At 69.5% G+C, this 115,027-nt stretch carries 101 protein-coding genes, 1 tRNA gene and 1 riboswitch (1 of these 103 cut by a window edge); of the genes, 43 read left to right on the top strand and 59 right to left on the bottom strand.

Annotated features, from left to right (window positions below):
• Window positions 1–503 precede the first annotated feature (503 nt).
• On the top strand, window positions 504–4,520 hold the full coding sequence (locus N4G70_RS15910) for an AAA family ATPase (protein ID WP_261713309.1): 4,017 nt from the start codon (window positions 504–506) through the stop codon (window positions 4,518–4,520).
• Between the two features lie 426 nt (window positions 4,521–4,946).
• Here N4G70_RS15910 and N4G70_RS15915 read toward each other — a convergent pair.
• From N4G70_RS15915 to dnaA, 9 genes are all read right to left on the bottom strand, one after another.
• A tRNA-Ile gene (locus N4G70_RS15915) sits at window positions 4,947–5,020 on the bottom strand.
• Between the two features lie 97 nt (window positions 5,021–5,117).
• Window positions 5,118–5,669 (bottom strand): DUF3566 domain-containing protein, encoded by a 552-nt coding sequence (locus N4G70_RS15920; protein WP_315904258.1) that lies wholly within the window; start codon window positions 5,667–5,669, stop codon window positions 5,118–5,120.
• An 87-nt stretch (window positions 5,670–5,756) separates the two neighbouring features.
• Window positions 5,757–8,354 carry a DNA gyrase subunit A gene (gene gyrA, locus N4G70_RS15925; protein ID WP_261713311.1) on the bottom strand — a complete coding sequence of 866 codons (2,598 nt, stop codon included), beginning with the start codon at window positions 8,352–8,354 and terminating at the stop codon, window positions 5,757–5,759.
• Window positions 8,355–8,398: 44 nt separating this feature from the next.
• Window positions 8,399–10,462 (bottom strand): DNA topoisomerase (ATP-hydrolyzing) subunit B, encoded by a 2,064-nt coding sequence (gene gyrB / locus N4G70_RS15930; protein WP_315904259.1) that lies wholly within the window; start codon window positions 10,460–10,462, stop codon window positions 8,399–8,401.
• Between the two features lie 417 nt (window positions 10,463–10,879).
• A complete protein-coding gene (locus tag N4G70_RS15935) occupies window positions 10,880–11,422 on the bottom strand; it encodes a DUF721 domain-containing protein (RefSeq protein ID WP_261713313.1) in 543 nt (180 codons plus the stop codon).
• Window positions 11,419–12,540: a DNA replication/repair protein RecF gene (recF, locus tag N4G70_RS15940; RefSeq protein ID WP_261713314.1), complete on the bottom strand. Its 1,122-nt coding sequence runs from the start codon at window positions 12,538–12,540 to the stop codon at window positions 11,419–11,421. The genes N4G70_RS15935 and recF overlap by 4 nt, the downstream gene beginning before the upstream one ends.
• A gap of 41 nt (window positions 12,541–12,581) precedes the next feature.
• Window positions 12,582–13,457 (bottom strand): phosphogluconate dehydrogenase (NAD(+)-dependent, decarboxylating), encoded by an 876-nt coding sequence (gene gnd / locus N4G70_RS15945; protein ID WP_120722444.1) that lies wholly within the window; start codon window positions 13,455–13,457, stop codon window positions 12,582–12,584.
• 130 nt (window positions 13,458–13,587) lie between these two features.
• Window positions 13,588–14,718, bottom strand: coding sequence for a DNA polymerase III subunit beta (gene dnaN, locus N4G70_RS15950; protein WP_261713315.1), 1,131 nt, complete (start codon window positions 14,716–14,718; stop codon window positions 13,588–13,590).
• Window positions 14,719–15,656: 938 nt separating this feature from the next.
• The gene (gene dnaA / locus N4G70_RS15955; protein WP_261713316.1) at window positions 15,657–17,474 is read right to left on the bottom strand and encodes a chromosomal replication initiator protein DnaA; all 1,818 of its coding nucleotides are present in this window, start codon (window positions 17,472–17,474) and stop codon (window positions 15,657–15,659) included.
• Window positions 17,475–17,855: 381 nt separating this feature from the next.
• Between dnaA and rpmH the strand changes: the two genes are divergently transcribed.
• The 9 genes from rpmH to N4G70_RS16000 all read left to right on the top strand — a co-directional run bounded on the left by rpmH (window position 17,856) and on the right by N4G70_RS16000 (window position 24,762).
• A complete protein-coding gene (rpmH, locus tag N4G70_RS15960; protein WP_006381191.1) occupies window positions 17,856–17,993 on the top strand; it encodes a 50S ribosomal protein L34 in 138 nt (45 codons plus the stop codon).
• Between the two features lie 18 nt (window positions 17,994–18,011).
• On the top strand, window positions 18,012–18,383 hold the full coding sequence (rnpA, locus tag N4G70_RS15965) for a ribonuclease P protein component (RefSeq protein ID WP_120722441.1): 372 nt from the start codon (window positions 18,012–18,014) through the stop codon (window positions 18,381–18,383).
• Window positions 18,380–18,715 (top strand): membrane protein insertion efficiency factor YidD, encoded by a 336-nt coding sequence (yidD, locus tag N4G70_RS15970; RefSeq protein WP_261713317.1) that lies wholly within the window; start codon window positions 18,380–18,382, stop codon window positions 18,713–18,715. The genes rnpA and yidD overlap by 4 nt, the downstream gene beginning before the upstream one ends.
• A 3-nt stretch (window positions 18,716–18,718) precedes the next feature.
• Window positions 18,719–20,017: a membrane protein insertase YidC gene (gene yidC, locus N4G70_RS15975; RefSeq protein ID WP_261713318.1), complete on the top strand. Its 1,299-nt coding sequence runs from the start codon at window positions 18,719–18,721 to the stop codon at window positions 20,015–20,017.
• A 14-nt stretch (window positions 20,018–20,031) separates the two neighbouring features.
• Window positions 20,032–20,541, top strand: a complete 510-nt coding sequence (locus tag N4G70_RS15980; RefSeq protein WP_120722439.1) for a R3H domain-containing nucleic acid-binding protein — start codon at window positions 20,032–20,034, stop codon at window positions 20,539–20,541.
• A 110-nt stretch (window positions 20,542–20,651) separates the two neighbouring features.
• Entirely contained in the window at window positions 20,652–21,377 is a 726-nt protein-coding gene (gene rsmG, locus N4G70_RS15985; protein WP_261713319.1) for a 16S rRNA (guanine(527)-N(7))-methyltransferase RsmG, read from the top strand.
• Between the two features lie 291 nt (window positions 21,378–21,668).
• A complete protein-coding gene (locus N4G70_RS15990; RefSeq protein ID WP_261713320.1) occupies window positions 21,669–22,745 on the top strand; it encodes a ParA family protein in 1,077 nt (358 codons plus the stop codon).
• Entirely contained in the window at window positions 22,742–23,839 is a 1,098-nt protein-coding gene (locus N4G70_RS15995) for a ParB/RepB/Spo0J family partition protein (RefSeq protein ID WP_261713321.1), read from the top strand. Before N4G70_RS15990 ends, N4G70_RS15995 begins: the two co-directional genes overlap by 4 nt.
• Before the next feature lie 305 nt (window positions 23,840–24,144).
• Complete coding sequence (locus N4G70_RS16000; RefSeq protein ID WP_261713322.1) at window positions 24,145–24,762, top strand: GNAT family N-acetyltransferase; 618 nt, start codon at window positions 24,145–24,147, stop codon at window positions 24,760–24,762.
• A gap of 37 nt (window positions 24,763–24,799) precedes the next feature.
• Here the strand turns inward: N4G70_RS16000 and trxA are convergent, their stop codons facing one another.
• The 7 genes from trxA to N4G70_RS16035 form a co-directional block, all read right to left on the bottom strand.
• On the bottom strand, window positions 24,800–25,132 hold the full coding sequence (gene trxA / locus N4G70_RS16005) for a thioredoxin (protein ID WP_261713323.1): 333 nt from the start codon (window positions 25,130–25,132) through the stop codon (window positions 24,800–24,802).
• A 52-nt stretch (window positions 25,133–25,184) separates the two neighbouring features.
• Window positions 25,185–26,144 (bottom strand): thioredoxin-disulfide reductase, encoded by a 960-nt coding sequence (trxB, locus tag N4G70_RS16010; protein WP_261713324.1) that lies wholly within the window; start codon window positions 26,142–26,144, stop codon window positions 25,185–25,187.
• Window positions 26,145–26,283: 139 nt separating this feature from the next.
• The gene (locus N4G70_RS16015; protein ID WP_261713325.1) at window positions 26,284–27,231 is read right to left on the bottom strand and encodes a zf-HC2 domain-containing protein; all 948 of its coding nucleotides are present in this window, start codon (window positions 27,229–27,231) and stop codon (window positions 26,284–26,286) included.
• Complete coding sequence (sigM, locus tag N4G70_RS16020; RefSeq protein WP_261713326.1) at window positions 27,228–27,932, bottom strand: RNA polymerase sigma factor SigM; 705 nt, start codon at window positions 27,930–27,932, stop codon at window positions 27,228–27,230. The genes N4G70_RS16015 and sigM overlap by 4 nt, the downstream gene beginning before the upstream one ends.
• A 25-nt stretch (window positions 27,933–27,957) precedes the next feature.
• Complete coding sequence (locus tag N4G70_RS16025; protein ID WP_261713327.1) at window positions 27,958–29,691, bottom strand: protein kinase family protein; 1,734 nt, start codon at window positions 29,689–29,691, stop codon at window positions 27,958–27,960.
• 129 nt (window positions 29,692–29,820) lie between these two features.
• Complete coding sequence (gene murJ, locus N4G70_RS16030) at window positions 29,821–31,989, bottom strand: murein biosynthesis integral membrane protein MurJ (protein WP_261713328.1); 2,169 nt, start codon at window positions 31,987–31,989, stop codon at window positions 29,821–29,823.
• Window positions 31,990–32,034: 45 nt separating this feature from the next.
• Window positions 32,035–34,359 carry a DUF6049 family protein gene (locus N4G70_RS16035; protein ID WP_261713329.1) on the bottom strand — a complete coding sequence of 775 codons (2,325 nt, stop codon included), beginning with the start codon at window positions 34,357–34,359 and terminating at the stop codon, window positions 32,035–32,037.
• A 195-nt stretch (window positions 34,360–34,554) separates the two neighbouring features.
• Here N4G70_RS16035 and N4G70_RS16040 point away from each other — a divergent pair, with 195 nt between their 5' ends.
• A complete protein-coding gene (locus N4G70_RS16040) occupies window positions 34,555–35,997 on the top strand; it encodes a CCA tRNA nucleotidyltransferase (RefSeq protein ID WP_261713330.1) in 1,443 nt (480 codons plus the stop codon).
• Window positions 35,998–36,084: 87 nt separating this feature from the next.
• Here N4G70_RS16040 and N4G70_RS16045 read toward each other — a convergent pair whose 3' ends face one another.
• The 4 genes from N4G70_RS16045 to N4G70_RS16060 all read right to left on the bottom strand — a co-directional run bounded on the left by N4G70_RS16045 (window position 36,085) and on the right by N4G70_RS16060 (window position 39,823).
• Complete coding sequence (locus N4G70_RS16045) at window positions 36,085–36,549, bottom strand: hypothetical protein (RefSeq protein WP_261713331.1); 465 nt, start codon at window positions 36,547–36,549, stop codon at window positions 36,085–36,087.
• 106 nt (window positions 36,550–36,655) lie between these two features.
• Window positions 36,656–37,924: an MFS transporter gene (locus N4G70_RS16050; protein WP_261713332.1), complete on the bottom strand. Its 1,269-nt coding sequence runs from the start codon at window positions 37,922–37,924 to the stop codon at window positions 36,656–36,658.
• A gap of 82 nt (window positions 37,925–38,006) precedes the next feature.
• Entirely contained in the window at window positions 38,007–39,089 is a 1,083-nt protein-coding gene (locus N4G70_RS16055) for an inositol-3-phosphate synthase (protein ID WP_120722427.1), read from the bottom strand.
• Window positions 39,090–39,139: 50 nt separating this feature from the next.
• Window positions 39,140–39,823, bottom strand: a complete 684-nt coding sequence (locus N4G70_RS16060; RefSeq protein ID WP_261713333.1) for a PadR family transcriptional regulator — start codon at window positions 39,821–39,823, stop codon at window positions 39,140–39,142.
• 376 nt (window positions 39,824–40,199) lie between these two features.
• On the opposite strand from N4G70_RS16060, the gene N4G70_RS16065 reads away from it, so the two are divergent.
• Together N4G70_RS16065 and N4G70_RS16070 are read left to right on the top strand one after the other, a co-directional pair.
• The gene (locus N4G70_RS16065; RefSeq protein WP_261713334.1) at window positions 40,200–42,899 is read left to right on the top strand and encodes a transglycosylase domain-containing protein; all 2,700 of its coding nucleotides are present in this window, start codon (window positions 40,200–40,202) and stop codon (window positions 42,897–42,899) included.
• A gap of 137 nt (window positions 42,900–43,036) precedes the next feature.
• A complete protein-coding gene (locus tag N4G70_RS16070; RefSeq protein ID WP_261713335.1) occupies window positions 43,037–44,545 on the top strand; it encodes a glycosyltransferase family 87 protein in 1,509 nt (502 codons plus the stop codon).
• An 89-nt stretch (window positions 44,546–44,634) separates the two neighbouring features.
• Here the strand turns inward: N4G70_RS16070 and N4G70_RS16075 are convergent, their stop codons facing one another.
• From N4G70_RS16075 to N4G70_RS16085, 3 genes are all read right to left on the bottom strand, one after another.
• Window positions 44,635–45,666 carry an alanine racemase gene (locus N4G70_RS16075; RefSeq protein ID WP_261713336.1) on the bottom strand — a complete coding sequence of 344 codons (1,032 nt, stop codon included), beginning with the start codon at window positions 45,664–45,666 and terminating at the stop codon, window positions 44,635–44,637.
• A gap of 66 nt (window positions 45,667–45,732) precedes the next feature.
• Window positions 45,733–46,851 (bottom strand): aminoacyltransferase, encoded by a 1,119-nt coding sequence (locus N4G70_RS16080; protein WP_261713337.1) that lies wholly within the window; start codon window positions 46,849–46,851, stop codon window positions 45,733–45,735.
• Window positions 46,852–46,999: 148 nt separating this feature from the next.
• Entirely contained in the window at window positions 47,000–47,317 is a 318-nt protein-coding gene (locus N4G70_RS16085) for a hypothetical protein (RefSeq protein ID WP_261713338.1), read from the bottom strand.
• Between the two features lie 263 nt (window positions 47,318–47,580).
• Between N4G70_RS16085 and rpsF the strand changes: the two genes are divergently transcribed.
• The 4 genes from rpsF (at window position 47,581) to rplI (ending at window position 49,282) form a co-directional block, all read left to right on the top strand.
• Window positions 47,581–47,871: a 30S ribosomal protein S6 gene (gene rpsF / locus N4G70_RS16090; RefSeq protein WP_100575641.1), complete on the top strand. Its 291-nt coding sequence runs from the start codon at window positions 47,581–47,583 to the stop codon at window positions 47,869–47,871.
• 74 nt (window positions 47,872–47,945) lie between these two features.
• Window positions 47,946–48,536: a single-stranded DNA-binding protein gene (locus tag N4G70_RS16095; protein WP_261713339.1), complete on the top strand. Its 591-nt coding sequence runs from the start codon at window positions 47,946–47,948 to the stop codon at window positions 48,534–48,536.
• 44 nt (window positions 48,537–48,580) lie between these two features.
• Window positions 48,581–48,817 carry a 30S ribosomal protein S18 gene (rpsR, locus tag N4G70_RS16100; RefSeq protein ID WP_005315025.1) on the top strand — a complete coding sequence of 79 codons (237 nt, stop codon included), beginning with the start codon at window positions 48,581–48,583 and terminating at the stop codon, window positions 48,815–48,817.
• 18 nt (window positions 48,818–48,835) lie between these two features.
• A complete protein-coding gene (rplI, locus tag N4G70_RS16105; RefSeq protein WP_261713340.1) occupies window positions 48,836–49,282 on the top strand; it encodes a 50S ribosomal protein L9 in 447 nt (148 codons plus the stop codon).
• A gap of 164 nt (window positions 49,283–49,446) precedes the next feature.
• Here rplI and N4G70_RS16110 read toward each other — a convergent pair whose 3' ends face one another.
• Window positions 49,447–50,796, bottom strand: coding sequence for an MATE family efflux transporter (locus N4G70_RS16110; protein WP_261713341.1), 1,350 nt, complete (start codon window positions 50,794–50,796; stop codon window positions 49,447–49,449).
• Window positions 50,797–51,219: 423 nt separating this feature from the next.
• Here N4G70_RS16110 and dnaB point away from each other — a divergent pair, with 423 nt between their 5' ends.
• Window positions 51,220–52,713 (top strand): replicative DNA helicase, encoded by a 1,494-nt coding sequence (dnaB, locus tag N4G70_RS16115; RefSeq protein WP_120722417.1) that lies wholly within the window; start codon window positions 51,220–51,222, stop codon window positions 52,711–52,713.
• 43 nt (window positions 52,714–52,756) lie between these two features.
• Here dnaB and N4G70_RS16120 read toward each other — a convergent pair whose 3' ends face one another.
• Window positions 52,757–53,728, bottom strand: coding sequence for a CU044_5270 family protein (locus N4G70_RS16120; protein WP_261713342.1), 972 nt, complete (start codon window positions 53,726–53,728; stop codon window positions 52,757–52,759).
• On the bottom strand, window positions 53,725–54,342 hold the full coding sequence (locus N4G70_RS16125) for an RNA polymerase sigma factor (RefSeq protein ID WP_261713343.1): 618 nt from the start codon (window positions 54,340–54,342) through the stop codon (window positions 53,725–53,727). Before N4G70_RS16125 ends, N4G70_RS16120 begins: the two co-directional genes overlap by 4 nt.
• Before the next feature lie 195 nt (window positions 54,343–54,537).
• On the opposite strand from N4G70_RS16125, the gene N4G70_RS16130 reads away from it, so the two are divergent.
• Window positions 54,538–55,254, top strand: a complete 717-nt coding sequence (locus N4G70_RS16130) for a class I SAM-dependent methyltransferase (protein WP_261713344.1) — start codon at window positions 54,538–54,540, stop codon at window positions 55,252–55,254.
• Between the two features lie 80 nt (window positions 55,255–55,334).
• Window positions 55,335–56,738 (top strand): serine hydrolase, encoded by a 1,404-nt coding sequence (locus N4G70_RS16135; protein WP_261713345.1) that lies wholly within the window; start codon window positions 55,335–55,337, stop codon window positions 56,736–56,738.
• 92 nt (window positions 56,739–56,830) lie between these two features.
• Here the strand turns inward: N4G70_RS16135 and N4G70_RS16140 are convergent, their stop codons facing one another.
• Window positions 56,831–57,283, bottom strand: a complete 453-nt coding sequence (locus N4G70_RS16140) for a GNAT family N-acetyltransferase (RefSeq protein ID WP_261713346.1) — start codon at window positions 57,281–57,283, stop codon at window positions 56,831–56,833.
• Between the two features lie 25 nt (window positions 57,284–57,308).
• Window positions 57,309–57,767, bottom strand: coding sequence for a MarR family winged helix-turn-helix transcriptional regulator (locus N4G70_RS16145; RefSeq protein WP_261713347.1), 459 nt, complete (start codon window positions 57,765–57,767; stop codon window positions 57,309–57,311).
• Between the two features lie 137 nt (window positions 57,768–57,904).
• On the opposite strand from N4G70_RS16145, the gene N4G70_RS16150 reads away from it, so the two are divergent.
• Both N4G70_RS16150 and N4G70_RS16155 read left to right on the top strand, forming a co-directional pair.
• Complete coding sequence (locus N4G70_RS16150; protein ID WP_261713348.1) at window positions 57,905–59,116, top strand: MFS transporter; 1,212 nt, start codon at window positions 57,905–57,907, stop codon at window positions 59,114–59,116.
• Between the two features lie 35 nt (window positions 59,117–59,151).
• Window positions 59,152–59,583, top strand: a complete 432-nt coding sequence (locus N4G70_RS16155; RefSeq protein ID WP_261713349.1) for a heme-binding protein — start codon at window positions 59,152–59,154, stop codon at window positions 59,581–59,583.
• A gap of 86 nt (window positions 59,584–59,669) precedes the next feature.
• Here N4G70_RS16155 and N4G70_RS16160 read toward each other — a convergent pair whose 3' ends face one another.
• Window positions 59,670–60,524, bottom strand: coding sequence for a GNAT family N-acetyltransferase (locus N4G70_RS16160; protein ID WP_261713350.1), 855 nt, complete (start codon window positions 60,522–60,524; stop codon window positions 59,670–59,672).
• Between the two features lie 317 nt (window positions 60,525–60,841).
• Here N4G70_RS16160 and N4G70_RS16165 point away from each other — a divergent pair, with 317 nt between their 5' ends.
• Complete coding sequence (locus N4G70_RS16165; RefSeq protein WP_261713351.1) at window positions 60,842–61,474, top strand: HAD family phosphatase; 633 nt, start codon at window positions 60,842–60,844, stop codon at window positions 61,472–61,474.
• 13 nt (window positions 61,475–61,487) lie between these two features.
• On the opposite strand, the gene N4G70_RS16170 is transcribed toward N4G70_RS16165, so the two are convergent.
• The 4 genes from N4G70_RS16170 to N4G70_RS16185 form a co-directional block, all read right to left on the bottom strand.
• Window positions 61,488–61,970: an NUDIX domain-containing protein gene (locus N4G70_RS16170; protein WP_261713352.1), complete on the bottom strand. Its 483-nt coding sequence runs from the start codon at window positions 61,968–61,970 to the stop codon at window positions 61,488–61,490.
• A 58-nt stretch (window positions 61,971–62,028) separates the two neighbouring features.
• Complete coding sequence (locus N4G70_RS16175) at window positions 62,029–62,925, bottom strand: LysR family transcriptional regulator (RefSeq protein ID WP_261713353.1); 897 nt, start codon at window positions 62,923–62,925, stop codon at window positions 62,029–62,031.
• 219 nt (window positions 62,926–63,144) lie between these two features.
• Window positions 63,145–64,269, bottom strand: coding sequence for a cystathionine gamma-lyase (locus N4G70_RS16180; protein ID WP_261713354.1), 1,125 nt, complete (start codon window positions 64,267–64,269; stop codon window positions 63,145–63,147).
• 88 nt (window positions 64,270–64,357) lie between these two features.
• Complete coding sequence (locus N4G70_RS16185; protein WP_261713355.1) at window positions 64,358–64,738, bottom strand: phage holin family protein; 381 nt, start codon at window positions 64,736–64,738, stop codon at window positions 64,358–64,360.
• A 50-nt stretch (window positions 64,739–64,788) separates the two neighbouring features.
• Between N4G70_RS16185 and N4G70_RS16190 the strand changes: the two genes are divergently transcribed.
• From N4G70_RS16190 to N4G70_RS16205, 4 genes are all read left to right on the top strand, one after another.
• Window positions 64,789–65,106, top strand: a complete 318-nt coding sequence (locus tag N4G70_RS16190) for a cupin domain-containing protein (protein ID WP_261713356.1) — start codon at window positions 64,789–64,791, stop codon at window positions 65,104–65,106.
• Between the two features lie 139 nt (window positions 65,107–65,245).
• A complete protein-coding gene (locus tag N4G70_RS16195) occupies window positions 65,246–65,467 on the top strand; it encodes a DUF5326 family protein (protein WP_261713357.1) in 222 nt (73 codons plus the stop codon).
• Window positions 65,468–65,783: 316 nt separating this feature from the next.
• Window positions 65,784–66,554 (top strand): IclR family transcriptional regulator, encoded by a 771-nt coding sequence (locus N4G70_RS16200; RefSeq protein ID WP_261713358.1) that lies wholly within the window; start codon window positions 65,784–65,786, stop codon window positions 66,552–66,554.
• 102 nt (window positions 66,555–66,656) lie between these two features.
• Window positions 66,657–67,091 (top strand): SsgA family sporulation/cell division regulator, encoded by a 435-nt coding sequence (locus N4G70_RS16205; RefSeq protein ID WP_261713359.1) that lies wholly within the window; start codon window positions 66,657–66,659, stop codon window positions 67,089–67,091.
• Window positions 67,092–67,115: 24 nt separating this feature from the next.
• On the opposite strand, the gene N4G70_RS16210 is transcribed toward N4G70_RS16205, so the two are convergent.
• Complete coding sequence (locus N4G70_RS16210) at window positions 67,116–68,462, bottom strand: YibE/F family protein (protein ID WP_261713360.1); 1,347 nt, start codon at window positions 68,460–68,462, stop codon at window positions 67,116–67,118.
• Window positions 68,463–68,533: 71 nt separating this feature from the next.
• A riboswitch (TPP riboswitch) is annotated at window positions 68,534–68,668 on the top strand.
• Between N4G70_RS16210 and thiC the strand changes: the two genes are divergently transcribed.
• Entirely contained in the window at window positions 68,661–70,439 is a 1,779-nt protein-coding gene (gene thiC, locus N4G70_RS16215) for a phosphomethylpyrimidine synthase ThiC (RefSeq protein ID WP_261713361.1), read from the top strand. (Overlaps the previous riboswitch by 8 nt.)
• 66 nt (window positions 70,440–70,505) lie before the next feature.
• Here the strand turns inward: thiC and N4G70_RS16220 are convergent, their stop codons facing one another.
• From N4G70_RS16220 to N4G70_RS16230, 3 genes are all read right to left on the bottom strand, one after another.
• A complete protein-coding gene (locus tag N4G70_RS16220) occupies window positions 70,506–71,345 on the bottom strand; it encodes a hypothetical protein (protein ID WP_261713362.1) in 840 nt (279 codons plus the stop codon).
• Window positions 71,346–71,516: 171 nt separating this feature from the next.
• Window positions 71,517–72,680: a metallophosphoesterase gene (locus N4G70_RS16225; RefSeq protein WP_261713562.1), complete on the bottom strand. Its 1,164-nt coding sequence runs from the start codon at window positions 72,678–72,680 to the stop codon at window positions 71,517–71,519.
• 238 nt (window positions 72,681–72,918) lie between these two features.
• Window positions 72,919–74,052 (bottom strand): LacI family DNA-binding transcriptional regulator, encoded by a 1,134-nt coding sequence (locus N4G70_RS16230; RefSeq protein WP_261713363.1) that lies wholly within the window; start codon window positions 74,050–74,052, stop codon window positions 72,919–72,921.
• Between the two features lie 408 nt (window positions 74,053–74,460).
• Between N4G70_RS16230 and hisC the strand changes: the two genes are divergently transcribed.
• Entirely contained in the window at window positions 74,461–75,540 is a 1,080-nt protein-coding gene (hisC, locus tag N4G70_RS16235; RefSeq protein ID WP_261713364.1) for a histidinol-phosphate transaminase, read from the top strand.
• A 51-nt stretch (window positions 75,541–75,591) separates the two neighbouring features.
• On the opposite strand, the gene N4G70_RS16240 is transcribed toward hisC, so the two are convergent.
• Window positions 75,592–75,972 carry a cyclophilin-like fold protein gene (locus tag N4G70_RS16240; RefSeq protein ID WP_261713365.1) on the bottom strand — a complete coding sequence of 127 codons (381 nt, stop codon included), beginning with the start codon at window positions 75,970–75,972 and terminating at the stop codon, window positions 75,592–75,594.
• A 218-nt stretch (window positions 75,973–76,190) separates the two neighbouring features.
• On the opposite strand from N4G70_RS16240, the gene N4G70_RS16245 reads away from it, so the two are divergent.
• The 4 genes from N4G70_RS16245 (at window position 76,191) to N4G70_RS16260 (ending at window position 84,093) form a co-directional block, all read left to right on the top strand.
• Window positions 76,191–77,699 (top strand): cytochrome ubiquinol oxidase subunit I, encoded by a 1,509-nt coding sequence (locus N4G70_RS16245; protein WP_261713366.1) that lies wholly within the window; start codon window positions 76,191–76,193, stop codon window positions 77,697–77,699.
• A gap of 18 nt (window positions 77,700–77,717) precedes the next feature.
• Window positions 77,718–78,719, top strand: a complete 1,002-nt coding sequence (gene cydB / locus N4G70_RS16250; RefSeq protein ID WP_261713367.1) for a cytochrome d ubiquinol oxidase subunit II — start codon at window positions 77,718–77,720, stop codon at window positions 78,717–78,719.
• A gap of 81 nt (window positions 78,720–78,800) precedes the next feature.
• On the top strand, window positions 78,801–82,322 hold the full coding sequence (gene cydD, locus N4G70_RS16255; protein ID WP_261713368.1) for a thiol reductant ABC exporter subunit CydD: 3,522 nt from the start codon (window positions 78,801–78,803) through the stop codon (window positions 82,320–82,322).
• Window positions 82,323–82,341: 19 nt separating this feature from the next.
• Entirely contained in the window at window positions 82,342–84,093 is a 1,752-nt protein-coding gene (locus N4G70_RS16260; protein WP_261713369.1) for a GAF domain-containing sensor histidine kinase, read from the top strand.
• 147 nt (window positions 84,094–84,240) lie between these two features.
• Here the strand turns inward: N4G70_RS16260 and N4G70_RS16265 are convergent, their stop codons facing one another.
• The gene (locus N4G70_RS16265; RefSeq protein ID WP_261713563.1) at window positions 84,241–85,128 is read right to left on the bottom strand and encodes a Cof-type HAD-IIB family hydrolase; all 888 of its coding nucleotides are present in this window, start codon (window positions 85,126–85,128) and stop codon (window positions 84,241–84,243) included.
• Between the two features lie 251 nt (window positions 85,129–85,379).
• Between N4G70_RS16265 and N4G70_RS16270 the strand changes: the two genes are divergently transcribed.
• Together N4G70_RS16270 and N4G70_RS16275 are read left to right on the top strand one after the other, a co-directional pair.
• Window positions 85,380–86,246: a DUF72 domain-containing protein gene (locus N4G70_RS16270; protein WP_261713370.1), complete on the top strand. Its 867-nt coding sequence runs from the start codon at window positions 85,380–85,382 to the stop codon at window positions 86,244–86,246.
• A 9-nt stretch (window positions 86,247–86,255) separates the two neighbouring features.
• Window positions 86,256–87,155, top strand: a complete 900-nt coding sequence (locus tag N4G70_RS16275) for an LLM class flavin-dependent oxidoreductase (RefSeq protein WP_261713371.1) — start codon at window positions 86,256–86,258, stop codon at window positions 87,153–87,155.
• Here N4G70_RS16275 and N4G70_RS16280 read toward each other — a convergent pair.
• The 3 genes from N4G70_RS16280 to N4G70_RS16290 are packed head-to-tail and all read right to left on the bottom strand — an operon-like array spanning window position 87,152 to window position 88,803.
• Window positions 87,152–87,616: a hypothetical protein gene (locus N4G70_RS16280; RefSeq protein WP_261713372.1), complete on the bottom strand. Its 465-nt coding sequence runs from the start codon at window positions 87,614–87,616 to the stop codon at window positions 87,152–87,154. The two genes, N4G70_RS16275 and N4G70_RS16280, sit on opposite strands and share 4 nt — an antisense overlap.
• A 26-nt stretch (window positions 87,617–87,642) precedes the next feature.
• The gene (locus N4G70_RS16285) at window positions 87,643–88,227 is read right to left on the bottom strand and encodes an RNA 2'-phosphotransferase (RefSeq protein WP_261713373.1); all 585 of its coding nucleotides are present in this window, start codon (window positions 88,225–88,227) and stop codon (window positions 87,643–87,645) included.
• Between the two features lie 60 nt (window positions 88,228–88,287).
• Entirely contained in the window at window positions 88,288–88,803 is a 516-nt protein-coding gene (locus N4G70_RS16290; protein WP_261713374.1) for a PadR family transcriptional regulator, read from the bottom strand.
• A gap of 112 nt (window positions 88,804–88,915) precedes the next feature.
• Between N4G70_RS16290 and N4G70_RS16295 the strand changes: the two genes are divergently transcribed.
• Both N4G70_RS16295 and N4G70_RS16300 read left to right on the top strand, forming a co-directional pair.
• Window positions 88,916–89,473, top strand: coding sequence for a hypothetical protein (locus N4G70_RS16295; protein WP_261713375.1), 558 nt, complete (start codon window positions 88,916–88,918; stop codon window positions 89,471–89,473).
• A gap of 2 nt (window positions 89,474–89,475) precedes the next feature.
• A complete protein-coding gene (locus N4G70_RS16300) occupies window positions 89,476–90,846 on the top strand; it encodes a carotenoid oxygenase family protein (protein WP_261713376.1) in 1,371 nt (456 codons plus the stop codon).
• Window positions 90,847–91,013: 167 nt separating this feature from the next.
• On the opposite strand, the gene N4G70_RS16305 is transcribed toward N4G70_RS16300, so the two are convergent.
• From N4G70_RS16305 to N4G70_RS16320, 4 genes are read right to left on the bottom strand one after another with little or no spacing between them, the layout of a single operon-like run.
• Window positions 91,014–91,976, bottom strand: coding sequence for a MerR family transcriptional regulator (locus tag N4G70_RS16305; RefSeq protein ID WP_399035673.1), 963 nt, complete (start codon window positions 91,974–91,976; stop codon window positions 91,014–91,016).
• 5 nt (window positions 91,977–91,981) lie between these two features.
• A complete protein-coding gene (locus N4G70_RS16310; protein ID WP_261713378.1) occupies window positions 91,982–92,914 on the bottom strand; it encodes a metal-dependent hydrolase in 933 nt (310 codons plus the stop codon).
• Window positions 92,911–94,671, bottom strand: a complete 1,761-nt coding sequence (locus N4G70_RS16315) for an SDR family oxidoreductase (protein WP_261713564.1) — start codon at window positions 94,669–94,671, stop codon at window positions 92,911–92,913. Before N4G70_RS16315 ends, N4G70_RS16310 begins: the two co-directional genes overlap by 4 nt.
• 11 nt (window positions 94,672–94,682) lie before the next feature.
• On the bottom strand, window positions 94,683–95,531 hold the full coding sequence (locus N4G70_RS16320; RefSeq protein WP_261713379.1) for a M24 family metallopeptidase: 849 nt from the start codon (window positions 95,529–95,531) through the stop codon (window positions 94,683–94,685).
• Window positions 95,532–95,745: 214 nt separating this feature from the next.
• On the opposite strand from N4G70_RS16320, the gene N4G70_RS16325 reads away from it, so the two are divergent.
• From N4G70_RS16325 to N4G70_RS16340, 4 genes are read left to right on the top strand one after another with little or no spacing between them, the layout of a single operon-like run.
• Window positions 95,746–96,807: an ABC transporter ATP-binding protein gene (locus tag N4G70_RS16325; RefSeq protein ID WP_261713380.1), complete on the top strand. Its 1,062-nt coding sequence runs from the start codon at window positions 95,746–95,748 to the stop codon at window positions 96,805–96,807.
• Window positions 96,797–97,684 (top strand): ABC transporter permease, encoded by an 888-nt coding sequence (locus tag N4G70_RS16330; protein ID WP_261713381.1) that lies wholly within the window; start codon window positions 96,797–96,799, stop codon window positions 97,682–97,684. The genes N4G70_RS16325 and N4G70_RS16330 overlap by 11 nt, the downstream gene beginning before the upstream one ends.
• Window positions 97,681–98,592, top strand: coding sequence for an ABC transporter ATP-binding protein (locus tag N4G70_RS16335; protein ID WP_261713382.1), 912 nt, complete (start codon window positions 97,681–97,683; stop codon window positions 98,590–98,592). The genes N4G70_RS16330 and N4G70_RS16335 overlap by 4 nt, the downstream gene beginning before the upstream one ends.
• Before the next feature lie 30 nt (window positions 98,593–98,622).
• Window positions 98,623–99,342, top strand: a complete 720-nt coding sequence (locus tag N4G70_RS16340; protein WP_261713383.1) for an ABC transporter permease — start codon at window positions 98,623–98,625, stop codon at window positions 99,340–99,342.
• A 146-nt stretch (window positions 99,343–99,488) separates the two neighbouring features.
• On the opposite strand, the gene N4G70_RS16345 is transcribed toward N4G70_RS16340, so the two are convergent.
• From N4G70_RS16345 to N4G70_RS16355, 3 genes are all read right to left on the bottom strand, one after another.
• Entirely contained in the window at window positions 99,489–100,313 is an 825-nt protein-coding gene (locus tag N4G70_RS16345; protein ID WP_315904261.1) for a hypothetical protein, read from the bottom strand.
• A 272-nt stretch (window positions 100,314–100,585) separates the two neighbouring features.
• The gene (locus N4G70_RS16350) at window positions 100,586–101,896 is read right to left on the bottom strand and encodes an MFS transporter (RefSeq protein ID WP_261713384.1); all 1,311 of its coding nucleotides are present in this window, start codon (window positions 101,894–101,896) and stop codon (window positions 100,586–100,588) included.
• Between the two features lie 84 nt (window positions 101,897–101,980).
• Window positions 101,981–102,658 carry a FadR/GntR family transcriptional regulator gene (locus N4G70_RS16355; RefSeq protein ID WP_261713385.1) on the bottom strand — a complete coding sequence of 226 codons (678 nt, stop codon included), beginning with the start codon at window positions 102,656–102,658 and terminating at the stop codon, window positions 101,981–101,983.
• 185 nt (window positions 102,659–102,843) lie between these two features.
• Here N4G70_RS16355 and N4G70_RS16360 point away from each other — a divergent pair, with 185 nt between their 5' ends.
• Complete coding sequence (locus tag N4G70_RS16360) at window positions 102,844–103,530, top strand: rhomboid-like protein (protein ID WP_261713386.1); 687 nt, start codon at window positions 102,844–102,846, stop codon at window positions 103,528–103,530.
• 326 nt (window positions 103,531–103,856) lie between these two features.
• Here the strand turns inward: N4G70_RS16360 and N4G70_RS16365 are convergent, their stop codons facing one another.
• The 9 genes from N4G70_RS16365 to N4G70_RS16405 form a co-directional block, all read right to left on the bottom strand.
• Window positions 103,857–104,684, bottom strand: coding sequence for an HAD family hydrolase (locus N4G70_RS16365; protein WP_261713387.1), 828 nt, complete (start codon window positions 104,682–104,684; stop codon window positions 103,857–103,859).
• The gene (gene serS, locus N4G70_RS16370) at window positions 104,681–105,970 is read right to left on the bottom strand and encodes a serine--tRNA ligase (protein WP_261713388.1); all 1,290 of its coding nucleotides are present in this window, start codon (window positions 105,968–105,970) and stop codon (window positions 104,681–104,683) included. Before serS ends, N4G70_RS16365 begins: the two co-directional genes overlap by 4 nt.
• 592 nt (window positions 105,971–106,562) lie before the next feature.
• The gene (pheA, locus tag N4G70_RS16375) at window positions 106,563–107,498 is read right to left on the bottom strand and encodes a prephenate dehydratase (protein WP_261713389.1); all 936 of its coding nucleotides are present in this window, start codon (window positions 107,496–107,498) and stop codon (window positions 106,563–106,565) included.
• A 73-nt stretch (window positions 107,499–107,571) separates the two neighbouring features.
• On the bottom strand, window positions 107,572–108,852 hold the full coding sequence (gene efeB, locus N4G70_RS16380; RefSeq protein ID WP_261713390.1) for an iron uptake transporter deferrochelatase/peroxidase subunit: 1,281 nt from the start codon (window positions 108,850–108,852) through the stop codon (window positions 107,572–107,574).
• 11 nt (window positions 108,853–108,863) lie between these two features.
• Window positions 108,864–110,780, bottom strand: a complete 1,917-nt coding sequence (locus N4G70_RS16385) for a copper resistance CopC/CopD family protein (RefSeq protein ID WP_261713391.1) — start codon at window positions 110,778–110,780, stop codon at window positions 108,864–108,866.
• A 28-nt stretch (window positions 110,781–110,808) separates the two neighbouring features.
• Window positions 110,809–111,279: a copper chaperone PCu(A)C gene (locus tag N4G70_RS16390; RefSeq protein ID WP_261713392.1), complete on the bottom strand. Its 471-nt coding sequence runs from the start codon at window positions 111,277–111,279 to the stop codon at window positions 110,809–110,811.
• On the bottom strand, window positions 111,276–111,935 hold the full coding sequence (locus N4G70_RS16395) for an SCO family protein (RefSeq protein ID WP_261713393.1): 660 nt from the start codon (window positions 111,933–111,935) through the stop codon (window positions 111,276–111,278). Before N4G70_RS16395 ends, N4G70_RS16390 begins: the two co-directional genes overlap by 4 nt.
• 47 nt (window positions 111,936–111,982) lie before the next feature.
• Window positions 111,983–112,699: a YcnI family protein gene (locus N4G70_RS16400; RefSeq protein WP_261713394.1), complete on the bottom strand. Its 717-nt coding sequence runs from the start codon at window positions 112,697–112,699 to the stop codon at window positions 111,983–111,985.
• 107 nt (window positions 112,700–112,806) lie between these two features.
• Window positions 112,807–113,664 (bottom strand): hypothetical protein, encoded by an 858-nt coding sequence (locus tag N4G70_RS16405; RefSeq protein ID WP_261713395.1) that lies wholly within the window; start codon window positions 113,662–113,664, stop codon window positions 112,807–112,809.
• A gap of 258 nt (window positions 113,665–113,922) precedes the next feature.
• Between N4G70_RS16405 and N4G70_RS16410 the strand changes: the two genes are divergently transcribed.
• Complete coding sequence (locus N4G70_RS16410; protein WP_261713396.1) at window positions 113,923–114,378, top strand: ATP-binding protein; 456 nt, start codon at window positions 113,923–113,925, stop codon at window positions 114,376–114,378.
• Between the two features lie 48 nt (window positions 114,379–114,426).
• On the opposite strand, the gene N4G70_RS16415 is transcribed toward N4G70_RS16410, so the two are convergent.
• Window positions 114,427–115,027, bottom strand: the end of a protein-coding gene (locus N4G70_RS16415) for an aminopeptidase P family protein (protein ID WP_261713397.1). Its footprint extends 869 nt past the window's final position; only the last 601 of its 1,470 coding nucleotides appear in the window; its start codon lies off the right edge, out of view; the stop codon is at window positions 114,427–114,429.

A 115,027-nucleotide genomic window follows, 5' to 3' on the forward strand; every position in this document is an offset into this window, starting at 1 on the left:
TGCCCGCTGCAGCCCGAATCGAATGACGTCAATCGCCAAAGCCATCCTCACCCTGGCGCGGCAACGTTGAAAAGGCTCACACATAGCGCCCGTATGGTGCGGTGCCGGTCCCTCCCCTGTTGGGACCGGTACCGCACCACACGGGCGCCTTCGATCCACGCCGGCGTGACGTGGACCAAGAAGAGACCAAATCCGTGGTCGACACCACAGCGGTCCGCATCGGGCTGCCTTCGGGTCCTTGGGCCCACGCGGTGAGGCCGTTGCCGTCCTGTCGTTACTCAGTCTTAAGTCGACCGAGAACGCGCGGCGTCATGATGGGCCTCTCTGACATGGACCTGGTGGCCCCGACGGGTTACATCCCGTGGCTGCCCCGCTACAACCAGATCCTGCCAGGTAGGGCTTCCGGTGGGGATGCCCAGATTCCGCGCCGACGGCTTCTCCGCAGGTCAGCCGTATAGGGTGAGTTTTCCGGTCCGGATGGCAGGTGCGGAAGACAGTGAGAGGTGGAGACCTTGAGTCCAGGCTCAGGGGCACGCACGGCTTTCGCGGAGCGTCTCGCGTTGCTCTACAAGGAGGCCGGCGACCCTCCCCTCAAGCGCGTCGCGGAGGCTGTGGTCCGTCTACAGCGCGTCGACGAGCGAGGGCGTCCGCTGCGGGTGTCCGCGCAGCGGATCAGTGACTGGCGGCGGGCCAAGAACGTGCCCGCCCAATTCGCGGCCCTCGCTGTCGTACTGCAGATCCTGATACCCGAAGCACGGCGCTCGCGAGCCGCGCCCGTGTCCCCGGGTCTGTACGACCTGGCTCACTGGCAGCGACTCTGGGAGCGCGCTGTCGCTGATCCGATCGGTGACCGCCCCACACCACCGTCGCTGGAGAAGGAACCGCCTCCGGTCGAAGCGTCGGCCGTCCCCGGTGGCGTATGCCCGTACCGAGGCCTGGCTTCGTACCGTGAGCAAGACGCCCGATGGTTCTTCGGCCGCGAGCGGAGCACGGATGCCCTCGTCGCTCAACTCCGCACGGTGGAGAAGACGGGGAGCCTGGTCATGCTCGTGGGAGCCTCGGGGGCAGGAAAGTCGTCCCTGTTGAACGCCGGTTTGGTGCCTGTGTTGCAGGACGGCACGCTGAGCGGTGAGAACGGTCGGTCGCGGGCGGTCCTTCAACTCGTACCGGGAGTCGATCCTGTCGGGGCGTTGACGCACCAGATCCCTGAGCTCTCAGCCGTGGTCTCTGCCGTGAGGGCGTCAGCATCCGAGACCCCTGATATTCCGCAGTTCGGGGGTGCGGTGCGGCAGGCCTTGTCGGCCTGGGTACAACGCCAGACCTCCTCTGCCGCCTCCCCAGTCATCATCGTCGACCAGTTCGAGGAAGCGTTCACCCTCTGCTCCGACGAGGCGAACAGGCGCCAGTTCATCAAGCTGCTCCACGCAGCCTGCACGCCGGCCGAGGTGGGCGACCCGCCCCCCATGCTTGTCGTCCTCGGCATACGCGCCGACTTCTACGAGCAGTGCCTCGCCTATCCGGAACTCGCCGACGCGCTGCAGCACCGGCACATGGTGCTCGGCCCGCTGACCGCCGCAGAGCTGCGTGAAGCTGTCACCGGCCCGGCCAAGGCCGTAGGCATGGAGCTCGAACCCGGACTGACCGAGCTGATCGTCCGGGAAGTGAGCACCGGCGGCCCCCGCGGGGCTCAGAACGCGGGTGCACTGCCGCTCCTCTCCCACGCCCTGCTTGCCACCTGGCAACGGCGGAAGGGAGGAAAGCTGACGCTGGCCGGCTATCGCGCGGCGGGCGGAATCCAAGGGGCGGTGGCGGCGACCGCCGAGCGGGCCTGGTCGGACCTCGACCCGGCGGCACGCACGGCCGCGAGGTTGCTCCTCCTCAGGCTGGTCAGACTGGGCGAAGACACCCAGACGACCCGCAGGCGAGGGACACGACGCCAACTCGCCGAGGAGTCGGCGGATTCCCACAAGACGGAGGAATCGCTCGAAGCGCTGGCTCGCGCCCGATTGGTGACGCTCGACGCGGAAACCGTGGAGATCACCCACGAGGCGTTGCTCCACGCGTGGCCGCGTCTGCGCGACTGGATCGACGAGGACAGGGCCGGCAACCTGTTGCGCCAGCGCCTGGAGGAGGACGGGAGGGCGTGGGAGGAATCCCACCGGGACACGTCTCTGCTCTACCGGGGGTCCCGTCTGGAACAGGCCCGCGCCTGGGCGAAGTCTGCCGACGACACATTTCTGACCCGGGCCGCGAAAGAGTTCCTGGGTGCTTCGGCCAGACTGCGCAAGCGCACGGTCTGGATCATGCGCGGTGGGATTGCGGCCCTGGTCGTCCTAGCGCTGTTGGCTGTCGGTGCGGCGGTCGTCGCATGGCAGCAGCGGGACGACGCCGTGTTCGAGCAGGTCGTCGCCGAAGCCGACCGGGTCCAGCACTCCGACCCGTCACTGTCGGCTCAGCTCGCCTTGGTGGCCCACAACCTGCGGCCGAACGATGAGGGCACGAACAACCGGCTGATCTCGATAGTGAACGCGCCCCTGGCCACGCCGCTCCTTGGGCACACCGGCGCCGTCTACCTCACCTCTTTCAGTCCGAATGGGCGGATCCTGGCCACGGCCAGCTACGACCGGACCGTTCGCCTGTGGGACGTCGCGGACCCGTCGCGCCCCAAGCAATTGGGCGAACCTCTCACCGGCCACACGAGTTGGGTGAGCAGCGCCGTCTTCAGCCCGGACGGCAGCACTCTCGCCAGTGCTTCGGACGATGGCACGGTGCGGCTGTGGGACATACGGGACCCCAGCCACCCGCAACCGCTCGGTGCGCCTATGACCGGTCATGACGGCACGATCTACCTCCTGGCATTCAGCCCGGACGGACGAACTCTGGCCAGCGCGACGGAAGATCACATCGTTCGTCTGTGGAACGTGACCAACCCCCGCCGGCCAAAGGAGCGTGGCGTCCTGACGGGCCATACCGCCTCCGTACGCTCCGTGGCCTTCAGCCCCGACGGACGGACGCTGGCAGCGGGTGGCAACAACGGCTCAATCAGGCTGTGGGACATGACCGATCCGGATCGTCCGGTGCAGTTCGACACGGTGCTGACCGGCCACACCAGCACGGTGCACTCCGTGGCCTTCAGCCCCGACGGCCGCACTCTCGCCAGCGGGGGCAAGGACGACAGCGTTCGCCTGTGGAACGTGGCGGACCCAAGTCACGCTGCGCCGATCGGTTCCCCGCTCACCGGCCACACCGGTCCCATCTGGTCGGTGGCCTTCACCCGCGACGGGACAATGCTCGGTGCCAGCAGCGCGGACAGCACGGCAAGCCTGTGGAACGTCAGCGATCCGGCATACCCGTCGCAGGTCGGCGAGCCTCTCGCGGGGAGCAGTGGCGAAATGTACGCCCTGTCCTTCAGCCCCGATGGCCGAACTCTCGCCACGGGAAGTGGTGACAGCAAGGTGCGCCTGTGGTCGATACCGACGTCGGACATGATCGGCCGAGTCGGAGCGTTTCGGCCGGATGGGCAGATTCTCGCTACGGCCGCGCGAGACGACAGGGTTCGACTGTGGGACGTGGATGCTCCGGGTCGCCCGGTGGCGCTGGGCAAACCGTTCACACCCGGGGAGGGCGACGCTCGTTCGCTGGTGTTCTCCCCCGACGGCCACACGCTCGCAGTACTGATGGGAAACCAGTCAGTGGCGCTGTGGAACGTCTCCGATCCCAGTCGGCCCGTTTCCTACGGGCCGCCCATCGCGTTGCGGACCCGATTCTCAGGCGCCGATGCGTTGGCCATCAGCCCGAACGGGCGGACGCTTGCAACCGACTACGACGACCGCACCATCCAACTGTGGGACATCAGCAACCCGTCGCACCATCGTCCACTCGGCGAGCCGCTCACCGGCCACAAGGGCTACGTCAACTCCCTGGTCTTCAGCCCGGACGGCCGAACTCTCGCCAGCGGCAGCGCGGACGACACCGTCCGACTCTGGAACGTGGCTGACCCGAGCCACGCAGCACTGCTCGGATCACCTCTCACGGGGCACATCGGCCCCGTCAACGCGCTCTCCTACAGCCCCGACGGCAAGACCTTGGCCAGCGGCAGCGACGACGACACCGTCCGGCTCTGGAATGTCTCCCACCCCTCCAAGGCAAGCCGGTTGGGCACTCCTCTCACCGGTCACACCGAAGCGGTTGTGTCGCTGACGTTCAGCCAGGATGGCCGCACCTTGGCGAGCGGCGGTAACGACAACACGGTCCGTCTCTGGGACATCGCCCATCCGTCCACCGCTTCACCGATCGGCCAATCGATGAGCCCCAATGCCAAGACGGGCAACTTCCTGTCGTTCAGCCCCAAAAATCACATGCTCGGAGTGTCAAGCGGCAGCGACACCGTCCGGCTGTGGAACTTGGACGCCGGCGAAGCCGTGAGCCGCATTTGTTCGACCACCCGAGGCGTCCTCACACCGGAGAAGTGGCGAGAGAATCTGCCGCGGCTCTCATACGCGCCGCCTTGTGACCAGTGACGAAGAGAACGTGATACCAGTCACAATTCGTCATTCCAGACGGGCAGTCAAGTGCCGCTCACAGCAGCGTTGTTAGTGTTACCTACAAGCCCGACCGCTGGTGCATCCCCCGTCGCCAGCGGTCGGGCATTTCTATGCCCCCTCCAAGTCAGCATCAGGACGGGCTGCGGAGGACACCAGGCAAGCAGAGATGAGCCTCGCCACGCCGTTCCGGCAGTCTCGGTCCGGGTCGGCCTCAGATGGGCCCCTTAGAGGCGCACAGAGCCGCCGAGCGGATGCTTGGGAGAAATCTGGGAGACGATCATCGGGCGTCAGGCGCCCCGATCCCTCCTCAGACCAACGCAGACCGACACCCGTACGCAGCCGGAAACACGAAGAAGGCGCCTCCCACCTGGGGAGACGCCTTCTTCACTGGTACTGCTTCTGTGGGGCTAACAGGATTTGAACCTGTGGCCTCATCCTTATCAGGGATGCGCTCTAACCAACTGAGCTATAGCCCCGCCGCGCTTTGCGGGATGTCCCGCGCGCTGACCTCTGAAGATTAGCGCACGGGACGGCCAGTCCCAAAATCGATAGCCGCGCGGCCGTGAACGGCGGCTACTCGTCCTCGGCGAGCGTGAGCTCGACGCCGCCCACGAAACCGGCCGAGAGGTTGTAGATGAACGCGCCCAGCGTCGCGAGCGCGGTGGCGAGCACCACGTCGATGACCGCGATGACCGACGTGAACAGCAGCACCCGCGGCAGCGACAGGAACGACTGGAGGTCGAAGCCGTTGGAGTCGTTCGAGCCCGTGGCCTCGCTGATCGTGCCGCCGACCGTGGAGAACACGCCCATCGCGTCCATGACCATCCACAGCACGGCGGCCGCGATGACCGTGCAGATGCCGAGCGCGATGGACAGCAGGAAGCTGACCTTCATCACCGACCACGGGTCGGCCTTGGCCACCCGCAGTCGCGCCTTGCGCGTACGGGGCGTCGTGCGTGCCCCGGTGCGCGGCCGGCGTACGCCGTCGGCGCCACGCTGGGGCGCCGGGTACGCCTGCGGCGGGTGGTAGGGCTGCTGACCGCCGTGCGCGGACTTGTCGCGCTCGCCGGGCAGAGCCCCGCTCTCATACTCCGCGCGGCCCTGTGGGCCCCGGGTCTCCGTCACCGTTACCCCCTGGGAGTCCGCGGCAGGGCCACGGGCACCATTCGCTCCGGAAGCGGCCGCTCCGGCGCCCGTGGCTCCACTCACGCTTTACTCCTCGTGCTCCCCGGCCGAGGGCTGGACGCCCTCGGCAGCAGCCTCGGCAGTAGCGCCCTCGGCGTCGTCGGCCCCGTCGACCTCTTCGGCCTCGCTGCCCGCCTCGGCGTTACGGGCGATGCCGACGACGGCATCGCGCTTGCCCAGGTTGATCAGTTGGACGCCCATGGTGTCACGGCCCGTCTCCCTGACCTCGTTGACTCGCGTACGAATCACACCGCCGCCGAGCGTGATGGCGAGGATCTCGTCCGTTTCCTCGACCACCAGCGCGCCGACCAGCGAGCCCCGGTCCTCCACGATCTTGGCGGCCTTGATGCCGAGGCCACCGCGACCCTGGACGCGGTACTCGTCGACGGGGGTGCGCTTCGCGTACCCGCCATCGGTTGCGGTGAACACGAACGTACCGGGCCGGACGACATTCATCGAGAGCAGTTCGTCTCCCTCGCGGAAACTCATGCCCTTGACACCGGACGTGGCGCGTCCCATGGGGCGCAGCGCGTCGTCGGTCGCGGTGAAGCGGATGGACTGCGCCTTCTTGCTGACGAGCAGCAGATCGTCCTCGGCCGACACCAGCTCCGCGCCGATCAGTTCGTCGTCGCCGCCGTCCGCGGTCTCCCGCAGGTTGATGGCGATGACACCACCCGAACGGGGCGAGTCGTAGTCCTTGAGCGAAGTCTTCTTCACCAGGCCGCCCTTGGTGGCGAGGATCAGATAGGGCGCCGCGTCGTAGTCACGGATCGCGAGGATCTGGGCGATCTTCTCGTCCGGCTGGAACGCCAGGAGGTTGGCGACGTGCTGGCCGCGCGCGTCCCGTCCGGCGTCCGGCAGTTCGTACGCCTTGGCGCGGTAGACCCGGCCCTTGTTGGTGAAGAACAGCAGCCAGTGGTGGGTGGTGGAGACGAAGAAGTGGTCGACGATGTCGTCCTGCTTCAGCTTGGTGCCCCGCACGCCCTTGCCGCCGCGCTTCTGCGAGCGGTAGTCCTCGGTCTTGGTGCGCTTGACGTAACCACCGTTGGTGATGGTGACGACGATGTCCTCTTCGGCGATCAGGTCCTCGATGGACATGTCGCCGTCGAACGGCACCAGGGCCGAGCGGCGGTCGTCGCCGAACTTGTCGACGATCGCGGCCAGTTCGTCGCTGACGATCCCGCGCTGCTTCTCGGGCGAGGCGAGGATCGCGTTGTACTCGTTGATCTTCGCCTGGAGCTCGTCGTGCTCGGCGACGATCTTCTGGCGCTCCAGGGCGGCGAGCCGGCGCAGCTGCATCTCGAGGATGGCGTTGGCCTGGATCTCGTCGATGGAGAGCAGGCCCATCAGGCCCTCGCGCGCGACGTCGACCGTGTCGCTGCGCCGGATCAGCGCGATGACCTCGTCGATCGCGTCGAGCGCCTTGAGCAGGCCGCGCAGGATGTGGGCGCGCTCCTCGGCCTTGCGCAGCCGGAACTTCGTACGCCGGACGATGACCTCGATCTGGTGCGTCACCCAGTGGCGGATGAACGCGTCGATCGAGAGCGTGCGCGGCACCCCATCGACCAGCGCCAGCATGTTGGCGCCGAAGTTGGTCTGGAGGTCGGTGTGCTTGTACAGGTTGTTCAGGACGACCTTGGCGACCGCGTCCCGCTTCAGGACGATCACCAGGCGCTGTCCGGTGCGCGAGGAGGTCTCGTCGCGGACGTCCGCGATGCCGCCGACCTTCCCGTCCTTGACCAGGTCGGCAATCTTCTGAGCGAGATTGTCCGGGTTGGTCTGGTACGGAAGCTCCGTGACCACCAGGCACTGGCGGTTCTGGATCTCCTCGACCGCGACGACCGCCCGCATCGTGATGGAGCCGCGCCCGGTGCGGTACGCCTCCTCGATGCCCTTGCGGCCCACGACCAGCGCGCCGGTCGGGAAGTCGGGGCCCTTGATGCGCTCCATCAGCGCGTCCAGGAGCTCCTCGTGCGACGCCTCCGGATTCGCCAGGTACCACTGGGCGCCCTCGGCGACCTCGCGCAGGTTGTGCGGCGGGATGTTGGTGGCCATGCCCACCGCGATGCCGGCCGAGCCGTTGACCAGGAGGTTGGGGAAGCGCGCCGGCAGGACCGTCGGCTCCTGGTTGCGGCCGTCGTAGTTGTCCGTGAAGTCGACGGTCTCCTCGTCGATGTCACGCACCATCTCCATGGCCAGCGGCATCAGCTTGCACTCGGTGTACCGCATGGCGGCGGCCGGGTCGTTGCCCGGGGAGCCGAAGTTGCCGTTGGAGTCCACGAGCGGCATGCGCATCGACCAGTGCTGGGCGAGGCGCACGAGGGCGTCGTAGATCGAGGAGTCGCCGTGCGGGTGGTACGTACCCATGACGTCACCGACGACGCGGGCGCACTTGTAGAAGCCCTTCTCGGGCCGGTACCCGCCGTCGTACATCGCGTACAGGACGCGGCGGTGGACGGGCTTCAGGCCGTCCCGCACGTCGGGCAGCGCACGCGAGACGATGACGGACATCGCGTAGTCGAGGTAGGAGCGCTGCATCTCCGTCTCGAGCCCGACGGGCTCGATGCGCAGAACAGGCTCTTCCTCAGTGGCTTCAGTGGTCGCGGGAGTGTTCTCGTCGGCCATTGCTGGTTCTCAAGTCCTTTCGAAGCGGTCAGCGACAGACCGAGTCAGATGTCGAGGAAGCGGACGTCCCGCGCGTTGCGCTGGATGAACGAGCGGCGCGCCTCGACGTCCTCGCCCATCAGCACCGAGAACAGGTCGTCGGCCTGGGCCGCGTCGTCCAGGGTGACCTGGCCGAGCACGCGGTGCTCGACGTCCATCGTGGTGATGCGCAGCTCCTCGGCGTTCATCTCACCGAGACCCTTGAAGCGCTGGATCGAGTCCTCGCGGATGCGCTTGCCGTTCTGCTTGCCGAGCTCCACGAGCGCGTCGCGCTCACGGTCCGAGTACGCGTACTCGAAGTCGTCCCGGCCCCACTTGATCTTGTAGAGCGGCGGGCGCGACAGGTAGACGTGCCCGGCCTCGACCAGCGGCCGCATGAAGCGGAACAGGAAGGTCAGGAGCAGGGTGTTGATGTGCTGGCCGTCGACGTCGGCGTCCGCCATCAGGATGATCTTGTGATAGCGGAGCTTCTCGATGTCGAAGTCCTCGTGGACCCCGGTACCGAACGCCGAGATCAGCGCCTGGACCTCGGTGTTCTGCAGGATCTTGTCGATCCGCGCCTTCTCGACGTTCAGGATCTTGCCTCGGATGGGCAGGATCGCCTGGTACATCGGGTTGCGGCCGGACTTCGCAGAACCACCGGCGGAGTCACCCTCGACGATGAAGATCTCGCACTTGGTGGGGTCGTTGGACTGGCAGTCCGAGAGCTTGCCGGGCAGCGAAGCCGACTCCAGCAGTCCCTTGCGGCGGGTCAGGTCACGCGCCTTGCGGGCGGCGACGCGGGCCGTCTGCGCCTGGATGGACTTGCGGATGATGTCCGCGGCCTCGACGGGGTTGCGGTCGAACCAGTCGGTGAGGTGCTCGTGCACCACCTTCTGAACGAACGTCTTCGCCTCGGTGTTGCCCAGCTTGGTCTTGGTCTGACCCTCGAACTGCGGCTCACCCAGCTTGACGGAGATGATCGCCGTCAGACCCTCGCGGATATCCTCGCCCGAGAGGTTGTCGTCCTTCTCGCGCAGCAGCTTCTTGTCACGGGCGTACCGGTTGACCAGGCCCGTGAGCGCGGCGCGGAATCCCTCCTCATGCGTACCCCCCTCATGCGTGTGGATGGTGTTCGCAAAGGAGTAAACGCCCTCGCTGTACTGAGAGTTCCACTGCATCGCGATCTCGGCCGAGAGGAGTCGCTCCTTGTCCTCGGCCTCGATGTCGATCACGGTCGGGTGGATCAGCTCGCCCTTGCGCGAGTTGAGGTACTTCACGAAGTCGACGATGCCGCCCTCGTAGAAGTACGTCACCGTGAGGGGGTTGGCCTCCTCGCCCTCCTCCGCGGAGTCCGCGCCGGAGACCGCCTTCGCCGACTCGCGCTCGTCGGTGAGCGTCAGGGTCAGGCCCTTGTTGAGGAAGGCCATCTCCTGGAAGCGCCGCGACAGCGTCTCGAAGGAGTACTCGGTGGTCTCGAAGATGTCCCCGTCGGCCCAGAAGGTGACCGAGGTGCCGGTCTTCTCGATGGCCTCGTGCTTGGCGAGCGGCGCCGTCGGGACACCCAGCTTGTAGTCCTGCGTCCAGCGGTAGCCGTCGGTCTTGACCTCGACGGCGACCTTGGTGGACAGCGCGTTCACCACGGACACACCCACGCCGTGCAGACCGCCGGAGACGGCGTAGCCGCCGCCGCCGAACTTGCCGCCCGCGTGCAGCACGGTGAGCACGACCTCGACGGCCGGCTTCCCCTCGGACGGGACGATGCCCACTGGGATGCCGCGGCCGTTGTCGACGACGCGCACGCCGCCGTCGGCCAGGATCGTGACGTCGATCGTGTCCGCGTGCCCGGCGAGGGCCTCGTCGACGGAGTTGTCGACGACCTCGTACACAAGGTGGTGCAAGCCCCGCTCACCGGTCGAGCCGATGTACATGCCGGGTCGCTTGCGGACCGCGTCCAGACCTTCGAGGACGGTAATCGCGCTGGCGTCGTACGAGGCGGTGACCTCGCCGTTCTCGCCGACGGCAGTGGACGGGGTGTTCTCGTTGGGGTTGCCGGAATCGGCCACGAAGCGCCCTTTCTGGCACAGCACAGGCCTTCCCCCGCACGGGCGGGAGCGGCTGCGTCGTTCAGCGATGGTCAGCGTCGGACACCGCCCCCGGGGGCTGGCGGCCGACCGCGTCTTTCGGTGGGTCCCGCGAGGACGGCGGGATTACTGACCAGTCTACCGGTAGCGCCGACATGAATGGGGGTTTGCCGGTACCTGAGTCCGCATGTGCCGCCCTGGGCGGGCGCCTACCGACTCCCCATATTCGGGGAGGGGCCCCAGGAGCCTCACACGGGCATTCAGCGCTTCGGCCTGTCAACCTCCGACTACCGTGAGGGACACCTCATGCCTCACAGGGGTCCCGAGGGCCCTCTCAGGCCCCGTTTTCGCATGTCACAGGGGTGCCGAGCAGGGCTGCGGAAGCCGGCCGCGGGAGCCCTCGGAGCGGAAGGCCCGGCCCGGTCAGCCGTAGGTGTCGCCGGGCCCGGTGCTTCCCGGCGCGCGCAGCTTGCCGTAGCGCTGCGGCGGCCCGCTCGGCCCGTACACCTTGATCAGCCGTACGGTGCCGTGGCCCAGGTCGGTGTTGATGCGCGCCACCAGCTGGGGCGCGAGCAGCCGCAGCTGGGTCGCCCAGGACGTCGAGTCGCACCGCACGACGAGGACCTGGTCCTCCTTGTCGTACGGGCCGGGCACCGTGTGCTTGGCGAGTTCCTCGCCGACGATCTCCGGCCAGCGGCCCAGCACCCCGGCCACCGCCGTCGGCGTCTCCCAGCCGCTCTCCCTGATCAGCCGGTTGATCGCGGCGCCCAGCGGCAGCGGGTCGCGCCCGTCGGCCCGGGCGCCGGAACGCAGCCCGCCGCCCCTGCGCGCCTGCTTGCGCTGCTGGGCCGCCTCACCGCGCGCCTTGGCCTGCTCCCTCGCCGCGTGCAGCGCGACCCGCGCCAGGTCGATGCCGGAGACCTCGGGCACCTTGGACTGCTCGGCCGGGCCGGTCGCCTCGCTCATACCCGCGCCACCTCGCCCGCGAAGACCTCGTACCGGGCGCCCGCGAGAATCCCCGGAACGTCGTCGTCCACCGCTGCCGTCACCAGGACCTGCTCGCCCGGAGCGACCAGTTCCGCCAGGCGCTCGCGCCGCTTGGCGTCCAGCTCCGCGAACACGTCGTCGAGCACCAGCACCGGCTCATTGCCCTCGGCCCGCAGCAGGTCGTACGAGGCGAGCCGCAGCGCCAGCGCGTACGACCAGGACTCGCCGTGGCTCGCGTACCCCTTGGCGGGCAGCTCGCCCAGGCGCAGCAGCAGATCGTCGCGGTGCGGTCCGGCCAGCGTCACGCCCCGCTCGATCTCCTGCTTGCGGACGTCCGCGAAGGCCGCGATGAGCTGGCCGTACAGCTCCTCGCGGGTGTGGCCGCCGCCAGGCGCCGACGGCTTGTACTCCAGGGCCAACGGGCCGCCACCCGGGGCGAGTTGCTCATATGCCTTGTCCGCGAGCGGTTGCAGGGCGGCGATCAGGTCGAGGCGCTGGGCGAGGAGTTCGGCGCCGACCTGGGCGAGGTGCTGGTCCCACACGTCGAGCGTGGACAGGTCCATGCCGCGGCCGCCGTGCCGGCGGGCCATCGCGGCGGACTTGAGGAGGGTGTTGCGCTGTTTGAGGACGCGGTCGTAGTCGGACCGCACGGCCGCCATCCGGGGGGAGCGGGCGGTGATCAGCTCGTCGAGGAAGCGGCGCCGCTCACCGGGGTCGCCCTTGACCAGCGCCAGATCCTCCGGCGCGAACAGCACGGTTCGTACGATCCCCAGCACATCGCGCGGCCTGACCTGCGAGGACCGGTTGATGCGGGCCCGGTTGGCGCGGCCCGGGTTCAGCTCCAGCTCGATGAGCTGGGAGCGCTCGCCCTGGGTGACGGCGGCGCGGATCACGGCGCGCTCGGCGCCCATGCGTACCAGCGGCGCGTCCGAGGAGACGCGGTGGCTGCCGAGCGAGGCGAGGTAGCCCACGGCCTCGACGAGGTTGGTCTTGCCCTGCCCGTTGGCGCCCACGAAAGCGGTGACGCCCGGCTCGAGCGGAACCTCGACCCGGGCGTACGAGCGGAAGTCGGCCAGCGAGAGATGCGTGACGTGCATGGTGTCGCCGACCTCCCCCGGCTGACCTACTGCTGGTGCTGCTACTTGGACTCGACCGCGTGGCCGCCGAACTGGTTGCGCAGCGCGGCGATCATCTTCATCTGCGGGGAGTCGTCCTGGCGGGAGGCGAAGCGGGCGAACAGCGAGGCGGTGATCGCGGGCAGCGGCACGGCGTTGTCGATCGCCGCCTCCACCGTCCACCGGCCCTCGCCGGAGTCCTGCGCGAAGCCCTTGAGCTTGTCGAGGTGCTCGTCGTCGTCGAGGGCGTTGACCGCGAGGTCGAGCAGCCAGGAACGGATGACCGTGCCCTCCTGCCAGCTGCGGAACACCTCGCGCACGTCGGTGACCGAGTCGACCTTCTCCAGGAGCTCCCAGCCCTCGGCGTAGGCCTGCATCATGGCGTACTCGATGCCGTTGTGGACCATCTTCGAGAAGTGGCCGGAGCCGACCTTGCCCGCGTGGACCGCGCCGAAGTCGCCCTCGGGCTTGAGCGCGTCGAAGATCGGCTGGACCTTCGCGACGTTCTCGGCGTCGCCGCCGTACATCAGCGCGTAGCCGTTCTCCAGGCCCCAGACACCGCCGGAGACACCGCAGTCGACGAAGCCGATGTCCTTGAGGCCCAGCTCGACGGCGTGCTTCTCGTCGTCCGTCCAGCGCGAGTTGCCGCCGTCCACGACGATGTCACCGGGCGACAGGAGCTCGCCGAGCTCGTCGATGGTGGACTGCGTCGCGGCGCCCGCCGGGACCATCACCCACACGACGCGGGGGCCCTTGAGGCTGTCCACAAGCTCCTTGAGGCTGTGGACATCAGCGACGTCCGGGTTGCGGTCGTAACCGATGACGGTGTGGCCTGCGCGGCGGATGCGCTCGCGCATGTTGCCGCCCATCTTGCCGAGGCCGACGAGACCGAGCTCCATCACAGAATCCTTTGACGTTGAGGCGTTTCGTACCCGCGTCCGAGCCTACGCCGGGGCCCTGGTACACACCTGCGGGGTCAGCCGCTCAGACGTACGCCCCGGGTGCCCGGGGCGTACGGATTCAAGCCGCTCAGCCGGAGAGACGCACCGGCATGATCAGGTACTTGTACGCATCGTCCGCCTCGGCGTCCGGGGCGGGCTTGCCGCTCAGCAGCGCCGGCTTGGTCGAGGTGGTGAAGGCGAGCTGGGCGACCGGCGAGTCGATCGCGCTCAGGCCGTCGAGCAGGAAGGTCGGGTTGAAGGCGATCGAGATGTCGTCGCCCTCCAGGCTGGCGTCGACCCTTTCCACAGCCTGTGCGTCGTCGCTGGAACCGGCCTCCAGGATGAGGACGCCCTGCTCGAAGCTGAGGCGCACCGGGGTGTTGCGCTCGGCCACCAGGGACACGCGCTTGACGGCCTCGACGAACGGAGCGGTCTCGATCACCGCGACCGAGTTGAACTCGGTGGGGAAGAGCGTGCGGTACTTCGGCAGGTCGCCCTCGAGCAGCCGGGTAGTCGTACGACGGCCCGCGCCCTCGAAGCCGATCAGGCCCTCACCGGCACCGGAGCCCGACAGCGCCAGGGTGACCGTGTCGCCGCTCGTGAGCGCCTTGGCGGTGTCCAGGAGCGTCTTGGCGGGCACCAGGGCGACCGCCGAGGCGTCCGGGTTCTCCGGCTTCCACAGGAACTCGCGGACCGCGAAGCGGTAGCGGTCGGTGGAGGCCAGGGTGACCGTGTCGCCCTCGATCTCGATGCGCACACCGGTCAGGACGGGCAGCGTGTCGTCCCGGCCGGCGGCGATGGCCACCTGGGCGGCGGCGGAGGCGAAGACCTCACCGGGAACGGTGCCCGTGGCCGTCGGCATCTGCGGCAGGGCCGGGTACTCCTCCACCGGCAGGGTGTGGAGGGTGAAGCGGGAGGAGCCGCAGACCACGGTCGCCCGTACACCGTCTGTGGAAATCTCCACCGGCCGGTTGGGCAGGGCGCGGCAGATGTCGGCGAGGAGGCGGCCGGAGACGAGCACCGTGCCGTCCTCGTCCACCTCGGCGTCGACCGAGACCCGCGCCGAGACCTCGTAGTCGAAGCTGGAGAAGCTGAGCGCGCCGTCCTCCGCCTTCAGAAGAAGGCCCGCGAGTACGGGCGCGGGCGGACGGGCCGGGAGGCTCCGGGCCACCCAGGCCACCGCCTCCGCGAGTACATCGCGCTCCACCCGGATCTTCACCGGAACCGCCTCCTGCTGTTGCTGGCTCGCCCTGCTGGCTTTCGTCGTCGGCTGTGTCGCCGGGGACCAGTCTGACGTACGCCGCTGACAGTCGGTGCGCGTCGCGGTCAAGTCGCGTCGAGCGGCGTCGGGAGCTCCGGCGGCCAGTTGTGCACAGGCCCCACTTCCAAACGGATTCCTAGCTAACTCTAAGTGGGAGTAGTAGTAGGGCCTGTGGAAACCGTGGATAACCCCGTTTTCGCAGGTCACACCCGCTTTTTTATCCACTGCCCCTGTGGGTGGAGCCGGTGGACAACCAGGGGTTTCTGTGGACGCCCGAAAGTTCTGCACATCCCGTGCACAGGACAGGGGTAGTTCTCCCCAACGCTGTCCCCAGCTTTACCCCGGTTCCCCACAGCCCAACCCGTCTCCTTGGTGTGACGGCTTTCACTCGGTCCGGTGGTTCCGGGTGTTTCGTTGCCGAACAGTGGACAGCTCTGTGGAGAAGCTGGGGACAACGGATCGCAGCCTGTGGGCCGCCGGTGGAAAACTTTGCCCACAGGCTGTGGACAGAGGATTCGTCCACAAGCTGTGGAGCAGCGATGCCCACAAATCCACAGGCGGTTGACCTGGGGTGATGGAGTATCAGCCGCTGTGCCTGTGGAAGCAATCTGGACAACTTCGCAGTCCCCAGGGTGTGGACGGAGAAAAGTCCCCGGATCTGTGGAGAACCGCCTCTGACCAGCTGGTATTCGAACACCGGGGGCCGCGTCGACGTCGTACACACGCTTCCTTCCACGTCGTACGCACGGATTCCGGAGCCCCTCGGAGCCGTCCCGGGGCCTTCCGGGAGCCCCCTCGGAGGCGCTCTGAGGCCTTCCTGGTGAAGGTCTGGAACGCCGAAGGGCACCCGGGGAAGGGATCCCCGGGCGCCCTTGGAGGGGTCCGTGCCGGCGTCGTCAGCCGTTCTTGATGCGGTTGGTGAGCTCGGTGACCTGGTTGTAGATGGAGCGGCGCTCCGCCATCAGGGCCCGGATCTTGCGGTCGGCGTGCATCACCGTCGTGTGGTCGCGGCCGCCGAACTGGGCCCCGATCTTGGGCAGCGAGAGATCGGTGAGCTCGCGGCACAGATACATGGCGATCTGGCGGGCCGTCACCAGGACCCGGCTGCGTGAGGATCCGCAGAGGTCCTCCACCGTCAGGCCGAAGTAGTCGGCGGTCGCTGCCATGATGGCGCTCGCGGTGATCTCGGGCGCCGAGTCCTCGCCGCCGGGGATCAGGTCCTTCAGGACGATCTCGGTGAGCCCGAGGTCCACCGGCTGCCGGTTCAGCGAGGCGAAGGCCGTGACCCGGATCAGCGCGCCCTCCAGCTCACGGATGTTGCGTGAGATCCGGGACGCGATGAACTCCAGCACCTCCGGCGGGGCGTTGAGCTGCTCCTGCACCGCCTTCTTACGGAGGATCGCGATACGCGTCTCCAGCTCGGGCGGCTGCACATCGGTGGTCAGGCCCCACTCGAAGCGGTTGCGCAGCCGGTCCTCCAGGGTCATCAGCTGCTTGGGCGGCCGGTCCGAGGAGAGCACGATCTGCTTGTTGGCGTTGTGGAGCGTGTTGAAGGTGTGGAAGAACTCCTCCTGCGTCGACTCCTTGCTCGCCAGGAACTGGATGTCGTCGACCAGGAGGATGTCGACATCGCGGTACCGCTTGCGGAAGGTGTCGCCCTTGCCGTCGCGGATCGAGTTGATGAACTCGTTGGTGAACTCCTCGGAGCTCACGTAGCGCACCCGCGTGCCGGGGTACAGGCTGCGCGCGTAGTGCCCGATCGCGTGCAGCAGGTGGGTCTTGCCGAGGCCCGACTCCCCATAGATGAACAGGGGGTTGTACGCCTTCGCCGGCGCCTCGGCCACCGCGACGGCCGCAGCGTGCGCGAAGCGGTTCGACGAGCCGATGACGAAGGTGTCGAAGAGGTACTTCGGGTTCAGCCGCGCGTGCGGCTCGCCCGGACCGCCCTTCGCCGGGGCCCCGCCCGACGGGGACGGCGCGAGGTGGCCGGAGCCGCCGCGCTGCGGGGGCTGCCCGTCCGGCAGCTCACGCCGCTCGGACCGCTGCTCGTGGCGCTGCTGCTCGTACGGCTGGGGCTTGGGCTGCTCGTAGGAGCCCCGGCCCTGGTCGTACTGGCCGTGGTCCTGGTCGTACTGGCCGCGCTCGGGCATCTGCGGCGAGCGGTAGTCGTGCTGGGGCTGCTGGGGGCGGGAGCCGCCGTACGGCTCGCGCCACTGGTCGCCCGAGGACTCGCGGTCCTGGAAGCCGCCCAGGCGCGGCTGCTGCCAGAGGTCCTCCTGCGAGCGCGGCCAGGAGCCGGGCTCGGGACGCTGCTGGTACTCGCCGGGGTAGGCGGGGCGCACGGTCGGCAGGCCGTCGTCGGAGGGGCGGCCGTACGGGTCGTCCTGGTAACGCGGCTGCTGCGAGGAGGACTGCTGGGGGGCGGGCGGCGCGGAATCGCCCACCGAGTCGTCGACGGTGATCGCGATGCGGATGGTGCGACCACACTCCCGGCTGAGGGTCTCGCTGATCAGCGGGGCGAGCCGGCCCTCCAGGACGCGCTTGCCCCATTCGTTGGGGACGGCGAGCAGCGCGGTGTCGGCCACCAGGGCGAGCGGCTGGCAGCGCTCGATCCACTGCTTGTCCTTGGGCTCGATGCCCTGCTGCCCCTCTCCGAGGAGATGCTCCAGCACTCGTGGCCACACTGCGGCAAGATCGGCAGGTACATCAGCCACAGGGCACGCTCTCTCGCAGGTCCCACGAATGTGTGGTTCTCGGGACGGGATGGGATGGCACAGACAGACAGGCAAGGACAGATGGGGAAAAGACTGGGAGTTCAGCCACGGTAGTCGGGCCTACTGACGTGGTTCAAGTTGTTGTCCACAGCCTGTGCATACCGGGACCCGGCGAGACGCCGGTTTGACCGGATGGCGTAGCCGCGCGTACCGTAACCAGGTCGAGTTGTCGATGGCTGCTGCCGCCTGCCTCCGATGGGCAAAGATCACGATCTGTGGTCGTGAAGCGGTGCACACGGGCGTATACGCGAGCTACTCGTGGGCGCACGGTGACAGCCAGGCGATGTCCCGCCGCCAACGAATCATTTCTGGAGCCCCCGAGTGAGCAAGCGCACCTTCCAGCCGAACAACCGTCGCCGCGCCAAGACCCACGGCTTCCGCCTGCGGATGCGTACCCGTGCCGGCCGCGCGATTCTCGCGAACCGCCGTGGCAAGGGTCGCGCAAGCCTGTCCGCGTAATAGCCGACAGGTCATGACGTGCTGCCTACCGAGAATCGGCTGAGGCGGCGCGAGGACTTCGCGACCGCGGTACGCCGAGGACGCCGGGCCGGCCGCCCGCTCCTCGTCGTCCATCTACGCAGCGGTACAACGGACCCGCACGCGCCTGGGGAGAGCGCTCCCCCGACGCGTGCGGGTTTCGTTGTCAGCAAGGCCGTCGGCGTGGCAGTCGTCCGCAACCTGGTGAAGCGCAGGCTTCGCCATCTCATGCGCGAACGGCTGTCCCAGTTGCCCCCCGGTAGCCTGGTGGTCGTACGGGCATTGCCCGGTGCGGGCGATGCCGACCATGCACAGCTGGCCCGAGACCTGGACGCCGCCCTCGCGCGGCTGCTGGGAGGGGGCGCGCGATGAAGTACCCGCTGCTGGCCCTGATCAAGCTGTATCAGTGGACGATCAGCCCACTTCTGGGGCCCGTCTGCAGGTACTACCCGTCGTGTTCCCACTATGGATATACGGCGATCGACCGGCACGGTGCCGTCAAAGGCACAGCCCTGACCGCCTGGCGCATTCTGCGGTGCAATCCGTGGACGCCGGGCGGTGTGGACTACGTACCGGAGCGCAAGCGACCTCGTTGGCACGAGGCGCTGCGCGCTGCCTGGCGCGGCGACAAGGGCGGGCAGTCCGCCGCTGAGACCGAGACAAGCCCGGCCGCAGAGACCCCGCCCAATGCTCAAGGAGCCTGATTAGTGGACACGATTGCCAGTCTGTTCAGCTTCATCACCTGGCCTGTTTCCTGGGTCATCGTCCAGTTCCACAAGTTGTACGGCGCGATCTTCGGGCCGGACACGGGTTGGGCCTGGGGCCTGTCGATCGTGTCCCTTGTGGTGCTGATCCGTATCTGCCTGATCCCGCTCTTCGTGAAGCAGATCAAGTCGACCCGGAACATGCAGGCGCTCCAGCCGAAGATGAAGGCGATCCAGGAGCGCTACAAGAGCGACAAGCAGCGTCAGTCCGAAGAGATGATGAAGCTGTACAAGGAGACGGGCACCAACCCGCTCTCCTCGTGCCTTCCGATCCTCGCTCAGTCGCCCTTCTTCTTCGCGCTCTACCACGTGCTGTCGGGCATCGCCAACGGCAAGACCATCGGCGTCATCAACCAGCCGCTCCTCGAGAGCGCCCAGAAGGCCCACATCGTCGGTGCCCCGCTGGCCGCGAAGTTCATGGACAGCGCCTCCAAGGTCGAGGGCCTGGGTGCCACGCTGACCGACGTCCGCGTCGTCACCGCGATCATGATCGTGCTGATGTCGGCCTCGCAGTTCTTCACCCAGCGCCAGCTGATGACGAAGAACGTCGACCTGTCGGTCAAGACGCCGTTCATGCAGCAGCAGAAGATGCTGATGTACGTCTTCCCCGTCATGTTCGCCGTGATGGGCATCAACTTCCCCGTCGGTGTCCTCGTCTACTGGCTGACCACCAACGTGTGGACCATGGGCCAGCAGATGTACGTCATCAACCAGAACCCGACGCCGGGTTCCAAGGCCCAGGAGCACTACCTGGACCGGCTGCTCAAGAGCGTCGCCCTGCACAGCGAGGTGCGCGGCAAGCGCCGGCGCGCCGTCGTCCAGGCGATCGTGGCCAAGGGCCCGGACCGCAATGACATCGAGCGCAAGTTCGTCACCGGCCTCTCCAAGCAGGGCTTCGTGGCCCAGGCCGACGGTTCCGTGGTGAAGAGCGACGTGGCGGTGGCCGAGGCCGAGGGCGGGGCGACGCCCAGGCGTCAGCAGCCCAAGCGGCAGACCAAGGCGCAGCGCCAGGCCGGCGCGGTTCAGCAGGAGGACGCGGCGGCGAAGACCTCGCTGTCGAAGGGCCCCGTCGCCGCCGAGCCCTCGGACGCGGTGCCCGCGGAGACGAAGGCCGCGCCGCAGGACGCCAAGCCCAAGCAGGAAGCCAAGCCGAAGCAGGGCAAGCCCACCGCAGGCCAGGCACGAGCCAAGTCGGGCCAGCGCAAGGGTCAGCAGCGGCCCAAGCACCCGACCAAGAAGTAAGAAGGAGTCCATCCGTGACGGAAGGCACCACCTCCCCGGCCGCTGAGGGCGTCGACACCCTCTCCCGCCTGGAGCAGGAAGGGGAGATCGCCGCCGATTACCTCGAGGGCCTGCTCGACATCGCCGACCTGGACGGCGACATCGACATGGACGTCGAGGCGGACCGGGCCGCGGTCTCGATCATCAGCGACAGCGACCGTGATCTTCAGAAGCTTGTCGGACGCGACGGTGAGGTGCTGGAGGCTCTCCAGGAGCTGACGCGCCTTGCCGTGCACCGCGAGACCGGGGACCGCAGCCGGCTGATGCTGGACATCGGCGGCTACCGGGCCAAGAAGCGCACGGAGCTCGCGGAGCTGGGCGCCAAGGCGGCGGACGAGGTCAAGAGCACCGGGGCGCCGGTGAAGCTGGACCCGATGACGCCGTTCGAGCGCAAGGTCGTCCACGACGCCGTCGCCGCCGCGGGGCTGCGCAGCGAATCGGAGGGCGAGGAGCCGCAGCGCTTCGTCGTCGTGCTGCCCGCCTGAGCGGTCATTGCCTTGTCGGCCCCGTCTGTTCGCAGGCGGGGCCGATCTTTGTCAGCCTGATAGTCAGCCACCACAGTGCGGCAACGCGTAGCTAGGGAAGGACGGTCCCCGTGACGGAGGCAGAGGCAGCAGCGGAGCTTCCCCCGGCGCCCGAGGAGGCGCGGGCGGTGTTCGGGGAGTTCTTCCCCGAGGCCGTGCGGTATGCGGAGCTGCTCGCGGATGCGGGGGTCAAGCGCGGTCTGATCGGTCCACGTGAGGTGCCACGCCTGTGGGAGCGCCACCTGCTCAACTGCGCGGTGCTCTCCGAGGTCGTCCCCGAAGGCGTCACGGTCTGCGACGTCGGCTCGGGCGCGGGACTGCCCGGCATCCCGCTGGCGCTGGTGCGCCCGGACCTGAAGATCACGCTCCTTGAGCCGCTGCTGCGCCGCACCAACTTCCTCCAGGAGGTCGTGGAGCTTCTCGGCCTCGACCATGTGACCGTGGTGCGAGGTCGCGCCGAGGAGATGCTGGGCAAGGTCACTCCGGTGCATGTGGTGACGGCCCGCGCGGTGGCACCGCTGGACCGGCTGGCCGGGTGGGGTGTTCCGCTGCTCCGTCCCTACGGCGAGATGCTGGCGCTCAAGGGCGACACGGCGGAGGAGGAGATCGTCGGCGCGCGTGCCGCGCTGAGCAAGCTCGGTGTGGTGGAGACCTCGGTGCTGCACGTGGGCGAGGGCTTGGTGGACCCGCTCTCCACGGTCGTACGGGTCGAGGTCGGCGAGAGCCCGGGCGGTGTGCGGTTCGCCGCGAAGCGCGCCAAGGCCGCCCGCACCAGCCGCACCCGGCGTCGCCGCTGAGATCCGGCCTCTCGTCGGAGATTCAGTGGGCGAATGGTCCATAGAAGGCCGTATACGTACGCATTTCGGAGTGTCGTAACGGCCGTTGGGTAGCGCGGATGCATCGTGTTTCACGTGAAACGTCGCTCACTGCTGCATGGAATCATCAGCCGCGGTCGCGCGGCTTCCTCGCCGCGCGACCGCAGGCCATTCGCGGGGGGCCCAGAGTCCCCCGTGAGGGCTACGGAGTTGTCCACAGAGGTGGATTCATCCACAGAAGACAGGGCCTCGCTGGTTCACGACCCCGAAGACATGGGAGGCTCTGTTCATTGCGAGCCTGAAGTCGAGGAGAGTGAATCCTTGCGGTCCGACGCCAACATCGCGGGACCGATGACCGATCCGGTCCCCGGTCCCCGTACCGAATCGGCGGGGGAGGATGTTTCACGTGAAACACCGCCCCCGATGGACGACACCCCTATCGGTCGTGCTGCCCAGCTGGCGGTGGAAGCTCTCGGCCGGGCCGGCGAGGGTCTGCCCCGGCCGGAGCAGACCCGCATCATGGTCGTTGCCAACCAGAAGGGCGGCGTGGGAAAGACCACCACCACGGTCAATCTCGCTGCTTCCCTGGCGCTGCACGGCGCTCGGGTCCTGGTGGTCGACCTCGATCCGCAGGGCAACGCCTCGACGGCACTGGGTATCGACCACCACGCTGACGTCCCTTCCATCTATGACGTTCTGGTCGAGAGCAGGCCGCTCTCCGAAGTGGTCCAGCCCGTCCCGGACGTCGAAGGCCTCTTCTGCGCACCGGCCACGATCGACCTCGCCGGTGCGGAGATCGAGCTCGTGTCCCTGGTGGCCCGGGAGAGCCGACTGCAGCGCGCCATCCAGGCGTACGAGCAGCCGCTGGACTACATCCTCATCGACTGCCCGCCCTCGCTGGGGCTGCTGACGGTGAACGCCCTGGTCGCGGGCGCCGAGGTACTGATCCCGATCCAGTGCGAGTACTACGCGCTGGAGGGTCTGGGCCAGCTCCTGAGGAATGTCGATCTCGTGCGCGGCCACCTCAACCCGACGCTGCACGTGTCGACGATCCTGCTGACGATGTACGACGGCAGGACCCGGCTCGCCTCCCAGGTGGCCGACGAGGTACGCAGCCACTTCGGCAAGGAGGTGCTGCGGACCAGCATTCCGCGGTCGGTACGCATCTCCGAGGCCCCGAGTTACGGGCAGACGGTGCTCACCTACGATCCGGGCTCCAGTGGCTCGCTGTCGTACCTCGAAGCTGCCCGCGAGATCGCCCTGCGCGGTGTCGGCGTGCAGTACGACCCCACGCACGCGCATGTGGTCAGCCAGAACAACCAGCACAGCATGTCGGAGGGGATCCAGTGAGTGAGCGACGCAGAGGACTGGGGCGTGGGCTCGGTGCGCTGATCCCATCAGCCGCGCAGGAGAAGCCCGGCTCCTCGGTGGGGACGGCTTCCACGTCTCCGTCGTCGGTGCCGGTCCTGACCGCTGAGCGGGGGGTGGCGGCCGCGAAGGTGACGACGCTGCCGGCGGCCTCCGTTCCACGTGAAACAGCTCCGGCGCCCGAGCCGGAGGCGGTACCGGAGCCGGTCGGCGCGGCGGGTGCGTTCTTCGCCGAGCTGCCGATCGACTCGATCACGCCGAACCCGCGCCAGCCGCGTGAGGTGTTCGACGAGGACGCGCTGTCCGAACTGGTCACCTCCATCAAGGAAGTGGGGCTTCTCCAGCCCGTCGTCGTCCGCCAGACCGGCCCCGAGCGCTACGAGCTCATCATGGGCGAGCGGCGCTGGCGGTCCTGCCGTGAGGCGGGGCTGGAGCGGATCCCCGCGATCGTCCGGGAGACGGATGACGAGAAGCTCCTTCTCGACGCCCTCCTGGAGAACCTCCACCGGGCCCAGCTGAACCCGCTGGAGGAGGCCGCGGCCTACGACCAGTTGCTCAGGGACTTCAAGTGCACCCATGACCAGCTGGCGGACCGCATCGGCCGTTCGCGTCCGCAGGTCTCCAACACCCTGCGTCTGCTGCGTCTTTCGGCCCCGGTTCAGCGCCGGGTGGCCGCCGGTGTTCTCTCGGCGGGCCACGCCAGGGCGCTGCTGTCGGTGGAGGACACCGCCGAACAGGACCGGCTCGCCCACCGCATCGTGGCGGAGGGCCTCTCGGTGCGGGCGGTCGAGGAGATCGTCAGCCTGATGTCCTCCGAGCCCCAGGCCGCCCCCAAGGCCAAGAGCCCCCGCGCGGGGGCGCGTCTGTCGCCCGCGCTGTCCGATCTGGCGCACCGGCTCTCGGATCGTTTCGAGACGCGGGTGAAGGTCGACCTCGGTCAGAAGAAGGGAAAGATCGTCGTTGAGTTCGCTTCGATAGACGATCTGGAGAGGATTCTCGGCACCCTCGCCCCGGGCGAGGGCAGGGTCCTGGAAAAGGGCCTCGCCGAGGACGCCTCGGACGACGGCGACAGCTGACTCCGCTCGGCTCCGCTTCAGGGCGGGCCGAGTTCCGGTTCTTACCGGAACTCGGCCCGCCCTTTGCATGCGGACGGTACCCCCGCCACGAAGGGGTGGATACGATGCGGTCTGGTATGGCACATCCACCTTGATCCATCCTTGAGGGAGGCGGGGGCCATGCGAACGGTGAGCCGCACTCAACTGGTGACGGCGGGGCTCGGTCTCGGGGCGGTCGGCGGATTCGTCGGCAGTCTGCTGCGGGAGCGGAACGCGCTGTCGGCCGCCCAGGGTGCGGCAGGCGAGGGAAGTGAGGAACAGCCTCCATGGGGCGACGGCTCGTACCGCTCACGCTGGACAACCTTCCGGACCTCCCCCAGCGCTGCCGCGGCTGTGTCTTCTGGGAGCTCGACCCGGTCAGCGGAGAAGCCGCGGTAAAAGCGGGCAGGCCCGAAGTGGAGAAAGAGGCCTGGATCTCGGGCGTGCTCCTGGAATGGGGATCCTGCGGACGCGTCGTCTACGTCGACGACATCCCGGTCGGCTATGTGCTCTACGCGCCCCCGGCCTACGTGCCCCGCTCCACCGCCTTTCCCACCAGCCCGGTGGCGGCCGATGCCGTCCAGCTCATGACCGCCTGGATCATGCCGGGGTATCAGGGGCAGGGGCTGGGGAGAGTGCTGGTCCAGACGGTTGCCAAGGATCTGCTGCGCCGTGGCTTCAAGGCCATCGAAGCGTTCGGGGACGCCCGGTGGCGCGAGCCCGCGTGTGTGCTGCCGGCCGATCATCTCTTGGCCGTGGGCTTCAAGACCGTACGGCCCCACCCTCGGTATCCGCGGATGCGCCTGGAACTGCGGACGACGCTGTCCTGGAAGGAAGACGTCGAACTCGCCCTGGACCGGCTGCTCGGAGCGGTCCAGAAGGAACCGGCCCTCAGGCCGCTGTAAGCGGTGTTTCACGTGAAACGACGAGTGCGTGGGATTACTACTCGGAGATGAAGTCGGCGAGGTCGCGCTCCAGCGCGGCCTTCGGCTTGGCACCGACGATCGTCTTGACGACCTCGCCGCCCTGGTAGACGTTGAGCGTCGGGATCGACATGACGCCGTACTTCGCGGCGGTCTCCGGGTTCTGGTCGATGTTGAGCTTGACGATCTCGATCTTGCCGCCGTGCTCGGCGGCGATGGCCTCCAGAGACGGGGCGATCTGGCGGCACGGGCCGCACCACTCGGCCCAGAAGTCCACGAGGACGGGCTTGTCGCTCTTGATGACGACCTCGTCGAAGTCGGCGTCGGTCACGTGCTTCAGGGTGCCGGCCACGGCAGTCTCCTAAGGGGTGTTGGGGGGGGAGGGGGAAGCTGAAAGCGGCGGTTCAGACGCCGGCTGCGGCCTTCTCGCTGTCCGAGAGAGCGGCCAGGAAGCGCTCCGCGTCGAGGGCGGCGGAGCAGCCGGTGCCGGCGGCCGTGATGGCCTGGCGGTAGGTGTGGTCGACGACGTCGCCGGCGCCGAAGACACCGGTGAGGTTGGTACGGGTCGACGGGGCGTCGACCTTCAGGTAGCCCTCGTCGTCCAGGTCCAGCTGGCCCTTGAAGAGCTCCGTGCGCGGGTCGTGCCCGACGGCGATGAACAGGCCCGTGACCGGCAGCTCGGAGGTCTCGCCGGTCTTGGTGTTGCGCAGCGTCAGACCGGAGAGCTTCTGGTCGCCGTGGATCTCGGCCACCTCGCTGTCCCAGGCGAACTTGATCTTCTCGTCGGAGAAGGCGCGCTCCTGCATGGCCTTGGAGGCGCGCAGGCTGTCACGGCGGTGGACGATCGTGACCGACTTGGCGAAGCGCGAGAGGAAGGTCGCCTCCTCCATCGCGGTGTCGCCACCACCGACCACGGCGATGTCCTGGTCCTTGAAGAAGAAGCCGTCGCACGTGGCACACCAGGAGACGCCGCGGCCGGACAGCTTGTCCTCGTTGGGCAGGCCCAGCTTGCGGTGCTGCGAGCCGGTGGTGACGATGACGGCCTTGGCGCGGTGGACGGTGCCCGCGGTGTCCGTGACGGTCTTGATGTCACCCGTCAGGTCCACGGCGACGACGTCGTCCGGAACCAGCTCGGCGCCGAAGCGCTCGGCCTGGCCGCGCATGTTGTCCATGAGCTCCGGGCCCATGATGCCGTCCTGGAAGCCGGGGAAGTTCTCCACCTCGGTGGTGTTCATCAGCGCACCGCCGGCGGTGACGGCGCCCTCGAACACCAGCGGCTTCAGCGACGCACGTGCGGTGTACAGCGCGGCCGTGTACCCGGCCGGCCCCGAGCCAATGATGATCACGTTACGGACGTCGCTCACGGATTTCTTCCTCGTCTCTGCGGACTGCCTACTGCCTGTTGGGGCCCCGGTCCAGGACTCTCACCCCACCCAACGGATCCTACGGGGGTTGCATTCCCGGGCCGGACGGGCCGCACGCGGAAGCGGCTTCCGCAACCGCTCAGGAGCGCGGGTAGGAGTGGGTCAGCAGTAGCTTGCCCGCAGCCGGAGAACCCGTGTTCTCGCAGGTCGCATCGACGATGTACGCCTCTACGTTCGCGGGGTTCGCCTGGTCGGGCAGGACGACGAGATACACCTGGCTTCCCTCGTACGTGCCCTGTTCGGTCGCCAGCGGTGTCTGGGAGGGGCGTCCGGTGCCCGCCTGGACACAGGGCGGCACGCTGACGGCGGATCGCAGGGTGTCCGAGTGGTTCTCGTCGCTGGGCGCGTTCTTCGTCGACGGCGCGATCTCCGCCGAGGGAGCCTTCCCGGAGGCCTGACCGCCGTGCTGGGACAGCAGCGACTGGACGCGGTTCTCGAGGGTGCCCGAGGAGAACACGGTGCCGCCGGGTACGGATGCGGGGGACGAGGCCTGCCGTGCCGAGGGAGGAGGCGCCGTGGACTGGCCGTTCTGGACGAAGAAGATTCCCGCCCCCACGGCCGCGGCGCCGATGACCGCGCTGAGCACGGCCGTACGGCGGCGGCGTGCCGTGGCGCCACGGCCGGGTCCCGTCGCGGCCCGGCCGCGGCCTGCGGGGCGGTCGGTCTGGGGAGCCGCTGGAACGGTGGTCGGCTCGGCGGCCGGTGCACTGGCAGCGGCGGCCGTTTCACGTGAAACATGCGTGGTTTCACGCGAGGGGTTGTCGGGGGCCGTGGCGTTGAGAAGTGCTTCGGCGGCGAGCGCCGCGTCGATGCGGCCTGCGATATCGACGGGCATGCGGTGGGGCCCGGGCAGGGTACCCAGCAGATCACGGATCTCGTCCAGGGAGGTCCGTACATCGGCACAGAGGGCGCAGCCCTGGAGGTGGCGCCGGACATCCTCCGCACGGGACGGCGAGAGGAGCCCTTCGGTGAGTTCGGAGATCTCCGAGACGTCCGGGTGTTGTGTCGTTCCGGTCGTGGATGTCACGCGCGCCCACCTCCGCCCTTCACGGCAGCCGAATCGCTCGGTCCTGCGTTGTTCGTTCCTGACCCCGGTGGGACGGATGTCCCCGGCGTCCGGTTCCTTCCCCCACCGGACTCTCCGCTACCCCCCGTATCGGCGCGCAGATGAGTGAGCAGGGGCAGCAACCGGGCACGCCCCCGGGCGCAGCGGCTCTTCACCGTGCCGGTGGGGACGTCGAGCACAGCGGCCGCCTCGGCCACGGGGTAGCCCTGCATGTCGACGAGCACGAGGGCGGCGCGCTGATCCGGCGGCAGAGTGGCCAACGCCGAGACGAGCTGGCGGTGCAGATCCTCCCGCTCGGCCGGGGCCTCGGCGGACTCGTGCGGCTCCAGTAGCTGGTCCAGGCGCTCGGTGTCGTCGACCGGCGACGTCTTGCGGGAGGCCGCCTTGCGCGCCCGGTCGAGACAGGCGTTCACCGTGATGCGGTGCAGCCAGGTGGTGACGGCCGACTGACCGCGGAAGGTGTGGGCGGCTCGATAGGCGGAGACCAGAGCGTCCTGGACGGCGTCGGCGGCCTCCTCGCGGTCCCCCAGCGTGCGCAGTGCCACCGCCCAGAGCCGATCGCGGTGACGCCGCACGATCTCACCGAAGGCGTCGGGGTCGCCCTCGACATGCCGCCTCAGAAGATCCTGGTCGCTTATGTCGCCCAGTGTGGCTTCGTCCAACGGTGAGCCTCCCCCTGCCGTTCGGTCAGCCGGCGAACTTCACATCGGTGATGGCCTGCTTGTGGCCGGGCTTGCTGTAGTCATCGCGTGGGGAATCAGGCATGGCCGTCATCCACAGGAGCACGTAGCGCGTTTTCACTGGAGAGCCCGCCGTGAAGTCGGCCCGCTTGCCGCTGGTCTGGGTCTTGGCGATCGTCTTCATCTCGCTCACCGACGTCGAGGGGGTGAGTGAGTCCGTCGCGTACAGCGTGATGGTGGTGTGATCTCCGGTGTAACGCAACAGTATCGACGCGGTCGAGACGTTCCTGGACGAGCCGAGGTCGTAGACGATGCCGACGCCGGCCTTCACGGAGGGCACCAGGTCGGGGCCGTCGATGAAGCTCTTGGTGCGCCAGTAGGTGGAGGAGCTGCCGTCGTACGTCTTCCGTACGTCGTCGGCGTTCTGCGGCGATCCGTCCGGCGCGTACTCCTGGGCGTCCTGGATCTTGATCGGGACGGGGGCGTGCGGTTTGTCCCCGTCGCTGTGGTCCGTGGTCTGGGTGTTGCCGGTCTCGTTGGTGCCGGCCTTGTCGTGGTTGAGCAGGGCATCGGCGAGCTGCCAGCTGCCCAGTCCGAGCGCGGCGATCAGGAGGGCCGAGACACCCCACTTGAGGGCCTTGCCGGTGCGTCCCTGAAGCGGCGGGGGCGGTGGAGGCAGGGGCTGGGTGACGGAGGGGCCGGGGCCGGTGGCCGGGCGGGCGTACGTCCCCTGCTGGTAGGTGGTGCGCTGGTATTCGGGGGGCGCGGTGAACGCGGGCTCCGGCGGGCGGATGCGCGGCATCTCCCCGATGGCCTTCACCAGCTCGTCCGGGGTGGTGCACGGCGGTTCCTGGCGGGAAGCGGTGGCCCCGTCGTTGACCAGGGCCCGCATGGCGAGCTCCGAGAGGCCCCGATGGATGCCCGCCCGTACCTGGTCGGGCGCGATGAGGCCGACGCCCTTGGGTAGCCCGTGCAGCCCGTAGGCGTCGCTCTCGTACGGCCAGCGCTGGGTGAGCACGGCGTACAGGAGGGCGCCGATGGCCTCGGTGTCCGTGCGCTGCGGGGTGTCGGAGCTGATGCCGCGCAGCGCCGCGGCGACCGCCAGGCCGCGGATGCGGTACTGCCCGGTCGAGGTCCGCAGGACCGCGCTCGGGGTGAGCCTGAGGTGTGCGAGGCCCTCGCGGTGGGCGGCCGCCATGGCCTGCGAGACCTGGGTGACCATCTGGTAGGCGTCGTGCGCCTCCAGCGGGCCGAGCGCCAGCAGCGCGGTGAGCTCGGTGGCGTCCGGCAGCCACTCGTGGACGACGTAGACGAGGTCGTTCTCCTCGACGGCGTCGAGGACCTGCACGAAGCGGGGGTCACCGAGGAGCGCGGAGGACCGGGCGGCGGCCAGGACGGAGCGTGCCCGGGGGTGGTCGGCGGGCAGCAGGTGGACGCCGACGGCTCGGCGGAGTTTCTCATCGACCGCACGCCAGCTGCTGAAACCGTCCAGACGGGTGACGCACTCCTCGAGGCGGTAGCGTCTGGCCAGCTTGTGGCCGCTGTGCAGTTCGGGCGTCGCGATGGACGGCTCGGTGGCCTTGCGCTCACCGCCGGGGCCGTTGGCGCTCTGCTCCGCCGTGTCTGCCGTGTCGATGGACTCCGTCACCCCGTCGGTCGTCGCCTGATCCGCCTTGGCGGTCAGCGGGTTGTCGCCGCTGTTGTCGGCCACGTCGACGGCAGCCGTGCTACGTTCCGCCACCGTCGCTCCTGCCTCCCCATCCGTTGCGTGCTGTAGGCCAGCCATGCAAAGTCATGCCAATTGTGCCCACAGTCCAGCACTATGCACGACACGCGGTGGCCGGCGATGGTTGTGCGCGGGGCTCCGGCCTCAGCGGCCGAGCCGGCCGCGCACCATTCCGACCATGGCGTTGAGCTCTTCGATGCGCATCCGCTTGGCCGCGACGAAGAAGACTCCCATCAGCACGGCACCGCCGACGACCAGTGCCACCACCGATCCTCCCGCGCCCTCGCCGAGGAACTTCAGCAGGCCGAAGCCGACCGCGCCGGCGACCACAGCGGCCGGCACCGCGGCGAGGCAGAGGCGGGCGTAGGTGCGCAGGACGTGCGCGCCGTCCAGGTCGCCGCCCAGCCGGTCACGCAGCCGGCGCCACGCCACTCCGACGCCCACGGCGTAGGCAAGACCGTAGGCACCGGCCATGCCGACCACGGCCCAGCGGGCGGGCAGCACGACGTAGCAGGCGGCCGAGACCGCCGCGTTGACGGCGGCCACGATGACCGTGTTGTAGAACGGCGTGCGGGTGTCCTCGTACGCGTAGAAACCGCGCAGCACGACGTACTGCACCGAGTACGGGATCAGGCCGAGCGCGAACGCCATGAGGATGAAGCCCATGGACTGGGCGGCCTGAATGCCGCTCGACGCGTACAGCAGGGTGCACATGGGGACGCCGAGCGCGAGGAACGCGAAGGCGACGGGCACGATCGCGACCGCCGAGTTCCGCAGACCCTGCGAGATGTCGTCGCGGACCGCGCCGGGGTCGTTGTCGTGCGCGGCGCGCGAGATGCGCGGCAGCAGCGCGGCCATGACCGAGACGGTGATGATGGCCTGCGGCATGCCCCAGATCAGCTGGGCGTTGGAGTAGGCGAGGAAGCCCGCGCCGGAGCGTCCGGACTCCTTGCCCGCCGCCGTGGCGAGCCGGGTGACGACGATGACGCCGGCCTGGTTGGCGAGCACGAACATGACGGTCCACTTGGCCAGCTTGACCGTCTTGCCGAGGCCGTGGCCCTTCCAGTCGAAGCGCGGCCGGAAGCGGAACCCGGTCTCTCGGAGGTAGGGGAGCATCGCCAGGGCCTGCACCACGAGGCCGAGCAGGGTGCCGATGCCGAGCAGCCGCACCCCGTCGTGCGGGATCGTCTGGACTCCCATGTGGGACTCGGCGGAAGTGCCGTAGACCCAGATGAACAGGCCGAACGTGGAGATCATCACGATGTTGTTGAGGACCGGGGTCCACATCATCGCGCCGAACTTGCCGCGGGCGTTGAGGATCTGGCCCATCACCACGTGCACACCCATGAAGAAGATCGTGGGCAGGCAGTAGCGGGCGAACGTGACGGCGACGCTGTTGGCGGCCGCGTCATTGCCGATGGTGGGCGACATCAGCTGGATCAGCAGGGGCGCCCCGATGACCGCGAGCACCACGATGGTGCCGAGCGCGACCATGACGAGGGTCAGCAGGCGGTTGGCATACGCCTCGCCACCGTCCTCGTCGTCCTTCATGGAGCGCACCAGCTGGGGCACGAACACCGAGTTCAGACCGCCGCCGACGGTCAGGATGTAGATCATCGTCGGCAGGGTGTACGCGATGGTGAAGGTGTCGCCGAGCAGGGCGGCACCCAGCGCGGCCGTGATCACCAGGCTGCGTACGAAGCCCGTGAGCCGGGACACCAGGGTGCCCGCGGCCATCACGGCGCTGGACTTCAGCAGGCCTGAGGCGCGGCCGGCCGGCTTGCGCGGCGGCTCGGGGGCCTGGTCCGGCGCGGCGGGAGCCGGGGGCTGGCCCGCCTGCTGCTGGTCGCGGTATAGGTGAGCGAAGGCGTCCTGCTCGGGCAGTTCCTCACCCGCCTGGGTGACGAGGTCGTCGAGGCCCACGAATTGCGTGGTTCGCGCGTCGTCACCGTAGGGCAGATGGCGCGAGGGGCCCTCGGGCTCGGGCGGCGGCGTCTGCGCCCAGATCCGCGGATCGGGCGCGTACTGCTGGGCCGCGGGCTGCTGGTAGAGCGGCTGCTGCTCGGGATAGGTGCCCGGGGGCGGCGGCGGGTGCGCGGCGCGGTCGTACAGCGCCTCGGTCACCGGATCCTGGGCGGACAGGTCCTGTTCCCGGTACGGATCGTAGGCATAGGCGTCCTGGACGTACGGGTCCGGAGCTGACTGCGGCGGCGGGATCTGCCCCGCCTGGGTGGGTGCCGGGGGCATGCCCCCGGAGGGCGCGGCACCGCTGCCAGCGCCCTGCCCACGGTCACCGTCGTACGGCGCGTTCATGGTTACCCCACCTCATCGTCCCCGGCCGACCGGCCACGACATAGCTCAATGGTCCACTTTCTCACCCGGGCCGGGTGAGGCCCCGCTTTCGGGACCGGTGTCCGGTGTCGGGTCACTCGGCTGCCCGGGATCGGCCTCCGCCGAACCGTTCGGCTGCCCCGGATCGTCGTCGCCGCCGGACTCGTCACGAGCCATGGAGCGCTTGCGGTGGGTGTACATCCGGATGCCGGCGAGCACCAGGAGCAGGACACCGCCCGCGATGACCAGCATCACCGTCGGAGTGATCTCGGAGACCTGGACGGTGAACTCCATCGGCTCACCGTACGGCGTGCCGTCCTCGGTGTAGAGCCGTGCGATGACCGGTACGGGACCGTTGGCGTTCGCGATGGCGGTGAACTTCACCGACTGACTGCGGTCGCCGTCCACCTTCACGGGCTGTTCGCCGATCGCGGCGCCGTCCTCGCCCAACAGCAGGCGGGTGGGGCTCTTGGGCTGAAGTCTCAGCACCAGGTGGTCGACGCCCTGCACCAGCTTGTTCTGCACGGTGACGGCGAGGGTGGCACTGCGCCCCGACATGGTCGCGGTCGACTTCTGGATGAGGTGGACCTGGTCGGCCAGGCCGTCCAGGTAGAGCTGCACTCCGGAACGGTAGTTCTGCGCGCCGCCCGAATTGCCGCGCCAGGACGTCGACATCTCCCGGTTGATCGCGTTCCCGAAGGGGGTGACCACGCGGTCGGGCGCGCTCAGGATGACCTTGAACCGGTCCAGGGTGCCCTGGGTGCTCTTCATGTCCTGAAAGGCGTCGAGCGGCAGTTCCTGCTGGCGCAGGGAGTCGGGGTACGCGTTCGCACTGGGCGTCCGCGTGGTGGCCAGGGGGTCGGGCTTGGCGGCGGCCGCCGCGGACAGGTCGACCAGGGGCTGCGTCCAGCGCTGGGGATCCAGTGCGTGCAGCGCGGCGGCCATCGTCTGGGCCTGGCTGGCCGTCGGCATCCGCTGGGGCGCGACCACGATGCTGCGCTGCTTCTCGGGCTCCTCGAGCGTGATCGCGAGACTCTGGGCGAGGAATTCCTGCACGGCCAGCGTCGAGCCGCCCGCCATGGACATATCGGCCTGGAAGGCGGTGGAGAGCCGGGCGTCGGCGACGATGGCGTTGGCGCCGCCGCCGATGGGCCGGGCCGCCGTGGGCGTGTAGGACAGCGCGCCGTCCCGCAGGCTGTCGCTGCGGGCGATCACGTTGTGGGCGCCCGCCGAGGTGGCCACGTCGACGATCGACGGGTCGACAGCCCCCTCGACGGGCCAGGAGTAGTCGGCCGACGGGGTCACGTGCAGGATCGTGTCGATCGTCTTCTGGGCGACCTCGGTGGCGCTCTGCAGATGACCGAGGGAGCCCGGGACGTCCCGGCCGTGGTGGGCGAGCGAGGCGAGATCGGGATCGGCGAACGGCAGTGCGACCACCTTCTCGCCCTGGACCGCCGCCTCCAAGGCGCTCAGCCATGCCTTGGCCGCGTCCTGCCCGGTGCCGGTCACCAGGGTGTCGCCGACCTTGATCTTGTAGTTGCGGGTCATCGCGTCGACGGTGGCCAGCAGATCGGGGTCGATCACCCAGGTCACCGGCAGTTGCTTGCCGAGCGAGACCATCTGCTCGAGCCGCCCGCCGGGGCCGATGTCCCTGGCCAGGGAATCGTCGGCGAAGACCGGGGTCTGCTGGGCGTCCGAGCCGGTCTGGGCGGTGAGGTGGGACGAGGAGATCAGCGGCCACAGGAAGGTGAGCTGGCTCTTCTTGCCCTCGACGGCCTCCGGCTGCCACGGCAGGAACGTGTGCTGGATGCCGAGCACCTGGTCGTACCGCTGGTTCGCGGTCTGGCCCGACAGGGAGACACCGAGCTGATAGACCCCGCCCTCGTCCAGGCCCAGCTTGGCCACCGGCACGGAGAGCGTGAAGTCCTGGCTGATCCCGGTGGCCAGCTTGGCGAACTGGACGGTGGGGCCGTCGCTCAGCTCGGCGCCGTCACCGCTCGAGGTGGAGGCGCTGTGCGCGGCCGCCCCGTCGATCGCCGCGCGTCCGGACAGCTTCTGCCCCACCCGCAGCGCCACATGGGCGCCGGTGATGGCCTGCTTGCCCTTGTTGGTCACCGTGCCGGAGATTGTCAGCGTGTCGCTCTTGACGGGGGCCGTGGGGGCCACCGAGTCGAGGGACACCTGGACGCTCTGACCGCTCACGGCGTCCTCGGCCGCATCGGCCGTGGGGGCGGCCGTGGCGGACAGCAGGCCCGCGAACAGAGGGGCGCCGACGAGCAGTGCCGCCGTACGCCGGAACCACCGGCGGGCAGGAGAGGGAGTCATCCCCTGAGAATCTGCCGCCTCGGCCACGCGCTCGCCCGTCCCTCGCTGTCGGTTGCTGCGTCCACGCATGGTAACGATGCGGACTGTGGCGAAGTGCCGCGGACTGGTCTACATGATCGGAAGGGCGCCGTACCGAGGAGGGGCGCTCCCTACGGGCCCCGATGACAGCGCCCCGATAAACGGTGACGACCCGGTCGGCCGGGCCACGTACCCTTTTCTGTTGTGCCGAACGCCAATGAAGACAATCCCAGCGCACTGAGCCAGGTGCAGCGCCGCGCGGTGAGCGAACTGCTGCGGGTGTCCCCGGTCGCGGACGACCTCGCCATCCGATTCGAGGAGGCCGGGTTCTCCCTCGCCCTCGTGGGCGGGTCGGTCCGGGACGCTCTGCTCGGGCGGCTCGGCAACGACCTGGACTTCACCACGGACGCCCGCCCCGAGGACGTGCTCAAGATCGTTCGGCCCTGGGCGGACGCGGTCTGGGAGGTCGGGATCGCCTTCGGCACGGTCGGCTGCCAGAAGGACGGATACCAGATCGAGGTCACGACCTACCGTTCCGAGGCGTACGACCGGACCTCGCGCAAGCCCGAGGTGTCCTACGGCGACTCCATCGAACAGGACCTCGTGCGGCGCGACTTCACCGTCAATGCGATGGCGGTGGCGCTGCCCCAGAAGGAGTTCGTCGACCCGCACGGTGGCCTCGAAGACCTCGCCGCACGGGTGCTCCGCACGCCCGGCACCCCCGAGGAGTCCTTCTCCGACGACCCGCTGCGGATGATGCGCGCCGCGCGCTTCGCAGCCCAGCTGGACTTCGAGGTGGCACCCGAGGTCGTCACCGCCATGACGGACATGTCGGGCCGTATCGAGATCGTGTCCGCGGAGCGTGTGCGGGACGAGCTGAACAAGCTGCTGATCTCTGCCCATCCGAAGAAGGGGCTGCGGCTCCTGGTCGACACCGGGCTGGCCGAGCACGTCCTGCCGGAGCTGCCGGCCCTGCGGCTGGAGAGTGACGAACACCACCGTCACAAGGATGTCTACGAGCACTCGCTGACCGTTCTGGACCAGGCGATCGACTTGGAGCAGGACGGCCCGGACCTGGTGCTGCGGCTGGCGGCGCTGCTGCATGACATCGGCAAGCCGAGGACGCGGCGCTTCGAGTCGGACGGACGGGTCTCCTTCCACCACCACGAGGTGGTCGGCGCGAAGATGACCAAGAAGCGCATGACCGAGCTGAAGTACTCGAACGACATGGTCAAGGACGTCTCGAAGCTCGTGGAACTGCACTTGCGCTTCCACGGGTACGGCACCGGGGAGTGGACCGACTCGGCGGTGCGACGGTACGTCCGCGACGCGGGGCCGCTGCTTGAGCGGTTGCACAAGCTGACCCGCTCGGACTGCACGACGCGCAACAAGCGCAAGGCGAACGCGCTGTCCCGGGCCTACGACGGCCTGGAGGAACGCATCGCGGAGCTCCAGGAGCAGGAGGAGCTGGACTCGATCCGGCCCGACCTCGACGGCAACCAGATCATGGAGATCCTGGGCATCAGCCCGGGACCGGCGATCGGGCAGGCGTACAAGCATCTGCTGGAACTGCGCCTGGAGAACGGGCCCATGGACCACGACGCGGCGGTCGCGGCGCTCAAGGAATGGTGGGCGGCGCAGGGCTGAGGTCGTGTTTCACGTGAAACACGACGAGTGACGGCATGACGGCGGGGGCGGTGTTTCACGTGAAACACCGCCCCCGCTTATGCGCTGCTACTTGGTGTCGCCCAGGCAGAGGGTGAAGGAGTTGCCCTTCTCGTCCCAGGTGAACGCCGCGGTGGTGCCCGTGACGTTCTGGCAGGTCAGCTGAGGAGTGCTGGCGCCGGGGCTCTTCTTGAGCACCTTGTTGGTCGCCTTGGCGTCCGTGCAGCTCACCTGCTGGATGTCGGGCTTGTTGTCGGTGCCCTTGTTGTACAGGCAGTCGCCGACGGCCAGCTGCTTGGCGTCGTCACTGTCCTTGCTGAGGTACCAGCCGCCGGCTATGACGACCAGGCCGACGACGATGCCGATGGCCTTGATGGCCTTCTTGCCGCCGCCACGCGTCGGGGTGCCCTGCGGGGCCATGGGGACGCCTTGGTAGGGCGCTCCCTGCGCCGGGAAGCCGGGCTGCCCGGCCTGCCCGTACGGTGCGTTCTGGTTCTGGGCGTACGGGTTCTGGCCCTGGGGCGGCGTGGTCACGGAGAAGGTCCCCCTCAAAAGGATGGCGATGTATGACGCCCGTAAGTTAGCGGGCCCCTACGACACCGCCGACACCGCAGGCCACTCTGTGTCCTCGATGTGACACTCAGGAGTGCGGAAACCGGGTCATACCTGCCGCTACCGCTGCGTAGATGAGCGAGACCGTGATGACGAGCGGGGCCGAGCGACCGTCCGGCGGGAGCATCAACGCGGCGACGGCGGCGGCGCCGACGAAGGCCATGTTGAACAGGACGTCATAGAGGGAGAAGATCCGCCCGCGGTAGGAGTCGTCCACCGTGGACTGGATGACCGTGTCCGTGGTGATCTTCGCGCCCTGGGTGACGAGCCCCAGAACGAAGGCGGCGATCAGCATCGGCACGGGGGCGAAGGGCAGACCCAGCGCCGGTTCCAGAACCGCGGCGGTCGCCGAGCACACCATGATCCACCGGTACTGGCCGAGGTGACCCACCGCCCATGGGGTCATGACCGCCGCGACGAAGAAGCCCGCCCCGGAGATGCCCACGGCGAGTCCGAGCAGGGCGAGTCCACCCGCCCCGGCACCCTTGTCCGACCCTCCGGCCCAGGCGTACCGGCAGAGCATCAGCAGCATCACGGTCAGCGCCCCGTAGCAGAACCGCATCAGCGTCATCGCGGCGAGAACCCGGGCCGCGGGCCGGCGCCGGTTCAAGTGCCGTACGCCGTCCGCGAGGCCGCGTGCCGTGGAACGGAGCACCGCGGCGAGGCCGGGCTGGACGGCCCGGGGATCCGGCCCGAGCAGACCCGGCGGAAGCCGGAGGGAGGCCAGGGAAGCGCAGAGGTAGAGGACGGCGCCCAGGATGACGGTCGCGGCATCGGCGTCGATCACCAGGCGCAGGGCGAACGCCAACCCGCCGCCTGCGGTCGCGGCAAGGGTTCCGGCGGTCGGGGAGAGCGAGTTGGCCATCACGAGCCGCTCGGCGTCGACCACCCGGGGCAGCGAGGCCGAGAGCCCGGCCAGGACGAAGCGGTTGACCGCCGTCACGGCGAGCGCGGAGGCGTAGAAGAGCCAGTCGGGCGCGGACGCGAGCACGAGCAGCGCCGTGCAGCCGGCGAGGACGGCCCGCAGAAGGTTCCCGTACAGAAAGACCTGTCGGCGTCGCCAGCGGTCCAGAAGCACGCCAGCGAAGGGGCCGACGAGCGAGTACGGCAGGAGCAGCACGGCCATGGCGGAGGCGATCGCGCCCGGCGATGCCTGTTTCTCGGGGGAGAAGACGACGTATGTGGCGAGGGCGACCTGATAGACGCCGTCCGCGGCCTGGGACAGCAGTCGTACGGCCAGCAGATGCCGGAAGTGCTTCAGGCGCAGAAGCACGCGGAGGTCACGTACGACAGGCATGTGAGCAAGCGTCACATACGGAAAGAGTCCCCGTGCACACCGCATGCACGGGGACCCTCAGCCGTTCTCAAAGGTGCGAGCTCTAGCGCTCGACCTCGCCCTTGATGAACTTCTCGACGTTGGCGTAGGCCTCGTCGTCGAAGTACTGGACCGGCGGGGACTTCATGAAGTAGCTCGACGCGGAGAGGATCGGGCCGCCGATGCCGCGGTCCTTGGCGATCTTCGCGGCGCGCAGGGCGTCGATGATGACACCCGCGGAGTTCGGGGAGTCCCAGACTTCGAGCTTGTACTCGAGGTTCAGCGGGACGTCACCGAAGGCGCGGCCCTCGAGGCGCACGTACGCCCACTTGCGGTCGTCCAGCCAGGCCACGTAGTCCGAGGGACCGATGTGGACGTTCTTCTCGCCCATGTCGCGGTCGGGGATCTGCGAGGTGACGGCCTGCGTCTTGGAGATCTTCTTGGACTCCAGGCGGTCGCGCTCCAGCATGTTCTTGAAGTCCATGTTGCCGCCGACGTTGAGCTGCATGGTGCGCTCAAGACGGACACCGCGGTCCTCGAACAGCTTGGCCATCACGCGGTGCGTGATGGTGGCGCCGACCTGCGACTTGATGTCGTCGCCGACGATCGGGACGCCTGCCTCGGTGAACTTGTCCGCCCACTCCTTGGTGCCGGCGATGAATACCGGGAGGGCGTTGACGAACGCGACCTTGGCGTCGATGGCGCACTGGGCGTAGAACTTCGCGGCGTCCTCGGAGCCGACCGGCAGGTAGCAGATGAGGACGTCGACCTGCTTGTCCTTGAGGACCTGGACGACGTCGACCGGAGCCTCGGCGGACTCCTCGATGGTCATCCGGTAGTACTTGCCGAGACCGTCCAGGGTGTGGCCGCGCTGGACCGTGACGCCCTTGTTCGGGACGTCGCAGATCTTGATGGTGTTGTTCTCGCTGGCGCCGATGGCGTCCGAGAGGTCGAGGCCGACCTTCTTGGCGTCGACGTCGAACGCGGCGACGAACTCCACGTCACCGACGTGGTAGTCGCCGAACTGGACGTGCATCAGACCCGGGACCTTGGCGGCCGGGTCGGCGTCCTTGTAGTACTCGACGCCCTGCACCAGCGAGGCGGCGCAGTTGCCCACGCCGACGATGGCTACGCGAACCGAACCCATTCCGGTTGCTCCCTGTTCGATCTCTTCGAAGTCCTGCGTGCGCAGGCTCTTCAGTTGGCGGTGTCCTCGGACGGATCCGGCCGGGTGCTGTCCCGGTTCCGGGGCAGACCGCCCGTCTCTCCTGATGTGTGGTCCTGCTGAGCGGAGCCGGTGGCGGGGCCGGATCGCTGATCCCGTCCCGCCCGCTCGCTCTCGATGAGCTCGTTCAGCCAGCGCACTTCGCGCTCCACGGACTCCATGCCGTGGCGCTGGAGCTCAAGCGTGTAGTCGTCCAGGCGCTCGCGCGTACGGGCCAGGGAGGCGCTCATCTTCTCGAGGCGCTCCTCCAGCCGGCTGCGACGCCCTTCCAGCACGCGCATCCGCACCTCTCGCTCCGTCTGGCCGAAGAAGGCGAAACGGGCGGCGAAGTGCTCGTCCTCCCAGGTGTCGGGGCCGGTGTGGGAGAGCAGCTCCTCGAAGTGCTCCTTACCTTCCGCCGTCAACCGGTAGACGATCTTGGCGCGGCGCCCTGCGAGTGAAGCGGCGAGCGCGTCCTCGGGAGCGCTGCCCGGCTCCTCGATCAACCAGCCGTTGGCGACCAGTGTCTTGAGGCAGGGGTAGAGGGTCCCGTAGCTGAAGGCCCGGAAGATCCCCAGCGAGGTGTTGAGCCGCTTGCGCAGCTCGTAACCGTGCATCGGGGCCTCACGGAGCAGGCCGAGTACGGCGAATTCGAGGATGCCGGAGCGCCTGCTCATCCTTCGCCTCCTCGGCAGTCGGGGACCTTTATGCCGTGCTGATGTATCGACTCGATACATCAGCACGATAGGGCGGTGCGGCAGCTGCGGCAAGAGGGGCCATGGTGAACGGCGTCACATCCTCAATTCATAGGCAGCAAGTTGCCTGATTTGGGGTGAACTTCGGCCCTAGGGAGGTTTTGAGCGTGCGTAGTCTGTGCGCCATGCAGATCACTGTGTGCCGAGTGACGCCAGGGGGGCGTCGGCGTGTTCCACGCCCTCGGCACACGGGACGCAGCGCGGCCAGGTCCTTCGCGGGGCCGCCGCGCGTACCGGGGGGACAGGAAATCAGCTGCCGTTCCCAGGCGCTCTCGCCTGCCCGAGGAGTAGTCGTTCGATGAGCGAGCACCGTCGCAAACCGCCGCAGCCCCAGGGCGGTGGGCGTGCCGCGGCCCGGCGCGCCGCGCAGCAGCCCTCCGGTCGCAGGGCGGCCCGGCCGGCGGCCGGAACTCCGGGCCCCTCGCCGGCCGCCTCACACGGATCGCCCTCGGGCCCGGGTGCGGACGAGACCGCCTACGGCGGCCGGGCCGAGGCGCGGCGGGCCCAGCGTGGCGGCGGACGCAGACGCGCTCCCGACGGTGCCGGGCCTCCCTCGGGACCCGGACGCCGAGCGGGCCGGGGCGGCGCGGGCGGCGGCGGTCGGCCGTCCAAGAAGCGATTCATCGACTACCCCCGCTTCGGCAAGCAGGGGTGGCGGCGCTGGATGCCGTCGTGGAAGCTCGTCAGTGCATGCGCACTCGGGTGTTTCGGCGTGCTGATCGCCGTCATCGGGGTGGCCTACTACATGGTCGCCATCCCGGACGTGGCCCGGGCGGCGCAGGCCCAGAACAACGTCTACTTCTGGTCCGACAGGACGCAGATGGTCGCCACCGGCGGTGAGGTCAACCGCCAGATCATCCCGTACGAGCAGATCCCGACGGCGATGCGGTACGCCGTCATCTCGGCCGAGAACAAGACCTTCGAGACCGACAGCGGCGTCGACCCGCAGGGCATCGCCCGCGCCCTGGTGAACATGGCGAAGGGCGGCCAGACCCAGGGCGGCTCGACCATCACGCAGCAGTACGTGAAGAACGCCCAGCTCAACGACCAGTCGCAGACGATCACCCGTAAGTTCAAAGAGCTCTTCATCTCCATCAAGGTCGGCGCGACCCGGCCCAAGAGCGAGATCATGGCCGGGTACCTGAACACCGCGTACTACGGCCGCGGTGCCTACGGCCTCCAGGCCGCGGCCCGCACGTACTACGGCAAGGACGCCAAGGACCTCGACCCGAGCCAGTGCGCCTTCCTCGCCTCGCTCCTCAAGGGAGCGACGTACTTCGACCCGGCCGGAGCCCCGGAGATCGACCCGTTGGCGACCGCCGAGCAGAACACCAAGAACGCCACGGAGCGCTGGGGCTGGATCCTCGACCAGGAGGTCAAGGACAAGCACATGGACGCGGCCGAGCGCGCCAAGTACAAGACGTTCCCGATGCCCGACAAGCCCAAGAAGAACGCGAATCTGGGCGGGCAGATCGGCTACCTGGTGTCCCTCGCCCAGGCGTCCGCGAAGAACAGCAACCCCGACATCGACCTGGCCAAGGGCGGATACCAGATCTACACGACCTTCGACAAGAAGAAGGTCCAGGAGATGGAGAGCGTGGTCAAGAAGGTCCGGGACAAGAACATCGACCCCAAGAAGCGCGACAAGGACACCTTCGTCCAGTTCGGCGCCGCTTCGGTGGATGTGAAGACAGGGGCCATCGTGGCCATCTACGGCGGCGACGACGCGACCAAGCACTTCACCAACAACGCCGACGAGACCGGCGCCCAGGTCGGCTCGACCTTCAAGCCGTTCGTGCTCGCGGCCGCGATGCAGTACGGAAAGCGCGACCCCGACAAGCCCGCCTCGCAGAGCGACTCGTCCCGGACGCCCGTCTCCCCGGACAGCATCTACAGCGGCAAGAACAAGCTGAAGATCAAGAACTACGACGGCACCATCTGGAAGGACCAGAAGGGCGGGGAATGGCTCCAGACCAACGATGGTGACCAGTCGTACAACCCGCCGAGCTACGCCATCGACCTGCGCTATGCGATGCAGGAGTCGGTGAACACTCCCTATGTCCAGCTCGGTATGGACGTCGGCACCGACAAGGTGAAGCAGGCCGCCATGGCCGCCGGGCTGCGCGACAGCAAGACCAGCATGGCCTCCTCCAGCGTCCCGTCGTTCTCCATCGGTACGTCCTCGCCCAGCGCGATCCGCATGGCCGGCGCGTACGCCACGTTCGCCGCCAGCGGTACGCAGCGCGATCCGTACTCGGTGACGGAGGTGAAGAAGAACGGCACGACCATCTACAAGCACGAGGACCAGACCAAGAGCGCCTTCCCCGCCGCTGTGGCCAACAACGTCACGGACGTCCTGAAGGGTGTGGTCGAAAAGGGCACGGGAACCCATGCCAAGCTCAGCGGGCGGCAGGTCGCTGGCAAGACGGGTACTACCGACGGCAACCGGTCGGCCTGGTTCGTGGGCTACACCCCGCAGTATTCGACGGCCGTCGGCATGTATCGCCTTGATGACAACGAGACCAGCAAGAAGCGCGAGTTCCTGACCATGTTCGGAACGGGTGGCCAGGACAAGATCCACGGTGCCTCGTTCCCGTCGACCATCTGGCACGACTACATGGAGCAGGCGCTCGGCGACTCCCCCGCCGAATCCTTCCCGGCACCTCAGAAGATCGGCGACAAGGTCTACGGCGGCGGCATGGCCCCCAGCCCCACCCCGACGCCGACCCCCAGCTCCGCCCCTCCTTCCCCGACGCCGACCCCGAAGCCGTCCATCACTCCGTCGATGCCCCCGCCGTCGCCGACTCCGACCCGCTCGTGCAGCAAGTGGGACTGGACGTGCAACGACACGGGCGGAGGCGCCGGCAACCAGGGTCCGACGAACGGCGGAACGGATGGTGGGGCGACCCTGAGCCCGTCCCCCACCAAGACGAAACCCGGCGGCGGTCCGGGAGGCGGTGCCCCCGGCGGCGGCTGGTTCGGAGGGACCGGCGGATAGCTGGGCGTACTACTGACGGCGGGGGGTGACGTTTCACGTGAAACGTCACCCCCCGTTTCACGTGAAACGGCGTCCTCGTTTCACGTGAAACACAGGCGCTCCCCGCATCCACAGCGCTGTACGGCAGGATGTCCGGCATGACGAGCGAGACGAGCCCCCGTGCGTACCGGGACCGGCGCGGAGACTCCGCGGAACCCGTCGTGCACCCCACGGAGCAGGACGAGGTCGCCGCGGCCGGCAGCGAGCTGATCGGTGGCCCGCTCGGCCGCTGGGCCAGGCCCGGTCGACACTGGCTAACCCCGGTCAGAGTGGTGGTGCTCGTCGCGATCGGCATGTTCGCGCTGGGGATGGTGCAGAAGCTGCCCTGCTACGACTGGGCATGGTTCCGGGGCGCCAATTCGCAGTACACGCACGCCTGTTACTCGGACATCCCCCATCTGTATTCGCTGCGCGGCTTCGCGGACAACCTGGTGCCGTACTTCGACCGCCTCAACGGCGACATGAACTACCTCGAGTATCCGGTGCTCACCGGTCTGTTCATGGAGGTCGCCTCCTGGCTGACGCCGGGCAGTGGCGACATGCAGCACCGGGAGCAGATGTACTGGATGGCCAACGCGGGGATGCTGATGGCGTGCACGGCCGTCATCGCCGTGTGTGTCGCGCGGACGCACCGCCGACGTCCCTGGGACGGCCTCCTGGTCGCGCTGGCCCCGGCCTTCGCACTCACGGCCACCATCAACTGGGACCTGTTCGCCGTCGCCCTCACCGCGGCCGCCTTGCTGATGTGGTCGCGCGGCAGGACGCTCGCCTTCGGCATTCTGATCGGCCTGGCGACGGCCGCGAAGCTCTATCCCGTACTGATCCTCGGCCCACTGCTCGTGCTGTGCTGGCGGGCGGGCAAATGGCGGGAGTTCGGGGCCGCCGCGCTGGGGGCCGCGGGCGGCTGGCTGGTGGTGAACCTGCCGGTGATGATGCTGGCGCCCGAGGGGTGGAAGAAGTTCTACACCTTCAGCCAGGAGCGTTCCGTCGACTTCGGTTCGTTCTGGCTGATCATCTCGCAGCGTACGGGCAAGGGCCTGGACACCGACATGGTGAACGCCCTGGCCATGCTCCTCATGGTGCTCGCCTGCGCCGGAATCACGGTGCTCACGCTCACCGCACCGCGCCGGCCGCGCCTGGCCCAGCTCGCCTTCCTCGTGGTCGCCGCGTTCATCGTCACCAACAAGGTCTACTCGCCGCAGTACGTGCTGTGGATGATCCCGTTGGCAGCGCTCGCCAGGCCGCGCTGGCGGGACTTCCTGATCTGGCAGGCCGGAGAGGTCGCGTACTTCCTCGGGATCTGGCTGTACCTCGCCTACACGATGAGCGGTGAGAAGCACCAGGGGCTGCCGACCGAGGGCTATCAACTGGCCATCGCGGCGCATCTGTTGACCACGCTGTACCTGTGCGCCGTCGTGGTGCGCGACATCCTGCTGCCGGAACGCGACGTCGTCCGTCGGGACGGCTCCGACGATCCCTCGGGTGGCGTTCTGGACCGGGCCGAGGACGTGTTCGTCCTGGGCCATGCCGCACACCCCCCGCGTCACGCGGCCCTGCTCGAACAGGGGCCCCGGGTCGAGTGGGGCACGCGTACCCCTCTCACCTAGGAGACTCCGGGGCAAGGCTCGGGCCCCTGACCGACGGCGGCTGTCGTCGGTCAGGGGCCCGATGTCGTGGGTGTCCGAAGGCGGCGGGGCTAGCGCTCCACCAAGCGGTCGAACTGGGTGGTGGTGTGGCGCAGATGGGCCACCAACTCATCGCCCACGCGCGGTTCCTGGGAGTCCGACGGCACGAACAGGATCGACACCTGCATGTGCGGCGGCTCCGCGAACCAGCGCTGCTTGCCGGCCCAGACGAACGGCGACAGGTTGCGGTTGACGGTGGCGAGCCCCGCGCGGGCTACGCCCTTGGCCCGCGGCATCACCCCGTGCAGCGCCTTCGGCGCCTCCAGGCCCACGCCGTGCGAGGTGCCTCCGGCGACCACGACCAGCCAACCGTCGGAGGCGACCTTCTGCTGGCGGTAGCCGAACCTGTCGCCCTTGGTGACCCGGGTGACATCGAGGACGGAGCCCCGGTACTGGGTCGCCTCGTGGTCGCCGAGCCACAGCCGCGTGCCGATGCGCGCCCGGAAGCGGGTCTGCGGGAACTGCTGCTGGAGCCGGGCCTGCTCCTCGGCGCGCAGGTGGCTGACGAACATGGTGTGCAGCGGCAACCGGGCCGCGCGCAGCCGGTCCATCCACGCGATGACCTCCTCGACGGCGTCCGAGCCGTCGGTTCGGTCCAGCGGAAGGTGCAGCGCAAAGCCTTCGAGGCGTACGTCCTCGATGGCGGAGCGGAGCATGCCGAGCTCCTCCTCCTTCACGCCGTGGCGCTTCATCGAGCTCATGCACTCGATGACCACGCGGGCGCCCACCAGGGCGTGCACACCGTCCACCGAGGAGACCGAGCGGATCACCCGGTCGGGCAGCGGCACCGGCTCCTCGCCGCGCCGGAACGGCGTCAGGACGAGCAGATCACCGCTGAACCAGTCCTTGATCTTGGCGGCTTCGTAAGTGGTGCCGACCGCCAGGATGTCCGAGCCGAACCGGGACACCTCGTCCGCGAGGCGCTCGTGGCCGAAGCCGTAACCGTTGCCCTTGCAGACCGGGACGATGCCCGGGAACTGGTCGATCACGGACTTCTGGTGCGCCCGCCAGCGAGCGGAGTCGACATAGAGGGTGAGCGCCATGGCCGTCCGGACCTTTCTGATGGCTGCGATGTGTCGGAGGTACGAGGAACGAGGTTACGCACCCGGTCAGCGGCGCGACATATACATGTCCAGCGCCTTGTGGAGCAGCTTGTTCAGCGGGAAGTCCCACTCGCCGAGGTACTCGGCCGCCTCACCACCGGTGCCCACCTTGAACTGGATGAGACCGAAGAGGTGGTCGGTCTCGTCCAGGGAGTCGGAGATGCCGCGCAGGTCGTAGACCGTGGCGCCCATCGCGTAGGCGTCGCGGAGCATCCGCCACTGCATCGCGTTGGAGGGCCGCACCTCGCGGCCGATGTTGTCGGAGGCGCCGTAGGAGTACCAGACGTGCCCACCGACGACGAGCATCGTCGCGGCCGAGAGGTTCACGCCGTTGTGGCGCGCGAAGTAGAGCCGCATCCGGTTGGGGTCCTCGGAGTTGAGGACGGTCCACATGCGCTGGAAGTACGACAGCGGGCGCGGGCGGAAGTGGTCGCGCACCGCGGTGATCTCGTACAGGCGCTGCCACTCGGCGAGGTCCTCGTAGCCGCCCTGGACGACCTCGACGCCGGCCTTCTCGGCCTTCTTGATGTTGCGGCGCCACAGCTGGTTGAAGCCCTTGAGGACGTCGTCGAGCGAGCGGTTGGCGAGCGGCACCTGGAACACGTAGCGCGGCTGGACGTCACCGAACCCGGCGCCGCCGTCCTCGCCCTGCTGCCAGCCCATCTTGCGCAGCCGGTCGGCGACTTCGAAGGCGCGCGGCTCGATGTGCGTGGCCTCGACGTCACGCAGGCGCTTCACATCGGGGTCCTGGATACCGGACTTGATGGCCGTCGAGTCCCAGCGGCGGATGACGACCGGCGGGCCCATCTTCACCGAGAACGCACCCTGCTGCTTGAGGTGCGCCAGCATCGGCTTCAGCCACTCGTCCAGGTTGGGCGCGTACCAGTTGATGACCGGGCCCTCGGGCAGATACGCCAAGTAGCGCTTGACCTTGGGGAGCTGACGGTAGAGGACCAGGCCGGCGCCTACGAGCTGCTCGTTCCTGTCGAACCAGCCAAGGCTCTCCGAACGCCATTCCGTCTTGACGTCAGCCCACGCCGGGACCTGGCAGTGGCTCGCCGCGGGCAGTGTCTGGATGTACGCCAGATGCTGCTCACGGCTGATGGTCCTCAGGGTCAGGCTCATGCGGGGCGCTCCTCGGCAGGTGTGTCCCCATGGGGTCAGGGGCTCCGGCTCTCGTGCCGAAGCCTACTGGGCCACAGGAGCGCCCCGGATGGCCGCACGGCACTGTGCCGCACGGGATTCCGCGGTGGGGACGGGTGTCGCGCGGCCGTCAGCCGCCGACGACACCGCCGAAGAGGCCGCCGTGGGCCATGCCGAGGAAGAAGCCGACGGCGGATGCGCCGAGCCCGAGGATCAACAGGAACCGCTCGCGCGTCGTCGCCGAGATGAACTGCCCGTACGCGCCGCTGACGATGCCGATCAGGCCGGCCCACGAGCTGATCAGGTGGAGGTTGTAGAACCACGCCGTGGTGAAGGCCAGCACGCCCAGGACGACCGTGACGGCCGCGAACGTGTCCTGGAGCGGATGGGGCCTTCCGTCGGTGGCGAAGAGGGAGACGGGGGCGTTCGGTCGCACTGCTTGTGCCATGGGGCACCTCCTGGCGGAAAGCGGCGAAGGGTGACGCCGCACACACCGATGTGTACAGATTGCGTCCCCTGCCCACTGGATTTCAACCGGAAGCGGGTCAACAGGTACTCTGGACGGTCTGCACCGGTGTCAGCCGTGCCCGCATGCCCTCCCGCTCCTCACGGAGGGGGTTGTCAGTGGGGGCCGATACCGTTGCTTACGCATCACGACCCTCCTGCCACGGAACGACCGTGGCCGCTGAGTCCAAAGGAGGTGGGTTCCACATGCGTCACTACGAGGTGATGGTCATCCTCGACCCCGATCTGGAGGAGCGCGCTGTCTCTCCCCTGATCGAGAACTTCCTCTCCGTCGTCCGCGAGGGCAACGGAAAGGTCGAGAAGGTCGACACCTGGGGCCGTCGGCGTCTCGCCTACGAGATCAAGAAGAAGCCCGAGGGCATCTACACGGTCCTCGACCTGCAGGCCGAGCCTGCGGTCGTCAAGGAGCTCGACCGTCAGATGAACCTGAACGAGTCGGTCCTCCGGACCAAGGTCCTCCGCCCCGAGACCCACTGAGCTTTCGCTCAGAGGTAATCGGGTCCGAGTAGCAACACAGCAGCCAGCAGCAATCCCCGCCGAGAGGTTCACCCATGGCAGGCGAGACCGTCATCACGGTCGTCGGCAATCTCGTCGACGACCCCGAGCTGCGCTTCACCCCCTCCGGTGCGGCCGTCGCGAAGTTCCGTGTCGCGTCCACTCCCCGCACCTTCGACCGTCAGACCAATGAGTGGAAGGACGGCGAAAGCCTGTTCCTGACCTGCTCGGTCTGGCGTCAGGCGGCGGAGAACGTCGCGGAGTCGCTTCAGCGAGGCATGCGCGTAGTCGTGCAGGGCCGGCTGAGGCAGCGGTCGTACGAGGACCGCGAGGGCGTCAAGCGCACGGTCTTCGAGCTGGACGTCGAGGAAGTCGGCCCCAGCCTCAAGAACGCCACGGCCAAGGTCACCAAGACCACCGGTCGCGGCGGTCAGGGTGGATACGGCGGCGGCGGTCAGCAGCAGGGCGGCGGCAGCTGGGGCGGAGCTCCCAGCGGTGGCCAGCCGGCCGGCGGCGGTGCTCCCGCCGACGACCCCTGGGCCTCCAGCGCGCCGGCCGGCGGCGGACAGCCGCAGCAGGGTGGCAACGGCGGTGGCAGCTGGGGCGGAAGCTCCGGCGGCGGCTACTCGGACGAGCCGCCCTTCTAGGGCAGCTCGTAACCCCCACTTCTTGATCACACAGGAGAAACACCATGGCGAAGCCGCCTGTGCGCAAGCCTAAGAAGAAGGTCTGCGCTTTCTGCAAGGACAAGACCGCTTACGTGGACTACAAGGACACGAACATGCTGCGGAAGTTCATTTCCGACCGCGGCAAGATCCGTGCCCGCCGCGTTACCGGCAACTGCACGCAGCACCAGCGTGACGTCGCCACGGCCGTCAAGAACAGCCGTGAGATGGCGCTGCTGCCCTACACGTCCACCGCGCGATAAGGGAAGGGTGACCGAAAAATGAAGATCATCCTCACCCACGAGGTCTCTGGCCTCGGCACTGCCGGCGACGTCGTTGACGTCAAGGACGGCTACGCTCGCAACTACCTGGTCCCGCGTGGTTTCGCGATCCGCTGGACCAAGGGTGGCGAGAAGGATGTCGCGCAGATCCGTCGTGCGCGCAAGATCCACGAGATCGCGACCATCGAGCAGGCCAACGAGGTCAAGGCCCGCCTCGAGGGCGTGAAGGTGCGTCTGGCTGTTCGCTCCGGCGACGCCGGCCGTCTCTTCGGCTCCGTCACCCAGGCCGATGTCGCTTCGGCGATCAAGGCTGCCGGTGGCCCGGACGTGGACAAGCGCCGCGTCGAGCTCGGTGCGCCGATCAAGACCCTTGGTGCTCACCAGGTGTCCGTGCGTCTGCACTCCGACGTTGTCGCGAAGCTTGGCGTCGAGGTCATCGCCGCGTAAGCACCGCACAGCATCAGAAGAAGGGCCGTACCCCTCGGGGTGCGGCCCTTCTGCTGTGCCGTCCGCTGCTGCTTTGCTGTGTTTCACGTGAAACACAGCAGAGCAGCAGACTCCGCGTTTCACGTGAAACACCGCCCGGTGGGCGGCGTACGGTCGCCTCGCAGTCAGCGAGTGGCGCCAGTGACCAGCCACCGCCCCGAGCGGGCCCGCAGGCCCAGCGTCAGCATGCGGACGGCCATCATCAGCGCCATGGCCCACCAGAGCGCGGTGAGGCCGCCGCCGAGGGTCGGCACGAGCAGTGCGACCGGAGCGAAGACGACGAGGGTCACCAGCATGGCCCGTGCCAGGTAGGGGCCGTCGCCCGCGCCCATCAGAACGCCGTCGAGGATGAAGACGACTCCCGCGATCGGCTGGGTCAGGGCGACCACGAGCAGAGCGGGCAGCAGGGTCTGCTGGACCGTGTGGTCATTGGTGAAGAGCGGGACGAAGAGCGGCCGGGCCGCCACCACGAGCACGCCGAGCAGGACACCGAAGGCGATGCCCCACTCCACCATGCGGCGGCAGGCCTGCTTGGCTCCCTTGGCGTCACCGGCCCCCAGATAGCGCCCGATGATGGCTTGGCCGGCGATGGCGATCGCGTCGAGGGCGAAGGCCATCAGACTCCACAGGGACAGAATGATCTGGTGCGCGGCGATATCGGCGTCGCCCAGACGCGCGGCGACGGCGGTCGCGATCATCAGGACGGCTCGTAGTGAGAGCGTACGGATCAGCAGGGGGGCGCCCGCCTGGGCGCTGTTCCGGATGCCCGCGAGGTCGGGGCGCAGGGAGGCGCCGTGGCGTCGGGCGCCGCGCACGACCACGGTGAGATAGACGGCGGCCATGCCGAACTGGGCGATGACGGTGCCCCAGGCCGATCCGGCGATGCCGAGCCCGGCGCCGTACACGAGTCCCAGATTCAGTGCTCCGTTGGCGGTGAAGCCCCCGATGGCGACGTACAGGGGCTTCCGGGTGTCCTGCAAGCCGCGCAGGATGCCGGTCGAGGCGAGCACCACGAGCATGGCGGGTATGCCGAGGGCCGAGATGCGCAGATAGGTGACGGCGTAGGGCGCCGCTGTGTCCGATGCGCCGAACAGGCCGACCAGCCAGGGGGCCGAGGGGACTACGGCGGCGACGACTACGGCGCCCAGGAACAGCGCCAGCCAGATGCCGTCCATGCCTTGGCGGATCGCGGCGCGCAGATCTCCCGCGCCGACCCGGCGGGAAACGGCCGCGGTGGTGGCGTAGGCGAGGAAGACGAAGATGCTCACGGCGGTGGTGAGCAGGGGCGCGGCAATACCCAAACCGGCCAGTTGCGGGGTGCCGAGATGGCCCACGATCGCGCTGTCGGCCATCACGAAGAGCGGCTCGGCGACGAGGGCGCCGAAGGCGGGTACGGCGAGGGACACGATCTCGCGATCGTGTCGGTGTCGGGAGGTCCGCCGATCGTGCTCCGGCGCCGTGGGGGCCTGTTTCATGGGGTCAATCTAATCTTCCACAGGTAATGGACGCAATGGCCATGGAGTCCTTACTTCAGGGCTGCGGTCAGGTTCGTGTGGACGCTGTCTGCCGAGATCTTGAGCCAGTCGGGAAAGTTTTTCTCCCCCACAGCCAGTGGACGGAGAAAGTGCAGGTCATGGGGGTCATCGACGGGGTGCTATGACTTTGTCCACAGTGCTGTCCCCCGGTCCGTGCACAGGTTCCGGAGACTTCTCCACAGCATCCGGTCCTTCGTCCACAAGGCCTGTGGATAACCAGATTGGCTGACGCCGCTCGCGGGCCTACCGTGGTCCGGCGCCCGACGCGCCAGAACCGGAGTCGGGCTTCTCGTTTTGTCAGTGTCGTGCCGTAGAAAGAGTGGCACGGCTAGGTCCGCGGAGCGGACGGGAGGAGGTGGCCCGGTGAGCATTCCCGAGCCGTTGGACGAGCCCTGGGCCGACACCGGTCCAAGTGACCGTCTGCCTGTTTCCCGCCAGCGAGGCGACAGCGAGGTCCGTGGTCGCGGCCGCGGCAGAGGCCGTGACGATCAGCACGACCGGGGCCAGGACGACTGGGACGGCGGCTCCTCGGGCTTCGAGCGGGTGCCGCCTCAGGACATCGACGCCGAACAGTCCGTGCTCGGCGGCATGCTGCTCTCCAAGGACGCCATCGCGGACGTCGTGGAGATCATCAAGGGCCACGACTTCTACAAGCCCGCCCACGAGACCGTCTACACGGCGATCCTCGACCTCTATGCCAAGGGCGAGCCCGCCGACCCCATCACCGTCGCCGCCGAACTGGTCAAGCGCGGCGAGATCACCCGGGTCGGCGGCGCGTCCTATCTCCACACCCTGGTCCAGTCGGTGCCGACGGCGGCCAACGCCTCGTACTACGCGGAAATCGTCCATGAGCGGGCGGTGCTCCGCCGGCTCGTCGAGGCGGGCACCAAGATCACGCAGATGGGATACGCGGCGGACGGCGACGTCGACGACATCGTCAACTCCGCCCAGGCCGAGATCTACGCGGTCACCGAGCAGCGCACCAGCGAGGACTATCTGCCGCTCGGCGACATCATGGAGGGCGCGCTCGACGAGATCGAGGCGATCGGCTCCCGCAGCGGCGAGATGACCGGAGTGCCCACCGGATTCACCGACTTCGACTCGCTCACCAACGGTCTGCACCCCGGCCAGATGGTCGTCATCGCAGCCCGGCCCGCGATGGGTAAGTCCACCCTGGCGCTGGACTTCGCGCGGGCCTGTTCGATCAAGCACAACCTGCCGAGCGTGATCTTCTCGCTCGAAATGGGGCGCAACGAGATCGCGATGCGTCTGCTGTCGGCCGAGGCCCGGGTCGCGCTCCACCACATGCGCTCCGGCACGATGACCGACGACGACTGGACGCGGCTGGCCCGGCGCATGCCGGACGTCTCCCAGGCGCCGCTCTACATCGACGACTCCCCGAACCTGTCGATGATGGAGATCCGCGCCAAGTGCCGCCGCCTCAAGCAGCGCAACGACCTCCGTCTCGTCGTCATCGACTATCTGCAGCTCATGCAGTCGGGCGGCTCGAAACGCGCCGAGAGCCGCCAGCAGGAAGTCTCGGACATGTCGCGAAACCTGAAGCTCCTCGCCAAGGAGCTCCAGCTGCCGGTGATCGCGCTCTCGCAGCTGAACCGTGGCCCCGAGCAGCGCACCGACAAGAAGCCGATGGTCTCCGACCTTCGTGAATCGGGCTCCATCGAGCAGGACGCGGACATGGTCATCCTGCTGCACCGTGAGGACGCCTACGAGAAGGAGTCGCCCCGCGCGGGCGAGGCGGACCTGATCGTGGCCAAGCACCGTAACGGCCCCACCGCGACGATCACCGTCGCCTTCCAGGGCCACTATTCACGCTTCGTGGACATGGCGGCGACCTGATCCAGGGGCCGGGGGTGTGGCGGAGAGCGCCCGCCCCCACCGCTCACGGCACCTGGCGAGGCCGGTCGACCACCGCGCGTTCCAGGATCGCGTTCGCCCAGACCAGGGTTCCTGCCTCTCCCCATTCGCTGGTCGTGGTCAGGTAGGTCCGTAGGCCGAGGAACGCCAGGGTCGTCTTGTCGAAGACCCATTCCGTGCGCTGACCGAGTTGGCGGTCCTCGCGCGCGATGGCGAGGCCGGTGCGGCCGGTGGCGTCGGCGCCGGCCGGCACCTCCACCACGCCCGGAATCCTCGCGGCGGCCCGGTAGAGGGCGGCCTGCGTCGCGGGCGGCATCACCGTGTAGCTCAGCAGGTTGCCGAAGGACTCGAACACCGTCTGGTCGAAGTCCTGGCCGTTGACCGGATGGGTCTCCTGCCGTATGCGCTGGTAGAGGGCGCCGGGCTCGGTGGGCAGGGAAGCCAGCCACGCGTAGGTGGGGCGCCTGATGCCCGCAGGCGTGGGCTCGCTGTGGATGGGCACGAAGGTGCCGTCCTCACGGAAGAGCCCTGTCTCCTTGATGGGGCGAGGATCCTGCGGGTTCCAGTCCTCCCGCTCCTTGAGCGCCCCCGCGACCACCGGCTTGAGGTGTTCCGTGCGGGTGGCCATGCTGCGTACGTAGACGTACTGGTCGTCCCGCACCGGGCCGGTGTGGGACGACAGGGCTCCGGCGGCGAGCCGGTCGAGCAGCACGGCCGCCCCCTGTGCGGTGCCGGGGGCGGCCGGCGTGATCCTCGTCGGGGAGCTCTCGGGGCGCGCCCCGGGCATGACGGTGAGCACCACGGCCACGACCATGGCCGCTGCCGCGAGGGGCAGGAGGAGGGGCGGGCGCAACAGTCGGCGGCGGGCTCGGGAACGGTCGGCCTCGATGGTGCGCATGAGCAGTTCTCGGTGGTGACGGTGGCGGCCGGTGGGCAGATCCCGCTCGGCGGGGGTGGGGAGCAGCCGGGCGATTTCCTGGTGGTCGTCGGTGTTCATCGGGCCTCCTCCTGAACGGTCAGGGCCGGGGGGCCGGCCGTGGGTGGTGCCGGCGCATTCGGGCCGGTGTGTCCGGAACGCCCGCTGAGCTGGTCATCGGTCAGCTTTCGCAGCCGGGCGCGGGCACGGGAGAGCCGGGATCGCACGGTGCCCACCGGAATGCCCAGGGCCTGTCCGGCCTCGGTGTAGTCCAGGGCCGACCACACGCACAGGGCCAGCACCTCCCGCTCGGGACGGCGCAGCAGCGTCAACGCATGGCGTACGGCGTCCAGTTCGCGGTCGTCGTCGATACGCGACGCCGATTCGTCGGCGAAGTCCCCGACCGTGTCCGTCCCCGGCCGACGGGCCAGGAAGGCGATCCGGCGGTGGAGGCGCCGATTGGCGTTGCGCGCCTTGTTGGTGGCGATGCCCAGCAGCCACGGCCGCAGGGACCCGCCGTACGGTTCGACCCTCCGCCGGGTGCGCCAGGCTTCCAGGAAGGTGTCGGACATCACCTCTTCGGCCGTCGACCAGTCGCCCGTCAGCCGGAATGCATGGTTGTAGACCCCTCGCGCGTACTCCTCGTAGAGCTCGGCGAACGCCGCCTGGTCACCCGCTCGTATGCGTTCGCGCATAGGTACCTCTCCGTCCGTTTCCCCTCACATCCAGTCCTCTCCGCGACCACCCACCAGTTCCGGTGACCTGCGTCACATCGGGCGGTGCGTCCGCGCCGCGTGCTCCGGTCGGCCGAGGTCGTCCACGGCTCCTCAGTCGCTTTCACCGGAGCGAGCGGGTTCTGCGGGGGGCGACGGCCAACTACCGTCTGCGCCATGAGCGTCGAAGACTGGCTGGCGGAGACCCGCACGTCCTACGACACCGTCGCCGCCTCCTACGCCGAGCAGGTGCGTGATCTCCTGGACCGGACGCCCTACGAACGCTCGGTCCTGTCTCTGTTCGCCGAGCTGGTGCAGGCCGACGGCGGAGGACCGGTGGTGGACGTCGGGTGTGGATCCGGCAGGATCACGGCCCATCTGCGCGGCCTCGGCGTGGACGCGTTCGGGGTCGATCTGTCGCCCATGATGGTCGAGACGGCCCGGCGTGAGCACCCCGGCCTGCGGTTCGAGGCGGGCTCCATGACGGAACTCGACCTCGCCGACGCCTCGGTGGCGGGCCTGGTGGCCTGGTATTCGCTGATCCACGTACCCGACCGCGAGATCGGTGGTGTCCTCGCGCACTTCCGGCGGGTCGTGCGATCCGGCGGTTTGGTGCTGCTCAGCTTCCACGCCGGGGACGGATCACGGCTCAAGACGCGGGGCTACGGAGGTCATGCGATGAACGTCCAGGTGCATCGCCGACAGCCTGCCGATGTGGCCACGTGGCTGGAGGACGCCGGCTTCACCGTCGAGGCGCGGATGACGCTCACCTCGGCCGAGAGCGCCCTCGGAGGGATCCTCTTCGCGCGCCGGCGACCCGACGGCATCCCGGGCGCCACGACCGCGCCGAAGGACGGCAGACAGGGCAGCAGCTCTGCCGCGCCGAAGAGGTGACGAAGAGATGAGGGGCCGAAGAGGTCGGCTCCGGTGAAAAGCGGTCGACTGGAGGCGGGTGCGCGGCTAGACCTTCCCTCATGACCTCATCCCGTCCCCCCGTATCGCCCTCTCCCTTCGAAGAGCTGCTGCCGTCGACGCGGCGCGCCCTCCTCCATCGCATCGCGGTCGCCCAGTCCGAAGGGAGGGCGCCCTCGCTGGTCGCGGCCGTGGCGCGGGACGGCCGGATGGTCTGGTCCGGATCGCGCACCTCGGTGGACGGCCATGGCCCGGACGCCGACGTCCAGTACCGTATCGGGTCCATCACGAAGACCTTCACCGCCGTGCTGGTTCTGCGGCTGCGCGACGAGGGACTGCTCGATCTCGGCGATCCCTTGGAGAAGCACCTTCCCGGCACCGCGGCGGGCGGGGCGACGATCGCTCAACTCCTTTCCCACACGGCCGGGTTGGCGGCGGAATCGCCCGCGCCGTGGTGGGAGCGGACACCTGGTGACCTTCGTCCCGAACTCGCCGACGTCCTGGGAAGCGAGCCGGATCTGCATCCGGCGGGACGTCTGCACCACTACTCCAATCCGGGCTACACCCTGCTGGGTTCTCTGGTGGAAGAGGTGCGCGGGGTGTCCTGGGAGCAGGCGCTGCGGACCGAGGTCCTCCAGCCGCTGGGGCTCGACCGCACGAGCACGCAGCCGATGCATCCCCACGCCGGCGGCTGGGCGGTGCACCCGTGGGCCGATGTGCTGTTGCCCGAACCGTCCGAGGATCTCGGCCTGATGGCCCCGGCCGGGCAGCTCTGGTCGACCGCCGCCGACCTGTGCCGCTTCGCCGTCTTCCTCGCGGAGGGAGATGAGCGAGTGCTGAGCGCGGAGTCGGTCGCGGAGATGCGTACTCCCGCCGTCGCGCCGGAAGCGGGTGGATGGGACAGCGGCTACGGGTTCGGCATGCAGCTCGCCCGCAGCGATGGCCGCGAGCTCGCCGGACACACCGGCTCGTTGCCCGGCTTTGTCGCGGGCCTGTGGATGAGCGTGGCGGACGGAGTGGCAGCCGTCGCGCTCGCCAATGCGACGTCGGGCCCGATGTGCGGGGCACTGGCGGCCGATCTCGTACGCATCGTGGGAGAGGCCGAGCCGCGCTTCCCGGAGCCCTGGCGCCCTCTCCCCGAGGCGGATGAGCAACTCCTGGCGCTGACCGGACCCTGGTACTGGGGCACTCATGCCTATGGCCTGCGGCTCACAGCCGGCCGCGGGGTGGCACTGGCGCCGCTACGGGGCACCGGCCGGGCGGCCGATTTCAAGGCCGCCGCGAACGGGACCTGGGTCGGTCTCGACGGCTACTACCAAGGTGAGACGCTCCGTGTGGTGCGTCGAGGAGACGGCTCGGTGAGCCATCTCGACCTCGGCTCCTTCGTTTTCACACGCGAGCCGTATGGCCCCGATGCAGACGCGGTGCCGGGTGGTGTGGACCCCGAGGGCTGGCGGGGGATCTGACGTTTCACGTGAAACAGGCATCCCGGAGTGGCCGTTTCACGTGAAACGGCCACTCCGGGATGCTGTAGGTCCCGTTTCACGTGAAACGGGACCTACAGGGGCTTCTTGAACCCCACGTGCGAGGCCTCGAATCCCAGCCGCTCATAGAAGCGATGGGCGTCTATGCGGGTGGCGTCCGAGGTGAGCTGGACCAACTGGCAGCCCTGACGCTCGGATTCGGCGATGGCCCATTCGATCAGAATGGTCCCGAGGCCGCTGCCCCGCTCTGTCTTCTCCACGCGGACGCCCTCGATGATCGAGCGCGATGCTCCGCGCCGGGAGAGGCCGGGAATGACGGTGAGCTGAAGGGTGCCGACGACCCGACCGCCACGGTCCGCGACCACCAACCGCTGTTGGGGATCGCCCGCCAGCCGGTCGAACGCGGCACGGTAGGGCGTGAGGTCGTCCGGCGATTCGCGCTGGGCGCCCAGCGGGTCGTCGGCGAGCATCGCCACGATCGCCGGGATGTCCTCGGGCGTCGCGGGCCTGATCTCAAGATCGTTCATGGGTGTGAGCGTACGCCGGGCCATGTCAGGCCGATACGTGCAGCGCCTCAACTGTGCGGACCAGGGGCGTCAGTTGGGGATTCGCGGCCGCTTCGTCCAGCGCCTCGCGCAGGGCTCTGTCATTGGTGGGCCGGGCCTCGGCCAGCAGGGCGAGGCCGGCGTCGGTGACGTCCGTGTAGATGCCGCGCCGGTCGGTGTCGCAGAGGTAGCGGGTCAGCAGGCCGCGGTCCTCGAGCCGGGTCACCAGCCGGGTCGTGGCCGACTGGCTGAGGACGACGGCGTCGGCGACCTGCTTCATCTGGAGATGGCCGCCGGGGCCGCTGTGCTGGCGACTCAGGACGTCGAGCAGGGAGTACTCGCGCACGCTGAGGTCATGGCCCGCCTGAAGGGCGCGCTCGATGTGGGCATCGATCTTGCCGTGCAGCAGCGAGAGCGCGCACCAGCCCTGGGCGAGGGCGGTGAGTGCGGGGTCGGTCGCGGTCATGCGTCTGTCCTCCGTCCGGAGCGGCTTGTCCTCAGGATAGTCCACCAGTGCAATAGCCCGCGTTTGCAATTAACACGCGTCTGCAATTATTGTGGACGCCCGTAAGGAGCTCAAGCAATCTTCTGGAAGGCCATCCCATGCCACTCGCGCTCCTAGCCCTCGCCATCGGGGCGTTCGGTATCGGCACCACGGAATTCGTGATCATGGGGCTGCTCCCCGAGGTCGCCGGCACCTTCGACGTCTCCATCCCCACGGCCGGATACCTGGTCAGCGGTTATGCGGTCGGCGTGATGCTCGGCGCACCGCTGATGACGCTGCTGGGAACGAAGATCAGCCGCAAGCGGATGCTGATGCTGCTGATGGGCTTCTTCATCGTCGGCAACGTGCTCTCCGCGGTCGCGCCCGCCTTCGGGCTGATGCTGACCGGGCGGATCGTCGCCTCCCTCGCCCACGGCGCGTTCTTCGGAATCGGCTCCGTCGTCGCGGCGGACCTGGTCGCCCCCGAGAAGAAGGCCGGGGCCATCGCCATGATGTTCACCGGCCTGACCGTCGCCAACGTCGTGGGCGTACCGGCGGGCACGCTCATCGGCCAGCAGGCCGGCTGGCGCGCGACGTTCTTCGTCGTCGCCGCCCTCGGGGTGCTGGGACTGTTCGGCGTGGCCAAGCTGGTCCCGGACTTGCCGAAGGCCCAGGGCGTACGGCTGCGGCACGAGATCGCCGCGTTCCGCAACGTTCAGGTGCTGCTCGCCATGGCGATGACCGTGCTCGGCTTCGGCGGCGTCTTCGCCGCGATCACCTACATCACCCCGATGATGACGAACGTCGCCGGATACGCCGGTACCTCCGTGACCTGGCTGCTCGTGCTGTTCGGCCTCGGGATGGTCGCCGGAAACCTCGTCGGCGGCCGGTTCGCCGACCGCGCTCTGATGCCGATGCTCTATGTGTCGCTGTCCGGGCTCGCCGTGGTCCTGGCGCTGTTCACCGTGGCCGCCCACGACAAGTCCGCGTCCGCCGTCATGGTCTTCCTCATCGGCGCGCTGGGCTTCGCGACCGTCCCCCCGCTGCAGAAGCGCGTCCTCGACCAGGCCGCCGGGGCGCCCACCCTGGCGTCCGCGGTCAACATCGGCGCCTTCAACCTCGGCAACGCGCTCTCCGCCTGGCTCGGCGGCGTCGTCATCGCGGCCGGCCTCGGCTACACCGCCCCGAACTGGGTGGGCGCGGCACTCGCCGCCTCCGCCCTCGTGCTCGCCTTCGTCTCCAGCGCGCTGGAGCGTCGTACGACCACGGACAGCCCCGTCGTCGCTGGCGGCGTACCGGATCCGATCCGGGTCCCGGCCTCCCAGCGCTGAATCAACTGCCCGGAATTACCTAGGAGTTACCCCTCATGAGCACCACCACCATCGCCCCGGCCCCGCTCAGCACCCCGGAAGCCGAGGCGCTCGTCGAAGCGGCCCGCGTGGCCGCCGAGGAGGCCGGGGTCGCCGTCGCGGTCACCGTCCTGGACGCGGGCGGCCATCCGCTCGCCTTCCGCCGGGACGACCGGGCCGTACTGATCGCAGGGGAGACCAGCACACGCAAGGCGTACACGGCGCTTCAGCTGAACGCACCGACCGCGGACCTGGTGGACGCGGTCCAGCCGGGCGGCCCCTTCCACACCCTGCCGACGGCCCTGGACCGTCCGCTGCTCTTCATCGCGGGCGGCGTGCCCGTGCACCGCGACGGCCGTCTCGTCGGCGCGATAGGTGTGGGCGGCGGAGCCCCCGAGCAGGACCACGGGTTCGCGACCCTCGCGGTCGAGAGCCTGGCCGGCCGCTGATCGCCCCGAGTCCCACCGTCCGCCCTCACGTGCCCGTGACAGCACGGCACATGGGGGCGGATGCGTAGGGACAGGACAGTGTCTGGCTAGCCCGCGGCCACCGTCAGCGGCGCGAAGCGGCGGGTCCAGTCGCCGGGAAGGGCCGGGATGCCTCGGGTCATCACCGCGTTGAAGCCGACCGACTCCATGCCGGACGCCCTCAGCCAGCTCAGCAAGTCCTCGTGACGTACGTCGATGTCCGTGCGCAGCGGCCGGTCCGTACCGGCCGCGAGCGAGGCGACCAGAGCCCTGGCGGTCTCCGTGTCACGGGCGATCAGCGGGCCCACCACATGGGTGTTCATATTGGGCCAGGCGGCCGCGAATCCGGTGAGCCCGGCCGAGTCCTCGGAGACCCGCAGTTGATCGCAGAAGGCCGGGAGGCGGGCGATCACGTGGGTGCGGTCCTCACCGAAGACCTCGGCGTCCAGCCGGAGAATCGCCGGCAGGTCGTCCGCGGCCGCCGGCCGGGTGGCCACCGTCGGAGCGGGCCCCGACGGCTGGAAGTGACCCATGACCATCTCGGCGCGGCCGGTCGTCTCGAAGCCCAGCTCCTCGTACAGCGGGCGTCCGTACGGCGTGGCGTGCAGGGTGAGCGGAGTGCCCTCCCACGTCTGGAGCACGTCCTTCATCAGTCGGCGCCCGACGCCCTGACGGGCGAAGCGCTCGGCCACCAGGACCATGCCGATGGCCGCGAGACCCGGGCCGTACGAGGTGACCACACAGGCGGCGACCAGGCCCTTGCCGTCCGGGGCGTCGATTCCGTACCCCGTGCCCGCCGCGAGGAGAAGCCCCCATTTGTGCTCCTCACGTGGCCAACCGCGGTCTTCGGAGAGGTCGGCGCAGGCGACGAGGTCTTCGTTGGTCAGGCGGCGCAGGGGGAGCTCGGCGAGCGGTGAGGGCATGAGGGTCAGGTTGTCCGACGTACGGGCGCGGCGTCCAGCAGTTTCCGCCTCCCGACAGGGTGCTTCTGGCCACCCTTCGTCAGCCCCCAGGACTATGAGCACCGAGATCGCCGTATGCGGGGGCGCCGACGCAGATGTTTCACGTGAAACACAGCCGCGGGAAGCGAGGTCGGACCCACCGGCTGCGGACCGGAGAAGGGGAGCGGCGGGTGTTTCACGTGAAACAGGGCGTCGCCGCCCATGCTCCATTCCGAACTCCGGCGGCTGGGCCAGGCGTCCGACAGGGGGAGCAACCTCGCGTACTAGCCTCGGCCTACATGGCGCGACTTCATCTCTTCGACCTCGACGGCACGCTCATGCGGGGCTCCGCCGCGCCGGTCGAGGTATCCCGGCAACTGGGACTGCTCAACGAGATCGGGGAGCTGGAGCGTGAGCTGTCCACCGGCGTGATCGAACCCGCCGAGTACGCGGTCCGGGTGCATGCCCTCTGGGCCGGGCTCACCGAGGCACAGGTGGCCAGCGCCTTCGAGGCAGCTCCCTGGATCACCGGGATCCAGGACGTGTGGCGCGAGATCCGGGAACAGGGTGACTACTGCGCCGTCATCTCGCTGTCCCCGTCCTTCTTCGTGCGACGGCTGCTCGCCTGGGGTGCCCACGCCGCGCACGGCTCGATCTTTCCGGACGTGCCGTTCGTTCGGCCGGTGGATCCGGCCGGGATCCTCAGCCCGGCCGCCAAGGTGGCCGTCATGAACCGGCTGTGTGCGGAGTTCGGCGTCAGCCCCCGAAGCTGTGTGGCGTACGGGGACTCGATGTCCGATGTGGATCTCTTCGCCGCGGTGCCCGTCTCGGTCGCCGTGAACGCGGACCACCACCTCGCGGGCCTCGCGACCCATGTGTACACCGGCGACGACCTCCGGGAGGCCTATGCGCTCGTCCGCGCCGCTGGGTGAGTGCGGAGGGCGCTCAGCCGAGATCGGGTGCGTGCATGGCGCGCACGCCCTCGATGTTGCCGTCCAGATAGTGCCTGAGGGACAGCGGGACGAGGTGCACCGAGGCGATCCCGACCCGGGTGAACGGGATACGGACGATCTCGTATTCTCCGCACGGCTCGTCGATCTCGGGGCCGTGGCGCAGTGAGGGGTCCATGGAGTCGAGGCGGCAGACGAAGAAGTGCTGCACCTTCACTCCGGTCGCCCCTCCGTCGGCTCCGATGTGCTCGACGGTGTCGACGAAACAGGGCACCACATCGGTGATCTTGGCCCCGAGTTCCTCGTGCACCTCGCGGTGCAGGGCCTCGACGACGGTGGAGTCCTCGGGTTCGACCCCGCCGCCGGGGGTCACCCAGTACGGATCCGTGCCGGGCTTGGTGCGCTTGATCAGGATCAGGTCGTCACCGTCGAGCAGGACGGCTCGTGCGGTGCGCTTGACCACTGGACGTACGGTCATGGGAGAAATGTGGCCCGAAGGGATGGCCGCGAAACTCTTCGGACCCACCGGCCGCTCCTCAGCTCCAGTCGGCGGCGGCACGCAGCAGCCATTCCTGCGCCCGCGCGATGTGCGCGAGGCCGAGGGTGCCGGTGCGGGCCGCGAGGAAATAGGTCCGCAGCGGCGGCACCGGGGGGTCGAGGAGCGCCACCACTTCGCCCTGCTCCAGGGCCGTCGCACACAGGTAGCGGGGCAGCACCGCCAAGCCCGCTCCGGCGGCCACCGCGGCCAGGACGGCCCGCAGGTCGGGGGCGATCACCGTGCCCGTGGTGGCGGGCCCGGCGTCGAACACGGCCGCCCAGTACCGCGTCACCAGCGGCAGCGACTCATGGACCTCCACCACCGGGATGGACTCCAGCACCTGGGGGCCGCCGTGGCGCACTGCCCCGGGCCCGAGCCGTGCCGCCCAGCGCACGCCGGCGACCAGTACATGTTCCTCGTCGCACAGCGGGGTCGAGGTCAGCAGCCCGCCGCGCGGTCGGGCGGTGGTGATGACCAGATCGTGGTGGCCGGCGGCCAGGCCCTCCAGCGTCTCCTCCGCGTTGCCGAAGGAGGCCCGCAGCGCGAGGCCCTGGGGGATGAGCGGGGTGAGCGCGGGCAGGGCCCGTACCGCCGTGAACTCCGGGGGGCCCGCCAGGTGGAGCGTCCGCGCCCCCGCTTCCTCGCGGAGGCCGGGCTCGGTGATCTCGACGAGCGCGTCCAGATGCGGCGCGGCCCGCTGGGCCAGTTCGTCGCCGATCGTCGTCGGGGTCACGCCGCGCGCCCTGCGCAGGAAGAGGGGATGGCCCAACTGCCGCTCCAGGGTGCGGATCTGGCTGGTCACCGCGGGCTGGGAGAGTCCGAGCAGCGCCGCGGCCCGGGTGAACGAGCCGGCCCGGTGCACGGTGACGAACGTACGCAGCAGGGCAAGGTCCATGCGGTGCCCTCCCGTCCTGAACTGCCTCGCGACGTCCCCGGCCGGACACAACTATAAATATGTCGATAGGTCTCTGTCGCTACCGTGATTGGACACTGACGCACAGTCAACTAGCCTTGGCCAGGCGGTTCTTCGTACGCGGGAACCGGGGCGGTCCGAGCCACGAGGGGGGAGGCTCGGACCGCCCGTCCTACGGAGATGACGCGCTCCGCGTCGAGATCACGAGGCCGCACCCGCCTCGTCCAGGGCGCGTTCCACGTCCGCGATCAGATCGGGGGCGTCCTCGGCGCCGACCGAGAAGCGGATGAAGCCCTCGGCCACCGCGTCGCCTCCCCAGCGGCCCCGCCGTTCGGCGGTGGAGCGGACGCCGCCGAAACTCGTGGCGTCGTCCACCAGACGCAGCGCTTCCAGGAACCGTTCGGCGAAGGCGCGGTCGGGAAGGTCGAAGGAGATCACGCAGCCGAAGCGGCGCATCTGCGCCGAGGCCAGCCGGTGCGAGGGATCCGAGGGCAGGCCCGGGTAGCGCAGTCCCGTCACCTCGTCGCGCTCGGCCAGCGCTTCGGCGAGGGCGAGGGCGTTGGCGGCCTGCCGGTCCGTGCGCAGGTGCAGGGTCGCGAGGGAGCGGTGCGCGAGCCAGGCCTCCATCGGCCCCGGGATCGCCCCCACGACCTTGCGCCACGTGCGTACCCGCGCGGCGAGCCGGGGGTCGCGGCACACCACATAGCCGAGCAGCAGATCGCCGTGGCCGGTCAGGCCCTTGGTGCCGCTGGCGACCGCGAAGTCCGCGCCGAGTTCGAGGGGGCGCTGCCCGAGCGGGGTGGCCAGAGTGTTGTCGACGGCCACGAGCGCGCCCGCTTCGTGTGCGGCCCGCGCCAACCGGCGTACGTCGCACACATCGAGACCGGGATTGGACGGTGTCTCGATCCACAGCAGCCGCGCGCCGTCGAGGTGCGCCAGTTGGGCATCCCCCGCGGTCGGCGCGGTGCGCACCTCGATGCCGTACGCCTCCAACTGCTCACGGACCAGCGGCAGGGCCTGGTAACCGTCGTCCGGCAGGACCACGGTGTCCCCGGAGCGCGCCTGGGAGAGCAGGACCGCCGAGATCGCCGCCATCCCGGAGGCGAAGACGACGGCCTCGGCGCTCTCGTCGGGGGACTCGAGTTCGGCTATCGCCCGTTCCAGATGGGTCCATGTCGGGTTGGTGTCACGACCGTAGGTGTAGGGGCCGGTCGCCTCGCCGGGCAGGTGGAAGTGGGCGGCGAACACCGGCCCGGGCAGGGTGGGTTCGTAGGCCACCGGCGCGGGAATCCCGGCGCGTACGGATCGAGTGCCGTCACCTGTCATTGCCACATGCTCCATTCATCGCGGGGGGCGTCGAGCCGTCCCTGGTACGCCGTGTTCGCCAGGGAAACGCCACAGAAAGGGTCGGCGCTCAGTCGTTGTCGTCGGGCAGGACGATGTGCATCGCCCAGGACACGACCGAGATGATCAGGGCGCCCACCACGGCGGTCCAGAAGCCCTCGACGTGGAAGCTGAGATCGAGCTTGTCGGCCAGCCAGGAGGTCAGCAGCAGCATCAGGGCGTTGACCACCAGCGTGATCAGCCCGAGCGTCAGGATGAAAAGGGGGAACGACAGGAGCTTGACCACGGGCTTCACGACGAAGTTCACGACGCCGAAGACCAGCGCGACCAGAATCAGCGTCAGCGCCTTCTTGGCGGTGCTCTCACCAGTCAGGGTGATGTTCTTCACCAGCCAGATGGCCACGGCCAGGGCGGCCGCGTTGGCGATCGTCTTGACTACGAAATTCTTCATGGGTCTGATCGTGGCAGACCGGATCGGCACGAGCGCAGGGGCAGACGGCGATGAAAGATTTCCGACTCGACGAGCTGGAGGCGGAGCGGGCCGCCAACGACGGCGCGTATCTGCAGTTCCTACGGGAGCGAAACATGTCGGCGGGGTTGTACGCACTCGACGCGGGGGCGCACGACCCGCAGTCCCCGCACGCCCAGGACGAGATCTACTTCGTGGTCAGCGGCCGCGCGTCGATCACCGTGGGTCTGGAGACGACACAGGTCGCGCGGGGGAGCGTGGTCTATGTGCCGGCCGGGGTGGCGCACAAGTTCCACCACATCGTCGAGGATCTGAGGGTTCTGGTGGTCTTCTCTCCGCCTGAGAGCTGAGGGTCGCCCCCGGTTCTCCCTAGGGGTTCGGTCAGGGGAGTTCAAGGGCTGCGAGGGCCCCGCCCGGCCCCCTCTCCCGCCTAGCATCGAGGGTGTCGAAAGCGCACAACTGGTGAACTGACGGAAAGAGGTAGGGACGATGGCGGCTCGGGAGATATTCGCGGGGATGCCCTGGTGGGTGAAGTGGGTCGCCGTGCCGGTCATCGCCCTGGTGGTGTTCGGCGGTGTGATCGCGAGCGTGATCGGGTTCCTGTTCGGGCTGCTCTTCAAGATCCTGGTCTTCGTGGCCCTGGTCGGCGGTCTGATCTACCTGGTGCGGAGGTTCATGTCCTCCTCGTCCTCCTCGCGCGGCGACTGGTAGCCGGACCCGGGCGGAACACGACCTTCCGCCCGGGGTCGTGGCAGCCGCCGGCGAGCCCGTACCGGTGCGGCGAGCCACGTCAGGGGCGTACGGGCATTAGCCCGGCCGGGGGAACGGACCTGGCCGAGCCCCTTTCGTCCGCGGAGCCGCCATTAGAGTGGCCAGTCTCTGCCGCCCCCTGGGAACCACGGGTCCTGATCGATCCCGACCGCCGGTCCGACCGGCCCGTGCCGCCGCCCCCGGGGGTCGCGGCGGGCGCGCGGGGGCGGCCCCCGCGGGCGGGCGCGTTGCCCGTCAGCACGCCTGGGGGTGACCTGTGGCCAAGGCTTCGAACGGCGCCGTCCCTACCCTGATCGGCTCGGTCCAGCGCGCCCTGCGTCTGCTCGAGGCCGTGGGGTCCCACATGGACGGCGCTCCCGCCAAACAGCTGGCGCGCGAGGCGGGGTTGCCGCTGCCCACCGCCTACCACCTGCTGCGGACCCTGACCCACGAGGGCTATCTGCGGCGCGAGCACGGGGTGTTCGTCTTCGGGCCCGCGGTCGAGCGGCTGGCCGTTGGCGGGGCACTGCAGAATCGTCGCAGCAAGATCGCCAACTCAATGGCCCGCTGGCGGGACTCCCTCGGGGTGCCCATCTACTTCGCCGTCTACCGCGAAGGCGAGATCGAGATCGCCGGGGTCGCCGACACGCCCGAGGCGCCCGCCGTCGAGGAATGGGCCGACTTCCGTGAGACCGGGCATGCCCACGCAATCGGTCAGTGCCTGCTCAGCCAGCTCGACGAGCGCACCCGCGAGGACTATCTGGACCGGCATCCGGTCCAGGCCATCACGCCTTACACGGTGCGGGACCGCCGCGCTCTGACGGAACGCCTCGCGACTACGCAGCGTATGCAACCGGTGGTCGAGAGGCAGGAATACGCCCTGGGAACGGTTTGCGCCGCGATCCCCGTCAGAGCTGGCTCCAGCGTCGCCACCGTGGCCATTTCCGTACCCCTTCACCAGCAAGAACGGCTCCTTCCGACCATCGAGCGACTCCGTGGCGAGGTGGCGGTTCTGTTCGGCTCCCCGGCGCTCTCTATCAGTATCTGAAATATCACTCCTTGTGATCTGCTAGCGCTTACAGCACGATGGCGTCAAGAAGGCCAACGGGGATCATTCCTGGCCAAGTTCGGCTAAAGCGGGGTACGTGCGATGCGTGAATCGGTTCAGGCAGAAGTGATGATGAGCTTCCTCGTCTCCGAGGAACTCTCCTTCCGGATCCCGGTGGAGCTGACGTACGAGGCGACGGATCCCTATGCGGTGCGCATGACCTTCCATCTGCCCGGTGACGCGCCGGTCACCTGGGCCTTCGGCCGGGAGCTCCTGCTCGACGGCATCAATGTGGCGACCGGCGACGGCGATGTGCGGATCGAGCCCACCCACCCCGAGGAGCTCTGCGACGTACGCATCAGACTCCAAGTCGGCGACGACCGCGCCCTGTTCCGGTCCGGAGCGGCGCCGCTCGTGGCGTTCCTCGACCGGACCGACAAGCTCGTACCGCTCGGGCAGGAGTGGACGCTGGGCGACTTCGACGAACACTTGGAGGACGCGCTCGGGCGCATCCTCGCCGAGGAGAACGCGGGCTGATCCGCTGCCTGTTGGGGGCGCCCGCTACTTCTTGCGGCGGCGGCCGCCCCCGCCGCGTCCCGCACCCACGCGGGACGCGGGGCGGCTCCCCGTGCCCGACCGGTCCGCCGACACCACCAGCGCCGCCAGCGCCGTGGTCAGCGGCACCGAGGCGACCAGGCCGATCGAACCGACCAGGGTGCGGACGATCTCCTCGGCGACCAGCTCGCTGTTGGCCACCGTGCCCACGCTGCTCTGCGCGATCGAGAACAGCAGCAGCAGGGGCAGGGCGGCGCCCGCGTAAGCCAGCACCAGGGTGTTCACCACCGAGGCGATGTGGTCGCGGCCGATCCGGATGCCCGCCCGGTACAGGCCGCGCGGGCCCATCGTCGGATTCGCCTCGTGGAGCTCCCACACGGCGGACGTCTGCGTCACCGTCACATCGTCGAGCACGCCGAGCGAACCGATGATGACGCCGGCGAGCAGCAGGCCGGACATGTCGATGTTCGGGTAGAGGCCGTGGATGAGACCGGTGTTGTCGTCGGTGTTGCCGGTGAGCGCGGCCCAGCCGATGAAGAGCGAACCGAGCAGCCCGATCAGCATCAGCGAGACGAGCGTGCCGAGGACGGCGACGGAGGTGCGCGCGGACAGACCGTGGCACATGTAGAGCGCGATCAGCATGATGGCGCTCGCCCCGACCACCGCCACAAGCAGCGGGTTGGAGCCCTGGAGTACCGCCGGAAGGATGAAGAGGGTCAGCACGGCGAAGGAGACCACCAGGGCGACCAGCGCCATCACACCGCGCAGCCGGCCCACGACCACGACGGCGAGCGCGAAGATCCCGGCGAGCAGCGCCATCGGGAACCGGCGGTTCACATCGGTCACCGAATACTGCAGGTCATGGGGGGCGTCCGGGGCGTACGCGACGATCACGTCCTGGCCCGCGTGGAGTTGGCGGGGCGAGTCGGGCTGAACGATCTCGGTGAAGGTACGGCCCTTCTCCTTGCCCGAGGTGACCTCGACCGTGGCCTTGCCGCAGGGCTTTCGCGGCGCGTTCCTCGCCTGCTGGCTCTCGGCGGTGGAGGTGTCGCCATTCGACGGGGCCTGACCGGCATTGACCGACTTGCAGTCCACTTTGTCCACCGTGACGACCCTGGCCTGCTGGGTCTGGCGGTCGAAGCCGACGCCCGAGCGCTGGTGCGGCGGGGCGCCCCCCGGCCAGAGCACCACCAGACCCACAAGTACCGCTGTGGAGAAAGGAATCAGCACGGCGGCGATCACCTTGCGGAGGTGCTTGGAGACGGGTGCGGCCGGGCCGTGCGCATGCGAGTGGCCGTGCCCGTGGCCGTGTCCACCGTGCTGGTGCGGAGGGTGCGGTTCTGGTGAGGTCACCGCCTGATCATCGCAAGAACACAGGGGGCCCTCTGTTCAGCGCGCCAGGGATGACGCTAGCGTGGTGACACCTTTGCACACGCGGGAGCTCGGAGCACCGGGCTGAGAGGGCGCTGACAACCGTACGAACCGTACGGAAAAGGCTGCGCCGACCGCCGAACCTGTTACCGGGTAATGCCGGCGTAGGGAGTAGGTCTCATGACCGTTCAGGACGCACGCACGCCTGCCTCCAGCACTGAGGAGAGCGGGAAGTCCATCGGCTGGCACAAGGGGTACGTGGAGGGTTCGCGCCCCGATCTCAAGGTGCCGGTCCGCCAGGTGCACCTCACCAACGGCAAGGCCGTGACGCTGTACGACACGTCCGGCCCGTACACCGATCCGAACGTCGAGACCGACGTCCGGCGCGGTCTCGCCCCGCTCCGGGAGAACTGGATCATCGGGCGGGGAGACACCGAGGAGTACGCGGGCCGCCCGGTCCGCCCCGAGGACGACGGGATCAAGCACACTTCGCCGCGCGGGGGTCTGAAGAACCTCGACGCGGTCTTCCCGGGCCGCCCGCGCCAGCCCCGCCGCGGCCGCGGCGGCCAGGCCGTCAGCCAGCTCGCCTACGCGCGGCGCGGCGAGATCACCCCGGAGATGGAGTACGTCGCGATCCGCGAGAACGTCTCCCCCGAGGTCGTCCGCGAGGAGATCGCGGCGGGCCGCGCCGTGCTGCCTGCCAACATCAATCACCCCGAGATCGAGCCGATGATCATCGGCAAGCGGTTCCTGGTGAAGGTCAACGCCAACATCGGGAACTCCGCGGTCACCTCCTCCATTGAGGAGGAGGTCGACAAGATGACCTGGGCCACCCAGTGGGGCGCCGACACGGTCATGGACCTCTCCACGGGCCGCAACATCCACACCACCCGCGAGTGGGTGCTGCGCAACTCCCCCGTCCCGATCGGCACGGTGCCGCTGTACCAGGCGCTGGAGAAGGTCGACGGCCGGGCCGAGGAACTGACCTGGGACATCTACAAGGACACGGTCATCGAGCAGGCCGAGCAGGGCGTCGACTACATGACGGTCCACGCCGGCGTGCTGCTGCGCTATGTGCCGCTGACCGCCCGCCGCAAGACCGGCATCGTCTCGCGCGGCGGCTCGATCATGGCGGCCTGGTGCCTGGCGCACCACAAGGAATCGTTCCTGTACGAGAACTTCGAGGAGCTCTGCGAGATCCTCGCGTCGTACGACGTGACGTACTCGCTCGGCGACGGGCTGCGCCCCGGCTCCATCGCGGACGCCAACGACGAGGCGCAGTTCGCGGAGTTGCGCACGCTCGGGGAACTCAACACGATCGCCAAGCGTCACAACGTACAGACGATGATCGAGGGCCCGGGACACGTCCCGATGCACAAGATCAAGGAGAACATCGACCTCCAGCAGGAGATCTGCGAAGAGGCCCCGTTCTACACCCTGGGGCCGCTGACCACCGATGTGGCGCCCGCCTACGACCACATCACCTCCGGCATCGGTGCGGCGATGATCGCCTGGTGGGGCACCGCGATGCTCTGCTACGTCACGCCCAAGGAGCACCTCGGCCTGCCCAACCGTGACGACGTGAAGACCGGCGTCATCACGTACAAGATCGCCGCCCACGCGGCGGACCTGGCCAAGGGGCACCCGGGCGCGCAGGAGTGGGACGACGCGCTCTCGGACGCCCGGTTCGAGTTCCGCTGGGAGGACCAGTTCAACCTGGCCCTCGACCCGGACACCGCCCGGGAGTTCCACGACGAGACGCTGCCCGCGGAGCCGGCCAAGACCGCGCACTTCTGCTCGATGTGCGGTCCGAAGTTCTGCTCGATGAAGATCTCCCAGGACATCCGGCGCGAGCACGGCGGCGACCTGAAGACCGACGAGATCGAGGCCGGAATGGCGGAGAAGTCACGGGAGTTCGCGGACGCGGGCAACCGGGTCTATCTGCCGATCGCCGACTGAGGCGATGCGCTTCGGGCGCTGCCCCGGGGGCCGATGGCTCCGGGAGCGGCGCCCGCCGGGGTCGGCTCAGTCCGGCTGGTGCTCGGGGCCCCCGAAGTCGGGGCTGGTGAAGTCCGGGCTGGTGAAGCTCGGGTGGTTGGCGGGGGAGCCACCCTGGTCAGGGCTGTCGAAGCCCGGCCGGTCGTAGCCGAGGGTGGGCATGCGGCCCATCGGGCGCCGCGGCGCGGGGGCGCCGGGGTCGACGCTCGGATCGGCGAGCGCGTCGCGCAGGAAGGGGTAGATGCCGCGTTCCAACAGGGCGTGGCGCCAGGCCTCGCGGGCGCGGGCGAGCTCCTGGGTGCGCTCGTCGGGGGCGTCCGCCTCGTCGGCCTCGTCGATGGCCACCACCTGCGTCGCGCCGTTGCGCACCGCCGTGATCAGCAGCCCGACGGCGGCGGCGAGGATCGCGGCGGCGGTCAGCGCGCCGAAGAACCAGCCGGCGGTCAGCATGGTGTCGGCGAAGGCGGGCTGCGGCTTGAGCATCTTCAGGATGTAGCCGACCAGCAGGAATATCACGGCCGCGGTACCCGCGAGCACCGGCGCGAGGACGGCGACGACGGCGCCGGCGCCCGCACCGGCGGGCTCGAGGGCACCGCCGGAGATGAGGGCCGATTCGTGGGCCCCGGCGGCGGCGTGCGCGCGCAGCTCTTCGCGCGTCGTGACGTAGTACTCGTACTCGGCGGCCGCCCGGTCGGTCACGAACGTACCGGCGGAGAGCACCATGGTGCGGAGCTGCACGGCGTTGAGGCGCTCGCCGATACCGGACAGCTCGGGCCGTTCATGCGCGGTGCGCAGTGCCTCGTCGAGAATCCGCTCGAACTCCGGGCGGTCCTCGCTGAGCAGGTGCGGAGCGCTGTTCATGTGCATCCCCCGATGCTCCGTAGGGCCGTAAGCCCGCCTGATGAACGGGAAGTTGGCGGAAACGGAGGAGAGCCTGCTACGGATAAGCCGATGGTAGAGCCGCTACGGCACGCGGTGACAGGGTGTTTCCGGAAATGGCATACCCGGCGCTGCGGGGAAGCCTTTCCCGGTCAACCCTCAGCCATGCAGCGGGAGTTGCTGGACCAGCAGCTTTCCGGCCATGGTCACGCCGCCGTCCATGGCGATGGCGAGACCGTCGGCGTACACATGGGGACCCTCGACCACTGGCCGCGCGTCCTCCTCGCCGTCCTCGGTGCCCACCTCGCCCAGCAGATACGGAATGGGGCTGTGGCCGTGCACCACCCGTCCGCCGCCGTACGCGGAGAGCAGCTCGCGGGCGGCCTGCGGCCCCGATTCGTCGCGGAAGGCGAAGCGTCTGGTGAACTTGCGGAACAGGTCCCAGCACTCGTCGGCGTCATTGCGGTTGAGGATGGCGTGGACGGTGTCGTTGACCGCCTCGATGGAGTCGCCGTACTCCAGATAGGCGGTCGTGTCCGAGTGCATGAGCAGGTGGTCGTCCTCCCGCTCGATCGCGTCGAGCCGCGACATCCACTGCAGGTGTACGTCCTGGAGCCGGTCCATGTCGGCCTTCTGGCCGCCGTTGAGCAGCCAGGCGGCCTGGAAGGTGGCGGTGCCCGCACCGGAGTTGACCGGGGTGTCGGCGAACCGCTTGGCGCCGAGCAGCAGCAGCTCGTGGTTGCCCATGAGGGCCTTGCAGTAGCCGCCGGCGGCCGCGGCCTCGGCGGAGAGCCGCATGACCAGGTCGATCACGCCGATGCCGTCGGGGCCCCGGTCGGTGAAGTCGCCGAGGAACCACAGGCGGGCGGTGCCCGCGGCCCAGTTCCCGGATTCGTCGATGAGGCCCTGCTCGCGCAGGGCGGCCAGGAGTTCGTCGAGGTAGCCGTGGACGTCACCGACCACATACAGCGGGCCGGGGCCCTCGGGCGCCTCGGGGGCGACGGGCTCGACCGTGGGCAGCCTGACCGTGTCACCGCGCTGGATCACGGGGAGGTCGCGTGCCGTCGGGGTGTAGCCCTCGGGGGGCTCATCATCCGAATAGGTGGTCGTGCCGGGTGCCGGAGCGGGCGCGGCGGGCGCTTCCGGGTGGCCGGAGGGCGGCTCCTGATGGAACAGCGGCACCGCCTGCGCCGGTGGTGCGCCGGGTTCCTCCGGCGGTGGCACGGGGGTCTGTTGCGCGTACGGCGGCACCCGGAAGTCACGCAACGTCGCCGTCCGCACGGGTCCCTGACCGGCCCCCTGAGTCATCGACCCCTCCACCACCGTCGCACCGCCGTACACCGTGGGAGCCGCCAGGTCGGGCGGAGATCCGTGGTGTCGTGCGCCCATCATAGGAATGCGCCTCATGCTGTGTGACGCACCAGGGGTGGTCAATCCGGGTGCGAGCGACGTTCGTGGGTGGTTATGTCCCCAATGTGGTGTTCCAGACCGGGCCGGACTCCGCTGTTCATGTGGGCCCGGGTCGAGCGCCGGGCGGTCGGGGAGGCCGCCCGGCGGGAGTTCACTCCTTGTTGGGGCCCGGCTGGTTGCCCTTGGCCGGTGAGCGCGGAGGGCTGACCGTGGTGCGCGGAGGCCGTCGCTGGGACGAGGTGCGCACGATCAGTTCGGTCGGTATCACCTGCTCGATCGGCTGGCCGTTGTCGATCCCTTCGATCGCGTCGATGAGCAACTGGACGACGGCCGTGCCGATGCGCCGCGGTTTGAGCGAGAGCGTGGTGATGGGCGGTTCGGTGGTGGCGTACACGGTGGACTCGCTACAGCACACCAGGAGCAGGTCCTCGGGTACGCGCATCCCGTAGCGCCGGGCGGCCGCGAGCAGGTCGGTGCCGTTGGGGTCGAAGAGGCCGTAGACGGCGTCGGGCCGGTCCGGGCGGGCGAGCAGCCGGTCGGCTGCGACGGCGCCCGCGCAGGGGTCGTGGGCCGGGTAGGACTCGTACACGGGGTCCTGGCCGACGCGTTCGCACCAGGTCAGATAGGCCTCGGTGGAAAGGCGGGTGTAGGTGTCGGTGGTGGTTCCGGTGAGCAGTCCGATCCGGCGGGCGCCGGCCGCGGCGAGGTGGTCGAGCAGGTCGAGTACGGCGGCCTCGTGGTCGTTGTCCACCCAGGCCGTGACGGGCAGGCTGCCCGCCGGGCGGCCGTCGGAGACGACCGGGATGCCTTGGCGTACGAGTTCGGTGACCACGGGGTCCTGGTCGGAGGGGTCGATGACGACGGTGCCGTCGAGGGCGACGTTCGACCAGACGTCCGCCGGACTGCGGCGTGAGGTGGCGGGCAGGATGACGAGGGCGTAGCCGCGGGCCAGCGCGGCGGAGGTCGCGGCTCTGGCCATTTCCGCGAAGTACGCGAATTCGGTGAAGGTGAAAGGTTCATCCCCGTAGGTCGTCACGGTCAGGCCGATGAGGCCGGACTTGCCGGTACGGAGCGTGCGGGCCGCTGCGGATGGGCGGTAGCCCAGCCGGTCTGCGACCTCGCGGACGTGGCGGCGGGTGGCGTCGGGGAGCCGGCCCTTGCCGTTGAGCGCGTCTGAGACGGTCGTGATGGAGACACCGGCGGCGGCGGCCACGTCCCGAATGCCCGCCCGCCCCAGCCGGCGACCGGTCGACCGGCTCACCTGGTGCTTCCCTGCTGCTGTCATGGCGAGCCGATAGTAGGGCGATGACGGGTGGTTGGCCCGGGTGCATATGCACGCGTTGACAGGCACGATTCTGCATGATCATCAGACGGCAATTGCCTTGCTATGCAAGGGAGTTGGGCGATCCAGCGTTGCAGTGGCGCTTGTCGAGCCGTGGGCCGCTGCCAACTGTCCGATGTTTCGAAGAGGTCTCAACTCACCTTCACGGGTGATGCGCGCCACGGCGCGAGCCACCGGCGCGCGCCAGGTACAGGAACGCTCCCCCCTCCTCGCGCGCCCGCCGAGAACCGGTCTCCGTCCCCTATTCGCAGGGGAGCCGAATCCTCATAAGGTGAGGAGTATTGGATGTGTGCGGAGCTGTCCGCGACGGCGTGCCCAGTTTCTGTACGGAACGGTCGAGGAGGACCTGCGGTGAGCGAGACGAGCCCCAAGCTGCGCCCCGAGCTGGACGGCATCCCCACCTACAAGCCCGGCAAGCCGGCGGCCTCCGACGGGCCCGTCGCCTTCAAGCTGTCCTCGAACGAGAACCCCTACCCGCCGCTCCCGGGTGTGATGGAGAGCGCGGTCGCGGCCGCGGGGAACTTCAACCGGTACCCGGACATGGCCTGCACGGGGCTGATGAACGAGCTCTCCGAGCGGTTCGGGGTGCCTCTGGGGCACCTGGCCACCGGCACCGGCTCGGTGGGGGTGGCCCAGTCGCTGGTCCAGTCCACCTCCGGGCCCGGTGACGAGGTCATGTACGCCTGGCGGTCCTTCGAGGCGTACCCGATCATCACCCAGATCAGTGGAGCCACCTCCGTCCGCGTGCCGCTGACGCCGGGCGATGTGCACGACCTCGACGCCATGGCGGACGCGATCACCGACCGGACCCGGTTGATCTTCGTCTGCAACCCGAACAACCCGACCGGCACCGTGGTGCGCCGGGCCGAGCTGGAACGGTTCCTCGACCGGGTGCCCTCGGATGTCCTGGTGGTGCTCGACGAGGCGTACCGGGAGTTCATCCGCGACACCGAGGTGCCGGACGGCATCCAGATCTACCGGGACCGCCCGAACGTGGCCGTCCTGCGCACCTTCTCCAAGGCGTACGGGCTGGCCGGGCTGCGGGTCGGCTTCGCGGTGGCGCACGAGCCGGTCGCCGCGGCACTGCGCAAGACGGCCGTGCCGTTCGGCGTCAGCCAGCTCGCCCAGGACGCGGCGGTCGCCTCGCTGCGCGCCGAGGACGAACTGATGGGCCGCGTCGGCGCGCTGGTCGGCGAGCGGGAGCGGGTCTACGAGGGCCTGGTGCAGCAGGGCTGGACGGTGCCCGAGACGCAGGCGAACTTCGTCTGGCTGCGCCTCGGGGAGCGCACGGTCGACTTCGCCGCGGCGTGCGAGGCGGCGGGCGTCGTGGTGCGGCCGTTCGCGGGCGAGGGCGTGCGCGTCACGATCGGCGAGGGTGAGGCCAACGACCTGTTCCTCAAGGTCGCGGAGGGCTTCCGCAAGCAGGCCTGATCCGGAGGGCCGGGCGCCTACGGCTCGTCCCGGTGGGCGCTCGGCGCGTTCTCAGAGGGCGTCGACCCGGATCGGGTCGCCGGAGCGGACCGTGGCGAGCTCGCGGGGGTCGCCGTCGAGGCGGCCGAGGACGTTGCACGGGCTCGCGAGCCGGCATTCGTCGCCGCGCGAGATGGGCGTGGGCCCGAACGGCAGCGCGAGCGCGTCGCCGTCGGTCCAGAACGCCACCGTGCCCGGCTCCACCACCTGGCGGGCGTCCGCCTCCCGGGCGGTCGAGACGGGGGTGTCGAAGTAGACCTCCTCGCCCCAGGTGTGGGCGGTGGAGGTGAGGGGGAGCGCCCCTGCGAGCGCCTTGGTCGTGGGGGTTTCCTCGAGCGTCGCGGTGACACTGCCCGCGGGCCATGAGATGCGTATGCGCAGCTGGTTCTCCATGGCGCCGAATTCAACAAGATGTTGAAAGCCTTGGGAAGAGGGTGTCCACGTTCACACCCCTTTACGGGGGACCCCCCTGCCGCACTCGACAGTCCGTACGACATAATGCTTGTGAATGTGAACGCGTTCACAAGCGTGTCCCGCTTCCTCCCGTGATCGGGGGGATTAAAGGGGCAGGCCTGCGGCTGTGACCACGGCGAAGTAAGGAGAGTGCCGACGTGGACCTGGCTCTGGCGCCGGAGACCCTGGCGCGATGGCAGTTCGGCATCACCACCGTCTACCACTTCCTCTTCGTTCCCCTGACGATCTCTCTCGCCGCGCTCGTCGCCGGCCTGGAGACCGCCTGGGTGCGAACCGGCAAGGACAAGTACCTCAAGGCGACCAAGTTCTGGGGCAAGCTGTTCCTGATCAACATCGCGATGGGTGTGGTCACGGGCATCGTCCAGGAATTCCAGTTCGGCATGAACTGGTCGGACTACTCGCGGTTCGTCGGTGACATCTTCGGTGCCCCGCTCGCCTTCGAAGCGCTCATCGCCTTCTTCTTCGAGTCCACCTTCATCGGGCTGTGGATCTTCGGCTGGGACAAGCTGCCCAAGAAGATCCACTGCGCCTGCATCTGGATGGTCTCGCTCGGCACCATCCTGTCCTCCTACTTCATCCTGGCCGCCAACTCCTGGATGCAGCACCCGGTCGGCTACCGGCTCAACAAGGCCACCGGGCGCGCGGAACTCACCGACTTCTGGCGGGTGTTGACCCAGGACACCACCCTGGTCGTCGTCTTCCACACGCTGACCGCCGCCTTCCTGACCGGTGGCGCGTTCATGGTCGGCGTCGCCGCCATCCATCTGCGCCGCAAGAAGCACATCCCGGTGATGCGCACCTCGCTGCGCCTCGGCCTGGTCACCCTGGTCATCGGTGGTCTGCTCACCGCTGTGAGCGGCGACTCGCTCGGCAAGGTGATGTTCAAGCAGCAGCCGATGAAGATGGCCGCAGCCGAGGCCCTGTGGGACGGCGAGAAGCCCGCACCGTTCTCGATCTTCGCCGTCGGCGACGTGGCCAAGGGCCACAACGACGTCGAGATCTCGGTGCCCGGGGTCCTGTCCTTCCTCGCCGACAACAACTTCTCCTCGTACGTCCCCGGCATCAACGACGTGAACAGGGCCGAGCAGCAGAAGTTCGGGCCAGGCGACTACCGGCCCAACATTCCGGTCGCCTTCTGGGGCTTCCGCTGGATGATCGGCTTCGGCATGACGTCCTTCGTCATCGGCCTGGCCGGGCTCTGGCTCACCCGCAAGAAGTTCATGCTGGCGCCGGGGATGCGGACCGGGGAGGACGAGGTGCCGAACCTGGTGCTCTTCAAGAGCACGGCCCTCGGCACGCGCCTGACCAAGTGGTACTGGTTCTTCGCGGTCTGGACGCTCGGCTTCCCGCTGATCGCCAACTCGTGGGGCTGGATCTTCACCGAGATGGGCCGCCAGCCCTGGGTCGTGTACGGCGTACTGCGCACCCAGGACGCGGTCTCCCCCAGTGTCTCGCAGGGCGAGGTCCTCACCTCGATGATCGTCTTCACGCTGCTGTACGCCGTGCTCGCGGTGGTCGAGGTCAAGCTGCTCGTCAAGTACGTCAAGGCCGGACCGCCCGAACTCAGCGAGGCCGACCTCAATCCGCCCACCAAGATCGGCGGGGACGACCGCGACCCCGACCGGCCGATGGCCTTCTCGTACTGAGGCTGAGGAGATCGAGGCATGGAACTCCACGACGTCTGGTTCGTACTCATCGCCGTCCTGTGGATCGGCTACTTCTTCCTGGAGGGATTCGACTTCGGGATCGGCATCCTGACGAAGCTGCTGGCCAGGGACCGCACCGAGAAGCGCGTCCTGATCAACACCATCGGCCCCGTCTGGGACGGCAACGAGGTGTGGCTGCTCACGGCCGGCGGCGCGACCTTCGCCGCCTTCCCCGAGTGGTACGCCACGCTCTTCTCCGGCTTCTACCTGCCGCTGCTGATCATCCTGGTCTGTCTGATCGTCCGAGGTGTCGCCTTCGAGTACCGGGCGAAGCGGCCCGAGGAGAACTGGCAGCGCAACTGGGAGCAGGCCATCTTCTGGACCTCGCTCATCCCGGCGTTCCTGTGGGGCGTGGCCTTCGCCAACATCGTGCGCGGGGTGAAGATCGACGCGCACAAGGAGTACGTGGGCACCTTCTGGGATCTGCTCAACCCGTTCTCGATCCTGGGCGGCCTGGTCACGCTCTTCCTCTTCACCTTCCACGGGGCGGTGTTCGCCTCGCTCAAGACGCTCGGCGACATCCGTGAGCGGGCCAGGGTCCTGGCACTCAAGCTGGGTCTGGTGACGGCCGTGCTCGCGCTCGGCTTCCTGATCTGGACCCAGGCCTCACGGGGGGACACCAAGAGCCTGGTAGCGATGGCCATTGCCGTACTCGCGCTGGTCGGGGCGATCGCGGCCATCAGGATCGGGCGCGAGGGCTGGTCGTTCGCGCTCTCGGGCATCACGATCGCGGCCGCGGTGGCGATGCTCTTCCTGACGCTCTTTCCGAACGTCATGCCGTCCTCGCTGAACGGCGCCTGGAACCTCACAGTCTCCAACGCCTCGTCCAGCCCGTACACCCTGAAGATCATGACCTGGTGCGCGGGGATCGCGACCCCGCTGGTGCTGCTCTACCAGGGCTGGACGTACTGGGTCTTCCGCAAGCGGATCGGCACCAAGAACATCGCCGACGCGCACTGACCCCTGAGGTCCCCACGGTTCGGTGGGGTGTGTTTCACGTGAAACACACCCCCCGGCCCGCTCCGATCCTTCTGTTGGGGGATGTTTCACGTGAAACCGATCGACCCACGACTGCTGCGGTACGCCCGTGCCACCCGCTTCTTCCTGGCCGCGGTGGTGGCCCTCGGCCTGGTCGGGGCGGGACTGATCATCGCCCAGGCGATGCTCATCGCCGAGGTCGTGGTGGGAGCCTTCCAGCACGACCATGACGCGAACGCGCTGAGGGCGCCGCTGCTGCTCCTCGCGGCGGTCGCGATCGGACGGGCCCTCGTCTCCTGGCTGACGGAGCTCGCCGCCAACAGCGCGAGCGCCGCGGTGAAGTCGGAGCTGCGGGGCCGGCTCCTGGAGCGGGCGGCCGGCCTGGGCCCGGAGTGGCTCAGTGGTCAGCGCACCGGGTCTCTGGTCGCGCTCGCCACACGCGGGGTCGACGCCCTCGACGACTACTTCGCGCGCTATCTGCCGCAGTTGGGCCTCGCCGTCGTCGTGCCGGTGGCGGTGCTCGCCCGCATCGTCACCGAGGACTGGATCTCCGCGGCGACCATCGTCGTGACCCTGCCGCTCATTCCCCTGTTCATGGCGCTGATCGGCTGGGCCACCCAGTCGCAGATGGACCGCCAGTGGAGGCTGCTGTCCCGCCTCTCGGGACACTTCCTCGACGTGGTCGCCGGGCTGCCGACCCTGAAGGTGTTCGGGCGGGCCAAGGCACAGGCCGAGTCGATCAGGGCGATCACCGCGGACTACCGCAGGGTGACCCTCAAGACCCTGCGGATCGCCTTCATCTCGTCGTTCGCCCTCGAACTGCTCGCGACGATCTCGGTGGCACTGGTCGCGGTCGGCGTCGGCATGCGCCTGGTCCACGGCGACCTCGATCTGTACACCGGCCTGGTGATCCTGATCCTGGCCCCCGAGGCCTATCTGCCGCTGCGCCAGGTCGGCGCGCAGTACCACGCCGCGGCGGAGGGGCTGTCGGCCGCCGAGGAAATCTTCGAGGTCCTCCAGACGCCGCTGCCCCAGGGCGGCACGGCCGCCGTGCCCGCCGGGCCGGTCCGCCTGGAGCTCGACCGTGTGACCGTACGGCACTCCGGGCGCACGGAGCCCTCCCTGGCGGACGCCTCCCTGGTGGTCGAACCGGGCGAGACGGTGGCCCTGACCGGCCCGAGCGGCGTCGGCAAGTCGACGCTCCTGCACGTGCTGCTCGGCTTGGTGACGCCGCAGGACGGCGGCAGGGTCCTGGTGTCCGGGGCGGACCTCGCGACGCTCTCCCTGACGGAGTGGCGCGAGCGGATCGCCTGGGTGCCGCAGCGGCCGCACCTCTTCGCGGGGACGATCGCCCAGAACGTCCGGCTCGCCCGGCCGGACGCGGACAACGCGGCGGTGCTCGGCGCACTGCGCGACGCGGGCGCCCATGACTTCGTCGACGCGCTGCCGAACGGGATGGAAACCGCCCTGGGCGAGGACGGCGCCGGGCTCTCGGCCGGCCAGCGCCAGCGTCTCGCCCTCGCCCGCGCCTTCCTGGCCGACCGGCCGGTGCTGCTGCTGGACGAGCCGACGGCCGCGCTCGACGGCGAGACGGAGGCCGGGATCGTCGACGCGGTCCGCAGGCTCGCGGTGGGCCGTACGGTTCTGCTCGTCGTGCACCGCCCGGCGCTGCTCGCGGTCGCGGACCGCGTGGTGGAGCTGCGCCGTGCCGAGACGCGGCCCCGCGTCCCGGCCCCGGGGGCGGCAGCCTCCCCAACTCCCGTCATTAAGGCCCCTGTTGAGACCCTGGACGCGGTGACGGGCGCAGCGGTATCCCCCGTCGCGCGGAACCCGCTGGCCCGGGTGCGCTTCGCCGCGCGCGGTCTGCGCGGCCGTATCGCGCTCGCGCTGCTGCTGGGTGCGTTGGCGCTCGGTTCGGCCGTCGGCCTCATGGCCACCTCGGGCTGGCTCATCTCGCGGGCCTCGCAGCAGCCGCCGGTGCTCTATCTGATGGTGGCCGTCACCGCGACCCGGGCCTTCGGGATCGGCCGCGCGGTATTCCGCTACGCCGAGCGGCTCGTCTCCCACGACGCCGTACTGCGCATGCTCGCCGAACTGCGGGTCGCGGTGTACCGGCGACTGGAGCGGATCGCGCCCGCCGGACTGCGCGAGACACGGCGGGGCGATCTGCTGTCCCGCCTGGTCGCCGATGTGGACGAACTCCAGGACTACTGGCTGCGCTGGGTCCTGCCCGCCGGGGTCGCCGTCGTCGTGTCCGTGCTGAGCGCCGGGTTCACCGCATGGCTGCTGCCCGAGGCCGGGGCCGTGCTCGCCGCCGGGCTCCTCGTCGCGGGCGTCCTCGTTCCGTTCCTCAGCGGCGCCCTGGCACAGCGCGCCGAACGTCAACTGGCCCCGGCCCGAGGAGCACTCGCCACCCGGGTGGCCGATCTGCTCACCGGCACCGGCGAGCTCACGGTGGCGGGCGCCCTCGGACGCCGGGTCCGTGAGGTGCGGGACGCCGACACGGCACTGACCCGGATCGCCTCGCGGGGCGCCGCCGCCACCGCGCTCGGCGGTGGGCTCTCCGCGCTGACCTGCGGGCTCACCGTGGCGGCCGCCGCGCTGGTCGGCGTACGGGCCGTGGCGGCCGGGCGCCTGGACGGGGTGTTGCTCGCGGTGGTCGTGCTGGTGCCGCTCGCCGCCTTCGAGGCGGTGACCGGGCTGCCGCTCGCCGTGCGGGCCCGTCGCCGGGTGCGGCGCAGCGCCGAGCGTGTCTACGAGGTCCTGGACGCGCCCGTTCCCGTGCGGGAGCCCGAAACGCCCCTCGCCGCGCCGGCCTCGCCGTTCCCGTTGGAGCTGCGCGGTCTGCACGCCCGGCACGCCGGGCAGGAACGGGATGCCCTGCACGACTTCGGGCTGGTTCTCACCCCGGGCAGGCGGGTCGCCGTCGTCGGCGCCTCCGGCTCCGGCAAGACCACCCTCGCCCAGGTCCTGCTCCGCTTCCTGGACGCCCGGACCGGCACCTACGAGATCGGCGGGAGCGACGCCGGCCGGCTCAGCGGCGACGACGTACGCCGGCTCGTCGGGCTGTGCGCCCAGGATGCCCACCTCTTCGACAGTTCCGTACGGGAGAACCTGCGGCTCGCCCGCACGGGCGCCACCGACGACGAAATGCGCTCGGCCCTGGGCCGGGCCCGGCTGCTCGACTGGGTCGACGGGCTGCCCGAAGGCCTCGACACCCTGGTGGGCGAACACGGTGCCCGGCTGTCCGGCGGCCAGCGTCAGCGGCTCGCGCTGGCGCGGGCGCTCCTCGCCGACTTCCCCGTACTGGTCCTGGACGAGCCCGCCGAGCACCTGGACCTGGCGACCGCCGACGCACTCACCGCCGATCTGCTGGCGGCCACCGAAGGCCGCACCACCGTGCTGATCACGCACCGGCTGCGCGGCCTGGAGGCGGTCGACGAGGTGATCGTGCTGGCCGAGGGGCGGACCGTGCAGCGGGGCGCCTACGAGGACCTCGCCACGGTCGACGGGCCCCTGCGGGGCATGCTGGAACGGGAGCGCGAGACGGAGGCGCGGCAGTACCCGACTTTCCTCGCCAAATAGGACTAACTAGTCTCAAGGCATGCCGCCAGATCCGAAGAGGCCCAGGGGCCGCCAGGACGCCACGGGCGTGGACCACCAGGACCACGACCCGCTCGAAGCGGCGACCCGCGCCACCCGCAGCCTCCAGGGGCTCTCCACCGAGCTCACGGCGCGCGTTCCGCAACTGCTGGAGGCGATGCGCTCGGTGGGCACGGGCCTCGAACTGCACTCCACACTGGACCGGATCTGCGAGACGGCGGCCGAACTCGCCGACGCACGGTATGCGGCGATCGGCGTCGTCAACGAGGACGGCCGGGGGCTGTCCGACTTCGTGACGTACGGCGTCAGCGACACCGAGGCCCGGGCCATCGGGCATCGGCCCGACGGCCACCGGGGACTGCTCGGCTGGCTCATCCACCACCCCGAGCCGCTGCGGCTCGCCGAGATCGCCGCCGACCCCCGTTCGGCGGGACTCCCCCCGAACCATCCGCCGATGAGCACCTTCCTCGGTGTCCCCATCCGCGTCCAGGGCGAGATCTTCGGCAACCTCTATCTGACCGAGAAGCACGGTGGGGGCGAGTTCAACGACTACGACCTGCACATGGTGCGCGTGCTCGCCACCGAGGCCGGGATCGCGATCGGCAACGCCCGGCTCTACGAGGCGGCGCGCCAGCGCGAGCGGTGGATCGACGGCTCGGTCGCGGTCACCACGGCGCTGCTGTCGGGCGGCGACGCTGACGATGCCCTGGAGGTCGTCGCCGAGCAGGCCCGCCATCTCGCGATCTCCGACGCGGGCATAGTGCTCCTGCCCGCCGAGGAGGGCGGCCTGGAGATCGTCGCGGTCTCCGCCGACAACCCGCGCGTCTCGCTCGGCGTGGTGATCCCGCCCGAGAGCCCGGTCGTGTCGACGCTGCTGGAAGGCGAAGCGGTCTTCGTCGACGACGCGGCGACCGACCCGCAGATGATCACCAAACTGGCCGAGCGCTACGGGCCGAGCATGATGCTCCCCCTGCAGAGCGGCGGCCGGGTCCTGGGCGCCCTCGCCACGCCCCGGGCACGCGGTGGCCGGCCCTTCACGGAGGCCGAGCGGACCCTGGCCGGCCAGTTCGCCTCTCAGGCCGCGCTCGCCCTGATGATGGCGGAGGCCCAGCGCGACCGGGAACGGCTCGCCGTGTACGAGGACCGCGACCGCATCGCCCGCGATCTGCACGACCTGGTCATCCAGCGCCTCTTTGCCACCGGAATGATGTTGGAGGGTGCCCAGCGCAAGTCCGTCGTCCCCGAGGTGCAGACCGGCATCGGTAAGGCGGTCGACGAACTCGACGTCACCATCCAGGAGATCCGCACGGCGATCTTCGCGCTCCAGCAGGGCCCGGCCGAGGCGCCCTCCGGGCTGCGCACCCGCGTCCTGCGGGAGATCAACATGGCCGCCGTGCCGCTCGGCTTCAAACCGGCCCACCGCTTCCTCGGTGCGGTCGACACCCTGGTCGGCGAGCTGACCGGAAAGAACCTGATCGCGGCGCTGCGCGAAGCCCTCTCGAACGCCTTCCGGCACGCCGAGGCATCCCGGATCGAAGTCGTCGTCGACGCCACGGCGCAACTCCCGGACGGCAGCGCGGGGGTGCGGCTGACGGTCGCCGACAACGGGGTCGGCATCCCGGCGGACGGTCGCCGCAGCGGCCTGCGCAACCTCCGGCGGCGCGCCGAGGCGCTGGGCGGATCGAGTTCGTACGGCCCCGGGCTCGGAGACGGCGGCGGAGGCACGACCGTCGTGTGGGAGGCACCGCTCTGACCGGCCGCCCCATGTGACGTGTGGGAGCGGGTCGGTGGGCCGGAGGGGAGTCGCGTTTCACGTGAAACATCGCAGCCGTGTTTCACGTGAAACGCTGCCGAGCCACGGGCAGCCCCGGAGCGGTGGCAGTCCGATTGAGCCGGGCTCTCAGAGGGCCTTGAGGATCTGCTCGATCACGACGGCCACGCCGTCCTCGTTGTTGGCGACGGTGCGCCCGGAGGCAGTGGCCAGGACGTCGGGGTGGGCGTTGCCCATGGCGTACGACGTGCCTGCCCAGCTCAGCATCTCCATGTCGTTCGGCATGTCGCCGAAGGCCACCACCTCGGCGGGTGAAATGCCGCGCTCGGCGCAGCACAGCGCCAGCGTGGACGCCTTCGAGACGCCCGCGCCGCTGATCTCAAGGAGCGCCGTGGGGCTGGACCGGGTGATTTCGGCGTGTGCCCCGACCGCCGCGCGGGCCAGCGCCAGAAAGTCGTCGGGGGACAGTTCGGGGTGGAACGCGAGCACCTTGAGCAGCGGCTGGTTCGCCGGGGCCGCGTCCTCGGCCAGCAGCTTCTCGACGGGCGCGACGCTCGCCGCCGGGTCCATGTGCAGCGGCGGATAGGCGAGTTCATGGTGGAAGCCGCCGGTGCGTTCGACGGCGAAAGACGTACCGGGAACGGCCGACCGCAGCAAGGTGACGACATCGAGGGCGGCGGCCTGCTCCAGCGGCCGCACCTTCACGAAGCGGGGCCCCTCGGGACCGCCGTGCAGATCGACGACGGCCGCGCCGTTGCCGCAGATCGCCAGGCCGTGGCCGTGGACATGGGCGCTCACGACGTCCATCCAGCGAGCCGGGCGGCCGGTGACGAAGAAGACCTCGATGCCCGCCTCCTCGGCGGCCGCCAGGGCCGCGACGGTACGGTCCGAGACCGTCTTGTCGTCACGCAGCAGCGTGCCGTCCAGGTCGGTCGCGATGAGCCGCGGTGCGGTGGGCACGGGGCGAATGGCCGGGGCTGGATCCGTAGCAGAGGTCACCGGCCCATTGTCCCGTATGGGAGCGCACGGACGTGCGAAGGACCGCACAGATGAGAGCGATCGGCGGTGCGCCCGGGGCACGAGGGGGCGTACGCGGCACGGGGGGATGCTCCGGACACGAGGCCGATGCGCACCGGAGCGTCGGGCCTCCCCGGCGGGATGAGCGGTGGGCCCACCTGACGTCATCGGCACGGGTTCGCGCGGAACGCCGCCGGATGTCCCGGCGCGCCGCGCGAATCCGGCGCGGCGTCCGGGGGAAGACGGCCGGGATGGGACGGATTCGGGTCGGAACCTGCTCGTGGACGGACAAGGCGCTGGTGTCCAGCGGCTGGTATCCCAAGGGGTGGCGGGACGCCGAGGGCAGACTGCGGCACTACGCCACGCAGTTCCCGGTGGCGGAGGTCGACTCCACCTACTACGGGCTGCCCAGCACCCGCAACAGCCTGCTGTGGAGCGAACGCACCCCCGCCGGCTTCCGGTTCGACGTGAAGGCGTTCTCCCTGCTCACCGGACACCCGACACGGCCGGAAGCGCTGCCCGCCGATCTGCGCCCGGCCCTCGCACGCCGGGGGTCAGGTGTCGATCCCGGGCTGCTCGACGAGGTGTGGGAACGCTACAGCGCGGCCCTGGAACCGCTGCGTGCCTCAGGCCGGCTGGGAACGCTGGTCTTCCAGTTCCCGCGCCGGCTCGTACCGGGCAGGCCCGCGGTGGAGTTCCTGCGCCGGTGCCGTGAGCGTGCCGCGGGTTGGCCGATGGCCGTGGAGTTCCGTCACCCCGGCTGGTGGCGTGCGGAGCACATCGACGCCACGACCGCGCTGCTGACGGAGCTGGACGCGGCCGCCGTGGCCGTGGACATGGTGCAGACCCTGCCCGATTCCGTACCGCCCGTCATACGGGTCACCAACAAGGACCTCGCCCTGGTGCGGTTCCACGGCCGCAACAGCGCCTGGGGGACCGGCACCAAGGAGGAGAGGTTCCGCCACGGATACACACCCGAGGAACTCTCCGAGTGGGCACCGCGCGTCCGCGAGATGGCCGAGCGGGCCCAAGAGGTGCATGTTCTGTTCAACAACTGCTGCGGTGACGCTGCGGTGCGCGCCGCCCAGGCGATGCGACAGCTGCTCGGCCTCTCGTAGGGTCGACCCATGCGACTGAGCACTGTGATTCTGCCGATCGACCGCTGGCACGAAGGTGGCCGTGAGGCCTGGCTGCGCGCCGAGGCGCTGGGCTTCCACGCCGCCTACACCTATGACCACCTGTCCTGGCGCACCTTCCGCGACGGCCCGTGGTTCGGCGCGGTTCCCACGCTCACGGCCGCCGCTGCCGCCACTACCCGGATGCGCCTGGGCACCCTGGTCACCTCCCCGAACTTCCGGCATCCGGTGACCCTGGCCAAGGACCTGATCACCCTCGACGACGTGTCGAACGGCCGGATCACCCTGGGCATCGGGGCGGGCGGCAACGGATTCGACGCCACCGTGCTGGGCCAGGAGGCCTGGACTCCGCGCCAACGGGCCGACAGGTTCGGCGAGTTCGTGCCGCTGCTCGACCGGCTCCTGACCGAGGACTCGGTGACCAGTGACGGCACCTTCTACTCGGCGGTCGAGGCGCGTAACCTGCCGGGCTGCGTCCAGCGGCCCAGGATCCCCTTCGCGGTGGCCGCGACCGGCCCGCGCGGGCTGAAGCTGGCGGCGAAGCACGGTCAGGCGTGGGTCACCACCGGCGACCCGAAGCTGTTCGAGTCCGGGACGCCCGAGGAGTCCGTCCAGGCGATTCGCGGGCAGATCGAGAAGCTGGGCGTCGCCTGCGAGGAGATCGGGCGGGACGTGGCGGAGCTGGACAAGATCCTGCTCACCGGTTTCACCCCGCAGCCCCGCCGGCACCTGGAGTCCCTCGACGCGTTCGTGGACTTCGCCGGTCGCCACTTCGAGCTCGGCATCACCGAGATCGTGCTGCACACGCCGATCCCCGACTCCGACTTCGCCGTCGACCCGAAGGTCTTCGAACAGATCGCGACGGAGGGACTCGCGCAGCTCGGCCGCTAGCCCTTCCGGTCGCGCACGTGTGCGCTCATCCACGGGGTGAGCGCACCGAGCAGCACCAGCTCCTTGGACGTCCGGTCGCCGGGCAGCGGCACGACCAGCCACCAGCCGGGCGGGAAGAAACGGCCTCGGACGTGGGCTAGGCCGCCGTAGACGGAGCGCAGGAAGGCGGGCACGTCGTCGCGCGGCACATCGTCGAACTGCACGCCGTCGACCGTGACTTGGGCGTCGTCCTCCGGATAGAGCCGTACGGAAACGGAGGGCGAGCCGCCGAGTTCGACGTATGCCTCGTGCGGCAGCGACCCGTCCGGATCGACCACCGCGAACACCCCGGCGGAGGTACGGCGGGAGGTGTGGTCGGCGCCGATGTCGTCGGTGACCTCCACCGCGAGCCGGTATTCGTCGGCGATCGCACGGATCGCGGTGACCGCGGACTCGGTGGTGGGCAGGTGGGGATGGCGCATGATGCCGATCATGCCAAACGCCGGGATCAGCCGGGCAGGCGCAGGTAATCGGGCGGGACGGAGGCGGTGAGCCAGACCCCGTTGGCGCTGATGTGGAAGACATGACCGTCCCGGTGCATGGCCCCGGCGTCCACGCTCAGAATCACCGGCCGGCCGCGGCGGGCGCCGACCCGGGCGGCGGTCTCCCGGTCGGCCGAGAGATGCACATGGTGGCGGTTCATCGGACGCAGTCCCTCGGCGCGGATCGCGTCCAGGGTGCGGGCCACGGTGCCGTGGTGGAGGTAGGCGGGCGGTTCGGCGGGCGGCAGAGCCAGGTCGACGGCCACCGTGTGGCCCTGGCTGGCGCGGATCCGGCCGTCCTCGACGGCGAAGCGCTGCTTGTCGTTGGTGGCGACCACATGGTCGAGCTCGGCACGGGTGAGGGGGAAGCGGTGCGCGGCCGCGCACCGCAGCAGCTCCTCGATCTCCACCCAGCCCTGGGCATCGAGGACGAGGCCGATCCGTTCGGGCTGGTGGCGCAGGTGTTTGGACAGGTACTTGGACACCTTGACGGTGCGTCTGTCGTCGAGGAACGGCGGTCCCTCCCCCGGCGGCTGGTGCGGTGTGTTCATACCGCCAGGGTGCCGGTCCGTGCGGGGGCCCGGCACCCCATTTAGTGAGGGCGCGCCCGGTCAGGGCTTGAGCTGCTCCACCGCCCATCGCGCCCACTCCTCGTGCATCGCACTGAGCCGCTTGCCGTACTCCAGGGCCAGGCGGCCATGTGCCGAGAGCGGATCCTCGTCCCAGTCGATGGCGGCCTCCGCCTGTTGGAGGCCCGCGAGCTGGCGGGCCGAGCGCTCGGCCTCGCCGAGCAGATAGGTCCGCGCTTCGAGCGGGGTGAGCTCGCCGAGGAAGAACACCCGGAGCAGGGAGTCACTGCGGCGCGTACGGACCGGCTCGACCTCGGTCAGCCAGCGGTGCAGTTCGGCCCTGCCGGCGGCGGTGATCCCGTACTCTTTGCGGCCGCGCGGCCCTTCCGCGGACACCTCGACCAGACCGGCGTCGGCGAGTTTGCCCAGCTCTCCGTAGACCTGGCTCTGCGTCGCCGACCAGACGTGGGCGAGCGAGGTCTCGAAAAGCTTCATCAGGTCGTAGCCGCTGGCCCGCCGGTCGGCGAGCAGGCCCAAGACTGCGTGACGGAGGCTCATGTCCTCCACTCTACATTCCACCCTTGACACGTCAAAGATGGAAGCTCTACATTCGACATGTCGAAGTTGGAATGTGGAGCTGAGCCAAGCGCTCGGAACAGAGGGGACTCCCATGAACTACCTGCGCGGATTCATCCCGTGGATCGTCTTCGCCGCCGTCGGCAGTGCGCACTGGCAGTGGGGCGCGCTCGCCGCACTCGCCGCGGGTGTCTACCTCTTCGCCATGGACCGCAGGCGCGGGATGAGCGCCGACTCCCTGATCCTGGAGCAGTCCACGATGGCCTTCTTCGCCGTGCTGAGCGTCATAGCGTTCCTCGCTCCCGACAGCGGGCTGCGCGAGTACGGCGGCGCGCTGGCCACCGGCTGGCTGGCGCTCACCGCGTGGGCCACGCTGGCCGTCCGCAAGCCCTTCACCACGGGCATAGCCAAGCGGCAGGCGCCGCGCGAGGTGTGGACCAATCCGGTGTTCCTCCGGATCAACGTGGTGCTGACCGCCGTCTGGGCCCTCGCCTTCACCTTGACCGCCGCGGGGCTCACGCTCATCGACGCGCAGTCGCTGGGCAGCACCGCCTCGATCGCCGTCCAGGTCGCGGGCTTCGCCCTCCCCGCGATCGTCACCGCCCAGTACCCGGAGCGCGCCCGCCGCGCCGCCGTCCAGAAGGGCGCCTGACGATGACGGCCACGCCCAGCACCTCCGCGGTGCCCACACCGTCCGCCCCGCACCTCGCGGGCAACTTCGCCCCCGTCGCCCAGGAGCTGACCACTCATGAGCTGACGGTGACCGGTGCCATACCGCCCGAGCTGACCGGCTGGTACGTACGCAACGGGCCCAACCCGCAGGACGCGGCCTCGCCCCACTGGTTCTTCGGGGACGGCATGGTCCACGGCGTCCGCCTCGAAGGGGGCCGGGCCCGCTCCTACCGCAACCGCTGGGTGCGCACCTCGACCTTCACCGACGGGGCGCGGGTTCACGACCGGCAGGGGAACACCGACCTCAGCGCCGGGGCCGCCAACACCCATGTGGTGCGGCACGCCGGCCGCACCCTGGCCCTGGTCGAGTCGTCCTATCCGTACGAACTGGACGGCAGGCCGGGCCGCGAGCTGGAGACGCTGGGGGCGTACGACTTCGGGGGCCGGCTCACCACCGCCATGACCGCGCACCCCAAGACCTGCCCGGTCACCGGGGAACTGCACTTCTTCGGATACGGGATGCTCAGCGAGCCCTATCTCACCTATCACCGTGCCGACGCCACCGGCGAGTTGGTGGTGAGCAGGCCGGTGGAGGTGCCGGCGGCCACGATGATGCACGACTTCCATCTCACCGCCTCCCATGTGGTGTTCATGGACCTCCCGGCCGTCTTCGACCTGGAGACGGCGATGCGGCCCGGCGGCGGGCTCCCCTACCGCTGGGACGCGGAGTACGGGGCACGGCTCGGTGTGCTGCGCCGGGACGATCCCTACGGCGAGGTGCGGTGGCTGACGATCGACCCCTGTTACGTCTTCCACGCCCTGAACGCCCATGACGAGCCCGGTGACGGTGCCGGGCGCAGTGAGCGGATCGTGCTGCACGTGGTGCGGTACGAGCGTCTCGGGGCGGGCGGCCCCACGCTGTGGAAGTGGACACTGGACCTGGTGGCCGGGACGGTCCGGGAGGAGCAGCTCGACGACCAGGCCTGCGAGTTCCCCCGGGTCGATGACCGGCTGGCGGGGATGGAGTCCCGGTTCGGGCATGTCACGGTGGCGCAGACGCCGTCCTCGGGGCCGATATCGGGGGCGCTGCTCCGCTACGACCTGCGGACGGGGGCGGTGGCACGGCACGAGTTCGGGGCGGGGCGGGCTCCGGCGGAGGCGGCGTTCGCTCCGGCGGACGGCCGGCCGGGGGGCCCGGGGTGGCTGCTCAGCTATGTGTACGACGCCGCTCGGGACGCCAGCGATCTCGTCATCCTGGACGCGGACGACCTCGCGGCCGCACCCGTCGCGACGGTCCACCTTCCGCAGCGCGTCCCGTTCGGCTTCCACGGCAACTGGCTCGCCGATCAGTAGCAGGGCAGGGTGACCCCAATCACCCTATGGATAAGCCGAGTTGGGTTTGATCCACAATGAAGGCCGGTTATCCACAGGCAAATTGACAGCGCTGTGGACAACTACCGCCCCGTTGCCATGTGTTGGCGAATTTGACACGCATATAAGGGATTTGCCGCACACGACCCTTATGTACCGATACGAGTTGGGGCTGCCAAAGCATCCAAGGTACGCGCCTGCACCTCGCGTTCCGCGGCCGCCGCGATGAACGCGGCAACGTTCTCCGGGCCCACCAGCTCCTGAACGGCGCGGACGGTGGTGCTCGGGAGCGTCACCGGTCCGGGGTCCGGGGCGGCGGGTTCGGCCGCCGGGGCGCCCAGGTGGCGCTGGAGGTGCCGGGTCGCCAACAGGCGCATGGCGCGGGCCAGTTCGGCGTCCACGGTCTGCTGGGCCAGGGGGCGCAGCCGACGCACGAGGTCGGCCGCCTCGACCGCCTCCGCGTCGGTCGGGGGGCGGTGGCCCAGATAGCGGGCGAAGACGTGTTCCGTGGTGAAGTCCAGGAAGCGGGCCGCGATGTGTTCGACCTGGCCGCGCAGCTCGCGCAGATGCCCGGAGATGGCGTCGAGCGGCACGCCCGCCGCGTGCAACTCGGCGGCCACCGCCAGCTCTTGGGGGCTGGGCACGAGGAACTCGGACTCGTTGTCCGGGATGCGTTCCAGGATGCCGAGCTCCACCGCGTCGGCGACGGCCCCGTCGTCGGGATTGCCGCCGAAGGTCTCGTCGAGATCGGCACGGGAGATGCGGGCGGCCTCTTCGTCGGTCCAGGGCCCGTTCACCTCGGCGACCAGACCGAGCACGCCGCCGAGCCCTCTGCCCGCGTCCCAGGCCTCCAGGAGTTCCTTGATGGAGGCCAGGGTGTAGCCCCGGTCCAGGAGATCGGCGATCTGGTGCAGCCGGGCCAGATGGGTGTCGCCGTACACATTGGACCGCCCACGCCGCTCGGGCCGGGGCAGCAGGCCCCGGTCCTGGTAGGCGCGGATGGTGCGGACCGTGGCGCCGCTCGCGTGCGCCAGGTCCTCGATCCGGTACTCGGCCGGTGCCGCCGGCTGCGGCGCCCCCTGCTGAAGTGCTGACTGCCCGGACAAACCCACTCCCTCTAACCCAGGGCGGCGCGGCCCACCGCGCCCGCCGCCGCTCGGGCCGCCGGCGAGGTCGCGAGATAGTCGACGGCCTTGCGCAGGGAGCCCTCCTGCGAGGGATGGTACGACCGGCGCAGGTAGCGGGGTATGGCCGAGCCCAGTTCCTTCCAGGTGGGCAGCAGGCCCCGGCGCACGGCCCGGTTGTGCTCGCGCAGCGAGTAGCGCGCCCGGCCCGCCAGTTGGGGGTCGTGCCGGATCAGATAGGAGGCGCCCCACGCCCACAGCCACAGCAGCACCGGGGCCACGACCGCCATGCCCTCGACACGGCGCGCGTACCGGGGCAGGCCCGTGCCACCGCAGTGCTGGTACATGTCGAAGGCCACCGCCCGGTGCTCGACCTCCTCCGCGCCGTGCCAGCGCAGCAGATCCAGCATGATCGCGTCGGAACCGGCTCGGTCGAGACCCCCGGCGTGCAGCACCCAGTTGCCCAGTACCGCCGTGAACTGCTCTATCGCGGCGATCAGCGAGAGGCGGAAACGCAGCCACTCCTGGGCCGGTATCGGCGCACCGAAGGGGGGCGCCTCACCGAGGAGCTTCTCGAAGAGGAAGTCGACGTGCCGGGTATAGGGCGCGGTGTCCAGGCGCTGCTGCGCCAAGTGATCCAGAACGTAAGCGTGTTGGACGCTGTGGGTGGCTTCCTGGCCCATGAACCCTTTGACGTCCTTGAGCAGGACCGGGTCCTGGACCAGCGGCAGGGCCTCCTTGAACACCTTCACGAACCAGCGCTCGCCCGCAGGGAGCAGCAGGTGCAGCACATTGATGACATGGGTGGCGGTGGGCTCGTCCGGTATCCAGTGCAGCGGCGTCGTGTCCCAGTCGAACGAGACGCGGCGCGGGGATATGCGGTAGTGCTCGACGTCCCGTGTGCCGTCTCGGCGCTCCGTGCTCACAGCGGCGGATCCAATCGGGCGATCGCGCGCAGCGTCCTCGGCGCGAAGCGGGACATGAGGTGGGCGCCGCGCGCCTCCGGCGTCACTGGCACCACCGCCTGGTTCTTCACCACCGCCCGCAGGATCGCCGAAGCGACCTTCTCCGGCGGGAAGTTGCGCAGCCCGTACAGGCGGGAGGTCTTCTTCTGGAGGCGCTTCTCCTCCTTGGCGTCCGTGCCGGCGAAGTGCGTGGTCGAGGTGATGTTGGTGTTGACGAGGCCGGGACAGATCGCCGAGACGCCGATGCCCTGCCCGGCCAGTTCGGCCCGCAGACATTCGCTGAGCATCAGCACCGCCGCCTTCGACGTGCTGTAGGCGGGCAGCGCCCGGGAGGGCTGGTAGGCCGCCGCCGAGGCGGTGTTGACGATGTGGCCGCCCTGGCCGCGCTCGGCCATCTGCCTGCCGAAGACGCGGCAGCCGTGGATGACGCCCCACAGATTGACGTCGAGGACCTTCTTCCAGTCCTCCGCCGTGGTGTCGAAGAAGGAGCCCGAGAGGCCGATGCCCGCGTTGTTGACCAGGACGTCGACGACGCCGTACTCCAGGGCGACCTTCTCGGCGAGCTTCTCCATGGCCTGCTCGTCGCTGACGTCGACGGTCTCGCCCCAGGCTTCGGGCGCGCCGATGAGCCGGGACATCTCCGCGGTCCTGTTCGCGCCCTCCGCGTCCCGGTCCACGGCGATGATCCGCGCCCCGGCCTCGGCGAACGCGAAGGCCGTGGCCCGCCCGATGCCGCTCGCGGCGCCCGTCACCAGAACCAGCTGCCCGCCGAACCGGTCGGCGTGGGGGCCCGTGGCGACGACGTCCTTGGCCGGGGTGCCGTCCTCGTTGGAGCGTACGAACTCGGTGATCCAGGCGGCCAGTTGGTCCGGCCTGGTACGCGGCACCCAGTGCTTGGCGGGCAGGGTCCGGCGGATCAGGTGGGGCGCCCACTGCTCCAGTTCGGCATACAGCTTCGGCGAGAGGAACGCGTCGTCGAGTGGAGTGATGAGCTGGACCGGCACATGGGCGTAGGCGTCGGTCCGGGGGCGGCGCAGCCGGGCGCGGACGTTGTCCCGGTAGAGCCAGGCGCCGTGTGCCGCGTCCTGCGGGAGGGACGCCGTGGGATAGCCGTCGGCGGGCACCTTCTCCACCCGCTGGAGGATCTTCGGCCACCGCTTGCCGAGCGGCCCGCGCCACGCCAGCTCCGGCAGGACCGGTGTGTGCAGCAGATAGACGTACCAGGACTTGGCGCCCTGCCCCAACAACTGGGCCGCCTTGCGCGGGGTGGGGCGGCTCATCCGCTGCTTGATCCAGTGGCCGAAGTGGTCGAGGGAGGGCCCCGACATGGAGGTGAAGGACGCTATGCGGCCCTCGGTGCGCTCGACCGTCGCGAACTCCCAGCCCTGGACCGAACCCCAGTCGTGGCCGACCACATGGACCGGCCGGTCCGGGCTCACCGCGTCCGCGACCGCCAGGAAGTCGTCCGTCAGCTTCTCCAGGGTGAAGCCGCCGCGCAGCGGGGACGGCGCCGTGGAGCGGCCGTGCCCGCGGACGTCGTACAGCACCACATGGAAGCGGTCGGCCAGGCGCTTGGCGACCTCGGACCACACCTCCTTGCTGTCCGGATAGCCGTGCACCAGGAGCACGGTGGGCTGGGACGCGTCGCCCAGCTCCGCCACGCACAGCTCCACGCCGCCGGTCCGCACCCAGCGCTCGCGCGCTCCCTCGATGTTCACGCTCGTCACGCTCACGCCGCCTTCTCCTCGGCCCAGCGCCGCACATGCGGCAGGTCGTCGTCCAGCCAGAACGCGCTCTGCTCGGGGTCCCGGGAGTCGGTGACGACCAGGATCTCCTCGAACTTCGCGCCGGTACCCCGGAACCCGAGGTGCGGTTCGACCGCCCACAGCCCGGGCCGCGGCGGGTGGTCGGAGAACCTGTACGGGGACCAGAGCGGCGACCAGCCGTCCCGGTGTCCGCGCACCGCGTCGCTTGCCAGACCCTTGAGCGCCTGGGTGCCGAAGCCGAAGAGGTTCGGCGACCAGCGGCGCTCCTTCACCCGGTCGATCTTGTGGGCGATCACGCCGAACGGATAGGCGCGGTGCCGGTTGGCGTAGCCCTGGCGGACCATGAGCCGGTCCACGCTCTCGTAGATCTCGCGCAGCGGCCGCATCTCGCGCACCTCCCGCAGGATGAGGGCGCGGTGTGCCTCCAGGTCGGCGAGCAGCCGGTCGTGCACCGGGTTGAGACCCAGGCAGCCGGAATAGCCGATGTCCGCGGTGTAGCCCTTGTAGACCGGGGCCATGTCGAGGATGAACGGCATCCCCGCCTCCAGGCGCCGGTTGGTGGGGAAGAACTGCAGCGGGACGCGGAAGTTCACGAACGCCGTGCGGTCACCGAACCAGGCGAACGGCAGATGGAACCAGTCCCGCACACCCCGCTCGCGCAGCCACTCCCGCTGCATCCGCGCGGCCTCCCGCTCGGTCACCCCCGGCTTGAGCTGGCCGGCCACCGCCTCGGCGCATTCGTACGCCAGGCTCTGTACTTCCCGGAACCCGCGGAGCCGCGGATCGGGTCCAGCCTTCACTGCCGTTGGCATCCGTCCACCCCTGTCGCCCTACGCGTGCGTAACTTGACACTGATGAATGTGACAATGCTCAGCGGCTGCGTCAAGGGGCCTGCGTCGGCCTGTGGACAACCGGCCGGTTGTGGACAACCCCGTCGCCCGGGACGGTGAGCGGTCAGCCTCACGTACGGGTTCCCCTACGGGGCCGTACCTCTGGAGTCGGACATCGATCCAGCCGTCTGGGCTGATGATTGCTGTGTCCTGCGCCACTACCGTCGATGACGTGACTGTGATCGCGACCGAAAGCCTGAGCAAGCGGTTCCCCCGGGTGACCGCGCTTGACCGGCTCTCGTTGGACATCGGCCCCGGAGTGACCGGGCTGGTGGGCGCCAACGGAGCCGGCAAGTCCACGTTGATCAAGATTCTTCTTGGTCTCTCGCCCGCCACGGAGGGCACCGCCGCCGTGCTCGGCCTCGACGTGGCCACCAGAGGCGGCGCCATCCGCGAGCGGGTGGGTTACATGCCGGAACACGACTGCCTGCCGCCCGACGTCTCGGCCACCGAGTTCGTCGTGCACATGGCGCGCATGTCCGGCCTGCCGGCCACCGCCGCCCGCGAGCGCACCGCCGACACGCTGCGCCACGTGGGCCTCTACGAAGAGCGGTACCGCCCCATCGGCGGCTACTCGACCGGTATGAAACAGCGGGTCAAGCTGGCCCAAGCCCTCGTCCACGACCCCCAGTTGGTCCTGCTCGACGAGCCGACCAACGGCCTCGACCCGGTCGGCCGCGACGAGATGCTCGGCCTGATCCGCCGTATCCACACCGACTTCGGCATCTCGGTCCTGGTCACCTCACACTTGCTGGGCGAGCTGGAACGCACCTGTGACCACGTCGTGGTCATCGACGGCGGCCAGTTGCTGCGCTCCAGCTCCACCAGCGACTTCACCCAGACCACCACCACTCTGGCCGTCGAGGTCACCGACTCCGAAACCCACACCGACGGCACGGAAGCGGTGCGCAAGGCGCTCACCGAGGCCGGGATCACGCTGCACGCGGGGGTCGAGGACGGCCTGCCCGGCGCCGGTCACATCCTGCTCGTCGAGGCCACCGGCGAGGACACCTACGACACGGTCCGCGACACCGTGGCCCACCTGGGCCTCGGGCTCGTACGGATGGAACAGCGCCGCCACCACATCATCGAGGTGTTCCAGACCCCGGCCGGGGAGCCGGTCTCCGAACACGCCGCCGCCCGGGCGGCCACCGCGGCCACCGCCGAGCAGAAGGGAGACGGCCGCGATGGCAACTGACAGCGCCCAGACCCAGATCCACAACATCGGCTACCGCACCTACGAGGGGCCGCGCCTGGGCCGGGCCTACGCCCGCCGCTCGCTCTTCTCGCAGTCGCTGCGCGGCGCCTACGGACTGGGCCGCAGCGCCAAGTCCAAGGTGCTGCCCATGGTGCTGTTCGCGGTGATGTGCGTGCCCGCCGCCATCATGGTCGCGGTCACCGTCGCCACGAAGCTCACCGACCTTCCCGTGCAGTACACGCGGTATGCGATCTTCCTCCAGGCCGTCATCGGGCTGTTCATCGCGGCCCAGGCGCCCCAGACGGTCTCGCGCGACCTGCGCTTCAAGACGGTGCCGCTGTACTTCTCGCGGCCGATCGAGCACGTCGACTACGTCCTGGCCAAGGTCGCCGCCATGGCGTCGGCGCTGTTCATCCTCACGGGCGCGCCGCTGGTGGTCCTCTACATCGGCGCCCTGCTCGCCAAACTCGACTTCGCGGACCAGACCAAGGGGTTCGCCCAGGGGCTGGTCTCGGTGGCACTGCTCTCCCTCCTCTTCGCGGGCCTCGGCCTGGTCATCGCCGCGCTGACGCCGCGCCGCGGCTTCGGAGTCGCCGCCGTCATCGCCGTACTGACCGTGTCCTTCGGGGCGGTCTCCGCGGTCCAGGCCATCGCCTTCAACCAGGGCTCGCCCGGCGCGGTCCAGTGGCTCGGCCTGTTCTCCCCCATCACGCTCATCGACGGCGTACAGACCGCGTTCCTCGGGGCGCATTCCAACTTCCCCGGGGGCCACGGCCCGGGATCGGGCACCGGAGCGGTCTACCTGCTCGTCGTCCTCGCGCTCATCCTCGGCTCGTACGCCGTGCTGATGCGCCGCTACCGGAAGGTCGGGCTGTGACCACCATCGACATCGACCACGCCTCACGCTGGTTCGGCAACGTGGTGGCCGTCAACGACGTCACCATGACGATCGGCCCCGGCGTGACCGGACTGCTCGGCCCCAACGGCGCCGGAAAGTCCACGCTCATCAACATGATGGGTGGTTTCCTCGCCCCCTCCACGGGAACCGTCACGCTCGACGGCGAGCAGATCTGGCGCAACGAGTCCATCTACCGCAAGGTCGGCATCGTCCCCGAGCGGGAGGCCATGTACGACTTCCTGACGGGCCGCGAATTCGTCGTCGCCAACGCCGAGTTGCACGGCCTCGGCGCCCGCGAAGCCGGCCGGGCCCTGGCGACGGTCGAGATGGAGTACGCCCAGGACCGGAAGATCCAGACCTACAGCAAGGGCATGCGCCAGCGCGTCAAGATGGCGTCCGCCCTCGTCCACGATCCCTCGGTGCTGCTCCTCGACGAGCCGTTCAACGGCATGGACCCGCGCCAGCGCATGCAACTCATGGAGCTGCTGCGGCGGATGGGGGCCGAGGGCCGGACGGTCCTGTTCTCCTCCCACATCCTCGAAGAGGTCGAGCAGTTGGCCTCGCACATCGAGGTCATCGTGGCCGGACGGCACGCGGCCAGCGGCGACTTCCGCAAGATTCGCCGCCTCATGACGGACCGCCCGCACCGCTATCTGATCCGCTCCAGCGACGACCGCGCACTGGCGGCGGCGCTGATCGCCGACCCCTCGACCGCCGGGATCGAGGTGGACCTCAAGGAAGGCGCGCTGCGCGTCCAGGCCGTCGACTTCGGCCGGTTCACCACGCTGCTCCCGCAGGTGGCCAAGGCGAACGGCATCCGCCTGCTGACGGTCTCGCCCTCCGACGAGTCCCTCGAATCCGTCTTCTCCTACCTCGTAGCGGCCTGAGCGCCTCCAGAAAGGAGCGGTGACGTTCCCATGTACAACCCGACCGTCGCCCGGCTCACCTACCGAGCCCTGCTCGGCCGCCGCCGGGCCGCCATTCTCTTCGTCCTTCCCGCACTGCTGATCGTGATCGCCGCGGCCGTCCGTTCCTTCAGCGGAGCCGACGACCAGGTCACCGCCGATCTGCTCGGCGGTTTCGCCCTGGCCACGATGGTGCCGCTGATCGGTGTCATCGCCGGCACCGGCGCCATCGGCCCGGAGATCGACGACGGCTCGATCGTCTATCTGCTGGCCAAACCGGTGAAACGGTCGACGATCATCTTCACCAAGCTGATCGTCGCGATCGCCGTGACGATGGCGTTCTCCGCGATCCCCACGCTGATCGCGGGCCTCATCCTCAACGGCAACGGCCAGCAGATCGCGATCGCCTACACCGTGGCGGCACTGGTCGCCTCCATCGCGTACGCCGCCGTCTTCCTGCTGCTCGGCACCGTCACCCGGCACGCGGTGGTCTTCGGCCTGGTGTACGCGCTGGTCTGGGAGTCGCTGTTCGGCAACCTGGTGCCCGGCGCGCGCACCCTCAGCGTCCAGCAGTGGTCCCTCGCGCTCGCCCAGCGCATCGGCGAGAACGGCGTGATCTCCTCCGACGTGGGGCTGCCGCTCGCGGTGGTCCTGCTGGTGGGAGTGACCACCGTGGCCACCTGGTACGCGGGCCTCAAACTGCGCACCCTCAAGCTGGCCGGGGAGGAGTAACCGGGGGCTTCCCCGGTCGAGGGCGGTGCCCCGCGGCGTCAACTCGCCGCGGGGCACCGCCTGTTGTGCGTCCGGGCGCCCTGGTGCGCCGGAGAGCGGTGAGCCGCTGACTCCGGCGGCGGTCCGGCCCGCCCGGGCCTACTTCGCTACCTGCGGCGCTTGCGGCGCGGGCACGGGGGAGGGGGTAGACGCCGCTGGATGTCGGCGACCTCCCCGGAGAGATCCGTGAGCCTCACGCTCATGGCTCCGACCACGCGGTTGGTGGCGTCGAGCCGTCGGTCGACGTGCTCCAGCCGACGGTCGACCTGCTCCAGACGACCGTCCATCCGCTCGATGCGGTGGTCCATCTGCTCCATGCGGTGGTCCATCGCCGTCATCCGGCGGTCCATCGAGGCCATGCGCTGGTCCATCGACTCCAGCCGCGCCGACATCCGGCTCAGCACGGGACCCAGTTCCTGGAGCGCGGGCCCGATCCGGGCCATGGAGCCCTCCAGATCGGCGACCCGACGGTCCAGCCCGTCGTAGCGGGGGTCGCTCGCGACGACGGTCCGGGTGGACTCCTCGGTGTCGAGGAGATAGGTCCGTACACAGCGGGCGACTTCGCTGTCGCGAAGAAGCATGGCTATGTTCAGGACGGTTCGGCGGGTGAAGAGGCGGAGGTGGGCCCTGCCCTGTGGATAACTTGTCGGCTGTCCGTCGTTTGAAATGGCCAAGTTGGCCATTTCAAAGACTTGCAGCTCAGGGCCCTTCAGGGTGCGCATCCCGTTGGCGTGCAGCTCATCCCGGTACCGCTTGACGACGCTGTTGACGGCCTCTGTGGGGACAGCGAAGTACAGGGCCACAGCATCTGTGGACAAGTGGACGCCATCAGGTAGCAACCGCAACGCCTTGACCTTCTCCAGGACGTCGACACGTCCCAGGTGGTCGGCGCGCAGGGTGCGCGATTCGAGTAGGGCGACTTCGGACGGCATGGTCGGGCCTTCCGTTCATGGTCGGTTTGCTGGATGACTTGGACGCCCCAACCCCGGGCAGCAGGGGTGGAGGTCCGCTCATCTACGCCACTGACTCAATGACCGGTTCTTGTACCGCGACCGGCAATCCCCAAATTCACGAAAGGTACGACGCCACTAACCCCAGTTGCCTCCACGCACGGTGGTCAACGAGCGGACTTTCGTACAAGTCACGCATCCGGGGAACACGTGTTGGGAACAGACCCTTCGGGCCCTTCGGACCCTTCGACGGGCTAGACCGTGCGGTCCCGGGCCGCGAAGAGGCCCACGGCCAGGGCGGCCGCGCACACGCCGAGTACGAGGGCGATCGGTACGGTCCAGCCGCCCGTGGCCTGGTGGACGGCGCCCGCCGCGAAGGGGCCGATGGCCGCAAGGAGATAGCCCACCGTCTGGGCCATGCCGGAGAGCCTGGCCGCCGTGCGGGCGTCGCCCGAGCGCAGCACGATCAGTGTCAGGGCCAGGCCGACCGCGCCGCCCTGCCCGATTCCGAGGACCCCCGCCCACAGCCAGGCGCCGCTCACCGGGGCGACCATCAGGCCCACGTAACCGGCCGCCACCAGCGAGGTGACCAGGACGATCAGCGGGCGCTGGCTGCGCATCCGGCCGGCCAGCAGCGGTACGGCGAAGGCGCCCGCCACCTGGATCAAGTTGTTGAACGCGAAGATCACGCCCGCCGTGGAGCGGCTCATCCCGTGGTCCGTGAAGATCGTCGGCATCCAGGCGATCAGCACGTACGACCAGAGCGACTGGAGCCCCATGAAGAAGGTGACCTGCCAGGCGAGCGCCGAGCGCCACACGCTCCTTCCGGGGGAGCCGGAAGCCGCCGCCCCGCCCTTGCCGGTCGAGCCGGAAGCCGCCGCCCCGCTCGCCGCCCGCACCTCGTGACCCGTACGGCCACGGGCGATCAGCACCTGCGGCAGCCACGCCACCGCCGCGAGGACCGCGAGCAGCGACCACACCGCCAGCGAGGCCTCCCAGCTGTCCCCGAACGCCTTCTCCAGCGGCACCGACGACGCCGCGACCACAGTGGCGCCCGCGATCATCGCGCCGGTGTAGACCGACGTCATCGACGCCGCCCGGTCCGGGAAGTCCCGCTTGATCAGACCGGGCATCAACACGTTGAGCAGGGCTATCGCCGTGCCGACCAGTACGCCGCCGCCGTACAGCGCCACGGCCGAGGGCGCCACGCGCACCAGGATGCCGACGGCCAGGAGCAGCAGGGCGAACAGGAGCACCGGCTCGGTCCCGAAGCGTCTCGCCAGCCACGGGGCCACCAGGGCGCCGAGTCCGAGGAAGAGCACGGGCACGGAGGTCACCAGGCTGCTCGCCGTCGACGACAGCCCGAACGAGGCGCTGATGTCGCTCACCAGCGGCGAGACGCTGGCCAGCGCCGCCCGCATGTTCACCGACGCCAGCACGATCCCGACCATCAGCACCACCGGATGCGCGAGCAGAGCCCAACGCGCGGCGATGCCCTGAGGCGATGGCCGTACGTCGGCCTCGGCGTCGGGCAGCAGCAGACGATCAACATCCGGGCGTGACAAAACAAGCACCTTTCCTTGAGGGGGAGTTGGAGGGGAGGGGGCGTGGGGGGTGGGGTGCGACCGGGTGCGGGCCGGCTTCGGGTGTTACCCCCGCACCGCCAGCGCCCGTACCGCGGCCAGCGGCTCGCGGAGGAGTTCGCGTACCGCGCGCTCCGCCGCCGCGGGGTCGCCGCTCTCGATCGCGTCGACCAGCGCCTCGTGCGTGTCGAGGTCGATCGCGGGCATTTCCTGGTCGCGCAGGGACGTGATCAGGCTTTCGTGCACCTGCGTCGAGAAGAACCGGTACACCTCGATGAAGGCCGGGTTGTGGGTGGCCTGCACCACGCCCAGGTGGAACGCCATGTCGGCGTCGGCGGCGCGGTCGCCGTGTTCCCGCAGGGTCTGAAGGGCGCCGCGCAGGGCCACCATGTCGGCGGTGTCGCGGCGTTCGGCGGCGAGCCGGGCGGCTTCGGCCTCCAGAGCGACGCGGAGTTCGAGGACGTCAAGAGCGCCGGCGGCGCGGATCCCCTGGAGGACGGCGGAGGGGTCGGCCGTGGAGCGTACGAAGGTGCCGTTGCCCTGGCGGGATTCGAGCAGGCCCGCGTGGACCAGGACGCGAATCGCCTCGCGGACGGTGTTGCGGCCGACGGCCAGCTGCTCGGCCAGCTCGTGCTCGGTGGGGATGCGGTCGCCGACCGCCCATTCGCCGTCGGTGAGCTGGGCCTTCAGCTCGTCGACCACGGTGTCCACCAGGGACTGTCGTCCCGCCGTTCTGAGGGCCACGCCACCCACTCCATTCACCCGGTTGCCCAGTCATCCTACAACTGGTCCGGGACGGGCTCCGGGGCCATCCCGGCGTTCCCCCGCCGTTCCGGTGTTCCGCCGCTCCCTCGATCCGCCGCTCCCTCGATCCGCCGTACGCCCGTGGCTCTCGCGTGCCGCACAGGGTTCCGGGCCATCATCGAGGGATGACGACCCTGCTCCCTCGTGGCGCCGAGCGCTCGCGGCCGGTCCGTTCCTGGGTGCGTTCCACGCCCGGGACGCACATCTGGCTGCTGGTCATCGCCATCACCAGCCTCGTCATCCAGCTCTCCACGCGGGACATGGAGCACTTTCTGCTGCACCGCAACAGCAGCAACATCCACGAGCTGACCAAACACCCGGTGCAGGCCCTGTTCACCAGCGCGTTCTGGATCGAGAACCCGTCCTCGCTCCTGCTCTACCTGGTGCTCTTCGAGATCGTCCACGGCACGGTGGAGCGCTGGCTCGGCACGCTGCGGTGGCTGTGCACCGTCGTCGTGGGGCATGTGGTGGCGACGCTGATCAGCCAGGAGTACGTCCTGTGGTCGATCCAGAACCAGCATCTGCCCAAACGGCTCGCGCACGCCATGTCCCATGTCGTGGACATCGGGGTCAGTTACGGGCTCGCCGCCTCGGCGGGCATCCTCGTCCACCGGCTGCCCCATCCCTGGCGCTGGCTCTATCTCGCGGGTCTCGCCGCGTTCTTCGGCATCCCACTCGCCGGCGGCGGCACGTTCACCGACCTCGGCCATGTGACCGCGCTGGTCATCGGGCTCGCCTGCTGGCCGCTGACCCGGGACGTACCCCCGCGAAAACCGGTGGCGCCCAACGACCGTGCGGGGCACAGTGGTTGAGGCAGCCGGGCACGGGGGAAGCGGGCCTCGGCACGGGGGACAGGGCGCGACGAGCACCCGCGGGTACGCGCCGGACGACGGCCGTACGCAGGGTCGCGTCGCGCTCGTAACGGGGCTTCGCGGGGCAGGCATCGGAGTGGCACCGGCGACTCCGACGGGCCGCCGCCCGTGAACGGTTGCCGGGGCGGCCGCTTCGAGCGCGCGTCAGCGCGAGGCCGCCCCTTCTCCATGGGTAAGGGGCGCCCGCCATTGCGGACGCCCCTTACGCATACCTACGCGTCTGCGTAAGGGGGCGCCCGCCATTGCGGACGCCCCCTTACGCATACCTACGCGTCTGCCTGAAGCAACCGCTCGAGGACCACGGCGATGCCGTCGTCGTCGTTGGAGGCGGTGATCTCGTGGGCCACGGCCTTGAGTTCGTCGTGGGCGTTGGCCATCGCCACCCCGTGCTCGGCCCAGCCGAACATCGGGATGTCGTTCGGCATGTCCCCGAAGGCGATCGTGTCCGCCGCCTTGCGGCCGAGCCGGCGTGCGGCGAGGGAGAGGCCGGTCGCCTTGCTGAGCCCCAGCGGAAGGATCTCCACGACGCCCGGGCCCGCCATGACGACGCCGACCAGGTTGCCGACCACCTGGCGCGTGATCTGCGCCAGCGCGTCGTCGTCGTACCCGGGATGCTGGACGTAGACCTTGTTCAGCGGGGCCGACCAGAGCTCGGCCGGGTCCTCGAAATGGCGTACCGGAAGGGGCCCCTCCTGGACCTGGTAGCCGGGGCCGACCAGGACTTCGCCGTCGATGCCGTCGCGGCCCGCGGCGAGCGCCAGAGGGCCGATCTCCGCCTCCACCTTGGACAGGGCGAGCCCGGCGAGCTGGCGGTCGAGCGTCACCGACGTCAGCAGGCGGTGCTCGCCGGCGTGGTAGACCTGCGCGCCCTGGCCGCACACCGCGAGGCCCTCGTAGCCGAGGTCGTCGAGGATGTGGCGGGTCCAGGGCACCGCCCGGCCGGTCACCACGATGTGCGCGGCGCCGGCGGCGGTGGCGGCGTCGAGCGCCTCGCGGGTGCGCTGCGAGACCGACCCGTCGGAGCGCAGCAGCGTCCCGTCCAGGTCGGTCGCGACCAGCTTGTACGGGAAGGGTCGGCCCACGGCGGTGCTCACTTGGCGATCGGCTCCAGGACCTCGCGCCCGCCCAGGTAGGGCCGCAGCACGGGCGGGACCCGTACGGTGCCGTCGGCCTGCTGGTGGTTCTCCAGGATCGCGACGATGGTGCGCGGAACGGCGCACAGCGTGCCGTTCAGGGTGGCCAGCGGGGCGACCCTGCTCTTGCCGTCGGTGGTCTCGCGCATGCGGACCGACAGGCGCCGGGCCTGGAAGCCGTCGCAGTTGGAGGCCGAGGTCAGCTCGCGGTACTTGCCCTGGGTCGGGATCCACGCCTCGCAGTCGAACTTGCGCGAGGCGGAGGCGCCGAGGTCGCCCGTGGCGACGTCGATGACCTGGAAGGGCAGTTCGAGGGCGGTCAGCCACTGCTTCTCCCAGTCCAGGAGGCGCTTGTGCTCGTTCTCGGCCTCGTCCGGGTGGACGTAGGAGAACATCTCGACCTTGTCGAACTGGTGGACCCGGAAGATGCCCCGGGTGTCCTTGCCGTAGGTGCCGGCCTCGCGGCGGAAGCACGGCGAGAAGCCGGCGTAGCGCATCGGCAGCTTGTCCGCGTCCAGGATCTCGTCCATGTGATAGGCCGCGAGCGGGACCTCGGAGGTGCCGACCAGGTAGTAGTCGTCCTTCTCCAGGTGGTACACGTTCTCGGCGGCCTGGCCGAGGAAGCCGGTGCCCTCCATGGCGCGCGGGCGGACCAGGGCCGGGGTGAGCATCGGGATGAAGCCGGCCTCGGTGGCCTGGGCGATCGCGGCGTTGACCAGGGCGAGCTCCAGGAGCGCGCCGACGCCGGTCAGGTAGTAGAAGCGCGAGCCCGACACCTTGGCGCCGCGCTCGACGTCGATGGCGCCCAGCGCCTCGCCGAGCTCCAGGTGGTCCTTGGGCTCGAAGCCCTCGGCGCCGAAGTCGCGGATGGTGCCGTGCGTCTCCAGGACGACGAAGTCCTCCTCGCCACCGACGGGGACGTCCGTGTGGACGATGTTGCCGAGCTGGAGGAGGAGCTGCTTGGCCTGCTCGTCGGCGTCGTTCTGCGCGGCCTCGGCGGCCTTGACGTCGGTCTTGAGCTGCTCGGCCTTCTTCAGGAGCTCGGCGCGCTCGTCCGGCGTGGCCTTGGGGATGAGCTTGCCGAGCGACTTCTGCTCGGAGCGCAGTTCGTCGAAGCGGAGGCCCGAGGACCTGCGCAGCTCGTCGGCGGAGAGCAGGGCGTCGACGAGCGCGACGTCCTCTCCACGGGCGCGCTGGGAGGCGCGAACACGGTCGGGGTCCTCACGGAGCAGGCGAAGGTCAATCACCCCTCCAGGCTACCGGTGCGGACTCGTGGCCCCCCACCGGATATCCCGCGCGGCGTCGTCCCGCGCGGCACTTTGTCCGGATTGACCGAATTAGGGAAAGTGGGGGTGGAATTCCTGACGGTTCGTCCGGTGGGGCATCCGGCGGATGTCAAGGAAAGCGCCGCTATTCCCCGAAAAGGGGCGCTGACCGGACCGCCGTTGACCGACTCCCTTGCCGCGCCCCGGACTTGTCCACAGAAGTGCACGCCGCCGGATACTTATCCACAGCCTGTGTGGAGAATCTGTGGACTACGGAAGAGATCGTTCCGAAAGCCGCATGAGGGACCGAGGATTCCCCTTCCAAACCCGTGCCACACACTCATTCGGGTGGGAATTGCTCGCTCTAAAGAGTTGATCAATGGAATTGGGGTGACAGAGGATGCCCTGGCGGCCTGTGGACCGATGTGTCGTCGCTAGAGGGATTTGTCGACTGTGTCCGGTTGTGTTGTCGACTTACCCACAGGTCGAGAAGCAGGCCTGTGGATAACTTTGTGGACAAGGAAAATCAGCAGGTAAGACCGGTCGCGACCGAATCGCGAAGCCGTCTGCAGACCTAGACGCGCCCGTCCTGGCAGCGGGCCAGCCACTCGGCCGCCTCGACGAACTCCGCGTCCGAGGTCCCCGCACGCAGCGCGCGTACGTCGTCGAGCGTCACCTCGGCCCTCGGGTACGAGCCGAGGAAGCGCACCTCGGGGCAGATCCGCCGCAGCCCCATCAGCGCCTCCCCCACCCGGCGCTCCGAGATGTGGCCCTCGGCGTCGATGGCGAAGCAGTAGTTGCCGATGCCCTGACCGGTGGGCCGGGACTGGAGCAGCATCAGGTTGACCCCGCGCACCGAGAACTCCTGGAGCAGTTCGAGCAGGGCGCCGGGGTGGTCCTCGCGCTGCCACAGGACGACCGAGGTCTTGTCCGCGCCGGTGGGCGCCGCAGGGCGGGCCGGGCGGCCGACCAGGACGAAGCGGGTCTGCGCGTTCACCGCGTCGTGAATGTCGGTGATCAGCGGTTCGAGGCCGTACGTCGCCGCCGCGAACTCCCCCGCGAACGCCGCGTCGTACCGCCCCTCCTGGACCAGGCGGGCGCCGTCCGCGTTGGACGCCGAGGACTCCCACAGCGCCTCGGGCAGGTTCGTCTTCAGCCAGTTGCGGACCTGGGGCTGGGCGGCCGGATGCGCGGTGATCGTCTTGATGTCGGCCAGCGTCGTGCCCGGACGGACGAGCAGCGCGAACTTGATGGAGAGCAGCACCTCGCGGTAGATCATCAGTGGCTCGCCCGAGACCAGCTGGTCCAGGGTGGTGGTGATGCCGCCCTCCACCGAGTTCTCGATCGGGACCAGGGCCGCCGCCGCGTCCCCGTTGCGCACCGCGTCCAGGGCGGCCGGCACGGAGACCATCGGGACCAGTTCGCGGGTCGCGGCCTCGGGCAGGGTGCGCAGGGCGGCCTCGGTGAACGTGCCCTCGGGACCCAGATAGGTGTATCGCGTGGCGGACATGGACGTCACACTAATGGCCCGACGTGACGGGCACCCACCGATCGGAGGGACCCTTCCCCGGGGCGGGCCCGCCTCAGGACTCCAGCAGCCGCTGGCCCACGTATTCGCCCGCCCGGGGACCGCCCGGCACCGCGAACAGGCCGCTCGACTCGTGCCGCAGGAACGGGGAGAGCGCGTCCCCCCGGTCCAGCTTGCGCTGCACCGGCACGAAGCCCTGGAGCGGATCGGCCTGCCAGCAGACGAAGAGCAGACCCGCGTCAGGGGTGCCGTCGGCGGCGATGCCGTCGTGGAAGGAGAAGGCGCGCCGCAGCATGGCAGCGCCGCCGTTCTGTTCGGGGGCGGCGATCCGGGCGTGGGCGTTGGCCGGGATGACCGGCTTGCCGTCCGGGCCGAACGCGTCGAGCCGCATCTTCGTGGTCTCCGTACCCCCCGAGAGAGGGGCGCCGTTCGACTTCTTGCGGCCGATCACCTGCTCCTGCTCGGTGAGCGGCAGCTTCTCCCAGGTGTCCAGGAGCATCCGGATCCGGCGTACGACGGCGTAGGAACCGCCCGCCATCCAGGCCGGCTGTCCGGTGTCGGGGACGAAGACGCGCTGCTCGAAGTCGGCGTCCGAGGTCTTGGGGTTGTTGGTGCCGTCGAGCTGGCCCATCAGATTGCGGGCGGTCATCGGCTTCTCGGTGGCGCCCGGGGTGCGGTTGAAGCCGTTCATCTGCCAGCGCGGGCGCGCGGCGGAACCGGCGTCGCGCTGGAGGGCGCGCAGCGCGTGGAAGGCGACCAGCGCGTCGTCGGCGCCGATCTGCACCCACAGGTCGCCGTTCGAACGCCGGGGGTCGAGCTGGTCGGAGGAGAAGTCGGGCAGCGGGTCCAGCTGTGCGGGACGCCGGTCGGCCAGGCCCGTGCGGTCGAAGAAGCTGTGGCCGAAGCCGAAGGTGACGGTCAGCGAGGAGGGGCCGGCGTCCAGGGCGACGCCGGTGTCGCCGTCGCTCGCGGGCTCTCCCGCCATCAGCGCCTTGGCCGTCGCCGACCAGCGCCGCATCAGTGCGGCCGCCTCCTTGCGTCCGGCGCCGGGGGCCAGGTCGAAGGCGATCAGATGGCCGGTGGACTGAAGCGGAGTGGTGATCCCCGCTTGATGTTTCCCGTGAAACATCACCTCCGTGGAACCGACCGACGCCAACGGGCTGGTGTCGTCGGGCGCCGCGACGGCCGCGTATCCGCCGGCGCCGGCCGCCGCGCCCAGCGCCAGACCGGCCGCGCCCACGGCGCCCACGGTGGTGAGCAGCTTGCGCCGGGAGAGGTCGACGACGGGCTCGGCGGAGGCGGCCGGGGCGCGCTCGGAGTTCTTGGTCTCGCTCATGTCAGTTCTACTCAGCCGATCTTGACGTTCTTGTCCACGGTGGTCTCGTCGATCTCGGAGGTGCGCACGGTCACCGAGATCTGCCAGTCGCCCGCCATCGGGATCTGCACTCCGCTCGCGCTCCAGTGTCCGGCGGTGACGCGGTCGGGCACGACGGGCAGCGGTCCGACCGACTTGGCGGCGAGCGTGAAGGCGACCTTGACCTCGGGGGCGTCCTTCGGCGCGCCCGCCGGGTCCTCGAGATAGACGTGCAGATCGTTGGAGCCGGTGCGGCCGGGGTCGAGGGTGATCTTGACGGTGCCCTTGCCGGTCTTGCCGCCGGTGTCGAAGGGCAGCCGGATGTCGACGGGCCGGTCCGCGACGGCGACCTGGGAGCCGGCCCTGGCCCGGTCCACGGCCTGCTGGGTGCGGCCCGGCTCGGTCTGGGTCAGCACCGTGGTGACGGCGAGCAGCACCACGGCGATGCCGGCCTCGGCCAGGACGGTGCGGCGCAGCCCAGTCCGCTCGGGGTCGGCGTCGCGGATCCGCTTCTCGCGGGCGGTGCTCATCGCGGCCCGCTGGCGCGCGAGTTGGGCGGCGCGCTGGGCGTCCTTGCCGTCGTCGGGGACGGTGACGGGCTCCGGCTCGCTCGGGCGCTGCTCGACGATCACGTCGGCCTCGGCCGTGGGCGCGCTCCGCTCGGACAGGCGCGCGGTCCAGCGTCGCGAGAAGGAGGCGGTCGCGACGAGAACGGCCACCAGGGCGACCTTGACGAGCAGGAGTTGCCCATAGGTGGTGTCGATGAGCGCCGACCAGGTGCCGACCTGTCGCCAGGACTGGTAGACGCCGGTCGCCGCGAGGACGGCCACGCTCACGAACGCGACGCGGGAGAACCGCAGCACGGCCGCGCGCTCGATGCCTGGCACGCGGTACAGGACGACGAGCAAGGTGACGAGGCCGCCCAGCCAGGCCGCCACCGCCAGCAGGTGCAGCACGTCGACGGGCATGGCGATGCCCGGTTGCAGCCCCGTCGAGGCGTGCTCGGCGAGCGCCCAGGTCGCGGCGAGCCCTGCGGCGACGACGGTGCCGCCGATGGCGAGCCCGAAGGTGAGGTCCTGCTTCTCGGCCTCGTCGTCCCTCTTGGCGTACGCGCCGAACAGGACGGAGACGAACAGGGCGGCGGCGCCGAGCAGCAGGAGCCGGGAGATGAGCGCGGCGCCCGGCTTGGTCTCCAGGACGGCCCGCAGCCCGTTCAGGTCGAAGGCGTCGGAGAGGTTCCCCGAGCCGGTGTAGGGCGTGCGGAGCAGCAGCATCGCGAGGGTGGCGGCGGTCATCGTGAGCCAGCCGCCGACCACGACGCGCTGCACGGGACCCACGCCCGCCCCGCGCCGCCAGCAGGCCAGCACGAACGCGGCGCCGCCGACCAGGAGCACGAAACCGCCGTACGCCGCGTACCGGGCGATGCCGTAGAGGGCGCCGACGAGGCCGCCGCCGGCCTCCTGGGTGGGCAGGACCGCGGTGGTCGCGGAGGGGGCGCCGATGGAGAAGGTGAAGGCGCCGGAGACGGGGTGGCTGTCGACGGAGATCGCCTGCCAGGCCACCGTGTAGGTGCCGTTGGGGATGCCGGTGCGCAGCCGGACGCCGTACTTGACGACGTCGCCGCTGCACAGGTTGACGAGTTCGGCGGTGTCCGAGCGCTTACCGGTGGGGTCGAGGACCCGGATGGAGTTGGCGTCCAGGGCGACGCCCTCGGAGAAGGTGAGGGCGACCTGGGCGGGCGCGGTGGCGACCACCGCCCCTTCCTTCGGGTCGCTGCCGGTCAGCGCGGCGTGCGCGGACGCGGGTGCGGCGCCGGCGAACAGCGCGCCGAGCAGCGCCACCGTGATGAGCGCCAGCCTGGTCAGGGGCCTGCTCGCGGTGGTTCGAAGGCGTGGGGCGATGGCCGTCATGTCAGTCCCTCAAGTCCCTCTGGATGCCTCAGTGGTGCTTCGGGTTGTAGGTGGCTTCCTTCACCGCGAGGTCGACCTTGACCGGGTCGGCCTTCTCGAAGTGCAGCTCGACGGTGACCTTTTCGCCCTGCTGGGGCTTCTTCTTGAGGCCCATGAACATGATGTGGTTGCCGCCGCGTTCGAGGTCCAGCTCGCCGCCCGCCGGGATGTCGAAGGACGTCACCTCCCGCATCTTCTGGTTCTTCGTCTCGTGGATGGTGATGTTGTCCGAGAGCTCGCTGGTGACCTTGGTGAGCTTGTCGGCGGTCTTGCCATCGTTCTTGACGATCAGGAAGCCGCCGGCCATGTCGCTGGTCGGCACCGGCATGAACGCGTCGCTCACCTGGAGCTTCGGCTTGGCGTCGGCGCTGTCCGAGCAGCCCGCGAGGGCCAGGCCCGCGGACAGGGCTATGACGGCGGCGACGGACGAGCGGGCGGCGTGGGTGGTGCGGCGGTTCACGGGTTCTCCCCCTTGATGATCTTCGGCAGGTCCTTCATGTAGTCGGCGACCTTCGCGTCCTGGCCGTACAGGACGTAGCCCTGGTCGGTCTTGGGGGAGAAGGCGATGACCTGGGCCCCATGCATGGAGACGACCTTGCCGTCCTTGTCCTTGCTGGGCGGGTCGATGCCGATGCCGATCTGCCGGGCGCCCTTCTGGATGGTGGCGAAGTCGCCGGTCAGCCCGATGAAGGACGGGTCCTGGCCCTTGAGCCACTTGCCGAGCGAGGCGGGGGTGTCGCGCTCGGGGTCGGTCGTCACGAAGACGACCCGGAGCCTGTCCTGGTCGGCCTTGGGCAGCGCCTTCTTGGCGACGGCGATGTTGCCCATGGTGAGCGGGCAGACGTCCGGGCAGTTGGTGTAGCCGAAGTAGATGAGCGTCGGCCTGCCCTTGGTCTCGGCGCGGAAGTCGAACTTCTTGCCGTCAGTGTCGGTGAGGACGAAGTCGGGCTTGGCGAACGGCCGGTCGAGCAACGTCGCGGCCTGGGTCTTCGCCGGGGCGGAGACATCGGCGACGGGGCTGTTGGAGCCCTTGTCGCCGCTGTCGCCGCACGCGGTCAGGGTGAGCGCCGCTGCCGCCGCCAGAGCGGCGGCAGTCAGCGCGGTCTTGGTGCGCATGGGGTGATTTTCCGGTCTTTTCCGGTGGAAGGGGTGCAGGTGACGGATCAGGCGGAGCGTCGGCGCCCGGCGAACACGCCGAAGGCCACTCCGGCGACGCCGACGGCGATGCCCACGGCGCCCAGGACACGGGCGGTGGTGTCGGTGTCCGAGGAGGAGGCTTCGGGCTTCGCGGCGGCCGCGTCCTTGTCGGCGGCGGGCGCCGCGCCGCCGTGGCCCGCGGCGGCGGCGCTCAGCTTGAGGGTCGGCGCCGGGTTCGCGGGCTCGGCCGCGCCCTGCTGTGGCTCCTGGATCCAGCGCACGACCTCGTTGTTGTCGTAGGTCTGGAGCGCCTTGAAGACGAGCTGGTCGGTGTCGCTGGGCAGCGAGCCGATGGAGAGCGGGAACTTCTGGAACTGGCCGGCCTCGATGGTTCCGCCGCTCCACGTCACCTTGGTGACGGCCTCGTTGATCTGCTTGCCGTGCACGGTCAGCGGCTTGTCGAGCTTGGACTTGGTGACCTCGACGTTCCAGCCCGGCACCGGCTGCGGCATGACGGACGCCAGCGGGTGGTCGGCCGGCAGGTTGACCTCGACCTTGACCGTCTTGGCGTTGTCGCGCTCGTTGGGGACCTTGAAGTCGACGACGGCGTAACCGCCCTTGGCGGCCGCCCCCTCGGGCTGCACGGTGACGTGGGCGAAGGCCGTTCCCGAGAGCAGCAGGACGGAACCGGCGGCGACGGAGCCGACGAGGGCGGTACGGGTGCGCGAACGGGCAGCGTTCATGGCAGAGACACTCCAGTGAGCAGGAAGGGTGGGGTACGTCCACCGCGCACGGGTGCGCGGGGACCCGCGACACCACTCCTGCGGTACGTGAGGGGAGTGGGCCGCGTTCAGGCAGCGAGGGCGTACGCGGCGGGCGGCCCGCGCCTGATCACCGAGTGCTGGAGTGCGGCCCCGGGCAGCGGGGCCGTGTCGCCGGGGTCCCCGGGGGTGAGGCGGGGGCCGTTTCCGGCGGTCGCCGAGAGCCCGGCGCACAGGGCCCCCACGAAGGACAGGGCCCGGCGCAGGGAGCGTACGGAGGCGGCCTCGGCCACCGCGGTGACGGACTGGGCGGCCAGCCGTACCGCCCCGAACAGGGCGATCTCGCCGCGCCGCAGCAGCCAGCCGGTGGCGAGCGCCGCGAGCAGGTGGCAGAGCAGCATCGGCAGGGTGGGCAGCAGCGAGGCGGCGAGCGACGCCGACTCCATGCCGGTGCCCGAGGCGCCCCGCGCCATCGGACCCATGCCGGCCATGTGGGACATGCCGGCCATCGAGGCGTGCCCGGCGCCGCTGATCCTGGCCGGGTCGATGCCCGCGTCCGTGACGATGCGCTGGGCGTCGGCCGCGGTGAGGGATGCGGCGCCGCTTCCGCAGATCAGCTTGGCGGCGAAGTGGATCAGCGGCAGGTCGCCGGTGGATCCGGTGCCGGAAGCGGCCGCCGTGTGCTGGCCGATGCCGAAGAGCGTGTGCAGGCCCAGCTGTCCGGCCGCGAGTGCGCCCGAGATGGACGCCAGCGACCGCTCCCGTCCGGCGAGCGGGGCCACCACGGCGAAGACCCCGAGGAAACCGGCGAGCAGCGTCCACCAGGGGACGCTCGCACAGGCCGCCATGACGTGCCCCATCGCGGACAGCACGACGCAGACCGCGGCGAACACCGCGGCCCGGAGCAGCCGGAGACCGGCGCCTGCTGGGGCGTGGAGGGGAGACATGGCGGGGCCATCATCGCACTGCGCTTACCCGCCCCATACGGCAGGTCCGGAAGGTCACCCTTTGGTAGGAGGCGGGGCCGCGACACGTCGGAGGAGAAGGTTCCGGGGGCTTTACACCGGCGTGCGGGGCGCGTACATCCGCCGAATGGGCGCCATCACGTCAAGTGGGCGCTTACGGAGGGTGTCTTGCGGCAATACTGCGGCCGTAGGGAGAAGGAACTCTGTCGAGCCGCAGCGCCGCAGCCAGGAGGCTGGAGCATGAGCATCTGGTGGTCTCTCCACTTGAGGCGCGAGGCGGCGAGCGTTCCGCTCGCCCGCCGTCTTCTGCTCGGCACGATGGAAACCGCCGGGGTCGATCCCGACATCTCCTACGACCTGTCGGTCGCCCTCAGCGAGGCCTGCGCCAACGCGGTGGAGCACGGCGGGGACACGGGCTCGGGCAGCGCGTCGGCGGACTACCGGGTGACCGCCTATCTCGACGGCGAGAAGTGCCGCATCGAGGTCGCCGACTCGGGTCCGGGCTTCCCGGCGCGGTGCGGCCGGCGCGCCCCCGCCCCTGCCAGGTCCGCCCTGGCCGAACACGGCAGGGGCCTCGGCCTGATCGAGCAGCTCGCCGACCATGTGCACTTCAGAAACCGGCCCGGCCGGGGCGCGGTGGTCAGCTTCGACAAGATGCTGAAATGGCGCGAGGGCGCGCTGCTCAAGGTGTCCTGAGCGGCGCGCCCTGGGGCGCTGACACGTCGTGGTGCGGCAGGCGCCTGATCAGGCCTGCTTGACCTGGGCCATCCACGCCTCGACCTCGTCGGAGCGGCGCGGCAGCGCGGCGGACAGGTTCACATGGCCGTCCTCGGTGACGAGGATGTCGTCCTCGATCCGCACGCCGATGCCCCGGTACTCCTCGGGCACGGTGAGGTCGTCCGCCTGGAAGTACAGGCCGGGCTCGACGGTCAGGCACATGCCGGGCTCCAGGTCGCCGCCGACGTACGTCTCGGTGCGCGCGGCCGCGCAGTCGTGGACGTCCATGCCGAGCATGTGACCGGTGCCGTGCAGGGTCCAGCGGCGCTGGAGGCCGAGCTCCAGGACCTTGTCGACGTCCAGGTCGCCGAGCAGGCCCCACGAGACGAGCTTCTCGGCGAGCACGCGCTGGGCGGCGTCGTGGAAGTCGCGGTAGGGCGCGCCCGGCTTCACCGCCGCGATGCCGGCTTCCTGGGCCTCGTACACCGCGTCGTAGATCTTGCGCTGGAGCGGCGAGAAGGTGCCGTTGATCGGCAGGGTGCGGGTGATGTCGGCGGTGTAGAGCTCGTTGGTCTCCACGCCGGCGTCCAGGAGCAGCAGGTCGCCGGAGCGGACCTCGCCGTTGTTG

It is taken from the genome of Streptomyces sp. ASQP_92 (genome assembly GCF_025399895.1).
Lineage (GTDB): Bacteria > Actinomycetota > Actinomycetes > Streptomycetales > Streptomycetaceae > Streptomyces.

Bases quoted from the DNA above. Each gene is read 5' to 3' on its own strand.
- gyrA (WP_261713311.1), bottom strand. From the start codon at position 8,354: ATGGCCGACGAGAACACTCCCGCGACCACTGAAGCCACTGAGGAAGAG.
- N4G70_RS15935 (WP_261713313.1), bottom strand. From the start codon at position 11,422: ATGAGCGAGGCGACCGGCCCGGCCGAGCAGTCCAAGGTGCCCGAGGTC.
- recF (WP_261713314.1), bottom strand. From the start codon at position 12,540: ATGCACGTCACGCATCTCTCGCTGGCCGACTTCCGCTCGTACGCCCGG.
- gnd (WP_120722444.1), bottom strand. From the start codon at position 13,457: ATGGAGCTCGGTCTCGTCGGCCTCGGCAAGATGGGCGGCAACATGCGC.
- yidD (WP_261713317.1), top strand. From the start codon at position 18,380: ATGAAGTACCCGCTGCTGGCCCTGATCAAGCTGTATCAGTGGACGATC.
- N4G70_RS15990 (WP_261713320.1), top strand. From the start codon at position 21,669: ATGGGAGGCTCTGTTCATTGCGAGCCTGAAGTCGAGGAGAGTGAATCC.
- N4G70_RS16000 (WP_261713322.1), top strand. From the start codon at position 24,145: ATGGGGCGACGGCTCGTACCGCTCACGCTGGACAACCTTCCGGACCTC.
- murJ (WP_261713328.1), bottom strand. From the start codon at position 31,989: ATGAACGCGCCGTACGACGGTGACCGTGGGCAGGGCGCTGGCAGCGGT.
- N4G70_RS16050 (WP_261713332.1), bottom strand. From the start codon at position 37,924: ATGCCTGTCGTACGTGACCTCCGCGTGCTTCTGCGCCTGAAGCACTTC.
- N4G70_RS16055 (WP_120722427.1), bottom strand. From the start codon at position 39,089: ATGGGTTCGGTTCGCGTAGCCATCGTCGGCGTGGGCAACTGCGCCGCC.
- N4G70_RS16060 (WP_261713333.1), bottom strand. From the start codon at position 39,823: ATGAGCAGGCGCTCCGGCATCCTCGAATTCGCCGTACTCGGCCTGCTC.
- N4G70_RS16065 (WP_261713334.1), top strand. From the start codon at position 40,200: ATGAGCGAGCACCGTCGCAAACCGCCGCAGCCCCAGGGCGGTGGGCGT.
- N4G70_RS16070 (WP_261713335.1), top strand. From the start codon at position 43,037: ATGACGAGCGAGACGAGCCCCCGTGCGTACCGGGACCGGCGCGGAGAC.
- N4G70_RS16075 (WP_261713336.1), bottom strand. From the start codon at position 45,666: ATGGCGCTCACCCTCTATGTCGACTCCGCTCGCTGGCGGGCGCACCAG.
- N4G70_RS16080 (WP_261713337.1), bottom strand. From the start codon at position 46,851: ATGAGCCTGACCCTGAGGACCATCAGCCGTGAGCAGCATCTGGCGTAC.
- N4G70_RS16085 (WP_261713338.1), bottom strand. From the start codon at position 47,317: ATGGCACAAGCAGTGCGACCGAACGCCCCCGTCTCCCTCTTCGCCACC.
- rpsF (WP_100575641.1), top strand. From the start codon at position 47,581: ATGCGTCACTACGAGGTGATGGTCATCCTCGACCCCGATCTGGAGGAG.
- N4G70_RS16095 (WP_261713339.1), top strand. From the start codon at position 47,946: ATGGCAGGCGAGACCGTCATCACGGTCGTCGGCAATCTCGTCGACGAC.
- rpsR (WP_005315025.1), top strand. From the start codon at position 48,581: ATGGCGAAGCCGCCTGTGCGCAAGCCTAAGAAGAAGGTCTGCGCTTTC.
- rplI (WP_261713340.1), top strand. From the start codon at position 48,836: ATGAAGATCATCCTCACCCACGAGGTCTCTGGCCTCGGCACTGCCGGC.
- N4G70_RS16110 (WP_261713341.1), bottom strand. From the start codon at position 50,796: ATGAAACAGGCCCCCACGGCGCCGGAGCACGATCGGCGGACCTCCCGA.
- N4G70_RS16120 (WP_261713342.1), bottom strand. From the start codon at position 53,728: ATGAACACCGACGACCACCAGGAAATCGCCCGGCTGCTCCCCACCCCC.
- N4G70_RS16125 (WP_261713343.1), bottom strand. From the start codon at position 54,342: ATGCGCGAACGCATACGAGCGGGTGACCAGGCGGCGTTCGCCGAGCTC.
- N4G70_RS16130 (WP_261713344.1), top strand. From the start codon at position 54,538: ATGAGCGTCGAAGACTGGCTGGCGGAGACCCGCACGTCCTACGACACC.
- N4G70_RS16135 (WP_261713345.1), top strand. From the start codon at position 55,335: ATGACCTCATCCCGTCCCCCCGTATCGCCCTCTCCCTTCGAAGAGCTG.
- N4G70_RS16140 (WP_261713346.1), bottom strand. From the start codon at position 57,283: ATGAACGATCTTGAGATCAGGCCCGCGACGCCCGAGGACATCCCGGCG.
- N4G70_RS16145 (WP_261713347.1), bottom strand. From the start codon at position 57,767: ATGACCGCGACCGACCCCGCACTCACCGCCCTCGCCCAGGGCTGGTGC.
- N4G70_RS16150 (WP_261713348.1), top strand. From the start codon at position 57,905: ATGCCACTCGCGCTCCTAGCCCTCGCCATCGGGGCGTTCGGTATCGGC.
- N4G70_RS16155 (WP_261713349.1), top strand. From the start codon at position 59,152: ATGAGCACCACCACCATCGCCCCGGCCCCGCTCAGCACCCCGGAAGCC.
- N4G70_RS16160 (WP_261713350.1), bottom strand. From the start codon at position 60,524: ATGCCCTCACCGCTCGCCGAGCTCCCCCTGCGCCGCCTGACCAACGAA.
- N4G70_RS16165 (WP_261713351.1), top strand. From the start codon at position 60,842: ATGGCGCGACTTCATCTCTTCGACCTCGACGGCACGCTCATGCGGGGC.
- N4G70_RS16170 (WP_261713352.1), bottom strand. From the start codon at position 61,970: ATGACCGTACGTCCAGTGGTCAAGCGCACCGCACGAGCCGTCCTGCTC.
- N4G70_RS16175 (WP_261713353.1), bottom strand. From the start codon at position 62,925: ATGGACCTTGCCCTGCTGCGTACGTTCGTCACCGTGCACCGGGCCGGC.
- N4G70_RS16180 (WP_261713354.1), bottom strand. From the start codon at position 64,269: ATGACAGGTGACGGCACTCGATCCGTACGCGCCGGGATTCCCGCGCCG.
- N4G70_RS16185 (WP_261713355.1), bottom strand. From the start codon at position 64,738: ATGAAGAATTTCGTAGTCAAGACGATCGCCAACGCGGCCGCCCTGGCC.
- N4G70_RS16190 (WP_261713356.1), top strand. From the start codon at position 64,789: ATGAAAGATTTCCGACTCGACGAGCTGGAGGCGGAGCGGGCCGCCAAC.
- N4G70_RS16195 (WP_261713357.1), top strand. From the start codon at position 65,246: ATGGCGGCTCGGGAGATATTCGCGGGGATGCCCTGGTGGGTGAAGTGG.
- N4G70_RS16205 (WP_261713359.1), top strand. From the start codon at position 66,657: ATGCGTGAATCGGTTCAGGCAGAAGTGATGATGAGCTTCCTCGTCTCC.
- thiC (WP_261713361.1), top strand. From the start codon at position 68,661: ATGACCGTTCAGGACGCACGCACGCCTGCCTCCAGCACTGAGGAGAGC.
- N4G70_RS16220 (WP_261713362.1), bottom strand. From the start codon at position 71,345: ATGCACATGAACAGCGCTCCGCACCTGCTCAGCGAGGACCGCCCGGAG.
- N4G70_RS16230 (WP_261713363.1), bottom strand. From the start codon at position 74,052: ATGACAGCAGCAGGGAAGCACCAGGTGAGCCGGTCGACCGGTCGCCGG.
- N4G70_RS16240 (WP_261713365.1), bottom strand. From the start codon at position 75,972: ATGGAGAACCAGCTGCGCATACGCATCTCATGGCCCGCGGGCAGTGTC.
- cydB (WP_261713367.1), top strand. From the start codon at position 77,718: ATGGAACTCCACGACGTCTGGTTCGTACTCATCGCCGTCCTGTGGATC.
- cydD (WP_261713368.1), top strand. From the start codon at position 78,801: ATGTTTCACGTGAAACCGATCGACCCACGACTGCTGCGGTACGCCCGT.
- N4G70_RS16260 (WP_261713369.1), top strand. From the start codon at position 82,342: ATGCCGCCAGATCCGAAGAGGCCCAGGGGCCGCCAGGACGCCACGGGC.
- N4G70_RS16270 (WP_261713370.1), top strand. From the start codon at position 85,380: ATGGGACGGATTCGGGTCGGAACCTGCTCGTGGACGGACAAGGCGCTG.
- N4G70_RS16275 (WP_261713371.1), top strand. From the start codon at position 86,256: ATGCGACTGAGCACTGTGATTCTGCCGATCGACCGCTGGCACGAAGGT.
- N4G70_RS16280 (WP_261713372.1), bottom strand. From the start codon at position 87,616: ATGCGCCATCCCCACCTGCCCACCACCGAGTCCGCGGTCACCGCGATC.
- N4G70_RS16285 (WP_261713373.1), bottom strand. From the start codon at position 88,227: ATGAACACACCGCACCAGCCGCCGGGGGAGGGACCGCCGTTCCTCGAC.
- N4G70_RS16290 (WP_261713374.1), bottom strand. From the start codon at position 88,803: ATGAGCCTCCGTCACGCAGTCTTGGGCCTGCTCGCCGACCGGCGGGCC.
- N4G70_RS16295 (WP_261713375.1), top strand. From the start codon at position 88,916: ATGAACTACCTGCGCGGATTCATCCCGTGGATCGTCTTCGCCGCCGTC.
- N4G70_RS16300 (WP_261713376.1), top strand. From the start codon at position 89,476: ATGACGGCCACGCCCAGCACCTCCGCGGTGCCCACACCGTCCGCCCCG.
- N4G70_RS16320 (WP_261713379.1), bottom strand. From the start codon at position 95,531: ATGCCAACGGCAGTGAAGGCTGGACCCGATCCGCGGCTCCGCGGGTTC.
- N4G70_RS16325 (WP_261713380.1), top strand. From the start codon at position 95,746: ATGATTGCTGTGTCCTGCGCCACTACCGTCGATGACGTGACTGTGATC.
- N4G70_RS16330 (WP_261713381.1), top strand. From the start codon at position 96,797: ATGGCAACTGACAGCGCCCAGACCCAGATCCACAACATCGGCTACCGC.
- N4G70_RS16340 (WP_261713383.1), top strand. From the start codon at position 98,623: ATGTACAACCCGACCGTCGCCCGGCTCACCTACCGAGCCCTGCTCGGC.
- N4G70_RS16345 (WP_315904261.1), bottom strand. From the start codon at position 100,313: ATGCCGTCCGAAGTCGCCCTACTCGAATCGCGCACCCTGCGCGCCGAC.
- N4G70_RS16360 (WP_261713386.1), top strand. From the start codon at position 102,844: ATGACGACCCTGCTCCCTCGTGGCGCCGAGCGCTCGCGGCCGGTCCGT.
- pheA (WP_261713389.1), bottom strand. From the start codon at position 107,498: ATGTCCGCCACGCGATACACCTATCTGGGTCCCGAGGGCACGTTCACC.
- efeB (WP_261713390.1), bottom strand. From the start codon at position 108,852: ATGAGCGAGACCAAGAACTCCGAGCGCGCCCCGGCCGCCTCCGCCGAG.
- N4G70_RS16385 (WP_261713391.1), bottom strand. From the start codon at position 110,780: ATGACGGCCATCGCCCCACGCCTTCGAACCACCGCGAGCAGGCCCCTG.
- N4G70_RS16395 (WP_261713393.1), bottom strand. From the start codon at position 111,935: ATGCGCACCAAGACCGCGCTGACTGCCGCCGCTCTGGCGGCGGCAGCG.
- N4G70_RS16400 (WP_261713394.1), bottom strand. From the start codon at position 112,699: ATGAACGCTGCCCGTTCGCGCACCCGTACCGCCCTCGTCGGCTCCGTC.
- N4G70_RS16405 (WP_261713395.1), bottom strand. From the start codon at position 113,664: ATGTCTCCCCTCCACGCCCCAGCAGGCGCCGGTCTCCGGCTGCTCCGG.
- N4G70_RS16410 (WP_261713396.1), top strand. From the start codon at position 113,923: ATGAGCATCTGGTGGTCTCTCCACTTGAGGCGCGAGGCGGCGAGCGTT.